The organism is Salmonella sp. SSDFZ69, assembly GCF_004010755.1.
Lineage (GTDB): Bacteria > Pseudomonadota > Gammaproteobacteria > Enterobacterales > Enterobacteriaceae > Salmonella > Salmonella enterica.
In genome coordinates this window covers 2,181,894-2,297,236 of the sequence record NZ_CP034831.1, presented here as the reverse complement: position 1 = coordinate 2,297,236, position 115,343 = coordinate 2,181,894, and the positions used below count along the sequence as shown (strand labels likewise).

General features: G+C 49.9%; 107 protein-coding genes and 8 pseudogenes (2 of these 115 cut by a window edge). 53 read left to right on the top strand and 62 right to left on the bottom strand.

The annotated features are described in order from the left end of the window. The 3 genes in view from srfA to srfC are tightly spaced (at most 4 nt apart) and all read left to right on the top strand, a layout consistent with a single transcriptional unit that may run on beyond the window. On the top strand, nt 1-130 hold the 3' end of the coding sequence (gene srfA / locus EOS98_RS11420; RefSeq protein ID WP_094914163.1) for a virulence-associated effector SrfA. It extends 1,196 nt beyond the left edge of the window; the window shows 130 of its 1,326 coding nt (coding positions 1,197-1,326); its start codon lies off the left edge, out of view; the stop codon is at nt 128-130. 4 nt (nt 131-134) lie between these two features. Continuing rightward, entirely contained in the window at nt 135-3,116 is a 2,982-nt protein-coding gene (locus EOS98_RS11415; protein WP_126524117.1) for a virulence factor SrfB, read from the top strand. After that, on the top strand, nt 3,113-5,257 hold the full coding sequence (gene srfC, locus EOS98_RS11410) for a virulence-associated effector SrfC (RefSeq protein ID WP_126524118.1): 2,145 nt from the start codon (nt 3,113-3,115) through the stop codon (nt 5,255-5,257). The genes EOS98_RS11415 and srfC overlap by 4 nt, the downstream gene beginning before the upstream one ends. A gap of 44 nt (nt 5,258-5,301) precedes the next feature. On the opposite strand, the gene EOS98_RS11405 is transcribed toward srfC, so the two are convergent. Continuing rightward, on the bottom strand, nt 5,302-5,475 hold the full coding sequence (locus EOS98_RS11405; protein ID WP_000171943.1) for a GhoT/OrtT family toxin: 174 nt from the start codon (nt 5,473-5,475) through the stop codon (nt 5,302-5,304). 198 nt (nt 5,476-5,673) lie between these two features. On the opposite strand from EOS98_RS11405, the gene yncL reads away from it, so the two are divergent. Beyond that, the gene (gene yncL, locus EOS98_RS11400; RefSeq protein ID WP_001103198.1) at nt 5,674-5,769 is read left to right on the top strand and encodes a stress response membrane protein YncL; all 96 of its coding nucleotides are present in this window, start codon (nt 5,674-5,676) and stop codon (nt 5,767-5,769) included. Nucleotides 5,770-5,873: 104 nt separating this feature from the next. On the opposite strand, the gene patD is transcribed toward yncL, so the two are convergent. From patD to EOS98_RS11375, 5 genes and pseudogenes are all read right to left on the bottom strand, one after another. Continuing rightward, nucleotides 5,874-7,319 (bottom strand): aminobutyraldehyde dehydrogenase, encoded by a 1,446-nt coding sequence (patD, locus tag EOS98_RS11395; protein WP_000158093.1) that lies wholly within the window; start codon nt 7,317-7,319, stop codon nt 5,874-5,876. Nucleotides 7,320-7,433: 114 nt separating this feature from the next. Continuing rightward, nucleotides 7,434-8,858, bottom strand: coding sequence for a GntR family transcriptional regulator YdcR (ycdR, locus tag EOS98_RS11390; protein ID WP_000760692.1), 1,425 nt, complete (start codon nt 8,856-8,858; stop codon nt 7,434-7,436). A 135-nt stretch (nt 8,859-8,993) separates the two neighbouring features. Continuing rightward, nucleotides 8,994-9,764 carry a M15 family metallopeptidase gene (locus tag EOS98_RS11385; protein WP_126524119.1) on the bottom strand — a complete coding sequence of 257 codons (771 nt, stop codon included), beginning with the start codon at nt 9,762-9,764 and terminating at the stop codon, nt 8,994-8,996. Nucleotides 9,765-10,022: 258 nt separating this feature from the next. Further along, nucleotides 10,023-10,254: pseudogene (locus EOS98_RS11380) on the bottom strand (hypothetical protein). 32 nt (nt 10,255-10,286) lie between these two features. Further along, on the bottom strand, nt 10,287-10,685 hold the full coding sequence (locus tag EOS98_RS11375) for a D-alanyl-D-alanine dipeptidase (RefSeq protein ID WP_126524120.1): 399 nt from the start codon (nt 10,683-10,685) through the stop codon (nt 10,287-10,289). Between the two features lie 527 nt (nt 10,686-11,212). On the opposite strand from EOS98_RS11375, the gene sifB reads away from it, so the two are divergent. Together sifB and EOS98_RS11365 are read left to right on the top strand one after the other, a co-directional pair. Next, nucleotides 11,213-12,163: an SPI-2 type III secretion system effector SifB gene (gene sifB, locus EOS98_RS11370; RefSeq protein ID WP_126524121.1), complete on the top strand. Its 951-nt coding sequence runs from the start codon at nt 11,213-11,215 to the stop codon at nt 12,161-12,163. Nucleotides 12,164-12,435: 272 nt separating this feature from the next. Beyond that, nucleotides 12,436-12,666 (top strand): DUF2554 family protein, encoded by a 231-nt coding sequence (locus EOS98_RS11365; RefSeq protein ID WP_000956438.1) that lies wholly within the window; start codon nt 12,436-12,438, stop codon nt 12,664-12,666. Here the strand turns inward: EOS98_RS11365 and EOS98_RS11360 are convergent, their stop codons facing one another. Continuing rightward, entirely contained in the window at nt 12,667-14,631 is a 1,965-nt protein-coding gene (locus EOS98_RS11360) for a peptidase U32 family protein (RefSeq protein WP_126524122.1), read from the bottom strand. A gap of 78 nt (nt 14,632-14,709) precedes the next feature. Then, nucleotides 14,710-15,246 carry a helix-turn-helix domain-containing protein gene (locus EOS98_RS11355; RefSeq protein WP_126524123.1) on the bottom strand — a complete coding sequence of 179 codons (537 nt, stop codon included), beginning with the start codon at nt 15,244-15,246 and terminating at the stop codon, nt 14,710-14,712. A 90-nt stretch (nt 15,247-15,336) separates the two neighbouring features. Between EOS98_RS11355 and EOS98_RS11350 the strand changes: the two genes are divergently transcribed. Further along, nucleotides 15,337-16,515, top strand: coding sequence for a benzoate/H(+) symporter BenE family transporter (locus EOS98_RS11350; RefSeq protein ID WP_126524124.1), 1,179 nt, complete (start codon nt 15,337-15,339; stop codon nt 16,513-16,515). A gap of 53 nt (nt 16,516-16,568) precedes the next feature. Here EOS98_RS11350 and EOS98_RS11345 read toward each other — a convergent pair whose 3' ends face one another. The 3 genes from EOS98_RS11345 to tehA form a co-directional block, all read right to left on the bottom strand. Further along, a complete protein-coding gene (locus EOS98_RS11345; protein ID WP_001259025.1) occupies nt 16,569-17,237 on the bottom strand; it encodes a DUF3313 domain-containing protein in 669 nt (222 codons plus the stop codon). Nucleotides 17,238-17,392: 155 nt separating this feature from the next. Beyond that, nucleotides 17,393-17,989, bottom strand: a complete 597-nt coding sequence (gene tehB, locus EOS98_RS11340) for a tellurite resistance methyltransferase TehB (protein WP_023182153.1) — start codon at nt 17,987-17,989, stop codon at nt 17,393-17,395. Next, nucleotides 17,976-18,989: a dicarboxylate transporter/tellurite-resistance protein TehA gene (gene tehA / locus EOS98_RS11335; RefSeq protein ID WP_001243996.1), complete on the bottom strand. Its 1,014-nt coding sequence runs from the start codon at nt 18,987-18,989 to the stop codon at nt 17,976-17,978. Before tehA ends, tehB begins: the two co-directional genes overlap by 14 nt. A gap of 106 nt (nt 18,990-19,095) precedes the next feature. Here tehA and ydcK point away from each other — a divergent pair, with 106 nt between their 5' ends. After that, entirely contained in the window at nt 19,096-20,076 is a 981-nt protein-coding gene (gene ydcK / locus EOS98_RS11330; RefSeq protein ID WP_126524125.1) for a YdcK family protein, read from the top strand. On the opposite strand, the gene rimL is transcribed toward ydcK, so the two are convergent. Further along, nucleotides 20,073-20,612, bottom strand: a complete 540-nt coding sequence (gene rimL, locus EOS98_RS11325) for a 50S ribosomal protein L7/L12-serine acetyltransferase (RefSeq protein ID WP_023206029.1) — start codon at nt 20,610-20,612, stop codon at nt 20,073-20,075. The genes ydcK and rimL overlap by 4 nt on opposite strands. A 216-nt stretch (nt 20,613-20,828) precedes the next feature. Between rimL and EOS98_RS11320 the strand changes: the two genes are divergently transcribed. The 8 genes from EOS98_RS11320 (at nt 20,829) to aac(6') (ending at nt 26,826) form a co-directional block, all read left to right on the top strand. Beyond that, nucleotides 20,829-21,947, top strand: a complete 1,119-nt coding sequence (locus EOS98_RS11320; protein WP_000144621.1) for a M42 family metallopeptidase — start codon at nt 20,829-20,831, stop codon at nt 21,945-21,947. Further along, entirely contained in the window at nt 21,944-22,225 is a 282-nt protein-coding gene (gene sgcB, locus EOS98_RS11315; protein WP_000976132.1) for a PTS sugar transporter subunit IIB SgcB, read from the top strand. The genes EOS98_RS11320 and sgcB overlap by 4 nt, the downstream gene beginning before the upstream one ends. Before the next feature lie 10 nt (nt 22,226-22,235). Next, nucleotides 22,236-23,549, top strand: coding sequence for a PTS sugar transporter subunit IIC SgcC (gene sgcC, locus EOS98_RS11310; RefSeq protein ID WP_000460835.1), 1,314 nt, complete (start codon nt 22,236-22,238; stop codon nt 23,547-23,549). A gap of 13 nt (nt 23,550-23,562) precedes the next feature. Then, nucleotides 23,563-24,369, top strand: coding sequence for a BtpA family protein SgcQ (gene sgcQ / locus EOS98_RS11305; RefSeq protein ID WP_000118619.1), 807 nt, complete (start codon nt 23,563-23,565; stop codon nt 24,367-24,369). Between the two features lie 131 nt (nt 24,370-24,500). Beyond that, on the top strand, nt 24,501-24,938 hold the full coding sequence (gene sgcA / locus EOS98_RS11300; RefSeq protein WP_000606458.1) for an SgcA family PTS sugar transporter subunit IIA: 438 nt from the start codon (nt 24,501-24,503) through the stop codon (nt 24,936-24,938). Between the two features lie 11 nt (nt 24,939-24,949). After that, the gene (locus tag EOS98_RS11295; RefSeq protein ID WP_126524126.1) at nt 24,950-25,582 is read left to right on the top strand and encodes a ribulose-phosphate 3 epimerase family protein; all 633 of its coding nucleotides are present in this window, start codon (nt 24,950-24,952) and stop codon (nt 25,580-25,582) included. A gap of 15 nt (nt 25,583-25,597) precedes the next feature. Beyond that, nucleotides 25,598-26,389: a DeoR/GlpR family DNA-binding transcription regulator gene (locus EOS98_RS11290; protein WP_001670738.1), complete on the top strand. Its 792-nt coding sequence runs from the start codon at nt 25,598-25,600 to the stop codon at nt 26,387-26,389. Next, nucleotides 26,389-26,826, top strand: coding sequence for a cryptic aminoglycoside N-acetyltransferase AAC(6')-Iy/Iaa (aac(6'), locus tag EOS98_RS11285; protein ID WP_000354851.1), 438 nt, complete (start codon nt 26,389-26,391; stop codon nt 26,824-26,826). Before EOS98_RS11290 ends, aac(6') begins: the two co-directional genes overlap by 1 nt. Nucleotides 26,827-26,966: 140 nt before the next feature. Here aac(6') and EOS98_RS11280 read toward each other — a convergent pair whose 3' ends face one another. Next, the gene (locus EOS98_RS11280; protein WP_000067287.1) at nt 26,967-28,220 is read right to left on the bottom strand and encodes an enolase C-terminal domain-like protein; all 1,254 of its coding nucleotides are present in this window, start codon (nt 28,218-28,220) and stop codon (nt 26,967-26,969) included. Between the two features lie 339 nt (nt 28,221-28,559). Here EOS98_RS11280 and EOS98_RS11275 point away from each other — a divergent pair, with 339 nt between their 5' ends. From EOS98_RS11275 to EOS98_RS11260, 4 genes are all read left to right on the top strand, one after another. Beyond that, nucleotides 28,560-29,327, top strand: a complete 768-nt coding sequence (locus EOS98_RS11275) for an SDR family oxidoreductase (RefSeq protein ID WP_000125687.1) — start codon at nt 28,560-28,562, stop codon at nt 29,325-29,327. An 83-nt stretch (nt 29,328-29,410) separates the two neighbouring features. After that, nucleotides 29,411-30,772: an MFS transporter gene (locus EOS98_RS11270; protein WP_126524430.1), complete on the top strand. Its 1,362-nt coding sequence runs from the start codon at nt 29,411-29,413 to the stop codon at nt 30,770-30,772. Next, nucleotides 30,741-31,832, top strand: coding sequence for an L-idonate 5-dehydrogenase (gene idnD / locus EOS98_RS11265; protein WP_126524127.1), 1,092 nt, complete (start codon nt 30,741-30,743; stop codon nt 31,830-31,832). Before EOS98_RS11270 ends, idnD begins: the two co-directional genes overlap by 32 nt. Before the next feature lie 90 nt (nt 31,833-31,922). Then, complete coding sequence (locus EOS98_RS11260; RefSeq protein ID WP_000023780.1) at nt 31,923-32,642, top strand: FadR/GntR family transcriptional regulator; 720 nt, start codon at nt 31,923-31,925, stop codon at nt 32,640-32,642. 177 nt (nt 32,643-32,819) lie between these two features. On the opposite strand, the gene EOS98_RS11255 is transcribed toward EOS98_RS11260, so the two are convergent. The 4 genes from EOS98_RS11255 to EOS98_RS11240 all read right to left on the bottom strand — a co-directional run bounded on the left by EOS98_RS11255 (nt 32,820) and on the right by EOS98_RS11240 (nt 38,366). Beyond that, the gene (locus tag EOS98_RS11255; RefSeq protein ID WP_001024319.1) at nt 32,820-33,395 is read right to left on the bottom strand and encodes a YceI family protein; all 576 of its coding nucleotides are present in this window, start codon (nt 33,393-33,395) and stop codon (nt 32,820-32,822) included. 195 nt (nt 33,396-33,590) lie between these two features. Continuing rightward, nucleotides 33,591-35,246, bottom strand: a complete 1,656-nt coding sequence (locus tag EOS98_RS11250; protein ID WP_001081947.1) for a glucan biosynthesis protein D — start codon at nt 35,244-35,246, stop codon at nt 33,591-33,593. A gap of 219 nt (nt 35,247-35,465) precedes the next feature. Continuing rightward, nucleotides 35,466-36,974, bottom strand: coding sequence for a carboxylesterase/lipase family protein (locus EOS98_RS11245; protein WP_000933978.1), 1,509 nt, complete (start codon nt 36,972-36,974; stop codon nt 35,466-35,468). Nucleotides 36,975-37,022: 48 nt separating this feature from the next. Beyond that, nucleotides 37,023-38,366 (bottom strand): VOC family protein, encoded by a 1,344-nt coding sequence (locus tag EOS98_RS11240; protein ID WP_126524128.1) that lies wholly within the window; start codon nt 38,364-38,366, stop codon nt 37,023-37,025. A 292-nt stretch (nt 38,367-38,658) separates the two neighbouring features. Between EOS98_RS11240 and EOS98_RS11235 the strand changes: the two genes are divergently transcribed. Next, nucleotides 38,659-39,582 (top strand): LysR substrate-binding domain-containing protein, encoded by a 924-nt coding sequence (locus EOS98_RS11235; RefSeq protein WP_000414259.1) that lies wholly within the window; start codon nt 38,659-38,661, stop codon nt 39,580-39,582. 60 nt (nt 39,583-39,642) lie between these two features. Here the strand turns inward: EOS98_RS11235 and EOS98_RS11230 are convergent, their stop codons facing one another. The 3 genes from EOS98_RS11230 to EOS98_RS11215 form a co-directional block, all read right to left on the bottom strand. After that, complete coding sequence (locus EOS98_RS11230) at nt 39,643-41,268, bottom strand: methyl-accepting chemotaxis protein (RefSeq protein WP_126524129.1); 1,626 nt, start codon at nt 41,266-41,268, stop codon at nt 39,643-39,645. A gap of 168 nt (nt 41,269-41,436) precedes the next feature. Next, nucleotides 41,437-42,555 (bottom strand): S-(hydroxymethyl)glutathione dehydrogenase/class III alcohol dehydrogenase, encoded by a 1,119-nt coding sequence (locus EOS98_RS11220; protein WP_000842135.1) that lies wholly within the window; start codon nt 42,553-42,555, stop codon nt 41,437-41,439. Nucleotides 42,556-42,586: 31 nt separating this feature from the next. Then, complete coding sequence (locus EOS98_RS11215; RefSeq protein ID WP_001120770.1) at nt 42,587-42,862, bottom strand: metal/formaldehyde-sensitive transcriptional repressor; 276 nt, start codon at nt 42,860-42,862, stop codon at nt 42,587-42,589. 523 nt (nt 42,863-43,385) lie between these two features. On the opposite strand from EOS98_RS11215, the gene EOS98_RS11210 reads away from it, so the two are divergent. Continuing rightward, complete coding sequence (locus EOS98_RS11210; RefSeq protein ID WP_077948978.1) at nt 43,386-43,787, top strand: effector protein; 402 nt, start codon at nt 43,386-43,388, stop codon at nt 43,785-43,787. Nucleotides 43,788-43,898: 111 nt separating this feature from the next. On the opposite strand, the gene EOS98_RS11205 is transcribed toward EOS98_RS11210, so the two are convergent. Further along, the gene (locus EOS98_RS11205) at nt 43,899-44,615 is read right to left on the bottom strand and encodes a hypothetical protein (protein WP_001527697.1); all 717 of its coding nucleotides are present in this window, start codon (nt 44,613-44,615) and stop codon (nt 43,899-43,901) included. 427 nt (nt 44,616-45,042) lie between these two features. Between EOS98_RS11205 and sseJ the strand changes: the two genes are divergently transcribed. Further along, complete coding sequence (gene sseJ / locus EOS98_RS11200) at nt 45,043-46,269, top strand: SPI-2 type III secretion system effector SseJ (protein WP_031605304.1); 1,227 nt, start codon at nt 45,043-45,045, stop codon at nt 46,267-46,269. A 120-nt stretch (nt 46,270-46,389) separates the two neighbouring features. Here the strand turns inward: sseJ and EOS98_RS11195 are convergent, their stop codons facing one another. After that, the gene (locus EOS98_RS11195; protein ID WP_039589725.1) at nt 46,390-46,734 is read right to left on the bottom strand and encodes a DUF1294 domain-containing protein; all 345 of its coding nucleotides are present in this window, start codon (nt 46,732-46,734) and stop codon (nt 46,390-46,392) included. A gap of 917 nt (nt 46,735-47,651) precedes the next feature. Between EOS98_RS11195 and EOS98_RS11190 the strand changes: the two genes are divergently transcribed. From EOS98_RS11190 to EOS98_RS11165, 6 genes are all read left to right on the top strand, one after another. Beyond that, complete coding sequence (locus EOS98_RS11190) at nt 47,652-48,413, top strand: transporter substrate-binding domain-containing protein (protein WP_000949383.1); 762 nt, start codon at nt 47,652-47,654, stop codon at nt 48,411-48,413. Between the two features lie 6 nt (nt 48,414-48,419). Beyond that, nucleotides 48,420-49,067 (top strand): amino acid ABC transporter permease, encoded by a 648-nt coding sequence (locus EOS98_RS11185; protein WP_126524130.1) that lies wholly within the window; start codon nt 48,420-48,422, stop codon nt 49,065-49,067. Nucleotides 49,068-49,091: 24 nt separating this feature from the next. Continuing rightward, nucleotides 49,092-49,823: an amino acid ABC transporter ATP-binding protein gene (locus EOS98_RS11180; RefSeq protein WP_126524131.1), complete on the top strand. Its 732-nt coding sequence runs from the start codon at nt 49,092-49,094 to the stop codon at nt 49,821-49,823. Further along, complete coding sequence (locus tag EOS98_RS11175) at nt 49,820-50,500, top strand: amino acid ABC transporter permease (RefSeq protein ID WP_000560165.1); 681 nt, start codon at nt 49,820-49,822, stop codon at nt 50,498-50,500. Before EOS98_RS11180 ends, EOS98_RS11175 begins: the two co-directional genes overlap by 4 nt. A 136-nt stretch (nt 50,501-50,636) precedes the next feature. Continuing rightward, complete coding sequence (locus EOS98_RS11170; RefSeq protein ID WP_127821168.1) at nt 50,637-52,187, top strand: glycosyltransferase family 39 protein; 1,551 nt, start codon at nt 50,637-50,639, stop codon at nt 52,185-52,187. A 463-nt stretch (nt 52,188-52,650) separates the two neighbouring features. Next, nucleotides 52,651-53,313: a class I SAM-dependent methyltransferase gene (locus EOS98_RS11165; RefSeq protein ID WP_000683309.1), complete on the top strand. Its 663-nt coding sequence runs from the start codon at nt 52,651-52,653 to the stop codon at nt 53,311-53,313. A gap of 270 nt (nt 53,314-53,583) precedes the next feature. Here the strand turns inward: EOS98_RS11165 and cybB are convergent, their stop codons facing one another. From cybB to hrpA, 3 genes are all read right to left on the bottom strand, one after another. Then, nucleotides 53,584-54,114 carry a cytochrome b561 gene (gene cybB, locus EOS98_RS11160; protein ID WP_000527277.1) on the bottom strand — a complete coding sequence of 177 codons (531 nt, stop codon included), beginning with the start codon at nt 54,112-54,114 and terminating at the stop codon, nt 53,584-53,586. A gap of 116 nt (nt 54,115-54,230) precedes the next feature. Then, the gene (locus EOS98_RS11155; protein ID WP_126524132.1) at nt 54,231-55,031 is read right to left on the bottom strand and encodes a YdcF family protein; all 801 of its coding nucleotides are present in this window, start codon (nt 55,029-55,031) and stop codon (nt 54,231-54,233) included. Between the two features lie 63 nt (nt 55,032-55,094). Then, on the bottom strand, nt 55,095-58,997 hold the full coding sequence (gene hrpA, locus EOS98_RS11150; RefSeq protein ID WP_126524133.1) for an ATP-dependent RNA helicase HrpA: 3,903 nt from the start codon (nt 58,995-58,997) through the stop codon (nt 55,095-55,097). Between the two features lie 200 nt (nt 58,998-59,197). Between hrpA and azoR the strand changes: the two genes are divergently transcribed. Then, nucleotides 59,198-59,803: an FMN-dependent NADH-azoreductase gene (azoR, locus tag EOS98_RS11145; RefSeq protein ID WP_000048924.1), complete on the top strand. Its 606-nt coding sequence runs from the start codon at nt 59,198-59,200 to the stop codon at nt 59,801-59,803. Here azoR and EOS98_RS11140 read toward each other — a convergent pair. The 4 genes from EOS98_RS11140 to EOS98_RS11125 all read right to left on the bottom strand — a co-directional run bounded on the left by EOS98_RS11140 (nt 59,800) and on the right by EOS98_RS11125 (nt 63,550). Further along, nucleotides 59,800-60,249 carry a GFA family protein gene (locus tag EOS98_RS11140; protein ID WP_001518898.1) on the bottom strand — a complete coding sequence of 150 codons (450 nt, stop codon included), beginning with the start codon at nt 60,247-60,249 and terminating at the stop codon, nt 59,800-59,802. The genes azoR and EOS98_RS11140 overlap by 4 nt on opposite strands. A gap of 142 nt (nt 60,250-60,391) precedes the next feature. Then, nucleotides 60,392-60,715 (bottom strand): YdbL family protein, encoded by a 324-nt coding sequence (locus tag EOS98_RS11135; RefSeq protein WP_000760414.1) that lies wholly within the window; start codon nt 60,713-60,715, stop codon nt 60,392-60,394. 7 nt (nt 60,716-60,722) lie between these two features. Next, on the bottom strand, nt 60,723-60,914 hold the full coding sequence (locus EOS98_RS11130) for a YnbE family lipoprotein (protein ID WP_000784063.1): 192 nt from the start codon (nt 60,912-60,914) through the stop codon (nt 60,723-60,725). Continuing rightward, entirely contained in the window at nt 60,914-63,550 is a 2,637-nt protein-coding gene (locus tag EOS98_RS11125) for a YdbH family protein (RefSeq protein ID WP_126524134.1), read from the bottom strand. The genes EOS98_RS11130 and EOS98_RS11125 overlap by 1 nt, the downstream gene beginning before the upstream one ends. Before the next feature lie 239 nt (nt 63,551-63,789). Here EOS98_RS11125 and ldhA point away from each other — a divergent pair, with 239 nt between their 5' ends. Continuing rightward, nucleotides 63,790-64,779, top strand: coding sequence for a D-lactate dehydrogenase (gene ldhA, locus EOS98_RS11120; RefSeq protein ID WP_000762206.1), 990 nt, complete (start codon nt 63,790-63,792; stop codon nt 64,777-64,779). A gap of 110 nt (nt 64,780-64,889) precedes the next feature. Next, nucleotides 64,890-65,300, top strand: coding sequence for a heat shock protein HslJ (gene hslJ / locus EOS98_RS11115; protein WP_126524135.1), 411 nt, complete (start codon nt 64,890-64,892; stop codon nt 65,298-65,300). 43 nt (nt 65,301-65,343) lie between these two features. Here the strand turns inward: hslJ and EOS98_RS11110 are convergent, their stop codons facing one another. After that, a complete protein-coding gene (locus EOS98_RS11110; RefSeq protein ID WP_001200679.1) occupies nt 65,344-65,610 on the bottom strand; it encodes a DUF333 domain-containing protein in 267 nt (88 codons plus the stop codon). On the opposite strand from EOS98_RS11110, the gene EOS98_RS11105 reads away from it, so the two are divergent. From EOS98_RS11105 to uspF, 3 genes are all read left to right on the top strand, one after another. Continuing rightward, entirely contained in the window at nt 65,514-65,825 is a 312-nt protein-coding gene (locus tag EOS98_RS11105) for a hypothetical protein (RefSeq protein ID WP_031602436.1), read from the top strand. The two genes, EOS98_RS11110 and EOS98_RS11105, sit on opposite strands and share 97 nt — an antisense overlap. A 60-nt stretch (nt 65,826-65,885) precedes the next feature. Further along, a complete protein-coding gene (gene nifJ, locus EOS98_RS11100; RefSeq protein WP_010835223.1) occupies nt 65,886-69,410 on the top strand; it encodes a pyruvate:ferredoxin (flavodoxin) oxidoreductase in 3,525 nt (1,174 codons plus the stop codon). Nucleotides 69,411-69,891: 481 nt separating this feature from the next. Further along, the gene (gene uspF, locus EOS98_RS11095; RefSeq protein ID WP_001082296.1) at nt 69,892-70,326 is read left to right on the top strand and encodes a universal stress protein UspF; all 435 of its coding nucleotides are present in this window, start codon (nt 69,892-69,894) and stop codon (nt 70,324-70,326) included. A gap of 52 nt (nt 70,327-70,378) precedes the next feature. On the opposite strand, the gene EOS98_RS11090 is transcribed toward uspF, so the two are convergent. The 4 genes and pseudogenes from EOS98_RS11090 to EOS98_RS11060 all read right to left on the bottom strand — a co-directional run. Further along, nucleotides 70,379-70,717, bottom strand: coding sequence for an SMR family transporter (locus EOS98_RS11090; RefSeq protein ID WP_000159242.1), 339 nt, complete (start codon nt 70,715-70,717; stop codon nt 70,379-70,381). A 274-nt stretch (nt 70,718-70,991) separates the two neighbouring features. After that, nucleotides 70,992-72,551, bottom strand: a pseudogene (locus EOS98_RS11080) (DUF4765 family protein); the annotation flags it as partial. Nucleotides 72,552-72,650: 99 nt separating this feature from the next. Continuing rightward, nucleotides 72,651-73,109: an IS200/IS605-like element IS200F family transposase gene (tnpA, locus tag EOS98_RS11070; RefSeq protein WP_000502119.1), complete on the bottom strand. Its 459-nt coding sequence runs from the start codon at nt 73,107-73,109 to the stop codon at nt 72,651-72,653. A gap of 144 nt (nt 73,110-73,253) precedes the next feature. Next, a pseudogene (locus EOS98_RS11060) lies at nt 73,254-73,535 on the bottom strand (DUF4765 family protein); the annotation flags it as partial. A 429-nt stretch (nt 73,536-73,964) separates the two neighbouring features. On the opposite strand from EOS98_RS11060, the pseudogene EOS98_RS24610 reads away from it, so the two are divergent. Next, nucleotides 73,965-74,116: pseudogene (locus EOS98_RS24610) on the top strand (tyrosine-type recombinase/integrase); the annotation flags it as partial. A 105-nt stretch (nt 74,117-74,221) separates the two neighbouring features. Further along, entirely contained in the window at nt 74,222-75,157 is a 936-nt protein-coding gene (gene ttcA, locus EOS98_RS11055; RefSeq protein WP_001156218.1) for a tRNA 2-thiocytidine(32) synthetase TtcA, read from the top strand. A gap of 43 nt (nt 75,158-75,200) precedes the next feature. Here ttcA and dbpA read toward each other — a convergent pair whose 3' ends face one another. From dbpA to smrA, 4 genes are all read right to left on the bottom strand, one after another. Then, nucleotides 75,201-76,574 carry an ATP-dependent RNA helicase DbpA gene (gene dbpA, locus EOS98_RS11050; RefSeq protein ID WP_000123685.1) on the bottom strand — a complete coding sequence of 458 codons (1,374 nt, stop codon included), beginning with the start codon at nt 76,572-76,574 and terminating at the stop codon, nt 75,201-75,203. Nucleotides 76,575-77,060: 486 nt separating this feature from the next. Then, nucleotides 77,061-78,044: a zinc transporter ZntB gene (gene zntB / locus EOS98_RS11040; protein ID WP_000387373.1), complete on the bottom strand. Its 984-nt coding sequence runs from the start codon at nt 78,042-78,044 to the stop codon at nt 77,061-77,063. Between the two features lie 151 nt (nt 78,045-78,195). Then, nucleotides 78,196-79,344, bottom strand: coding sequence for a methyl-accepting chemotaxis protein (locus EOS98_RS11035; protein WP_126524049.1), 1,149 nt, complete (start codon nt 79,342-79,344; stop codon nt 78,196-78,198). 410 nt (nt 79,345-79,754) lie between these two features. Then, nucleotides 79,755-80,318, bottom strand: a complete 564-nt coding sequence (gene smrA / locus EOS98_RS11025; protein ID WP_001046799.1) for a DNA endonuclease SmrA — start codon at nt 80,316-80,318, stop codon at nt 79,755-79,757. 257 nt (nt 80,319-80,575) lie between these two features. On the opposite strand from smrA, the gene ogt reads away from it, so the two are divergent. The 3 genes from ogt to uspE all read left to right on the top strand — a co-directional run bounded on the left by ogt (nt 80,576) and on the right by uspE (nt 83,137). Beyond that, a complete protein-coding gene (ogt, locus tag EOS98_RS11020) occupies nt 80,576-81,091 on the top strand; it encodes a methylated-DNA--[protein]-cysteine S-methyltransferase (RefSeq protein ID WP_000945036.1) in 516 nt (171 codons plus the stop codon). A 195-nt stretch (nt 81,092-81,286) separates the two neighbouring features. After that, on the top strand, nt 81,287-82,039 hold the full coding sequence (gene fnr, locus EOS98_RS11015; RefSeq protein WP_000611914.1) for a fumarate/nitrate reduction transcriptional regulator Fnr: 753 nt from the start codon (nt 81,287-81,289) through the stop codon (nt 82,037-82,039). A 150-nt stretch (nt 82,040-82,189) separates the two neighbouring features. Next, nucleotides 82,190-83,137 carry a universal stress protein UspE gene (gene uspE, locus EOS98_RS11010; protein WP_001262138.1) on the top strand — a complete coding sequence of 316 codons (948 nt, stop codon included), beginning with the start codon at nt 82,190-82,192 and terminating at the stop codon, nt 83,135-83,137. 54 nt (nt 83,138-83,191) lie between these two features. Here uspE and EOS98_RS11005 read toward each other — a convergent pair whose 3' ends face one another. Continuing rightward, a complete protein-coding gene (locus tag EOS98_RS11005; protein WP_058115829.1) occupies nt 83,192-83,446 on the bottom strand; it encodes a DUF2534 family protein in 255 nt (84 codons plus the stop codon). Between the two features lie 238 nt (nt 83,447-83,684). Between EOS98_RS11005 and EOS98_RS11000 the strand changes: the two genes are divergently transcribed. Continuing rightward, nucleotides 83,685-84,716 carry a mechanosensitive ion channel family protein gene (locus EOS98_RS11000; protein WP_000493665.1) on the top strand — a complete coding sequence of 344 codons (1,032 nt, stop codon included), beginning with the start codon at nt 83,685-83,687 and terminating at the stop codon, nt 84,714-84,716. 81 nt (nt 84,717-84,797) lie between these two features. Here the strand turns inward: EOS98_RS11000 and EOS98_RS10995 are convergent, their stop codons facing one another. Next, entirely contained in the window at nt 84,798-85,400 is a 603-nt protein-coding gene (locus tag EOS98_RS10995; RefSeq protein WP_000163372.1) for a helix-turn-helix domain-containing protein, read from the bottom strand. Between the two features lie 43 nt (nt 85,401-85,443). On the opposite strand from EOS98_RS10995, the gene EOS98_RS10990 reads away from it, so the two are divergent. Beyond that, the gene (locus EOS98_RS10990) at nt 85,444-86,130 is read left to right on the top strand and encodes a B3/4 domain-containing protein (protein WP_017441303.1); all 687 of its coding nucleotides are present in this window, start codon (nt 85,444-85,446) and stop codon (nt 86,128-86,130) included. 27 nt (nt 86,131-86,157) lie between these two features. Next, on the top strand, nt 86,158-86,505 hold the full coding sequence (locus EOS98_RS10985; RefSeq protein ID WP_023202499.1) for an antibiotic biosynthesis monooxygenase family protein: 348 nt from the start codon (nt 86,158-86,160) through the stop codon (nt 86,503-86,505). 97 nt (nt 86,506-86,602) lie between these two features. On the opposite strand, the gene EOS98_RS10980 is transcribed toward EOS98_RS10985, so the two are convergent. From EOS98_RS10980 to zirU, 4 genes are all read right to left on the bottom strand, one after another. Further along, nucleotides 86,603-87,160 carry a redoxin family protein gene (locus EOS98_RS10980; protein ID WP_001062621.1) on the bottom strand — a complete coding sequence of 186 codons (558 nt, stop codon included), beginning with the start codon at nt 87,158-87,160 and terminating at the stop codon, nt 86,603-86,605. 95 nt (nt 87,161-87,255) lie between these two features. Further along, entirely contained in the window at nt 87,256-88,080 is an 825-nt protein-coding gene (locus tag EOS98_RS10975) for a ZirS family two-partner secretion-like system exoprotein (protein WP_126524048.1), read from the bottom strand. A gap of 26 nt (nt 88,081-88,106) precedes the next feature. After that, complete coding sequence (gene zirT / locus EOS98_RS10970; protein ID WP_126524047.1) at nt 88,107-90,089, bottom strand: two-partner secretion translocator ZirT; 1,983 nt, start codon at nt 90,087-90,089, stop codon at nt 88,107-88,109. 74 nt (nt 90,090-90,163) lie between these two features. Then, nucleotides 90,164-91,009: a two-partner-like secretion system exoprotein ZirU gene (zirU, locus tag EOS98_RS10965; RefSeq protein ID WP_023238241.1), complete on the bottom strand. Its 846-nt coding sequence runs from the start codon at nt 91,007-91,009 to the stop codon at nt 90,164-90,166. 296 nt (nt 91,010-91,305) lie between these two features. On the opposite strand from zirU, the gene EOS98_RS10960 reads away from it, so the two are divergent. Both EOS98_RS10960 and EOS98_RS10955 read left to right on the top strand, forming a co-directional pair. Continuing rightward, the gene (locus tag EOS98_RS10960; protein WP_077248414.1) at nt 91,306-92,163 is read left to right on the top strand and encodes a GyrI-like domain-containing protein; all 858 of its coding nucleotides are present in this window, start codon (nt 91,306-91,308) and stop codon (nt 92,161-92,163) included. A 390-nt stretch (nt 92,164-92,553) separates the two neighbouring features. After that, nucleotides 92,554-93,663 (top strand): hypothetical protein, encoded by a 1,110-nt coding sequence (locus EOS98_RS10955; protein ID WP_024797904.1) that lies wholly within the window; start codon nt 92,554-92,556, stop codon nt 93,661-93,663. 213 nt (nt 93,664-93,876) lie between these two features. Here EOS98_RS10955 and EOS98_RS10950 read toward each other — a convergent pair whose 3' ends face one another. Then, nucleotides 93,877-94,113 (bottom strand): YgdI/YgdR family lipoprotein, encoded by a 237-nt coding sequence (locus EOS98_RS10950; protein ID WP_001168016.1) that lies wholly within the window; start codon nt 94,111-94,113, stop codon nt 93,877-93,879. 128 nt (nt 94,114-94,241) lie between these two features. Then, complete coding sequence (locus EOS98_RS10945) at nt 94,242-94,832, bottom strand: TetR/AcrR family transcriptional regulator (protein ID WP_076726649.1); 591 nt, start codon at nt 94,830-94,832, stop codon at nt 94,242-94,244. A gap of 77 nt (nt 94,833-94,909) precedes the next feature. Between EOS98_RS10945 and bdcA the strand changes: the two genes are divergently transcribed. Further along, nucleotides 94,910-95,623 (top strand): SDR family oxidoreductase, encoded by a 714-nt coding sequence (gene bdcA, locus EOS98_RS10940; protein WP_000979084.1) that lies wholly within the window; start codon nt 94,910-94,912, stop codon nt 95,621-95,623. Nucleotides 95,624-95,713: 90 nt separating this feature from the next. Here bdcA and EOS98_RS10935 read toward each other — a convergent pair whose 3' ends face one another. Together EOS98_RS10935 and EOS98_RS10930 are read right to left on the bottom strand one after the other, a co-directional pair. After that, nucleotides 95,714-96,583, bottom strand: a complete 870-nt coding sequence (locus EOS98_RS10935; RefSeq protein ID WP_000456780.1) for an aldo/keto reductase — start codon at nt 96,581-96,583, stop codon at nt 95,714-95,716. Nucleotides 96,584-96,858: 275 nt separating this feature from the next. After that, a complete protein-coding gene (locus EOS98_RS10930; RefSeq protein WP_023201119.1) occupies nt 96,859-97,764 on the bottom strand; it encodes a LysR family transcriptional regulator in 906 nt (301 codons plus the stop codon). 118 nt (nt 97,765-97,882) lie between these two features. Between EOS98_RS10930 and EOS98_RS10925 the strand changes: the two genes are divergently transcribed. Beyond that, nucleotides 97,883-98,812 (top strand): aromatic alcohol reductase, encoded by a 930-nt coding sequence (locus tag EOS98_RS10925; protein ID WP_126524046.1) that lies wholly within the window; start codon nt 97,883-97,885, stop codon nt 98,810-98,812. Between the two features lie 96 nt (nt 98,813-98,908). Here the strand turns inward: EOS98_RS10925 and EOS98_RS10920 are convergent, their stop codons facing one another. Then, nucleotides 98,909-100,522 (bottom strand): peptide ABC transporter substrate-binding protein, encoded by a 1,614-nt coding sequence (locus tag EOS98_RS10920; RefSeq protein WP_001216553.1) that lies wholly within the window; start codon nt 100,520-100,522, stop codon nt 98,909-98,911. A 189-nt stretch (nt 100,523-100,711) separates the two neighbouring features. On the opposite strand from EOS98_RS10920, the gene mpaA reads away from it, so the two are divergent. After that, nucleotides 100,712-101,440: a murein tripeptide amidase MpaA gene (mpaA, locus tag EOS98_RS10915; protein ID WP_000219125.1), complete on the top strand. Its 729-nt coding sequence runs from the start codon at nt 100,712-100,714 to the stop codon at nt 101,438-101,440. Here mpaA and ycjG read toward each other — a convergent pair. Beyond that, a complete protein-coding gene (ycjG, locus tag EOS98_RS10910) occupies nt 101,415-102,380 on the bottom strand; it encodes an L-Ala-D/L-Glu epimerase (RefSeq protein ID WP_001258076.1) in 966 nt (321 codons plus the stop codon). The two genes, mpaA and ycjG, sit on opposite strands and share 26 nt — an antisense overlap. A gap of 115 nt (nt 102,381-102,495) precedes the next feature. Between ycjG and tpx the strand changes: the two genes are divergently transcribed. Beyond that, the gene (gene tpx, locus EOS98_RS10905) at nt 102,496-103,002 is read left to right on the top strand and encodes a thiol peroxidase (RefSeq protein WP_000084401.1); all 507 of its coding nucleotides are present in this window, start codon (nt 102,496-102,498) and stop codon (nt 103,000-103,002) included. Between the two features lie 89 nt (nt 103,003-103,091). On the opposite strand, the gene tyrR is transcribed toward tpx, so the two are convergent. The 8 genes from tyrR to pspA form a co-directional block, all read right to left on the bottom strand. Then, nucleotides 103,092-104,633, bottom strand: a complete 1,542-nt coding sequence (gene tyrR, locus EOS98_RS10900) for a transcriptional regulator TyrR (protein WP_001235493.1) — start codon at nt 104,631-104,633, stop codon at nt 103,092-103,094. 147 nt (nt 104,634-104,780) lie between these two features. After that, on the bottom strand, nt 104,781-105,842 hold the full coding sequence (locus tag EOS98_RS10895; protein ID WP_127821167.1) for a YcjF family protein: 1,062 nt from the start codon (nt 105,840-105,842) through the stop codon (nt 104,781-104,783). Continuing rightward, complete coding sequence (locus tag EOS98_RS10890; RefSeq protein WP_000825860.1) at nt 105,839-107,236, bottom strand: YcjX family protein; 1,398 nt, start codon at nt 107,234-107,236, stop codon at nt 105,839-105,841. The genes EOS98_RS10895 and EOS98_RS10890 overlap by 4 nt, the downstream gene beginning before the upstream one ends. Before the next feature lie 148 nt (nt 107,237-107,384). Continuing rightward, nucleotides 107,385-107,699 carry a thiosulfate sulfurtransferase PspE gene (gene pspE / locus EOS98_RS10885; protein WP_000913428.1) on the bottom strand — a complete coding sequence of 105 codons (315 nt, stop codon included), beginning with the start codon at nt 107,697-107,699 and terminating at the stop codon, nt 107,385-107,387. A 75-nt stretch (nt 107,700-107,774) separates the two neighbouring features. Next, nucleotides 107,775-107,993, bottom strand: a complete 219-nt coding sequence (gene pspD / locus EOS98_RS10880; protein ID WP_001097610.1) for a phage shock protein PspD — start codon at nt 107,991-107,993, stop codon at nt 107,775-107,777. Nucleotides 107,994-108,015: 22 nt separating this feature from the next. After that, complete coding sequence (gene pspC / locus EOS98_RS10875; protein ID WP_000508938.1) at nt 108,016-108,375, bottom strand: envelope stress response membrane protein PspC; 360 nt, start codon at nt 108,373-108,375, stop codon at nt 108,016-108,018. Continuing rightward, entirely contained in the window at nt 108,375-108,599 is a 225-nt protein-coding gene (gene pspB / locus EOS98_RS10870) for an envelope stress response membrane protein PspB (RefSeq protein WP_001274953.1), read from the bottom strand. Before pspB ends, pspC begins: the two co-directional genes overlap by 1 nt. A 59-nt stretch (nt 108,600-108,658) precedes the next feature. Continuing rightward, a complete protein-coding gene (gene pspA / locus EOS98_RS10865) occupies nt 108,659-109,327 on the bottom strand; it encodes a phage shock protein PspA (protein ID WP_126524044.1) in 669 nt (222 codons plus the stop codon). Between the two features lie 170 nt (nt 109,328-109,497). Here pspA and pspF point away from each other — a divergent pair, with 170 nt between their 5' ends. The 3 genes from pspF (at nt 109,498) to sapB (ending at nt 113,201) form a co-directional block, all read left to right on the top strand. Continuing rightward, nucleotides 109,498-110,478, top strand: coding sequence for a phage shock protein operon transcriptional activator (gene pspF, locus EOS98_RS10860; protein WP_126524043.1), 981 nt, complete (start codon nt 109,498-109,500; stop codon nt 110,476-110,478). A gap of 111 nt (nt 110,479-110,589) precedes the next feature. Further along, a complete protein-coding gene (sapA, locus tag EOS98_RS10855; RefSeq protein ID WP_001241622.1) occupies nt 110,590-112,239 on the top strand; it encodes a peptide ABC transporter substrate-binding protein SapA in 1,650 nt (549 codons plus the stop codon). After that, on the top strand, nt 112,236-113,201 hold the full coding sequence (gene sapB / locus EOS98_RS10850) for a peptide ABC transporter permease SapB (RefSeq protein WP_000583298.1): 966 nt from the start codon (nt 112,236-112,238) through the stop codon (nt 113,199-113,201). The genes sapA and sapB overlap by 4 nt, the downstream gene beginning before the upstream one ends. 231 nt (nt 113,202-113,432) lie before the next feature. Here sapB and EOS98_RS10845 read toward each other — a convergent pair. The 4 genes and pseudogenes from EOS98_RS10845 to EOS98_RS24860 all read right to left on the bottom strand — a co-directional run. Continuing rightward, nucleotides 113,433-113,712 (bottom strand): annotated as a pseudogene (locus tag EOS98_RS10845) (recombinase family protein); the annotation flags it as partial. Nucleotides 113,713-113,896: 184 nt separating this feature from the next. Then, nucleotides 113,897-114,043 (bottom strand): annotated as a pseudogene (locus EOS98_RS10840) (putative holin); the annotation flags it as partial. A gap of 58 nt (nt 114,044-114,101) precedes the next feature. Further along, nucleotides 114,102-114,527 (bottom strand): subtilase family AB5 toxin binding subunit, encoded by a 426-nt coding sequence (locus EOS98_RS10835; RefSeq protein WP_126524041.1) that lies wholly within the window; start codon nt 114,525-114,527, stop codon nt 114,102-114,104. 19 nt (nt 114,528-114,546) lie between these two features. Continuing rightward, nucleotides 114,547-115,050: pseudogene (locus EOS98_RS24860) on the bottom strand (pertussis toxin-like subunit ArtA); the annotation flags it as partial. A gap of 179 nt (nt 115,051-115,229) precedes the next feature. Here EOS98_RS24860 and EOS98_RS24855 point away from each other — a divergent pair. Beyond that, nucleotides 115,230-115,343 (top strand): annotated as a pseudogene (locus EOS98_RS24855) (IS4 family transposase); its annotated part runs 24 nt beyond the window's last position; the annotation flags it as partial.

The window sequence follows — 115,343 nt, the reverse complement described above, 5'->3', positions numbered from 1 at the left end:
CACCGACGGTTCACGTTATCCGATGCCGGAAATTACCTGTAAAGCAGGCGTCAATGACGTCGCAACCTGTACCGCCCGTTATGGCGACCACGCGGCAATTCCGTTGACGTTTAAAAAGATAGGTGCCTGATTTTATGTTGGTCAATCTGTGTGATTACAAACAGAGCGTCACGCTCATTGCAAACAGCGGCGTCCAGTTTCTTGATTTTGGCTTAACGCCGCAAGAGTCGGCCCACTACGGACGTTTTGTGCGCAAAACGGCAAACGGCCCGCTACTGCGCCTCGATTTTGATCTGACCAGCGGGCGCTACACGTTGCCAGGACGTGCTGGCGGCCAACCCGAAGTCGTGAAACCGGAAAGCACTCAGACGCTGCACTATTCTCTGGATGTACTCGACGGAATCTGGCTCCCCCTGCCGTTCCTGCGTTTTAATCCGCCGCGTACCTTTATTGACGGGCCGGATAACTGGGCGCGCATTCAGGTACGTAAACTCAGCGAGCCAGATAGCGCCGGAAACACACACCGCATCACCCTCGCCTTCGACAGTCAGCTGGCAAAAAATATGCCTGCGGCGTTGGCGCCTTGCGAAAACGATCTGCTCAATGGCACACGTTTTGCGCTCGCCTGGCGCGATGAAGAAGTTGCCGATTTTCTTGACCAGACATGGATTGACGGCTGGCTGCGCGAGTCGTTTCTTCAGTATGCCTCACAGGTGGAAAACCGTTCGGAACAGGCCATACAACAAGCGCTGCGTAGCTTTGAGTATCAGGCGCACTGGCTGAATTTACTGACGCTGTTAGGCGAACAGCTTACGGTGCCGGAAGTGAAGTTTGTGACACATACGTTAAGCACGCCCGCAATCCCGGTCGATCTGATTCTGGATGTCGGCAATACGCATACCTGCGGCGTCTTGATCGAGGATCATGGCGATGCGAATGACGGGTTACGCCAGACGGCAGAGCTTCAGGTGCGTTCTTTAAGCGAGCCGCAGTATCTGAACGATCCTTTATTTACCAGCCGGGTGGAATTCTCAGAAGCGCGCTTTGGCAAGCAACACTTTTCTGTCGAAAGCGGACGAGACGACGCTTTTGTCTGGCCTTCCATTGTGCGTGTGGGCGACGAGGCTCGCGCCCTTGCTATGCAGCGTGTGGGCACCGAAGGCAGCAGCGGCATCTCCAGCCCGCGCCGCTACCTGTGGGATGAAACCCCCGCCTTGCAGGACTGGCGTTTTAGCCAGATCCACGGTAAAACGCAGCGCGAACCGCTTGCCACCGCGTTTCCGCTGATGAATCTGATGAACGATGACGGACAGCCGTTATTCCGCCTGCCGCATGAAGAAAGGCTACCGGTTTTTTCGCCGCAATACAGTCGTAGCACCTTGATGACGCATATGTTGTGCGAAATTCTGGCTCAGGCGCTGGGGCAAATTAACAGCGTCGCCACCCGGCTGCGGCTCGGCTTTCCCGCCTCGCCGCGCCAGCTACGCACCCTGATTTTAACGCTGCCTTCCGCCATGCCGAAACAGGAGCGAGAAATTTTCCGCCAGCGAATGTTTGAAGCGCTGGCGCTGGTCTGGAAAGCCATGGGCTGGCATCCGCAGGATGAGGATTTCACCACGCCTAAGCAGCGTGAAAAAAGCGTGGTGCCGGTACCAGAAATACAGATGGAATGGGACGAAGCAAGTTGCGGCCAACTGGTATGGCTTTATAACGAAGCCATTTCGCATTACGCCGGGCGTACCGAATCCTTTTTTAATGCGCTGGCCAGACCGGATCGCCAGCCTGAACCCGGCGTCGTCCCCGGGCGCGCGTTGCGCGTGGCATCGATTGATATCGGCGGCGGCACGACGGATATGGCGATCGTTCACTATCAGTTAGATGACGGCGTGGGGGCCAATGTAAAAATTACGCCTCATCTCCTGTTTCGCGAAGGTTTTAAAGTCGCCGGGGACGATCTGCTATTGGATATCATTCAGCGCTGCGTACTCCCTTCCCTGCAAACGGCGTTGCAACGGGCAGGCGTTACGGATGCCGCCGCCCTGCTGGCGACCTTATTTGGCGATTCGGGACGAATTGATACTCAGGCCATTTTGCGCCAGCAAACGGCGCTGCAATTATTTATGCCGCTGGGCCACGCGGTACTTTCCGCCTGGGAGCAAAGCGACATTAACGATCCGTTTGCCGGTTTACATGCGACATTTGGCGATCTGCTGATCCTACGCCCAACAAGCAACGTGATGAACTATATCCAGCAGGCGATCGATCATGCCTTACCGTCTGGTTCGCCGACATTTGATATATTCAATGTGCCGTTGCAAATCCAGTTTAGCCAGCTTCAGGAGGCTCTGCTGGCCGGTCAGTTTACGCTAACAACGCCGCTTCATGCGGTCTGCGAAGCGATCTCCCACTATCACTGCGATATCTTGCTGGTGACGGGGAGGCCGACCTGCTTACCCGGCGTACAGGCGCTCATCCGGCACTTACAACCGGTGCCGGTTAATCGCATTGTGTGGATGGATAAGTATCAGGTACATGAATGGTATCCCTTCAGTCAGCAAGGGCGTATCGGTAACCCAAAATCCACTGCCGCGGTGGGCGCGATGTTATGCAGTCTGGCGCTGGACTTACGTCTGCCGCGTTTCAATTTTAAAGCGGCTGATATCGGCGCGTATTCGACTGTGCGTTATCTTGGCGTACTGGATAATACCGTTAATACTCTTCGCGATGAAAACATCTGGTATCACGAGATCGATTTGGATAAACCCGGCGCGACGCTGGACGCTCGCCTGCATTTTCCGCTACGCGGCAACGTGACGTTGGGCTTTCGTCAACTGGCGAATAGTCGCTGGCCGGCAACCCCACTCTATTGCCTGAGCATTAATTCCGCCGAACTGGCGAAAACCATCGCTGGCGACGGCGTACTGAATGTGCGACTGAAATTACGCGGCAGTAGCAAAGATAGCGCCCCGGAATCGTTCATATTAAGTGATGCCTGGCTCCAGGACGGGACGCCGGTCGCCGCCGATGCGCTGACATTAAAATTGAATACGCTGGCTGACCGTCGCCACAGCGGCAGCCACTACTGGATAGATAGCGGGAGTGTATACCTGAAATGACAAAACCGTTAAACGCCACCCAGGCTGTTATCGAGTGGGTTAACAACACGCGCCGTTACGCAACGCGACTGGATGACGAAGCCGACGCTCTGCTGGCGCAACTTACGCTTGCCGCGGCGGATGAGTCAGCGCTCAACGCCGCCTGCGCGTCACATGGCTGCGTTGGTCTGTACGGGTATGCGCAATCCGCAAAAGCGCATCTGTTAACGACGCTATGCGGTGACGAGAATGGCAAGCTGGAAATTATCACGCCGGACCGTGACTATGATTATTTCAGCCACATCAATCCGGGTCATGCGCCAGCGAATATGGCTATTCGCTTTACGCGCGACATTTTTTCAAACGAGAACGGCTGGCCGTTGCGCCTGCGCTTGATCAGTGAAGCCGAACTGGTGCAGATCTTTATTGCCTGGACCAGCGCGTCCCCCATTTGTCGCCAGGTCGAAAAATCCATTATCACATCACGCCTGGAGAAATGGCAATCGCTTCGCCAACCGCAGCCCGTCCCCGGCGTTACCGCTGAAGAGGTAGCGACCATCGCGAGTTTCTGGCGCTCTTGCCTGCCGTCCGCCAGACAACATATTGATGATGCGACATGGCAACACTTTGCCTCGCTCTTGCCTGCGCTGGATCTCACGACACGGGCGCACGCCTGGGCATTACTGTGGGGAGAGCAGCCGGAGATCACCCAGCAATGGCTGGCGCTGGCGCATATGTTGCAACAAACCGGCCATGCCGGGGAACTGGCGGCGCCGCTCAGCCTGCTGGTCGATCATTTTGGCTTACCGGCGGAAAACTTCCTGACGCAAATGGCGCTAACCGCCAGCGATACGCAAAGCGATGTGGTGGTGCATCCGGTTAAGGAAGGCCGACTGCTCAATGCGGTCAGCCTTTCGCTTGATTCTCTGGCGCTGCTTACCCGCGAACTGGTGCTAACCGTTGAAAATAGCGTACTGGATAACGTTGATTTACTGGATATTCCGGTCGCGCCAGACAGTCATCCTCATCCGTTATGGCGGGCGAAATTAGGCTGGATGCTGGCCCATTACCGCCAACAGGTACAGCCCGATGTTCTGGTGATTTGCAATGCTCTGGCATCTCGCTCGCAAACGTCCACTGCCGCCCGTCACTTACTGGAGTGGGTTAACGCCACGCAGCCGCAGCATGAATCAGCGTTACCCGGCGTCGTCTGGGCTATTACTCCACAGGATGCCCGTTTTGCCACCCAGCAAAATCTGGATGAGGCCGTCCAGCAGTTGATGGGTAAACCTGGCGTGCATTGGGGAACGTTGCAGGCGCTGGATAAACACAGTATGCAGCGTTTGGTGGAGTGGTTATCGCAGGCGACATCGGCACCACAGCGACAGGCGCGCTTACAGGCGTTACGCGAACAACTGCGAGGCCGCGTGCGCGATCTGTTACCGATGTTTGATGACGCGCGGCTACCGGTTGAAACCGTGATCCGGCGTCTTCAGGCCCAGGCCGCCAGACATGGCGACCTGCTGGCCGGGCTGTTACCGCCGGTACAGAACTTCGAAGCGTTGCTGCGCACCCGACAGTCGCGAGAAGAACAGGTCAGCGGTTTATTTAATGACGCGATCGATCTCTTTGCCGACGAACCAACGCACGCTTCAGCGTCAGAAGGTCATGAAACAGGCTACCAGGCGCACAAAATGTGGATCAATCATCTGCGCCAGTGGGCCCACTGCCGGGATAATGCGCAGCGTCTGGGACTGGAACCGCAGATGCTCAATGCCGTGGCGGAGATTTTAATTACCGCCAGCTATCGTCTCGGTTTACCTCAGCAGTTACAGAAAACCATGCAGCGCGAGGAGGTGAGCGGCGCGCAGCTTCATGCCATCATTGGTAACTTCATCGCCTGGCTCGGCTACGCCAATATCGAGGAGGCCCAACGCCCGGCCAGCCGCGTTCAGAAAGGCGCAGCCATTTTCGCCGCAACGCCGCGTTCGACAATGTTGCGTCTAACAAAGCTTGACGAACAGCCCGTTCACGCCGCCAGCCGCTATGTCTATGACTGGCTTGTTGCGCTGTATACCCTGGCCAATGAGAACGCAGGATATCGGCATCCGCAGGACGTTACCGACGTAGACAGAGCGCAATTAATTGCCCTGATAGCCTGACCTGGCGGAAAAACCATGCCCGGTAACCTGTATCGGGCTTGAGGTCAGAAAAGCGAAAACAGCAATGCGACGGGGAAACTTATCGGCCATGTCGCGCCAACCAAAAAGGCGCTCAGGAAACGAATTCGTTTTTTGTCATGAGTCAAAAACCAGGTGATCAGGGATGATATCACCGCCATGACGGCGTAAAAAATTAATATCTTTTGAAAGAGGGTCATATCAGGCATCCGCGCCAACCAGAGGAAAAAACGCGCGCAATATGCTCTTTTTATTTGACACACATCAAGGTTTATCGGCCTTGACAGCAAAACGTTCTCAATGCACGGCTCCGCTCACAGAATATCCTGTTTACGTATTATTGCGGATCTCGCCAACCCGTACTATACCCATAGGGGTTATGATGAAAGGTGGCGAAAATGAATGTTTCCAGTAAAACCGTCGTGCTGATTAATGTCTTTGCTGCTGCAGGACTTTTGGGTCTGATCTCGTTGAGATTCGGCTGGTTTGCTTGAGGTGTTCAACCTTTGAGTACTTGCTGCGCATGTTGGCGGGGAGGTCCCCCTCTCCGCCGACACCCGCCTATTTTTTCACGATTTTTCTGAACAGTAAATGATCCTTAATGCTTAACCATGATGTGGCGGACAAGGGTGTAGTCTTCCAGACCATACAATGACATATCTTTGCCGTATCCCGACTGTTTTTGCCCTCCATGCGGCATCTCGCTAACCAACATGAAATGGGTATTAATCCAGGTACAGCCATACTGCAATCTGGCGCTAAGCCGGTGCGCCCGCCCGACGTCCTGAGTCCAGACGGAGGATGCCAGACCATAGCGAGAATCGTTGGCCCACCTCAGAACCTGATCTTCATCATCAAAGACGGTTATACTGACCACCGGGCCGAAGACTTCGCGTTGCACGATGGCATCTTCCTGTTTTGCGTCTGCCAGCAACGTCGGAGCGAAATAGTAACCTTTACCTTCCGTTTGACTTCCACCAGTAATCACACGGATATGGCTGAGGGCCTTCGCCTCCTCTACAGCCGCTGTGACGCGCTTCAGGTGCGCCAGCGAACTTAACGGCCCCAGCTCTGTCGACTCATCCTCCGGCGCGCCCATTTTCAGGCTGCTCACCGCGTTCCCCAGCTTTTCGACCAGCGCATCATAGATACCGCGCTGCGCGTATATACGGCACGCCGCAGTACAATCCTGTCCGGCATTATAGAAACCAAAAGTCCGGACGCCCTGCGCCACCGCATCCAGATCGGCGTCATCAAAAACAATTACCGGGGCTTTACCACCGAGTTCCATATGCGTACGTTTTATCGCTGGCGCAGTATGGCGCAGAATATGCTCCCCGGTCGCGATAGAACCGGTTAAAGAGACCATGCGTACTTTTTCATGACCGGTCAATACATCACCAACAGTTTGCCCTCGTCCGAACAGGACATTGAGCACCCCCGGCGGAAAGATATCCTTCGCCAGCGCGGCAAGTTTAAGCGCCGTCAGCGGCGTGATTTCAGAAGGCTTAATCACCACGCAGTTACCTGCCGCCAGCGCTGGCGCCAGCTTCCAGGCCGCCATCATGAGCGGATAATTCCACGGCGCGATAGAGGCAACTACACCAATCGGATCCCGGCGGATCATCGACGTATGTCCTTCCAGATATTCGCCCGCCGCCAGCCCACTCAAACAACGGGCCGCGCCGGCAAAAAAGCGAAAGACATCCACGATTGCCGGAATTTCATCATTAATTACGCAGTGCAAAGGCTTACCGCAGTTTTGCGATTCAAGCCGGGCGAACTCAAGGGCGTTTTGCTCGATGCTGTCCGCCAGTTTTAACAGACATTCCGCCCGTGCTTTGGGTGTGGTCTGCCCCCATTCGGCAAACGCGCTATCGGCGGCCAGCACTGCGGCGTCAACCTGCGCGGGCGACGCTTCCGCAATCTCAAGTATGACCTCGCCTGTCGCCGGGTTATAAACAGACTGCCTTTCTCCCTCGCCGTCCACCAGCACGCCATTAATCAGTAATTGATATTGCATAGCATTTTCCCATATCGTCATTAATCGATTTCCGGCGAACGGGCCGCCGCTTTCCTAAAAATAGACGGCGCGCCAGATGCTCACCCGGCACACTCGGGAAATTTAGTCAGGTTGTGAGCTGACACGCATTCCACCTCACACAAGGCTTTTAGCGCTCAGCATCTCGCGAATCAGGCTGCCAAGCTGTTTTACGGCCTGTTCTTCCCGTTCTCCCCAATGCCATGCGGTGTTAAAACGAAAGAAACGCGTCCAGGCGCCGGACGTTGAAAACATTTTCCCCGGCGCGATACTGATAAGGTGTTCAAGCGCTTTGGCGCTAAGTTCACCGGCATCAAGCTGCTCAGGTAGCTCCAGCCAAAGAAAATAACCGCTATCGTTATGGTGAATTTTTACTTCCGCCGGGAGATGGCGCAAAAGGGTTTGCCAGGCTTGCTGTTTACGTTCGGCAAGCTGCCTTCGCAATCGACGCAGATGTGCGTCATATCGACGTGTCGAGAGATAATCCACTAACGCCAATTGCATGGGGGAACTGGTGGATAATGTGCTCATTAACTGCAAACGCTGAATTTGTCTGGCATGGCTTCCTCCCGCAACCCAGCCAATGCGAAAACCGGGAACCAGACATTTGGAAAAAGACGAACAATGCAACACGGTATCGTCGCGATCCCATGCTTTGGCAGGCAGAGGTTTCTCGCGGCCAAAGTAGAGTTCGCTATAAACATCGTCTTCAATTAGCGTCACGTTATGGTGCGTGAGTAACGCGACCAGCCGCGCTTTTTTCTCAGCACTCAGCGTGAACCCTAATGGATTCTGACTGTTGGTCATTAACCAGCACGCTTTCACCGGATATTCCTGTAACGCCTGTTCCAGCGCCATAAGATCGATACCTTCTTTAACATCGGTGGGTATCGACAACGCTTTCAGGCGCAATCGCTCCAGGGCCTGTAGCGCACCGTAGAAACAGGGGTTCTCCACCACCACCCAGTCTCCCGGCGCCGTCACCGCCTGTAAACTAAGATTCAACGCTTCCAGCGCGCCGGCGGTAATGACAATCTCGTCAGGAGAAACGGTAATCCCCTGCTGCGCGTAACGGCGTGCTATCGCATAGCGCAATTCTGCATTACCTGGCGGCAAGTTTTCGATGACGCTCATTGCCGTCGCGGTTTTACTGACCTGCGCCAGAGAGCGGTTCAATTGCGGCAAGGGAAACAGGCGCGGATCGGGAAACGCTGAAGCAAAGGGCACCACTGAGGTATCACGACTGGCCTGCAGCATCTCAAAAATATAGGTATTGATATCTACGGCTTCATCCCGAATAACGTGCGCTGCCGTCGCGACTGACCGACAAACCGGATGCGGCGCGACATAATAACCGGATTGCGGACGGGCGATAATCCGTCCCTGACTTTCCAGCAACTGGTACGCATGACCGACAGTCATAAAACTCATGCCGCTACTGGCGACCTGCTCCCTCAGCGAGGGTAATCGATCGCCGGGCTGCCAAACGCCAGAGGCGATTTGTTCTCTAATTTGCTCCGCCAGACGTTGATATTTTTTCATTATTCGTTCTCATTGAGCGCTGCTTGCAGGTGGCAACCGCAGTGTATATCAGTTGTTAAAATTAACAATGATTTGCTAACTGTTATGGTGCTTTCCAACAGGCGTAATGATTAGATTTCGCAACAAAACGCCGTTTCAGGGTCTCTGCTTAACGGGAAAGTCAAACCAGGTGTTCGGGTATGGTTCATGAGTAAGGGAGAAGTGCCACCATTCGGTATCCAGTGGCGTAAAGCCCGCATCACGCATCAACGTTTGTAATAACAACCTATTTGCGCGTTGCTGAGCGGTAAGCATGACATTATCGGGATGGGATAACGGACTAAAACAGTCAAAGCCGGTACCAAAATCCAGACTATTATCTGGCGAGCGTTGCGCCGCGGACGCAGTACAATTCACCAGTGGTCGTTCGGGATGGTATATCGGTATTTTACTGTCGAGTGGAACAATTGTTAGATCAAGCGTACTTCCCCGACTGTGGCCGGATCTGGCGGCAAGATAACCTTCCTCAAACAGACGCTTTTTCTCTACTTGCGGATAAAATTCGTTTTTCATTTGGTTTTGAGAAGGATCTTTGGCCCACGCGATAAAGTCGTTCACTGCGCTTTGCGGACGGTAGCAATCATATATTTTTAAGGTAAGTCCGAAGGGGCGTAAACGATCGGCGACCTGCTTTAGTGCGTTCGCGGCTGGTCGTGTTAACAGGCAAACAGGCGCGTTATAGCCTTTAATGGGGCGACCAATAAAGTTATGGGAAGTGAAGTATCGCATGTCTACCTGTACGTCGGGGGCGATCGTAGTAATATCGACAAAGTCTTTTGGCTGGTGGAGATCAATATGGTTTTCAGCTGACATTGCCTGAACGGACAACAGGCTGAACAGGAGGAAAGAAAATACGCATTTTACCATATGTTACACCTCGCGAGAGTCACAGGGGTGATTATGTATTTGAGCAGGTAAAGATTAGCGGACACCGCTTAAACAGATGGTTAAAATAAACATCATTCCCCCTGTAATCTGTGCCTTATCACAAACGGAGAGGTTATATTTTGCTTATATGACCATTACGCCGCCTGTTCTATACCCAAAATAATTCGAGTTGCGTAAAGGCGGCAAGGGAGTGTGTCCCAGGAACACAGATAACGATGTGTTTTCACAAAGGCGAGTCTACCTGACCAGAAAGGTTATTTGATAATCAGTAGTACAGTTGTTGTCGCCTTCCATAACTAAATAACATTGTTTCGCCAAAGATAAGACCACTATATAGTCAGGAAGGCAATTAGTGAGGAACGCGTCAATTGTCGGCGATAATGCATCTGAAATTACGATTCACCGCAGTTGTGCAAACACATAGAATCCCCCTCGAACCGAGATAATTCGGTCTGCTGATCATAGCTATTATTCAGTAAGAACGCAGGTTGCAACGGCGGATCACGGGCGTGAAGAAAAATCCTGTGCCCCAAACTTTTTGGACAAGCGCTGAACCTGCCGTATACTTTTACTTAACGTACACTCCGCCATAAAAATAAACCCTGCGATGATACCGTAATGCCATAGGCATAACTTAAGGATATGCCATAAATCAAGCGAAGCATGATTTAACTTCTCAGTGATTGCGATAGTCTGTACAAATATTACGGGATGAAATAATAAGACGCCTAACAAAAATATCCCTGCCACGATCATGGCGAGTAACTGAAAAAAAGCCCATCCGATAACGAAGCGGTAAAGTAAAAGCAATAATAGCCGTCCACATTTTCTTAGCCATTCTGACTGCAAAATGCCCCAGGATGCTGTCTTTTCGTGAATTTCACCATCTGATTTCTTCATTTTGAGCCTCCTCGCAGGTTTTTATAATTTTATCGCCCAACAGGAAATAAAGCCGTCAGCTAATCGTTACAACAAATATAATTAAGACAAAAACTAAAGAGTAAGGAATTTATATCATAAGCACTATCAGTATTGGCCTTCTGCCCTGCCGCTAAATATCTCATTGTTGTTAGCCTAATAATACTTTTAGTTTAACTTCTTATAAGACAATTTCTACACGGTTGAGCAACTATTTACTTTCTCTAAAAATAATATAGCGCGTAATTAATCATTACTCATGGTACATGATGATGTGAGAATTAAGAAAACCATTTTACTTTCATTCGTTTTACCTGACATATTTCATGGCCAGGAGACGTGGGCATGACTAAAGCTACGGGTCGATATTAACAATAATGTTGACGGTTCAGGACAAAGCAAAAATCAGGTGTTTCACCGATAGGCAAACCGATGGCAACATGGGATAATATTTCGAATACCACCTATTCCAGTAATGAAGTCTCATATAATCACTTGTGGTCTACATTATGCCAATTACTATCGGGAGAGGGTTTCTAAAAAGTGAGATGTTTTCCCAAAGTGCCATCTCTCAACGCTCCTTCTTTACGTTACTATGGGAAAAGATTAAAGATTTTTTCTGTAGCACGCGAAGATCCGTTGCCGATCAATATATAAAGGAATTATGTGATGTTGCCTCTCCGCCTGACGCGCAACGTTTATTTGATTTATTTTGCAAGTTATATGAATTATCATCGCCGTCATGCAGAGGAAATTTCCATTTTCAGCACTATAAAGATGCTGAGTGTCAATATACAAATCTCTGTATTAAAGATGGCGAAGATATTCCGTTATGCATTATGATACGTCAGGATCACTACTATTATGAGATAATGAATAGTACAGTTCTCTGTGTTGATACTCAGTCTGCCCACCTGAAAAGATATTCTGATATTAATATAAAAGCTAGCACTTATGTTTGTGAACCGCTATGTTGCTTGTTCCCTGAGCGGTTACTACTCTCGCTATCCGGCGGTATAACATTTCCCGTTGACCTAAAAAATATAGAAGAGATGCTTATCGCCATGGCAGAAAAGGGTAATTTATGTGACTGGAAGGAACAGGAAAGAAAAGCCGCCATCTCCTCCAGGATTAATCTGGGCATCGCCCAGGCAGGTGTAACAGCTATTGACGACGCTATCAAAAATAAAATAGCCGCAAAGGTTATTGAGAATACTAACTTAACGAACGCAATATTTGAGCCCAATCATACACAAAGTTCAGTTACTCAACTAGTTTATTCATGTTTGTTTAAGAATGAGATATTAATGAATATGCTTGAGGAAAATTCCTCTCATGACCTGCTATGTTTAAACGATCTTGCTGAATATGTAGCGCTACAAGTTCATAACAGCCTTTTTTCTGAAGATTTATCTTCACTCGTTGAAACAGCAAAAAATGAGGCTCATCACCAGAGTTGACCACACCATAAATTATTATGGCTTACAATCCCCTGGCAATACCAAAACCATCTAATACAATACCTTTAAAATTTACTTCCAGGAAATAATGAATTTCGCATGGAGCGAATTGGCTCGTTATTTTTATAATTGAGATACTGAGTATAAGTATATTTTCTCATACAACTTATCGCACTTATTGACAAACCGTTTTCGCTAATTTGAAGTATTGAATAATAACTCAAAGAAATTATTGGCATCATAGCCTCACGACGTAACTGGAAGGTGGCATGATGCTTACAAAAACGTTATCAGTAGTTTTACTGACCTGTGCGCTGTTTTCAGGCCAGTTACTGGCGAAACAGCAAGACCACGCGTTCGTATGGTTTGCGACGGGAGGGCACCAGCTTAGACACGAAGCCGACAGCGATGAATTACGGGCGGCAGCGGAAGAATCCGCGGAAGGCTTGCGCGAGCACCACAACTGGCAGAAATCGCGCAAACCAGAGAGCTATTTTCGTTAATTAAACGCCCCTACGCTTCGGCAGCGTTTTCATCAGCGCTTCAGGGCTCACTGAAGCGACAACGCTGCCGGGCTGGGGCACTTTTAAGATGTGGTTTTTAATTTTGCCAATGACATGCATTTCGCAAGGGCGGCAGTCGAATTTTAGCGTCAGTACTTCATCGCCATGCACCAACTGCATCGGCGTGGCTTTCCAGCTCTTAATATTTCCTTTCGCCTGCTTAGGACAAAGGTTGAACGCAAAACGCAGGCAGTGTTTGGTGATCATGACCGGTACCTCGCCCTTCTCCTGATGCGCCTCATAGGCCGCATCAATCAATTGTACGCCGTAACGGTGATAAAATTCCCGCGCTTTGTGGTTGTAGACATTAGCGAGAAAGCTGAGATGCGTTTGCGGATAGACCGGCGCAGGCTGCGCCACGGGTTTCCGACGACCTCGTTGATAATGGGCCAGCCGCGCCGCGTCAAGCATATCAATCGCCTCCCGACGGAACTGATTGAGCAGGCTATTTGGCACGAACAACGCCGCCGGTAATGTCACCTGCATATCACGCGCGTAGTAAGGCGTCTGTCCCAGCTTCGCCAGTCCGGCTTTTAGGTTATTCAACGCTTTTTCAGAGTTATTGGCTTCCTCAAATACCCCGTCAAGCGTATGCGTGATGCAGACACCGTCTTCACTGGTCAGCGTCAGAATAAGCTGTTCCTGCCAGCCGCCCAGCATGATATCAACCGCCACACGGCGCTCACTGGAGGTTTTTGTCAGCGCTTGCTGCCAGTTATGATCCAGATTACGATTCAACGGATGATGCGGACGGACTTTATGCAGGTCGGCAGGCATATCATTTGGCCAAACGCGGTAGCGGTTATGACCGGTTTTCTCCACCGTATTGGCGCGAAAACCCACCACTTCACGCTTAATCAACACGTTCAGACCATCGCCATTCGCCAACGGCTCCGTAGCTTCTACGTCGAGATAATCCTTCGCCACATTCAGCACCTCGCCTACCGGCAAGCCAATAAATTTTGGTGAATCAAATGCGCCAATATCACCTTTACGCGCGTTAACAAAATAGTCAGTGCTGCCGCGATGGAAGGTTTTCTCCGTGGAGGGAACAAAAAAGTGTTCGGTCCGACCAACCGACGCACGCGCCAGATCGCCACGTTGCTCGATAATCGCGTCCAGCATCTGACGATAATGCGCGGTGATGTTTTTGACATAGCTCATGTCTTTGTAGCGCCCTTCAATCTTGAAGGAACGTACGCCTGCATCGATCAACGCGCCGAGGTTAGCCGTTTGGTCGTTATCTTTCATCGATAGCAAATGTTTTTCGTAAGAGACCACCCGCCCCTGATCGTCTTTTAACGTATACGGTAAACGACAGGCCTGCGAACAGTCGCCCCGATTGGCGCTGCGCCCGGTTTGCGCATGAGAGATATAACACTGCCCAGAATAAGCGACACACAGCGCGCCATGAATGAAGAACTCAATCGTGGCGTCAGTAGCCTGATGAATAGCCGCTATCTGACTCAAATTAAGCTCGCGCGCCAGTACAATCTGTGAAAAACCGACATCGGCAAGAAACTTCGCTTTTTCCACGCTGCGAATATCACACTGTGTACTGGCGTGAAGCTCAATCGGCGGGATATCCAGTTCCAGAATGCCCATATCCTGCACAATCAGCGCATCCACCCCGGTGTTGTACAAATCGGTGATTAACCGCTGCGCGGGCTCCAGCTCATCATCATGCAGGATAGTATTCAGCGTGACAAAAATCCTGGCGCCGTAACGGTGAGCAAACGGGACCAGATCGGCGATATCGCGCAGACTGTTACTGGCGTTATGACGTGCGCCAAAACCGGGTCCGCCGATGTAGACGGCATCTGCGCCATGCAAAATCGCTTCGCGAGCAATTGCGGCGTCACGGGCCGGACTTAACAATTCGAGATAGTGAGGTTGCTGGCGCATACAGTCTTTCTTATCCAATAGCAGCGAAATGGCGGCTATTGTAGTCAGAAGCGCAAACTAACGAAATAGTTTTCCCGCTTAATCACGCGGGTAATGGATCAGCGAGTGAAAATGAACCGTCTGGTCACTGCTGTTGCGATAGGTATGCGGCGTATCGCCGGCAAAACGCAAACCTTTACCGGCGTCTATGGTTTGCCATACCCCACCAGTACACATGTCCAGCCGACCCTGAATCACCACCACATGTTCGATAACGCCGGCTTTATGCGGCGTTGATTCGCTGACCGCGCCAGGCGCCAGTAATAGAGAAAAATAGTCAAAACAGAGTTCAGGGTCCCACGGAAACAGCGGTGTGATTACCATCGCTTGCTGCTGGGGATCGAAGGTTGGCGGAAATTCGGCCTGCGGAGGCGAAATAAACATTGAGAATGGAACGTTCAGGCCCGTCGCAATTTTCCACAGCGTTGCGACTGTCGGGCTGGATTCATTACGCTCTATCTGCCCTAACATGGCTTTTGAGACGCCGGAGATCTCCGCCAGACGCGATAAACTCCAGCCTCGCTGATGGCGTAACGTTCTTAACGTGGTCGCCAGATAGTGTGTCAGGTTATCCATTTTCCCCCCTGTAAGACCATAGCGTATCACTTGTACGCTATAACGCACAATGCTACATTGACTGACCGTTATAACGCACAAGAGGCGATCATGCGTCTGTTATCACTGCCGTTACCTACTGTATTATCTGGTCTGGTCGCCGTTCTGGTCGGCTATGCGAGTTCCGCCGCCATTATCTGGCAGGCGGCGCTTGCCGCTGGCGCAACACCCGCAGAGATCGCCAGCTGGATGACCGCCCTCGGTATAGCCATGGGCATAAGCACACTAACGTTAACCTTGTGGTATCGTGCGCCGGTTTTAACCGCCTGGTCAACGCCTGGCGCCGCTCTGTTGGTAACAGGGCTTCAGGGATTATCGTTGCCAGACGCCGTGGGCATATTCATTGTCGCCAATGCCCTGATTGTGCTGTGCGGCGTCACGGGATTGTTTGCGCGTTTGATGCGGATAATCCCCCATTCTCTTGCCGCCGCAATGCTGGCGGGAATACTGCTACGCTTCGGCCTGCAGGCGTTCGGGACGCTCAACGGAGAGTTTGTCATGTGCGGCGGTATGCTATTGGCGTGGCTACTCTTTAAAGTATTCGCGCCCCGCTATGCCGTTATTGCTGCCATGGTGATGGGAATAACGGTGGCGCTCATCCAGGGTAAGGTGGCGATGAGCGGTATTCATTTCGCGCCGGTGTGGCCCACCTTCGTTCCCCCCCACTTTTCATTCGCTCAAAGCCTGAGCGTCGCGGTACCGCTCTTCCTGGTGACGATGGCATCGCAAAACGCCCCCGGCGTCGCCACAATGAAGGCGTCTGGCTATCAGCTTCCTGTCTCTCCGTTAATGATTTTTACCGGGTTGCTGGCGCTGCTGCTTTCGCCATTTGGCGTTTATTCTATCTGCATTGCCGCCATTACGGCCGCCATTTGTCAAAGCCCGGACGCACACCCCGATCCAACGCGTCGCTGGTTAGCGGCCGCCGCCGCAGGCGTTTTTTATTTACTTGCCGGGTGGTTTGGCGGTTCGATAACCGCGCTGATGGTCGCCCTGCCGGTTAGCTGGGTGCAAATGCTGGCTGGTCTGGCACTGTTAAGTACGATTAGCGGTAGTCTGTATCAGGCGCTTACTCACGAAAGTGAGCGTGACGCGGCAGTTATCGCATTTCTCGTCACCGCCAGCGGGCTAACGCTGATGGGCATCGGATCGGCATTCTGGGGGTTGATCGCTGGCGGGATAGGCTACGCAGTATTAACGAGAACGCGCCGCCCATCGTTGTCTGGCTGATGGTGACTGCTAATCTGCCGGGGTTTGCGCCATCTTGCGATGGCGCCGCAGAATTATTTTTTGTTAACGTCAAACATAGAGGTATCCGTCGCCATATCATCCACGACCTGTTTCAACGTCTCAAACGCCATTGGCGTACTGGAGTTACTCAGGTCTTTACCTTCACCCTGGCGTACTACCTTGACGACCGGCTTGTTGGTCGCGGCATCTATCAGCTCACCCTCAAAATAGAGGTGGGTATCCATGGTCCGGTGGCCTGTCGCCATTTGCGTGCCCGCCACAATCAGCGCTACAGGGATTACCTCATAGAATTGCAGCCCTTCTTTGCTGGTATCCACGCCCGTAATCGCCCCGCGGAAAATCAAACTGCGCGGCCCTGGCGTCGTGACCAGCGGTTTGCGCTGTTCAATTGCTGATTTTACTTTAGTATTCGTATAAGCCAGCAGTTTATCAAGAACTTGCTGCCCGACCTGGGTCGTTGGTTTGGGGACGGGATAGTATGTTATCGGATTGTAAACAATACTGTCATAGTTAGAGTCATTGAAATGTGGATCTACCCAGCGCAACACCGGTTTCCCCGTGGCGGAGGTAGTTTCCTGCAGGTCCGAATAATTTTTTAAGAATCCAGAATACTTATCCGGCTGTGTGACTTTAGACGCACAGCCGGATAACGCCAGCAAGCCAGTAAGCACTGCAACTTTAAATAAAGTATGAGTACGCATGAAACGATCCCTTTAGTCTTCGCAATGATGCAAAGGAAATAATAGCAAAACGAAATCATTCTGGATGCACTAAAAATGGTAACGACAGCACAATTTGAACGCGGCGCCCGACAAAAAAATGCCGAACGCTGCGAGACTTACAGAACTTGCATCGCTCAGGCCGTTTTTCTCGCCAGCATCGTAGCAAAGCGCAGTTTGATACGGTTGCCGTTTTCGTCCGTGCGGTGAAGCTCGCCGACATCTTCGTTGTATTTCAGCATGTCCCATCCTTCGTAATAGCGGCGTAATTCGCCTTCTTTAAAAGCGAACGGGAATCCCACCGTACAGGGAAAGTCCGGCGTATCCATTGCCGCAACAATCAAATTATACCCGCCGGTTTTTGTGCAGCGTTGCATATTGGCAATTAAACCGGGAATGGTTTGCGCCTCAAGAAACATCATAACCACCGTCGAGAGAATAAAATCGTACTCGCCGTCAAAGGTCAGTGTATTCAGATCGACCAGGTCGGTTTGCAGATTATCCAGCCCCTCTGCCGCTTTAATACGCTCAAGGTTAGCCATACTGGCCGGATTTTTATCCCACGCGGTAACGTCATAACCGTTCGCGGCCAGATACAGACTATTGCGGCCATTGCCACATCCCAAATCCAGCGTTCGGCCCGGCGCGACAACCTTTGCCGCCGCCAGCACATCCGAATGCGTGCGGGTTAATCCGTATTTCTCAGTAAAATAATTTTCGTCACGAACGGTCATTTTTTTCCTCCGTTTTCAACAGTGCAGCGCGCTCAGTGCGAATAAGCAACGTCCCCTGCACCAGCAATAGAAATGTACGAACCAGCAATAAGGCGATAATAGCGTTAGTGAAAATAAACAGCGGGACGGCCAGAATATGGAAAAGCCCTGATTCACTACCGTGACCAAGATGTAACCCCGTGGTCGCCAGCGCGGAAACGCCGAACGAAAAACTCCAGAAGGAAGCATTAAACGGTTGTGATAAATACCAGGGCATTAATCGCAGCATAAATAAAAGTTGTAACAGACCGTAGCCGAATAGCATTTTCGCCAGCGTGTCGCCCTCCCCGCCATTGACGCTCAGCCAGGCGCTACAGGCGACCAGCGCGGGCGCCAGTTGGATACCCAGCGACGTACGCAGCACCGCCGGTAATTCGCCGCAGCTACGCAGTCGCTGCAAAATAACCGGCTCCAGACTTAACCACGAAAAGACGCCTGCGCCTAAAAACACCAGTCCGGCATCATTGTAACCGAGCGCTCCACAGGCCATAGCGCTGATAAAATTATTCGCTACCGTGGGCAGATAAAGTCCTGGGGTTGTCGCTTCTTCCGGATGCGCTCCGCGCCAAAGTCCCGCCGTCTGCCAGGCGGCATACGCCAGTTGTATGACGACCCCCACGCTGAATAGCGCAACGGCCAACGGGCGATACCAGGGAACGAAACCGATCGCGACCAGCATCGTGGTGGCGGGAAACAGGCTGACAAAACTGCTCATTACCGGATGTCGCACTTCAGCCATCACGCTATGGGGAAAGCGCACCAGACGGCTAAGGAACGCCAGGGTCAAGAGTGCCCAAATAATCATCGCCAGGATCACCATGATGTCGCCGGGCCAGTGGCTTATTGCCCATATCTGACTGGCATAACGCCAGGCGAATCCCATACCGATAGTGCCAAGGACGATGCCAAAATAGCCCGCAGGCAGATTGAGCACGCGATCGCTCTGCTTGTGATTACGCATTTTGTTTAATTTATAAAGTATATTTGAAATGCATTTTATGGAATTTCTGGTTGTTTCGCCAGTACCTTTGCTACGGTTATCTTAATCGTTCACACGGAATTTCCCTATGATCAAATATCGACTGAGTGAAGAACCTCGTGCTTTTACTTATCAGGTAGACGGTGAGAAGAAAAGCGTCTTATTACGACAAGTTATTGCCGTAACGGATTTTAACGATGTTAAAGCCGGAACCTCCGGCGGCTGGGTTGATGCCGATAATGTGCTGTCACAACAGGGGGATTGCTGGATTTATGATGAAAACGCGATGGCCTTTGCGGGCACGGAAATTACGGGGAACGCGCGTATCACGCAGCCGTGCACGCTCTACAATAACGTGCGAATAGGCGATAACGTCTGGATTGATCGCGCTGATATCAGCGATGGCGCACGGATAAGTGACAACGTCACCATTCAGTCCTCTTCCGTGCGCGGAGAGTGTGCGATTTATGGCGATGCCCGCGTGTTAAACCAGTCAGAAATTCTCGCCATTCAGGGACTAACGCATGAACATGCGCAGATTTTACAAATTTACGATCGCGCCACCGTGAACCATTCGCGGATTGTCCATCAGGTACAGCTTTATGGCGACGCCACTATCACACACGCTTTTATTGAGCACCGGGCGGAGGTCTTTGATTTCGCGCTCATCGAAGGCAACAAAGACAATAATGTCTGGATCTGTGACTGCGCCAAAGTCTATGGCCATGCGCGGGTTATCGCCGGTACAGAGGAAGATGCGATCCCTACCCTTCGCTACAGCTCGCAGGTAGCGGAACATGCGTTAATCGAAGGCAACTGTGTGTTAAAACATCATGTGCTGGTAGGCGGACATGCTGAGGTACGCGGAGGCCCGATTTTACTGGACGACCGCGTGCTGATTGAAGGCCATGCCTGTATACAGGGCGAAATTCTGATTGAGCACCAGGTCGAGATTAGCGGACGGGCGGCGGTGATAGCCTTTGACGGCAATACTATTCACCTGCGCGGCCCAAAAGTGATCAATGGCGAGGATCGTATTACGCGTACCCCCTTAGTCGGTTCCCTTTAATCCGCATCAATAATGCGGGCATACATATTAACGTCGTGATAGTCGCCGTTAAGATACTCCGCCTGCTTCATACAGCCTTCCAGCGTAAAATGGTTGCGCCGTGCGACTGCGTTACTGGCCTGATTATCAACGCGGCATTTAATGACGAAGCGCCGAATATCGCCGCGCCGGGCATAATGTGTCATCAGCGCCTGTAAGGATTGCGACATTATCCCTTGTCCCTGGAGGGACTCATCCAGCCAGTAACCGATATAGGCGGCTTTGTTTATCGGTTCGATGGCATTAAATGAGAGTACGCCCGCCATCTCATTCTGGCAGAAAATCAGGTACATTTTGGCGTAACCACGCTGGTGCAACAGCATATTACCCTGCACATGCTTACGCGTTTCCTCCTGCGACGTGACATATTGCGGCCAGTCGAGCGACTGTTGTAGCCACGCTTTGTTTTTGAGTACCAGTTGGTGCAGCGCCGGAACATGACTTTCATCTGCCGCTTGTAGTTCCAGCGTCGTGCTAACAGGAATAATTTCCACCATCGCGTTGCCCTTCTTCGTTGTTGGTCGTAATCACATAAATAGCCTGGTTTACCGATAACCCGCAGGTGATATGAGCGTTTTTATTGTATCGCCATCACATTATTTTTTATTGGCCATATTTAGCGTATTTCCGCGTGACACATTTCACACTTATCCAACCATTCTCCGCCTATAAAACGCTCAACGACTGATTGTTTTATCACCACGGAGACGCCAATGACCTTTTCTGTGCAGGAAACGCTTTTTTCTTTACTGCGGCTAAACGGGATTTCAGGACATGAAAGCAGTATTGCAAACGTTATGCAGCACGCGTTTGAACAGCAGGCCAAAGACGTCTGGCGGGATCGCTTAGGCAATGTCGTCGCCCGTTATGGCAGCGATAAACCCGACGCGCTTCGCCTGATGATTTTTGCGCATATGGATGAAGTGGGTTTTATGGTACGCAAGATCGAACCCTCCGGTTTTTTACGTTTTGAACGCGTGGGCGGCCCGGCGCAAATTACTATGCCCGGTTCGATTGTGACGCTTGCCGGGCGCTCAGGCGATATCATGGGCTGTATCGGTATTAAAGCATATCACTTCGCGAAGGGTGACGAGCGCACCCAGCCACCCGCGCTCGATAAACTCTGGATTGATATCGGCGCAAAAGATAAAGCGGATGCCGAACGAATGGGTATTCAGGTGGGGACGCCAGTAACCCTTTACAACCCGCCGCACTGTCTGGGCAACGACCTGGTGTGCAGTAAGGCGCTGGATGACAGGCTGGGGTGTACGGCGCTACTGGGCGTCGCCGAGGCCCTCGCCTCCACACCGCTCGATATCGCGGTATTCCTGGTCGCGTCGGTACAGGAAGAGTTCAATATTCGCGGTATTGTTCCCGTTTTACGACGCGTGCGCCCCGACCTGGCGATTGGTATTGATATCACCCCCTCCTGCGACACGCCTGACCTGCAGGATTACTCTGATGTGCGGGTCAACCACGGCGTCGGCATCACCTGTCTGAACTATCACGGACGCGGTACGTTGGCGGGACTGATTACGCCGCCGCGTTTGCTGCGGATGCTGGAGACCACCGCGCACGAAAATAATATTCCCGTACAGCGAGAAGTCGCGCCAGGCGTCATCACCGAAACCGGCTACATTCAGGTTGAACTGGACGGTATTCCCTGCGCCAGTCTTTCTATTCCCTGCCGCTATACCCACTCGCCAGCCGAAGTCGCCAGCCTGCGCGACCTGGCTGATTGTATCCGTTTACTGACTGCGCTGGCCAATATGTCGCCAGAACAGTTTCCCATTGAGCCTGAAACAGGCGCTACACAAGAGGCACGACCATGATGAAGAAGATCCTTGTGGCATGTGGTACCGGCATGTCGACATCAACCATGATTGCACAAAAACTGCAGGACTTTCTTGCGGAGCAAGGCATTGCGGCAACCACGGCGCAATGTTGTCTGAATGAGATCCCGTTGAACTGTAACGGTATGGATCTCATCGTAACGTCCATGCGTACGCACAGTGACTATGGCATCCCGACGCTCAACGGCGCCGCCCTGCTGACAGGCATCAACGACGACGCATTAAAACAAGAAATCAAGGCGCTGTTAACACAATAAAGGGGGCATTATGTTTGATTACATCCTGTCTCTCGGCGGCACCGTTTTTGTGCCCATCATTATGATTATCATCGGCTTAATCTTTCGTATTCCCTGGCTGCAGGCGGTGAAAGCCGGGGTGACGGTCGGCATCGGTTTTGTCGGCATGGGGTTGGTGATCGTCATGGCGATCGACAGTCTCAGTCCGCCGATTAAAGTGATGATTGAGCGTTTTGGCCTGACGCTGCATGTGTTTGACGTCGGCGCCGGGCCCGCATCCGGCGTCGGCTATGCGACGGCCATCGGCGCGATGATCATTCCCGTTATCTTTCTGCTCAACGTCGGTATGCTGGTGACTCGTCTGACCAAAACCATGAACGTTGATATTTATAACTACTGGCACTACGCCATTACCGGAACGGTCGTCCAGTTGATGACCGGCAGTCTGATTTATGGCGTACTGGGCGCGATTTGCCACGCCGCCTTGTCGTTGAAAATGGCCGACTGGACGGCGAAACGGGTACAGAACATTGTGGGTCTGGAAGGGATTTCTATTCCGCAAGGGTATGGCTCCAGTTCCGTGCCGTTGTTCGTATTGCTGGATGCGATATACGAAAAAATACCGTTTATGAAAGGACGCAATATAGACGCTCAGGAGATCCAAAAACGGTATGGGATGGTCGGCGACCCGGTGATCATTGGCGTTGTTCTCGGGCTGATCTTCGGACTTGCCGCAGGCGAAGGCTTTAAAGGGTGCGCAACCTTAATGATTACCGTGGCGGCGATTATGGTGCTGTTTCCGCGCATGATTCGCCTTATCGTTGAGGGATTAATGCCCATTTCCGACGGCGCGCGTAAGTTCTTCCAGAAACACTTTAAAGGGCGCGAAGTCTTTATCGGTCTGGATACCGCAGTGACGTTAGGCCACCCGACCACCATCGCGGTTGGACTGCTGTTAATTCCCATCATGTTAATTCTGGCGAGCATACTGCCGGGCAATAAAGTCCTGCCGCTGGCTGATTTACCGGTTGCGCCGTTTTTTATCTGCATGGCCACGGTTATTCATCGCGGCGATCTGATTCGTACTCTGCTCAGCGGCATCATTGTCATGATTACCGTTTTGCTGATCGCCACCCAGTTCGCGCCGTACTTTACCGATATGGCGCTCAAAGGCGGCTTTAGCTTCGCCGCTGAAAACGCGCAAATTACCGCGCTGTCGGTGGGAAATATGTTTGGCTGGTCAATATCTGAATTGATGTCGCTGGGCATGATTGGCGTGGTTATTGTGGTCGGCATTGTCGCCAGCATCATACTTGTCTTACGTAAACGTGAACTACCGGAATAAGGAGCAACCCAGAATGAGTTGGCTAAAAGAGGTAATAGGAACAGAAAAAGCCGTTATCGCCATGTGCCATTTACGGGCGTTGCCGGGCGATCCCGGGTTCGATACCAGGAAAGGCATGAACTGGGTAATTGACCGCGCCCATGACGATTTAATGGCGCTACAAAATGGCGGCGTGGATGCGGTGATGTTCTCCAACGAATTTAGTCTGCCTTATTTAACGAAAGTCAGACCGGAAACGACCACCGCGATGGCAAGAATCATCGGTCAGTTAATGAGTGAAATTCGCGTACCGTTTGGGGTAAACGTGTTGTGGGACCCTGTGGCCTCGTTTGATTTGGCAATGGCGACCGACGCAAAATTTATTCGCGAAATTTTCACCGGCGCTTACGCCAGCGATTTTGGCGTCTGGGATACGAATGTCGGCGAAACCATTCGCCATCAGCATCGCATCGGCGCAGGCCACGTGAAAACGCTGTTTAACATCGTGCCGGAAGCGGCGGTGTATCTGGGAAACCGGGATGTCTGTTCAATTGCGAAATCGACCGTATTTAACAATAACCCCGATGCCCTGTGCGTCTCGGGGCTGACGGCGGGCGCCCGCACGGATAGCGCCATACTGAAGCGGGTAAAAGAGACCGTTCCCGACACGGTCGTGCTGGCGAATACCGGGGTGTGTCTGGAAAACGTCGAGGAGCAGCTCTGCATTGCCGACGGATGCGTAACGGCAACCACATTTAAAAAAGACGGCGTCTTCGCCAACTTTGTTGACCAGGCGCGCGTGGCGAAGTTTATGGAGAAAGTACGCCATATCCGACAATAAAATGGGGATAAGCAAAACGCTTATCCCCTGCAGAGAGCGATAACTCTTCTGCCGATCTCCGTCGCCTTCGCCAAAAGACACGCCGGGGATCGGTTTCAGAGTAACCCGAACCGGCAAGGAGTCAACGATCGATGATTAATGATGTTAAGTGGGTTCAGGCGCAACGCCATGCCAGCGACTGGCGACACGCGCTGGATATCGCCGTTCGTCCGCTGATTACCTTCGGCGCGGCGGCCCCCTGCTACCTGGACGGTATTATTGAGAACACCCTTAAATGGGGGCCATATTATCTTATCGCGCCGGGGATTGCGCTGCCTCATGCCAGACCGGAGCAAGGCGCTAACCATAATCAAATCAGCGTCACTACGCTATCAACGCCAGTCGCTTTCGGTAATGCGGATTGCGATCCCATCTGGCTGTTGCTTTGCGCCAGCGCCACGGATGCCGAAGCACATATTCGCACCATTCAACGCATCAGCCAGTGGCTCGACTCGCCGGAAAGCGTCGCGATGCTGCAAGATGCGCCAAATGACGCCGCGCTTTTCGCGCAATTAACCGCATTGCGCTGATGGAGGTTTCGATGATCCTGCACCCTTCACTGGCCTCCGCCGATCCGCTGCGCTATGCCGAGGCGTTGACCGCTTTACACGATGCGCCTCTCGGCTCACTGCATCTGGATATCGAAGATACCAGTTTCATCAACAATATTACCTTCGGTATGAAAACCATTCAGGCAGTCGCACAATACACTCGCCATCCGCTCTCATTTCACCTGATGGTCTCATCACCGCAACGCTGGCTACCCTGGCTTGCAGCTATCCGCCCCGGCTGGATTTTCATTCATGCCGAAAGCGTGCAAAACCCCTCGGAGATTCTGGCGGATATTCGCGCTATCGGGGCGAAAGCAGGACTGGCGCTTAACCCGGCAACACCGCTATTGCCTTATCGTTATCTGGCATTGCAACTGGATGCGCTGATGATCATGACCAGCGAACCCGACGGACGCGGACAGCAATTTATCGCCGCGATGTGTGAAAAAGTGAGCCAGAGCAGAGAGCATTTCCCTGCTGCGGAATGCTGGGCGGACGGCGGTATTACACTTCGCGCCGCACGGCTGCTTACCGCCGCAGGCGCACAGCATCTGGTGATTGGCCGGGCGTTGTTCACGACGGCGAACTATGATGTGACGTTGTCACAATTCACCGCGCTATAAAGGAGTCATATGCTGATGAGCCAACAGCGCCCCGACCGTATCAAACAGATGTTGCATTACCTTTGGCAACACAGGCATCTCTCAACACAGCAAGCTATTGAGCTTTTTGGCTATGCAGAGGCAACCGTGCGCCGGGATTTTCACTATATCGCCAGCCGTTATCCCGGTATGGTTCGCGGCCATGGTTGTATTGACTTCGACGACAGTACGGAAGATAAAGAATATGTTTTCGACGTTAAGCGAACGTTACAAAGTGAGGCGAAACGCGAAATCGCCGCCCTCGCCCGCACGTTCATCAAGGATGGAGACTGCTTTTTTCTCGACTCCGGCTCCACCTGTCTGGAACTGGCAAAATGTCTGGTCGACGCCAAAGTAAAAGTCATTTGCAATGACATCAAAATCGCTAATGAACTGGGTGGCTTCCCACACGTAGAGAGTTACATTATCGGCGGACTGATTCGCCCCGGTTACTTTTCGGTGGGCGAGAGTCTGGCGCTGGAGATGATTAACGCCTTTGCCGTTGAACGCGCCTTTATCTCCTGCGATGCGCTGTCGATTGAAACGGGCATCACCAACGCTACCATGTTTGAAGTGGGCGTTAAAACGCGCATTATTCAGCGCTCACGCGAGGTCATATTGATGGCCGATCACTCAAAGTTTGATACTGTAGAACCCCATGCGGTGGCGACGCTGTCCTGTATTACTACCATTCTTAGCGACAGTGCGCTCCCGTCTGCTATCGCCCGACGTTATCAGCAGGCGGGATGCCGTCTCATCATGTCAGACCCCTCATCAGGAGCGCGTTAATGGACATCAGGCAAATGAACAAAACCCATCTGGAGCACTGGCGCGGATTGCGAAAACAGCTCTGGCCTGGTCACCCGGATGACGCCCATCTGGCGGACGGCGAAGAAATTCTGCAAGCCGATCATCTGGCATCATTTATTGCGATGGCAGACGGGGTGGCGATTGGCTTTGCGGATGCCTCAATCCGCCACGATTATGTCAATGGCTGTGACAGTTCGCCCGTGGCTTTCCTTGAAGGTATTTTTGTTCTCCCCTCATTCCGTCAACGCGGCGTAGCGAAACAATTGATTGCAGCGGTGCAACGATGGGGAACGAATAAAGGGTGTCGGGAAATGGCCTCTGATACCACGCCGGAAAATACAATTTCCCAGAAAGTTCACCAGGCGTTAGGATTTGAGGAAACAGAGCGCGTCATTTTCTACCGGAAGCGTTGTTGAGGGAAATATTCAGGCTCCTTATAGAGAAGTGGTCACTGATTAAAAAGCAGCCTCAATATACAATAATTCCTGTTTCTAAAACGGAGTCCATCAGGACGTCGGGAATAAGACCCGGCAGATGCAAGCCGGGCCTTCATTGCTTACGGTCTTGAGGCCGTACCGTCTGGTGTGCGCGCCATTGTCCAGGATGGGATTCCCCCCTCGCACGGATATTTCGCCGCTTTGGCTTCATCAATGTCAATACCCAGACCCGGCTTATCGTTCAGATAGGCATAACCGTGGTCAATCTCAGGGCAGCCCGGGAAGACATCACGCAGCGCGTCGTTCATTGGCGTGTATTCCTGAATGCCAAAGTTCGGTGAACTCAAATCCAAATGCATATTGGCGCAAACCCCGACTGGAGAAATGTCGCCCGGCCCGTGCCATGCGGTGCGCACACCGTTCAGTTCGCTGTAGACAGCAAGTTTCTTTGCCGGCGTAATGCCGCCGATGGTACTCACGTGGCAGCGAATGTAGTCGATGAGCCTGTTGTCGATGAGCGGCTTCCACTCATTCACATTCACAAACAGCTCACCCATGGATATCGGAGTGGAAGACTGCTGGCGCAACATTTTCAGCCAGTCGATGTTTTCCGGTGCCACCGGATCCTCAAGATAAAATAGTTGATACTGTTCAAGCGTTTTGGCCAGATTAATGGCAGTCACCGGGGTCACGCGCTCATGTACATCATGAATAAATTCGATGCTAAAACCGAGCTTGTTACGCAGGTGGTCGAACAGACGCGGAACGCTTTTGGCGTAGGCATCTGGGTCAAAGTAGATGCCGGGCGTTTTGCTGCGCGGTGAACGTTTCGGCTGAATGTTCTTCGCACGAGCTAGCTGCGTGGCGATCAGTTTAAGGTCATCGGTCCCCGCACCGCCATACATTCCCATCTGGCAGCGAACGTACTGGTAACCCTCTTCCATTCTGGCTCGGATGTTATCTTCCACTTCAACTTCATCACCACCATCGGTGTGGCAGTACAGTGGGATCCCATCACGACATTTGCCGCCCAGCAGATCATAAACCGGCATCCCCGCTAGCTTACCTTTGATATCCCACAGTGCCATGTCCACGCCGGACAATGCATTGTTCATGATCGGGCCATTGCGCCAGTAGCCGCTCACCACGCCTGACTGCCAGATGTCCTCAATACGGGTCGGATCTTTGCCAACCAGAAAAGGCGCCATGTACTCATCGATCGCGCTTTTTACCGCGAAGATACGCTGGGTAAATGTCGCGCATCCTAGCCCATACAGCCCTGGCTCGTTGGTTTCTATCTTAACGACTGCCAAATCAATGCCGCCCGGCGCCGTCAGAATCGTTTTCACGTTGGTAATTTTCAGGTTACTCACTTTCACTCCTTAACTCAGCGAATTTACCGCATGTCATACCGTTGTGGATGATACAACAGATATATGTAAGTTGTCCTACAACTTTATGCTGTTATATCACGCTTCTTTTACAGCGGATCGCTGCGAGTGCCATTCTGTGACAGCGATCAAAACTGCGTTAAATTCAAATCAAATATATACATACAATTCAATTAATTAATATTAATTACGCGGTCGCTATGTGGAGCTGTTTGTGATCCTTGTTGCAAATTCATGGGTGAACTGTTGATTTTATCAGGGCGAAAATTCAACCTAAAAAAAGGATAGTCGTCATACAAATTAAACAAGTGAGGAAACAACATGACCGCTTTATTTGATTTAACCGGGAAAACGGCGCTGGTAACGGGTTCTGCACGAGGACTGGGCTTTGCCTACGCAGAGGGTCTTGCCGCTGCGGGTGCACGGGTTATCCTGAATGATATTCGCGCCACGCTGTTGGCCGAATCAGTGGATACGCTGACCAGAAAAGGCTACGACGCGCATGGCGTGGCTTTTGACGTCACCGATGAACTGGCGATTGAGGCAGCTTTTAGCAAACTTGATGCAGAAGGGATCCATGTTGATATCCTGATCAATAACGCCGGTATTCAGTACCGCAAACCAATGGTCGAGCTGGAGCTGGAAAACTGGCAGAAGGTGATCGACACTAACCTGACCAGCGCATTTTTAGTCTCCCGCTCGGCGGCAAAACGGATGATCGCCCGCAACAGCGGCGGTAAAATTATTAATATCGGCTCGCTTACCAGCCAGGCGGCCCGCCCGACTGTTGCCCCGTACACGGCAGCAAAAGGCGGCATCAAAATGCTCACCTGCTCGATGGCTGCTGAATGGGCGCAGTTTAATATCCAGACCAACGCCATTGGACCTGGCTACATTCTGACCGACATGAACACCGCGCTTATTGAAGACAAGCAGTTCGATAGCTGGGTGAAAAGCAGCACCCCTTCTCAACGTTGGGGTCGTCCGGAAGAGCTCATCGGCACCGCCATCTTCTTATCATCCAGAGCATCAGATTATATCAACGGGCAGATTATTTACGTCGATGGTGGCTGGCTCGCAGTTTTATAAGTCGCCCGCACTCTACCTACTCGCCTTTAAAATTGATGGCATGTGTTTACCCCGATGCATGCCGATATAACACAGGTATTATTATGAAGGCTTCAAGACAACGACTCTTTATTCTCACATTGCTGTTTATTGTGACTGCAATTAATTATATGGATCGCGCCAATCTTGCCGTTGCTGGTTCGAATATCCAGAATGATTTCAGTCTGACGCCAACACAACTGGGTTTGCTTTTCTCCATGTTTACCTGGGCCTACGCTGCCAGTCAAATTCCTGTCGGCTATGTTCTTGATCGCATTGGCTCACGTATTCTTTATGGTGGTGCGATTATTCTGTGGAGTATTTTTACCTTTATGATGGGGTTCGCCTCACACCATTTATTCGCGACGGCAACCGCTTCATTTGCAATGCTTCTGGCCTGCCGCGCATTAATTGGTGTTGCCGAAGCGCCATCCTTCCCGTCTAACACAAAAATAATCGCCACCTGGTTCCCGGACCATGAACGTGCCCGTGCGACCGCGATTTATTCCAGTGCACAATATATCGGTCTCGCGCTGCTGACGCCTGCCCTCGCCTTTATTGTGGCTAACTACGGTTGGGAAATGTCGTTTTATCTGTCCGGTGGCGTCGGTATTCTGTTTGGCATCTACTGGCTTATGTATTACCGCGATCCACAGCACAGCACTGCTGTGAACCAGGCCGAACTGGATTATATCAAAGCAGGCGGCGGCTATGGCTCGGAGAACCAATCCTCCGTGAGTGCAAAAATCAGCTGGCAAAATATTAAATTCTTCCTCAGCAAAAAAACGATTTGGGGTTTGTTCATCACCCAGTTTGCCTGCTCGTCTACGCTCTATTTTTTCCTGACCTGGTTTATTGTTTACCTGGAAAAAGGACTGCATCTCTCTATTTCCAAAGCCGGGATAGGCGCCATGCTGCCCTATATTATGGCGATGCTTGGGGTGCTCTGTGGCGGTACGCTAAGCGACATGCTGCTGAAAAAAGGAAAATCCCGAACGCTGGCACGAAAATTACCCGTTATGGCTGGCCTGTGCGTCACCATGATTATTGGCCTGGTCAATTTCTTTGAAAACCAGCCAGTTATTGCGATTGTCATTCTGTCTGTTGCGTTCTTTGCCAACGCCTTTTCAAACCTGGGCTGGGTGGTCTGGAGCGATGTAATTCCCCATAATTTTCTCGGGACTATGGGTGGCTTTTTAAATATTTGCGGCAACCTTTCGGGGATCGTTAGCCCAATTGTTATTGGGGTTATTCTCCAGCGCACGCAAAACTTCCAGTATGCCATGTGGTATATCGCAGGCGTCGCCGGACTGGGCTTATTAGCCTACATATTCCTGGTGGGCAAAATTGAAGTGATCCTGCCTGAAAAAAAGAATGCCGACACTGTGGATAAGAATGCCATTAACCCGGCAACTGCCAACAAATAATGAGGTCATTATCAAAATGGAAAAAATAACCTGTAACGCTTGTCTGGCCCATGCGGAAAAAGACGTACGCTTTGAATCACGTGGAATCGAGCACAGTGAACATGACGTCGTCGTGAAGGTCGCCTGCGGCGGCATCTGTGGCTCTGATATTCACTACTATCAGCATGGCCGCGCGGGGATGTCTGTCCTCAAGCATCCGATGGTGATTGGCCATGAGTTTGTTGGCGTGATCAGCAAAGTGCCAGCAGGCAGCGACCTGGAAGTGGGCCAGACGGTTGCGGTGAACCCGTCCAGCCCCTGCAATCAGTGCGAGATGTGCCTTTCCGGCCATCAAAATCTGTGCGGCTCCATGCGCTTTATGGGCAGCGCGCAGTTCAATCCGCATGTGAATGGCGGTTTTTCTGAATACGTGGTGGTAAAACCGGAGCAATGCATTCCTTATGACAGGCGCGTGCCCGCAAACGTAATGGCCTTTTCGGAACCGCTAGCGGTCGCCATTCATGCAGTAAAAAAGGCGGGCCAGTTGACCGGCAAACGCGTACTGGTGATTGGCGCAGGCCCCATTGGTTGTCTGATCCTCGCGGCGGCACGCAGTGCCGGAGCATCTGAACTGGTGGCATCCGATCTCAGCCCACGCTGTCTGGAACTGGCACGCCAGATGGGGGCCACAGCGGTGATGGATCCGCGCGATGAAGAACAGGTTGCCCATTATCAGCAGCATAAAGGCTACTTTGATGTCGTGTTTGAGGCCTCTGGCGCGCCGATTGCCGTGGCATCCAGCGTCGACTTCACCCGCCCTGCCGGCACTATCGTTCAGGTGGGGATGGGCGCCAGCCCGGTAAGCTGGCCGGTGTCAACGATGCTGGTTAAAGAACTCAACTGCGTCGGCTCATTCCGTTTTATCGGTGAGTTCATCACCGCGGTACGCTGGCTGGAAGATGGGCGTGTCGATCCTCGCCCGCTTATCAGCGCCGAGTTCCCGCCCCAGCAAATTGAAGACGCGCTGATTACCGCCACAGACAAAAATGTCTCTGCTAAGGTACTCATTCGTTTCGATTAACGGTGAAAAGCGCCCGGCCGGGCGCTTTGTTCTTAAAAGAGAATTGTTATATAATAAAGCACTTCGGCGACATCTTAACGGATACCCATCTTGAGCATAAAATCCATTCAAAAACAGAATGTTGTAAATGAAATTTATGATCAGATAAGCAGCAAACTGCTGGACGGCAGTTGGGCGCCGGGTAGCCGTTTGCCCTCAGAAGCGGAACTGACCACCTCATTTAACGTCAGCCGGGTCAGCGTTCGCAGCGCAGTACAGCGTTTTCGTGACCTGGGGATTGTAGTGACGCGTCAGGGCAGCGGCAGCTACGTGAGCGAAAACTTCACCCCGCAGATGTTGAGTAACGATCCCCGCCCAATCATGCACCTTAGCCGCGAAGAGTTTCACGATATGATGATTTTTCGTCAGACCGTGGAGTTCAAATGCGTGGAGCTCGCCGTCACACACGCCACCGATGATGACATTCGCCAGCTCGAGGAAGCATTGAACAACATGCTGATCCACAAAGGTGATTATAAAAAATACTCGGAAGCGGACTACGAGTTCCATCTGGCGATTGTCAGGGCATCGCACAACAGCGTGTTCTACAACGTGATGAGCTCGATTAAAGACATCTATTACTACTATCTTGAAGAGCTTAACCGTGCGCTGGGTATTACCCTTGAAAGTGTGGAAGCCCATATCAAGGTCTACATGTCGATAAAGAATCGCGATGCCAGCACGGCCGTCGAAGTGCTCAATGAAGCGATGTCAGGCAATATTATTGCGATCGAAAAAATCAAATCTACAGAGACATCAGGGACAAAATAACCGTTGGTTACAAGCTCAAGTAGTAGAACAATTTAACATATCTGAATCCGAAATAGTTGCCATCAACTATTTAGTGACATAGTCCCACTTTAAAATCGTGGCAGTGCGGCCTGAAATCAGCGAAGCTTCAAATAGCCAATCCCCCTTAACATACAATAGTTTTCATCATCATTCCCTTTATTGCTTAACCGCTTCTGCCTGGATTTTTATATCAACAACTTTCGTCATCCCCATATCGACTAGATAATCTACACCCCATTGGGTGCGATCTATTTGCGTGACAAAATCACCACCGCAAACCTGCGCCTTGAATATCGGGCTCATATAACAGCCAAACTTGGTGGTGGTTAAGGTGACGGGCTTAGTTACTCCCTTCATTGTTAACAAACCGTCAATAGAAACCGGTTTATTATCTTCAAAATGCCATTTTGTCGATTTAAATACTATTTCTGGATATTTTTCCGCATCCAGAATATCGCTACTGCGAATATGGTTATCAAACGCATCCACCCCGGTATTTAAGGCGCTCACAGGAATCGTCACACGCATCTCTGCGACTTGCTTTTCCGGCTGATATTTCAGTTCGCCGCTAATAGCATAAAACCCGCCATGATTGGTTGAGGTCTGGAAATGATCGATATTAAATACCGCATTGGTATGCGTATTATCAAATTTATATACATCTGCATGAGCAGCACTTAATAAACCCAGAGACAGGACAGCACCAAGAAAACTCTTTTTCATTATATTCACTTTATATCTTAAATAAGGTGAAGCTATCTTAATGTCCCCTGTCCGCAGGATCGAGAGGGATAAACAGGAAGGACTGTTGCAAAAATAGAACGATGGAAAGGCCGTGTCACAAAAACAGCAGCTCACGAATGAGTTTATGCCAGGGCAATTTCCGCAACCTGTACCGCCTTTGTGGCGGTACAGAAGGTAAACAGACTAACGCATGATACGATCGTCGACATAACGGCGCTTATCCGGCGCGGGCGGGAAATACTGATACAGCCAAGTTTCGCTGATAGCCTCCCCCTGGCAGCGCAGGAACATACGCATATCCACCGGTGCCGTAGAATCCGAGGTCGGATACCAGTCAAACTGGATACGATAACCGTCGAAAGGCTCTACGTAGAGGATCTCAATCTGCTTCGCCTCACCGCTGGAGAGCGTAATTACCGGCTCAATGCCTTTTGGCGCGGCCGCTTTCAGATCGCCGCCGACAAAATCAATAGCAAAACGGCGCGCCCATTTATCTGGGTAATGCTCGCCCGGCGCCCAACCTTCGGGAAATCCGCCCATCCCTGTACGGGTCGCCATGACTCGCGCAAGCGGCGATTGTACCGGCGGCTGCGCGCTCCAGTACAAACGATAATTGAACGCCAGCGTATCCCCGGCTTTGATCGCTTTTTCCGGCTGCCAGAAACAGACCACATTATCCAGAGTTTCACCAGTGGTTGGGATCTCCATCAGGCTAACTGCACCTTTCCCCCACTTACTGCGCGGCTCCACCCACAGGCTCGGACGTTTGTTGTACCACCCCATCACATCCTGATAATGCGAGAAATCGCGATCGAGTTGCAGCAGGCCGAACCCTTTCGGGTTATCGTCCATATATGCATTGAACTGCAATTTCTGCGGATTATTCAGCGGGCGGCAAATCCACTCGCCGTTACCCCGCCACATCGCCAGCCGATCGGAATCGTGAATTTGCGGATGAATGGTGTCGCATACCCGGCGTTCATTATTCCCACAGCTAAACATACTGGTCATCGGCGCAATGCCAAGTTGCTTAATATCTTTACGGGCATAGAGATGGTTTTCTACATCCATGATCACCTGCGATTTTTCGCAATGGATCACAAATTTATACGCGCCCGTCACGCTGGCGCTGTCCAGCAGAGCGTAAACGGTAAACGTAGTATCGCCCGGCTTGGCGGTGTCAAACCAGAATGCGGTGAAGTCAGGGAACTCTTCCTGACCGTCAGTATAGGTATCTATCGCCAGCCCGCGAGCCGACAGGCCATACTGATAAGTATCATCTACCGCCCGGAAGTAACTGGCGCCCAGGAAGGAGACGACATCGCGCCGCGCCAGTTCCGGTGCTTTAAAGACACGGAAACCGGCGAAACCGAGATCGCTCTGCCCTTCCAGTTGCGTCGTGTCGACGCCGGCATCGTTGTATTTAAACAGTTCCGGACGAAAATGGATCTCGCGAGCAAGATGCGTCGTCGTATCAACGGAAAACATGCGTACGCGACGACGAAAGCCCATCCCTACGTGGAAAAACTGAATATCGAGCTGCCGATTGGCAACACCGTTCCAGAGTGAATGCGCCGCGTCATACTGAATGCTGTTATAGGCCTGCGGCGTCAGATTGGCGAGCGTATCCGGCAAGGGTCCCGGCGCGCCGCCCCAGGGCTTTTTCGCTAACGCCTGGGCCATTGATTGCAGACCAGCAAAATCAAAACGGACAATTTTACCATCCGCAATATCGGATTCCGCGGCAAACGCCGCCTGAGAAAAGAGGGAAGCAATACCGCTGGAACCGCACACGGCGGCCATTGCCATTGAACCTTTAATAAATCGTCTACGATTCATACCTGAAAATGAGTCCTTCTGGTCTTGTGAATGGTCCCGCGCTGGTTTTTTCAGCAGCAAGAATGTGCCCGTTTCTGACCGCTCACTCTAGACAAAATTCATTAATAATCCAATTGTTGGTCGCCTGGAAACTGTGCAAAAGCGTAAATATTTTATGTCGATAAGAACCGACCTAATCGGATGTAAACCTCACGCAGCATTCTTCAGGTTATGAAAAGTTTATTCCAGACTAACGTGATGTTTCATGACTCGTTTAAACAGCGCCAGACGCGCACGCATAAAGCGGTTTTCCACTTTAAAACCGGCAAGTTTGTTCAGCCCAATCCGCAACAGACGATCTCGCCCCCGAATGCTGGCGGGCCAGCGAACCGGGCCGTGCAGCACGTCGCGCGTGCGGCTGGCATGACGAGCGAAATTCACCCAGTAATCCGCCACCTGCGAGGCAAAGGCCAGGTCATTCTCATTCACATAATGGCATGTGGGCTCAGCCCGCGTTAACGTATCGAATACATACGGTATTTCATTGCCATGACAGGCACCATTCGCGTAAGTGTTATGCTCCGCTTCGGCGACATAATCAAACCAGTAACGCCAGCACGGTTCGCCGATCCGCTGCTGCGCTTGCATGACGACATAACCCAACGTGGTAAATACCATATCCCGACAGACCTGCCGCCCTAGCGCTTCGTCGCCTTTCACTCCAGGATAAAGCAGCCGGATTAACCCCAGACCAACACGCCGCTCACGGCGCATTTTTTGAATTTGACCGGCAATATCGACGCCAAAAACTGCCAATACGCTGGCTTCATCGCTATTCGAGCCGATCATCACCGGTATGGGATGCTGTTTCGCCGCAAAGAAGGTTTCCAGCATCGGATGCGGCAGCACGACGTCGCCGGAAATCGGCGTCGGCGCAATTTTAAAAGGCGCGTCCAGCGGCCAAAATGTCTCTGCCGGTAAAGCGCGTAGCTGTTCGGCAGTGGCATGGGCTAAGCCAAGATGTTCTGCCAGCGCAACGCCTTTTTTTAGCGCCACCTCGCGGGGCGTATCCGGCAGCGTATAACCACTCTGAATAATCGCTTTATGAAAAAGCCCCTTCGCCAACGGCGAAGCCATCAACGACAGCACGCTGCGGGCGCCGGCGGATTCGCCAAATAACGTCACATTCTGCGTATCGCCGCCAAACGCGGCAATATTGTCCTGCACCCAACGCAGCGCAGCGATTTGATCGAGTAAAGCGAAATTATGAATACACTCCGCCTCTTCGCCTTCCAGCGCCGGATGCGCGAAAAAGCCCAGATGGCCAAGCCGATAATTGACCGTCACCACGATCGCGCCGCGCTTCGCCAGCGCTTGACCGTCATAGGGCGGCAAACTCCCCGCGCCAATGGTGTAACCGCCGCCGTGTAGCCAGACCATGACCGGCAACGGTTCATGACGCACGGCGGGAGCCCAGACGTTCAGATAGAGACAGTCTTCGGAAAAATTTCCCGGATCGCCGCCGCCGAGTTCACGACACCAGGTAATATCCTGCCAACTGGCGCAGGAGAAACAATCCGCCTGGCGCACATCCTGCCAGGGCGTAACAGGCTGCGGCGCACGCCAGCGTAGCTCCCCTGTTGGCGGCGCGGCATAAGGTATACCGCGCCAGATATGGATTTCTTCCTGTACGACGCCCACGATTTTACCGTGACGCGTCGCCACCAGCGGGATGGAGGGATTCAACATAACGCCTTCCTTTTACTGTATCCTCACAGCCTGTGAAGCTTACCGCTTTTAAAGCAGACCGCAACGGCGTTTACTGCGTTCTTCCGCTTCCTGATATAACGAAAATTCATCCCGTACAGCACATCCCAGCGCCTGTTCAAAGGCGTCGCGGCTGGCATTGCCGTGGCTTCTGGCCAGCGTTTCATTTCCCAAATTCGACTGAAAAATGCCGGCTGCGCTGACCGGAAGAAAATCTTCATAGGTAATCGGCTGCGCGATCACCCAACCGCGCTCAATAAGCGGCTGCGGATCGTCGCCAGGATGGATCGCCTGACGATGCGCCTCGCCGGATGGCGTTAAGCGATAGCGGAACCAGGCAAGCCCCTGCTGGCGAAGCAGAAATTCGCTATCCGGAAAGGCGTTAAAGACCTCCCGCAAATGGAGTTGATGCGTGAAGTTATCCTTACCCGTTCCCGCCTTGTGCAACAGTTCGTCATATAATCGACGACCTTTTGGCGTCAGCGCGACGCCACGTTGCTCAATTTCGCCGAAGCGCGCCGTGTGCGTACCCTGCTTTTCATCAACGAAGAGCACCTGCTCTTCCAGGGCTTTGAAACTGGTTTGCCGCAACAGAATAGGCACTTCGCGGCGAGGCGGACCTTCGATAAGAATTTTAGGCGTAATGCCGCACTCCGGCATCATGGCCTGTACCCGGTCGATATCCAGAGTACGCGGCGTCAGATGGTTAATGTGACATCCCGGAAAACAGGCCACGTCGGCAATTAAACGATGCTCACGATGCAGGCTGCGGTACGTTTCTTCATCAACGGTAGCCTGACGATGCCAGCGAAAAGTCTCCAGCGTTTCACGGACGAACTCTTCGGCCTGAGCAGCACTAAAACCGCCCTGCTCGTCGTACTCATCCAGCAATTGTCGGCAGCGCGATGTAAAAATATCCCGCTGCGATAAGATTTCCGCCGCCCGCTGGCGTAATGCCGCGTTTTCAATGAGCTCCAGGCGTAATAGCGAAGTGAACATGCGAAAGGGATTACGCGAGAGCGAAGCCTCGTCAATGGGACGAAATGCCGTGGAGTGCACAGGCACGCCCGCCTGAGAGAGATCGTAATAACTTACTGGGTACATCCCCATGATGGCGAATATCCGACGCAAGGTAGAAAGTTCTTCTGCGGTGCCAACACGAATGGCGCCATGTCGTTCCACGTTCAATCGCGCCAGTTCATCGGCATTAGCCAACTGCTCATGCAGTTTGGGATTATTTTCCAGCACCGCCAGATTCACGTCAGCCACAAGTTCCAGTAACGTACCGTACTGCGGAACTTCCTGCTGGTACATTGCCGACATTGCCTGCGAAAAGTGTTCCCGAATCTCATCTGCCGTGATGGTGTTCGCCATAATGTCATGCCTCCAGTGAATGTTACCTGGAGTGTAGAAAACCTCATCCATTCCGGGGAGAAGAATTTATAAAGTGTGATCCGGTCTGAATTCATTATGCAGAACGGATTGACATGAGCTGGCATATCCCCGACCAGATCGCGGCTTAACACGCTTAACGGCAGTTGAATCATCAGTAAAATAAAACAGTTGTAACTTGAAATGGTAAAATGTTAATAATATTTTGCTATCAGGTTATCAAAAACAAACAACTTTACTTGTCACCCGCACGGCTCTGTTTTTAACATCGCTTATGGAAAAAAATGGTCTGTTTAGTCAGCGCATTCGGTTGCGCCACCTTCATACATTTGTCGCCGTTGCGCAACAGGGAACTCTGGGGCGAGCGGCTGAAACCCTTAACCTGAGCCAGCCAGCGCTTTCTAAAACGCTGAACGAACTGGAACAACTCACCGGAACCCGTCTGTTTGAACGCGGGCGACTGGGCGCGCAATTAACGGTTCCTGGCGAACAATTTTTGACTCATGCGGTAAAAGTATTAGATGCATTGAATACCGCCGGGCAGGCGCTGAATCGCAAAGAGGACGCCAGCGCCGATGTGGTGCGTGTTGGCGCGCTCCCCACCGCTGCGCTGGGTATACTCCCGGCGGCTATTGGGCGGTTCCATCAACAGCAAAAATCGACCTCGTTACAGGTCGCGACCATGAACAATACGATGTTGCTTGCAGGTCTGAAATCAGGCGAGATCGATCTGGGTATTGGCCGCATGTCAGACCCGGAATTAATGGGCGGTTTAAATTACGAACTGCTGTTTTTAGAATCGCTTAAATTAGTGGTACGCCCCGGTCATCCCCTGTTACAGGAGACGATCACGCTCAGTCGGGTTATGGAGTGGCCGGTAGTCGTCTCGCCAAAAGGCACGGTACCGCGCCAGAATGCGGAAGCCCTGTTGCAAAGCCAGGGGTGTAAAATGCCTGCCGGATGTATCGAAACGCTATCCGCATCGTTATCACGACAACTGACCGTAGATTACGATTACGTCTGGTTCGTCCCCTCTGGCGCGGTTAAAGAAGATCTTCGCCAGGCGACGCTAGTCTCATTACCCGTGCCAACCCAGAGTGCAGGCGAACCGATAGGTATTCTTACGCGAGTTGATATCCCGCTCTCAACCGGGGCGCAAATGCTGATTGCGGCGATCCGTAAATCGATGCCGCTGTGATAGCGGCTGTCGGACATTAAACGCGCCCGCGGCTAAAATAGCCCGCTGGCGCGACGCTTATTAAAGGAAGGATGATCGCATCGTCGCGCCAGTATCCTGTAAACGAAACGCATCAACGGCTTGCGTCAAGCGGGCGGCCTGTTCTTCAAGCGAAGCCGCCGCCGCGGACGCCTCTTCGACCAGCGACGCGTTTTGTTGCGTAACCTTGTCCATCTCAGAAATCGCCTGACTGACCTGAACAATACCGCGACTTTGCTCATCAGAGGCTGCCGCGATATCGAGCATAATATCGGTGACGCGTTTGACGGCATCCACAATCTCATTCATGGTGCTCCCCGCAGCGATAACCTCTTCAGATCCTTGTTCAATCAGGCTGACCGATGCGCCGATCAAGCCTTTAATCTCTTTTGCCGCCTGCGCGCTGCGACTGGCGAGGGTACGAACCTCACTGGCGACCACCGCAAAACCGCGTCCTTGTTCCCCGGCGCGTGCCGCCTCGACCGCCGCGTTTAGCGCCAGGATGTTGGTCTGGAAAGCGATACTGTTAATGACGGCGGTAATTTCCGAGATTTTTTTCGAGCTGGTGGAAATATTCCCCATCGTTTGTACGACCCCGGAAACCATCTGGCCTCCGCGACTGGCTTTACCGGAAGCATCTTCCGCTAGTTTGCTGGCGTGATGCGCATTATCCGCATTCTGTTTAACGGTTGCCGTCAACTGTTCCATACTGGCCGCAGTTTGTTCAATGGCGGCAGCCTGCTGTTCAGTACGAGAAGATAAATCCGTATTACCAGCAGTAATTTCGCTGGTGCCTCGATAAATTTCCTCCGCCCCCTGACGCACCGCCCCTACCGTTTGTTGCAACGCATGCTGCATCTGCTGAAGATGATGACTCAGGCGACCAATTTCACTGCGCCCTGTGGGCTCGTCAGCCATGGTCAGATCGCCCGCCGCAATGCGTTCGATACGTGACGCAGACTGCTGCAAGGGTCGTATCACCGTGCGACGCAGCGCCATGAAGGTCATTAACGTCAATACCAGCGCCAGCGTAAATGCGCCAATCATAAACATCATACCGAGCCGGGTACGTTGGTAAGCCTGCTCGCTAAGTAGTCTCGCCCGCTCGGTGCGCAGTTCAATCGCTTTCAACAGGACATGGTTATATGCGGCATCCAGTTGTTTTGCCTGCTCGTTTTCATGATTAATGATCGCTTCGAACATGCCATTTTTGGCAAATTTCAGCATCGGTTGCAGGCCGTTGATATAGGCGGTGTAGCGGGCGTTTAACTCGTTATCCAGCGCGTCATCGGCGGGTGTTTTCACCGCTCTGGACATATAAGCGTTAAAGCCGTCCTGAGACTGCTTGATCCGCGTTTCCGCAGCGGCAATATTGGCTTTCATTTCATCCATTTCAGCAATCCGGCTCGCCGCGCCAGCGTGGATCATATTGATACGTGCGGTACGTAAGTGGTTAGCGCTGTTGGATAATCCCATCCGTACCTGAATCTCGTCCGTGACATCACGCTGATCGCGATCGGCCTGTAACAGAAAATAGCCTGCCAGCCCGGCGCTCAAAGCAAAAAGAAGAAGGATGCCACCGAGAATGGAGGAAAACAGCGGAACCAGCCGAATATGATGCAGGAAGCCCAGTTTATGCGAGGCTTGCATCGAGAATGTGTTGCCCATGACCGTCGACTCTCTTGTAAGTTTTATGCGTAAAACACGCCCGTTAGATAGTCATCGGCACTTCGTGACGTTTGCTTATCGCGAAAAGCATCGCCTTCGTCACATTTTCACAACATTCATTCCAGAAAATTCAGAAAAGCGCCAGCGGAAAATCCGCTGGCGGATGAATCAGTTATCGCCAAAGTGGATAACAGTACGGATGGATTTACCCTGATGCATCAGTTCAAAGGCATCGTTAATCTGCTCCAGCGGCAGGCGGTGAGTAATAAAAGGATCTAAACGGATTTTACCGTTCATCGCATCTTCTACCATCCCTGGCAGCTGTGTGCGCCCTTTCACGCCGCCAAAAGCGGAGCCACGCCAGACGCGACCGGTCACTAGCTGGAAGGGACGGGTTTTGATTTCCTGCCCTGCTCCCGCTACGCCAATAATAATGCTTTCGCCCCAGCCTTTATGACAACATTCCAGCGCTGCTCGCATCACGTTAACGTTGCCGATACATTCAAAACTGAAATCTACGCCGCCATCAGTAAGCTCAACAATAACGTCCTGGATCGGTTTGTCGTAATCATTCGGATTAATAAAGTCCGTGGCCCCCATTTCGCCCGCCAGCGTAAATTTTTCCGGATTGGTGTCGACAGCTAAAATACGCCCGGCTTTAGCCTGAACCGCGCCCTGAATAACCGCCAGCCCAATACCGCCTAAACCAAAAACGGCAACGGTGTCGCCCGCTTTCACTTTAGCGGTGTTATGGACGGCGCCAATACCCGTCGTCACGCCACAGCCCAACAGACACACTTTATCCAGCGGCGCCTGCGGGTTCACTTTCGCCAGAGAAATTTCCGCGCAAACGGTATATTCGCTGAACGTGCTGGTTCCCATATAGTGATAAACGGGTTCGCCGTTATAAGAAAAGCGGGTAGTGCCATCCGGCATCAGCCCTTTTCCCTGAGTGGCGCGTACGGCCTGACAAAGGTTAGTTTTACCGGACTTACAGAACTTACACTCGCCGCATTCCGCCGTGTATAGTGGAATAACATGGTCGCCGGGTTTCAGGCTGGCGACCCCCTCGCCGACCTCAACTACCACGCCGCCGCCTTCGTGCCCCAGGACTGCCGGGAATACGCCTTCCGGATCATCGCCGGAAAGAGTAAATGCATCGGTATGACAAACGCCGGTATGGGTGATTTTGACCAGAACTTCGCCTTTTTTCGGCGGCGCAACGTCAATCTCGACAATTTTTAGCGGCTGACCGGGACCAAAAGCAACTGCTGCACGTGATTTCATATATCTCTTCCTGTTACGGTGAGGGAAATTGTTATTTTAGATAAGCGCGAAGAAGATGGCCGATTTCCGCCATCCGAACCGCGCGCTGATCTGGCGTAGTTTCCCCGCTGACCAGCTCATCTTTCAGATGGATTTCAACCATTTCACTCATCAGGCCATTAGACGCGCCGCGCACGGCGGCAATCTGTTGCAGAATCGCCAGACAAGGTTCGCCAGACTCAAGCGCCCGCTCCAGCGCTTCGACCTGCCCGCGTATGCGACGAACACGGGTAAGGATACGTTTTTTATCTTCAGGTGAATGCGGCATTCGACCTCCATATACTATAGGGGGGTATACTATCAGAATTTAATGTTTATGTAATTGTAAAATTACACACAATATAAAAATCAATCGCTTATAACTTACCGGCATAGGTCATCAAGAATCAGTTCACATTCAGCATATTCAGCTCACGGGAACTTTTTCTGGCCACAGACAATAAACGCCAAAGCTTCCTTTCTAAGCTGCAATGTTCTGCCCGACAGGGGCACAGAGGTAATGCCGTGTGAATCCAGTCCCATTACCCAGAAGTAAATATTTGCTCAATAGTTTTTACTTACTCACCAGGTGGTAATGAATAAAGGTTATGATATGCAGATGTCAGTCTTGTAAGAACGTAACATCACAACTGCGATACACCGCCGACGGGTAGCAAAAATATCTCAACCCTGTGTCTTTCCAGGCTTAGTCAATGTGGATAAAAAATCAAATGAGCGTTATTTGAAAGATTTTTAATACCCAAAAGCGTCATCATTATTGTTAATTTGAAATCAATCTCAGGTAATAATCCATGCCTATTTCGATTTGTAAACATGGTGCTCCTTTTGTTGTTCAACATGAAAATCGGTACGGTTCCGGTGCAAGTCAGTCATCATCACTTTTCAAATCAATCCGCCATATTAGCAACTCTCATGAGGCAATAAACTTTATAAGTTGCTATAGTGCAAATGGAAGCTGTTTTTCCAATGCACAGATGCTAGCCAATGCCTCAGGGAGCCCTGTTATAGGTTATTATGGGAAAATAAATAAGTTAACAGCCAATCTGGATAATAGCGGTCGTATATTCCGCCCACAGCATAAGCTTGCGGCCAATATTTGTTATGTAGGTAATCGGCTTCTGAGCGGTCCAATTCAACTTGGGTTTGGCCTGAAACATCTGCTAAACTGCCACTCAGATGGTAATGTCAGATAAAGTGTCATGCAATTATTCCACAGCCTACAGATATGGGCGCTCAGTTCTTTCTCTAATCTCTGCCATGGGAAGCTCTGGCGTCATTTCACGCTCTTGCCAAGCAGTATTTTATTAAAGTCTGACTTTTACCAGGGTAATTTCATAAGAGTGTCCATCCTCTGGTCTAAAAATAATAAATCTATTGTTATTTTTAGTAAAGGATTTCGACAAAATAAAACTATCATGATATCTGGCCAGGACGTAGTACCAGCCTCCATCATACAATATCATTTCGTATTCTTTCTTTAATTGTGGCTTATAGATTCCAACAAAAAAAGAAAATATAAAAAAATATATAATAAAACCAATCATAACTATAGTGAAACAATGTCTTCGCACCCAACTGAGTTGCGTAAAACAAATCACTGGCATCAATTTACTATAAAAACGCATCCCCACCGATAAGCATAAAGCCACCAGTAAAATGATAAAAAAAAGCTCCCACAAAAACGATTCTGTTAAGAGAGAAAACTCGATAACAATTGGAATAAAGAACAAAACCGCTGCCAAAAAAAGGCGTAAGAAGCTAAGGTCGTGGATACGTGCTTTTTGCTTTACTAGAAAAAATAATAGAATACCCACTCCCCATGCTATTATGAATATAGCCATCAGGCTAATCGCATGGAATAGACTTCGGGCAATGTTGTCAGGGCCGACGCCTACATACCACCACGGGAAACCATAGTACGCGGAGACGCCCCAGCCATAAAAATAGGCGCTCCCCCATCCCAGACCACCTAAATAGGCCAAAAGCATTGAAGAGTTTTTAATAATTGAATCATCACTCATTATAGTTAACTCACTTAAGAAATATTTAATATGAAAATAGAAATCAACACATTATATAAAACACCACCCCCTTGGAAATAATAATAGTTGAATGATAAGTTTACCTAATTTTCCTGAATATCAAGCCAGCTCATACTCACGCCAGCACACTAAAATCAGGAGTGGCTGCCTTTTAGATCTTTGCCTTAGCCAGGCGCATACTCAATAATGATAGCAGTCAGATAACATGTACCCAGTATTAACTTCACGTTGTTGATGATGTATTTACTTCGCTGAAAAACAATATACACTGCATATATTTTATTGACGGCGACAAACTGTTAAAGAAACGCCATTCTATATACACTATTTACCTGATTACTTTCCTTGCTAATATTTGCTAATTAATGTTTTGCTAAAGCGTGATTAATATAGTAAGGAGGATACTATGCCATTGAGTGTTGGACAGGGTTATTTCACATCATCTATCAGTTCTGAAAGATTTAATGTGATAAAAGAAAGCGCACGCCCTCCGGAATTAAGTTTATGGGAGAAAATCAAAGCATATTTCTTCACCACTTACCATGCAGAGGCGCTCGAATGTATCTTTAAACTTTACCACTATCAGGAACTGAATCTAACACCGGTACAGGTTCGCGGAGCCTACATCAAGCTTCGAGCCTTAGCGTCTCAGGGATGTAAAGAACAGTTTATTATAGAATCACAGGCACACGCCGATAAGTTGATTATTAAAGATGATAATGATGAAAATATTTTATCTATTGAGGTTGAATGTCATCCGGAACCTTTTGGTCTTGCCAAAGAAATCAATAAATTACATCCCAAGCCAAAAAATATTTCTTTAGGTGATATTACCAGACTGGTATTTTTTGGCGACAGTTTATCTGACTCCATGGGGCGTATGTTTGAAAAAACACATCATATCTTACCCTCCTATGGTCAATATTTTGGCGGAAGGTTTACTAATGGATTTACCTGGACTGAGTTTTTATCATCTCCACACTTCTTAGGTAAAGAGATGCTTAATTTTGCTGAAGGGGGAAGTACATCGGCAAGCTATTCCTGCTTTAATTGCCTCGGTGACTTTGTATCAAATACGGACAGACAAGTCGCATCTTACACCCCTTCTCACCAGGACCTGGCGATATTTTTATTGGGGGCTAATGACTATATGACACTACACAAAGATAATGTAATGATGGTCGTTGAGCAACAAATTGATGATATTGAAAAAATAATTTCCGGTGGAGTTAATAATGTTTTAGTCATGGGGATTCCCGATTTGTCTTTAACGCCCTATGGCAAACAATCTGATGAAAAAAGAAAACTTAAGGATGAAAGCATCGCTCACAATGCCCTGTTAAAAGCTAATGTTGAAGAATTAAAAGAAAAATACCCCCAGCACAAAATATGCTATTTCGAGACTGCCGATGTATTTAAGATAATAATGGAGGTGGCCAGTAATATTGGTTATGATACGGAAAACCCTTATACTCACCACGGCTATGTACATGTTCTAGGGGCTAAAGACCCTCAGCTGGATATATGTCCGCAATACGTCTTCAATGACTTTGTCCATCCAACCCAGGAAGTCCATCATTGTTTTGCCACAATGTTAGAAAGTTTTATAGCTCATCATTATTCCACTGAATAATGTTCCATCGGCTGCGGTACGCCTTGAGCAAAACACCGCTCAATATCATAGTGCCGGTGGCATGAAAATATGAGGCTGTCTTTGCTGCCGGTTGGTCAATAAGTGATCCATACTCTATGTTCAGTAGGACAAAAATGGATAGAGTCGATAGATCGCCACCGTAACTACAATACTCACTATCACACTGACGATAAAGTATGTTTTGAATGGCTGCTTTTGCGTTTTATGACGGAAGAGTTGTTGACCAACAATCGCACCAGGCCACCCACCGACAATCCCAAACACCAACAAAGTGGATTCCGGCACTCTGCGCCAGGTTTTACGTGCCGCCGTTTTGTCTACACCGTAGATCGCCAGCGTTAGCACATTGGCGAGCAGGAACCACATCGCGACGGGATGCGATGTAAAAATGCTTCCGGCCGCAGCGGAGATCAGGAGTAAATAACAAAAGCGGTTAAGATACATATTATTATGTCATAGCAATGATTAGGGGCATCGGAGCCCATTATACGCGATACATGCGCCTATGTGATGCAGAATTTTCTTTTCATTCAGCCAACGAGTCATCGAGTCATCGAGGATTCATTTTTAATTACCATGGTAATCATAAGGTAATTAACGTGTTGTGAACACGATTAAAATGGGTAAAGCCACCGAAAATGTTACCACCTTAACCATTGCCAGGATAACTTAATGGAGAACCCTCTTTATTGCTGTTTGTTATCCGGTTGGCAGTCTCAGTTTTGGATTTGTTTATCGTATTTATATTTATTACATAAGATGTACGATGTTAATTTGAGAATTTTATCTCGACAACCGCATATATTAAGATATTTCTGAATTAAGATTATTGTCGATTAAAACAAGTTAACGTTTTGATAAACATAACAACATCGTCAGAACTCCTGATTTGTTGTCATTTGTTCATAGGATAAATAATTTATATGCTTGCAAATATAGATAGCACGCAAATCAGCTTAGCTCAGAAAATGTATTTGACAAGCAAAGATAAGTCTTTATATTGGCCCTGGATAGAGTGGTAAGATGATACTTAGAGACATTAAATACACCGTCACTGAAGCATTTATCTGCTTATCATGTAAATATGTATGCGTAAATGGAGCATAAACTATGTCCAGTATACTAATGTCTATGGTATCTTTACATTTTCACCTTTCATGGGGTCGCTGCACTCATATCCAGTTGATATCTCATGGTATATTCAATTCATTCCCTTTGATGATTCCTGTCAAACCTCCTGATTAAATTAGTTAACAGCGATGGAATACATAACGTTAAGTACTTTACGCCTGCAAATGTCAGGTTCACGCCCTAATGCTTAATTTATAATACGCATTACCTTACCACAGGAAATAGATAGCATGTTATCCAAAAAAATTGGCTTATCGATGATAGTGTTGGGAATAATGTCGTCTTCAGCTTTTGCTGATAGCATCGTTGAAGGGAGAACACTCAATGTCGCAGTATCACCGGCCTCTCCCCCTATGTTATTTAAAAGTGCTGATGGCAAATTGCAGGGGATAGATCTGGAGCTGTTTTCGTCTTACTGTCAGTCACGGCATTGTAAGCTAAACATCACCGAATATGCCTGGGATGGAATGCTTGGCGCAGTGGCGAGTGGTCAGGCAGATGTCGCATTTTCGGGAATTTCAATCACAGATAAACGTAAGAAAGTTATTGATTTTTCTGAACCTTATTACATCAACTCTTTTTATCTGGTCAGTATGGCCAATCATAAAATAACGCTCAATAACCTCAATGAATTAAATCAATATTCTATTGGATACCCTCGAGGAATGGCTTACTCCGACCTTATCAAAAACGATCTGGAGCCCAAAGGATACTACTCGTTAAGTAAAGTAAAATTGTATCCAACCTATAATGAGACGATGACTGATCTAAAAAATGGTAATCTTGATCTGGCTTTTATAGAAGAGCCGGTTTATTTTACCTTCAAAAATAAGAAAAAGATGCCGATAGAAAGTCGTTATGTTTTCAAGAATGTTGATCAGCTTGGCATTGCCTTTAAGAAAGGCTCTCCCGTGCGCGATGATTTTAACTTATGGCTTAAAGAGCAAGGGCCACAAAAAATATCTGGCATCGTCGATAGCTGGATGAAATAGTAAGCTATGTCATCAGGTAATATGCTGGCTATCTTTTATTTCCTATTGGAAGGGATTGGTAATACGCTGCTTGTAACATTTACCTGTTTTCTCTCAGCGTTTTTGTTCGGGCTTACAGTCGCCGTATTACGGCGACTATCCCCCCTTCCACTACAGAAGATGCTCGACGTACTGGTCTTTATTCTTCGGGGAATTCCAATACTTATTGCTGTTTTTCTTGTTTATTTTGGATTGCCATCGATTGGCATATATGTTTCACCTCTGGTGGCCATGAACCTCAGCGTCGGCTTAATCAGCGGGAGCTATCTTGCCGAGGTGTTCAGAGGGGCGCTTAAATTAGTTGAGCCATTCGAAATAACGGTAGCGAAAGTGGCAGGAATGCGTCAATTACAGGTTATAATAAATATTGAACTACCACAGATGTTGCGATTTTCTGTGCCCGGTATTATCAATGAGTTTTCTTCTGTATTAAAAGCGACGCCCTTTGCTTATACTGTAGGTATCGCTGAAATAACGAAGCAGGCAATGTCACTGACAGCCATCACGCTGAACGGGTTACAGATCTATACTCTTGCCGGGGTATTATATTTCATTATTTATAAAGTTTTTACTCTTCTGGCCGGAGTGTTTGAGAAAAAATATCGCATCAGTTGAAGCATAAAAATAGAGGTGATACTCATGGCTTTACTGAAACTAAAAGAGATAAGTAAGGAATATTCAGGAAAAAAGGTTCTTGATACGGTTAGTCTGAAAATTCAATCGGGAGACATGAAAGTAGTCATGGGGCCATCGGGTTGTGGAAAAACGACGCTTTTACGCTGTCTGCTTCGATTAGAAGAGCCTGATTATGGTGATATTTATTTTCACGGGAGAAATATTTATGACAAGGAATTTACTATTCTTGAGTTCAGAAAAAAAGTTGGTTGTGTCTTCCAGAATTACGCTTTGTATCGCCATCTTAACGTCATGGATAATATTACCCTTGCCCTATGTAAAGTGTTTGGCATGCCGGGACAACTAGCCCGGGAGAAAGCCTTACATGAGCTACAAAAACTTGATATGGTCTCGCATAGCGCGAAATACCCTTCGCAATTATCGGGCGGCCAGCAACAGCGCGTCGCCCTGGCCCGTACAATGGTCACCGACCCAGAACTCATTATTTTTGATGAGCCGACGTCTGCGCTTGATCCGCTCATGACTCGTGAAGTCGGAATATTGATCAAGCAACTTCACGACAATGGCGTCACTATATTATGCGTCACTCATGATATTCGCCTCGCCAGATTACTAAGCGATAACGTAACGTTTCTTAATCATGGCAAGATTCGTGCAGAAGGCGCTTTTACCGATCTTGCCTTACGAGAAACGGATCCAGATATCCACTGTTTTTTTAGCGAGGCACAACGATGATCGCTGGCTGGTCTCTTTTCTTTAATGACCTGACTGAACAACTGCCACTTGTTGTGGACGGTATTAAAGAAACCTGTAAACTTGCACTGATTGTTTCCATCACCGGTTTTTTGTGGGGAATTATTATTTTCTTTCTGAGCCTGAGCCATCGCCCCGTGGTAAAAGCCATAACTCGGCTGTACATGGATTTTTTTATCGGTACGCCACTCATTCTTATTCTGTTTGTTATCTATTATGGTTTACCTCAATCTGGCATTCACCTGTCCTCTTTTACCGTGGCGGTTACAGGTTTTACCTTGAATGTCGGCGCATATAATGCCGCGTACATGACAACGGCCTATAACGCATTGAATAAGTATGAAACGGAGGCAGCAGTCGTTCAGGGGTTGAACAAACGGCAGGTCTTTTTGTGGATTATACTGCCTCAGGTATTGCTGTCTTCCATTCCAGCCTTAACGAATCAGGTGATTAATAACCTTAAAGACAGCACCATCGTTTTTCTTATCCAATATACTGAGTTTTTCGCGCGAATTCAGGAGGTTGCTGCAACTAGCTTTAAATTCTTCCATGCTTACCTTTTTGCCGCCATAGTGTATCTTATTGGCGTTACCTTTATCGTCGGTTTGACCCGGTTTTTAGAGCATAGACTGCTTCGCCATTACGGTCAGGATTACTGAGTTGCACTGCACTATTCTGATTAATTCATCGCTGACATTATCAAAGTTATTTTTATTTAGTGTTGGTTAAGATTTTAACCTTCATTATTGCGTTAGGTGTCCATTCTGGTCTAAGTCTTACTCCATTGAGGATATTATGGCGCTACCACAACTATCAATATGGCAGCCCGGAGATGGGTTAAGAAAAATAAAGTATAAATATCATATTTGTCTCATTGTCATATTCTCCGTCCTTATACGGTTGCTGTTTTTAACTGACCGCTACCTTTGGTGTGACGAAGCGTCCAGCGTGCTGATTAGTCGACATAGCGTAGATAATCTGCTATTCCATGCCGCTTTTGACGTGCATCCCCCGCTTTATTATCTGTTACTGCATGACTGGATGATATTATGGGGTGATAGCATTGCAGCGGTACGCTCTCTCAGTCTACTCTTTGGGATCCTGACAGTTGTGCTGGTTATCGCGCTTACGCGATGGCTGGCAAATGAACGTACAGCCTTATTGGCGGGATGGTTCGCCGCCCTGATGCCGATGGCAGTTCATTACAGTCAAGAAACGCGCATGTACGCGTTAATGGGAATGCTAACGCTCGCTGCCGCGTTAGCATTGATGATGTGGATAAAAACACCCACCCATAATCGCTATCTTGTCGCGTATGCTTTACTTATGACGTTCAGCTTTTACACCCATTATTTCACCCTATTTGCACTTATTGCCCACTGGATCGCAGTAACAATATTATCCTGCCAAAGCCATAAAACGGCCTGCTACCTTAAACTTCCTGGCTGGTGGTTTGCTAACCTGGCGATTGCTGTCGCTTATCTCCCCTGGTTGCCCGTATTGTTTAATTTACTGACTCATCTGGCGCAGTTGAGAGCCGGTAATGATATCGGTTGGATTCCCCCCGTAACATGGCGTGACCTGCCTGCGATGTATTGGCATTTTTTTACCGGAAACAACGGACAGGGTTTTCCGTCGTTCATTCTGTGGCTGGCTGTGGGAGGTTTTATCGGTACTGTGGGGCGAATATCTTTATGCAACGGAGAATATGAAAGATATCAGCTGATATTATTTTGTAATCTGGTCATCCCTGTAATACTGGTCTTTATCATTTCCTGGTGGATGCCGTTATTTATCGATCGTTATTTTTTCTTCTCATCGCTGAGCATTCCCCCCCTGCTCGCGGTATTACTTACCCGCGCAAAAAAAGCGGTTTGTGGCTTCTGTTTTATCTTATTCACCTTATTATTCGGCTATGGTTTCTATCATAATAACCCTGAGCACATAGACGAGTTTAAACCACTGGTAAACTATATTAATACCCGTCACCAGCCTAATGATGCCGTGGTAGTCAGTAAAATGTTCGATTATTTAAGTTATGTGTATTATAATAAGCGAGATTATCGTACGTTTCTTTATACACCACCTAACGCACACGGAACATCAGGCAGACCGAATGCCTATGGCTTTGGTTCACTGTTTTATGCGCAAGCCGATCAGACATATATTGATAATCTGACAACTCTTTCAAAAAGTTACCATCGTGTCTGGTTGATAAGCGGCGGTAACTTCAGTCAGGATTACCCCTTGCCGTCAGAATGGCAAAATATCGCAAACTTCAGAAGTGGTAGATTTCAGGTACAATTATTTGTAATACCAACTCAACAGGCGTGTCAAATGCAATGATTACCGTTTTCTATCCAGTGCAGTGATAAACAGTACTGCCACTGCCAGACTGCCTAAAAGTAAGGTCCAGCCAAACGCTTCAAAAACCTCAATCATATCGCCTCCAGGTAGGTGATATTAAATAAAGATGGCTATCTCAGCGTAACATTTAAAATATCAATTAATGTGCAATAATCGCTTTATGTGTATGAATAAATATTGTTCCTCATGCATTTAATTGCATTGCTATTATCATAAGGCTTAATATATTTATATTAACGATTATTAATTATCAGCTTATAATAATATGACTGTCCAATTCATTTATCAGCTATTATTATCCTCTATATTCTTTAAGATAGCCGCTTAATTCATAATATCGCCTTTATTCATCGTATTAAATTACTCACTCACCTGATTAATGCTTGCCTAACGATTGCTTCGTTGTTTTAATTCCAGCGCGAAATTATTTAGTGAGAGAACAATGAAGCATACACAACAATCAGGCGCAAAAGTCTATAACCCATTCACGCTTAGCTTATATGACTGGTGGGTACTCAATATCTCAAACAAATATGCATGGAAGTGTCCTACTGATACGCGACTACTTCCTTTCTTCCTGCATCACATGGGCGAGACTCACCTGGATATTGGCGTAGGTACAGGTTATTACCTGAAACATGCACCTGCGACTCATGCCATTTCGCTGATGGATTTAAATCCGGATAGCCTGAAAATAGCCGCCAGCCGAGTGGGTAATACGAAAATCCGCGCCACACTACAACACGATGTTTTCGACACGTTCCCGGCGGACTGGCACGGGCGCTTCGATTCCGTTTCGATGTACTATCTTCTGCACTGCTTACCTGGTGAGATGACAACAAAAGCGAAGGCAATTAAAAATGCCGGTATGGCGCTTAAACCCGGCGGCACACTTTTTGGCGCCACGATTCTGGGCAAAGAGGTTCCTCACAATGCTTTTGGTAAGAAATTAATGGCTGTTTATAACAAGAAAGGAATATTCAGTAATACCAATGATTCAGCCGATACGTTACGCAGCGTGTTGGACGAACATTTCGCTAAGGTGACTTTGGAGCAACATGGCGCCGTTGCGCTATTTTCCGCCACTATGCCACGTTCATTGTAAGTGTAGGCACTTCCGGGCGGTCGGCAGCGCGATCATGTGGGTTTAACCCGTTGATTAAACATTGGATTACGGAATAGTAATTGTTTATTTTATTTGTCATACAAATAAGTATAATACCCGCTTCCGATGTAGACCCGTCCTCCTTCGCCTGCGTCACGGGTCCTGGTTAGACGCAGGCGTTTTCTGTATGGAATACGCCATCCCCTCTGATAGATGCCTTGTTTGCCTGAAGCAGTTAACCCCACCTGCGACAAACGTCATACAGGACGGTCAGTCACGCTTACGCGGCATCATCCGTAACAGCGTATTGTCTTTCCAGAAATAGTGATGCATCAAAGCAGCGATGGCATGAAGTCCAATAACAAAATAGCCCAGATTCGCCAGCGTGACGTGCCAGGATTTCAGCATATCTACGCGTTCAAAGTTAGCTTCGGCGGCATGCGGCATAGTAATGCCAAATGCGACCCAGGGATTGCCGCGGTTATACATCATGACCAGACCAATAACAGGCAGCGCGATAAATAACAGGTAAATCACCAGATGTCCCAAATGCGCCATTCCGGTCATCATCGGTTTTGGACGAGGAACAATGGGCGGCGTGGGATATTTCAGCCGAATAATCAAGCGCGCCACCATTAAAAGCAAAATAGTGATACCACATGAAACATGCGTCATATTAAACCAGGGCCGATAACTACGCGGCGCAAAACCGCGTAGCTCCATCGCGGCGTAAGCCACAATAACCAGAAAAAAGACTAACCAGTGAATACCAATTTGCAGGCCGGAATACTTATTGCCCATAGCGCGTCCTGAATGAAAACCGTAAAGCGACAACATAACCAGCTTTTATAAATAATTCATCAAATTTATGAAATGGTGGTCGCACTTGCCCGTTCACCCTCGCAAACGGGCGATTTTTAGCGTAAAGCTCTCTGTTCTAACGCACTGCGCAGCGTCGTATCTGCCTGCAATACCTGCCATGCCTTTTCAATATCGCGTGGGATATCAACGTGAATGATAAAATCTTTACCACGCGGTCCATACCCTGTTTCATCGTCACGCAAACGTGGCAGCTCGCCGGCAATCAGAGACAGATAACGCTCCACCGTCCAGATGCCCTCTTCAACGTTGGCAAAACGTGTACCGCCGTTAAGGTGGCGCAGTACCGGAACAAAACCAGGAAAACTCAGCCAGCGCGGCGCATCGGTGTCGTCGTTTGTCACGCGCCGAAACGCCGCGATAGTGCGCCGCTGCATGGTGGGGTCTTGCACAACGATAGCCGTGTTAATGTTTTCTTTCGCCTGACGGATCAGTGCGCAGGAGAAACGGGCATTTTCGCCGCAATTAGTTGACCGATCTTCCAGCCAAATTTTCTCAGCCGGAATATGCCAGAACTGGTTCGCGATATCCGCGAGGATCGCGGCTTCAGCGCGTCCGCTTGTGCGAATAGTGTGGTAGCGCGGATGCCGGGAAATCACGGCGTACAAAAACGGCGTCGAATGACCTATACCACCGCTAATCAGTAAAGGAACGCCTTGCGCTTTGGCGATGCGACAGGCCGCGTCGATAGTGGGGATCACCGCATTGCCCGCCAGGACGACGCAATCCGACGGATAAGGTTGTTCGCCGGAAAAATCATTTTGCGCCAGCCACTGTCCGACGGTATTCACCGCCAGCAATGTTTCCGCAGAGAGCGCCGGAAATGGCGTTGTATTCATAATTCCTCCTTTTTGTTCCGAACTTGTACCGGATCTCTTTGAAAGACATCGTCGCCTGGCTTTTTAGGCCGTAATCTGATCCATGGCCTGTAAAATACGCTTATCGGAAATAGGATAAGGCGTACCGAGCTGTTGGGCGAAATAACTGACACGCAGTTCTTCAATCATCCAACGGATCTCTTTAACATCATCATCTTCGCGACGCGCTGGAGGCAATTTATTTACCCATTGTTGCCACGCCTGCTGGACGCTTTCGACTTTCAGCATTTGCGCCCGATCGCGGTGCGGATCGACAGCCAGTTTCTCCAGCCGCTTTTCAATTGCCTGCAGATAACGCAGCGTATCGCCGAGACGTTTAAAGCCGTTGCCAGTCACAAAACCACGGTATACCAGACCGCTCATCTGCGCCTTGATATCGGAAAGCCCCAACGCCATGCTCATATCCACCCGCCCTTTCAGACGCTTATTGATATTGAATACGGTCGTCAGGATGCGCTCAACCTGCTTCGCGATATCCACCACAGTATCATTCAGCTCGGCGCGTACCTTTTCGTGCAGCGCGGTGAAACCTGCTTCGCTCCACACCGGTCCGCCGTTGGCATCTATCAGCTTATCTACCCCGCAGGCGATACAGTCATCAATCAACTCCAGTACTTTGCCGTACGGGTTAAAGTACAGCCCCAGCTTGGCTTTATTCGGCAATTTCTCATGCAGATACTTAATCGGTGAAGGAATATTGAGCAACAGCAGACGGCGTAAACCGCACCACATCGCCTGTTGTTGTTCCAGCGGATTATCAAACAATTTGATAGCGACGCTGTCACGCTCATCCACTAACGCCGGCCACGCCTTCACTTTATAATTACCGCGTTTCTGTTCGTAGCTTTCCGGCAGCTCGCCGAAACTCCAGATATGCAGCCCGCTCTGCTCGATGCCGTCATCCGCCACCGCCGAGAGCGTCTCCTGCACTTTGCCTTTCAGCGCATTTTTAAGCTCGGCGAGCGAACGCCCTTCCTGCAGTTTCTTGTTTTTGTCATTCACCACGCGAAACGTGATTTTCAGATGCTCGGGCACCTGATCCCAATGCCAGTCTTCCCGGTCGACCGTGACGCCGGTCATCCGGCGCAGTTCACGCTCCAGAGCGTCCAGCAGCGGCAGCTCCAGCGGCGTTACGCGACCTAAAAACGCTTCAGCATAGTTTGGCGCCGGAACAAAGTTGCGACGTACCGGTTTTGGCAACGATTTAATCAGCGCAATAACTAATTCACGGCGCAGCCCTGGGATCTGCCATTCAAAACCGCTCTCGTCAACCTGGTTAAGTAGCGGCAACGGAATATGGACGGTCACGCCGTCAGCATCCGCGCCCGGTTCAAACTGATAGCTCAAACGCAGCTTAAGATTGCCCTGGTGCCAGAAGTTCGGGTAATCCAGTTTGCTGATTTTTTCCGCGCCTTCTTTAATCAGCATACTTTTTTCAAAGTTGAGCAGATCCGGCGTCTCGCGGCTGATTTTTTTCCACCAACTATCAAAGTGGCGGGCGGAAATAACGTCATGGCTAATACGCTGGTCATAAAACTCAAACAGGGTATCGTCATCCACCAGGATATCGCGGCGGCGAGATTTGTGCTCAAGTTCCTCGACTTCCGCACGCAATTTTAGATTCTCACGGAAGAAGGCGTGACGGGTTTGCCAGTCCCCCTCCACCAGCGCATGGCGGATGAACAACTCGCGACACAACGCCGGGTCAATCTGGCTGTAATTCACTTTGCGCGCGGCGACAATCGGCAGACCGTAGACAGTAACCTTTTCCGTCGCCATCACCGCGCCTTGCGCCCGCTCCCAGTGCGGTTCGCTATATGAACGTTTAATCAGGTGCTGGGCTACCGGTTCCACCCATTCTGGCTCAATGCGGGCAGCGATGCGCCCCCACAAACGGCTGGTTTCCACCAGCTCGGCGACAATTGTCCATTTCGGCGGTTTTTTGAATAAACCGGATCCGGGGAAAATAGAGAATCGGGCGTTACGCGCGCCGGTGTACTCTTGTTTATCGGCATCTTTCATCCCGATATGCGACAACAGCCCCGTTAACAACGCAACGTGAATTTCCCGGTATTCTGCGGGTTCGCTGTTTACCGGAATCCCCAGTTCTTTTACCACCTGACGCAGTTGGGTATAGATATCCTGCCACTCACGCACGCGTAAATAGTTCAGATAGTCGGTGCGACACAGCCGGCGGAATTGATTCGACGACAGGGCCTTTTGTTGCTCGCCGAGGTAATTCCACAGGTTAACAAACGCCAGAAAATCGGACTCCTTATCATGGAAACGCCGGTGTTTCTCATCGGAAGCCTGCTGCTTATCCACTGGGCGCTCGCGCGGATCCTGAATAGAGAGTGCGGAAGTAATGATCATCGCTTCGCGCACACAGCCATGCTTTTGCGCTTCCAGAACCATACGCGCCAGGCGCGGGTCGACCGGCAACTGGGATAATTGTCGGCCCAGCGGCGTCAGCTTATATGCCGTTTGCTGTTCGTCGGCGGTAATCGCCCCCAGCTCTTCCAACAAACGCACGCCATCCTGAATATTGCGCTTATCCGGCGCTTCGACAAACGGGAAGGCAGCGATGTCACCCAGCCCCAGGGCGGTCATCTGCAAAATAACCGACGCCAGGTTGGTACGTAGAATTTCCGGGTCGGTAAATTCCGGACGTGACAAAAAGTCATCTTCCGAATACAGACGAATGCATATCCCTTCCGATACGCGCCCGCAACGCCCTTTACGCTGGTTGGCGGAAGCCTGTGAGATCGGTTCAATCGGCAGGCGCTGCACTTTAGTGCGGTAGCTGTAGCGGCTGATGCGCGCAGTGCCAGGATCGATCACATACTTGATACCCGGCACCGTCAGCGACGTTTCCGCCACGTTAGTCGCCAGCACGATACGGCGTCCGCTGTGCGACTGGAAAACGCGGTTCTGTTCGCTGTTCGACAATCGTGCATACAGCGGCAACACTTCGGTATGCCGTAAGTTCAGCTTGTTCAGGGCGTCGGCGGTATCGCGGATTTCCCGCTCTCCGCTCATAAAAATCAGGATATCGCCGGGACTTTCCCGCCCCAGTTCATCGACAGCGTCGAAAATTGCCTGTAGCTGATCGCGTTCAGTGTCGTCAGCCTCTTCCACGATGGGGCGATAACGAACTTCTACGGGATACGTTCGGCCAGAGACTTCAATAATCGGCGCGTTATTAAAGTGGCGCGAGAAGCGTTCCGGGTCGATGGTCGCAGAGGTAATAATCACTTTCAGATCGGGGCGACGCGGCAGAAGCTCTTTCAGATAGCCGAGCAAGAAGTCAATATTCAGGCTGCGTTCATGCGCTTCATCAATAATGATGGTGTCATACTGCATCAATAGCCTGTCCTGCTGGATTTCCGCCAGCAGGATACCGTCCGTCATCAGTTTGACCATAGTGTTGCTACTGACATGATCGCTGAAACGAACTTTATAGCCGATGCAGCCGCCAGGCTCCGTTTGCAACTCTTCGGCAATGCGGTTAGCGACGGTGCGCGCCGCCAGACGACGCGGTTGAGTATGTCCAATAAGTCCTTTAATTCCGCGTCCCAGTTCCATACAAATTTTCGGCAACTGGGTGGTTTTACCGGAACCGGTTTCCCCTGCCACGATCACCACCTGATGATCGCGGACCGCTTCCAGAATGTCCTGTTTCTTCTGGCTAACAGGCAGATTTTGCGGATAAGTGATTGAGGGGCGCGCCGCTTCGCGGAGGGCGACCTGCGCCGCAGCCTGTTCAATTTCTTTCGCCATCGTCTGGAAAATGGCCTGTTGCGCATCAGGATTTTTTACTTTCTTTACGCCATGCAGGCGGCGCGCAAAGCGCTGTTTGTCGCGCAGCATCAGTGCATCCAGCCGCTGCTGTAACACCTGAAGCGTCAACATAGATTGTTCAGTCATAAAGCTCTTGGGCAGCATTCTGCCTGTTTAAAATCGTTTTAAATGATAGGTATAGAGTACCACATTGGGGCTTTTTTTGTGTTGTTCAATAATTTCGAACAAAGGGTTCGATATATTGCGCTATCCCTGCGACATATTTGTGAATAAAGTGTCAACAAGCAACGGGGCACGCCCCTTCAAACACATAAAAGGAAACACCCATGAGCAAGGTATTAGTTCTTAAATCCAGTATTCTGGCAGGGTACTCTCAGTCTGGTCAGTTGACTGACTATTTTATTGAACAATGGCGCGAAAAACACGTCGCAGATGAAATTACTGTCCGCGATCTGGCGGCCAACCCTGTTCCAGTGCTGGATGGCGAGCTGGTGGGCGCGATGCGTCCGGGCGATGCGCCTTTAACGCCACGTCAACAGGACGCTCTGGCGCTGTCTGATGAACTCATTGCTGAACTGAAAGCCCACGACGTCATCGTTATTGCGGCACCGATGTACAATTTCAATATCCCGACGCAGCTGAAAAACTACTTTGATCTGATTGCCCGCGCCGGTATCACTTTCCGCTATACCGAAAAAGGCCCGGAAGGTCTGGTAACCGGTAAACGCGCGGTGGTTCTCTCCAGTCGCGGCGGTATCCATAAAGACACCCCGACGGATTTGATTGCGCCTTACCTGAAAGTGTTCCTTGGTTTTATCGGTATTACCGACGTGAATTTTGTCTTTGCCGAAGGCATCGCCTACGGGCCGGAAGTGGCGGCTAAAGCCCAGGCCGATGCAAAAGCCGCGATTGACAGCGTAGTGGCCGCTTAAATATTTTTGCCTCCCGTTTCGACGGGAGGTGACTTCTTCGGTTCGTAGCGCAAATATCCTACCACGCCGCTACTGCCGCCATCGCTGGGATGCGTTACCCCATCATTGACTTCAACGCAGGCGAAATCAAAAGGCGACACATTTTCGATGCACGCCACATTGACCCCATATTGATCGGGATTGGATCGGCGCTGATGAAAAGTATATATCCCGCATACCGAACAGAAAAAATGCACCGCCTTGCCCGTATTGAAGCGATATTCGGTAAGCTTATCCTGCCCTTTTAGCACTTTAATACCCGATAGCGGCGCAGACACTGCCACTGCTCCGCGCATCCGGCAAAAGGAACAGTTGCAGCGCCTGGCGGTATGAAAGCCATCGCTAAGTTGAACGGTAAACACGACGCTGCCACAATGGCAGGCAGCAGATAATTTTTCAGACGTCATACCTGGTTACTCTCGCGAATAGTGATACCAGCCAACAGTATAGAAATAGCCTTCCGGTTCGCCTAATGTAAATACGACCTTCGTATTCAGAAATTACCCATATAAAAATGCATTTTGCGGTAAAAAAATTGTCGGGAAGCGGTTATTTACGCATCCATTTGCCATTAATTCCCTGGACATATTCTCCCGGCCTGGCGCGCTCAACCAGTTTTTGCCCTGCCATCTTCGCCACCTCATCCACGGGAAGATGATTGCTATCCGCTAACTGCTGGTAACTGGCGCGGCGGGCATGATTGATATCAAGCACCAGCTTCTGGGTTTCGGCATCATTCTTTAAGGCCACCAGATAGCCATTCAGCGTTTCCCCGACCCGGCCCTGCGTGCGCGCTTCGTCCAGGGTTAAGGCCCACACAGAAGGTGTGAGCAAGCTCAGCGTCAGCACCCATAGCATTAAATACTTTTTCATTATGGCCTCAGAATAGATCGCTGCGTGATTTCAGGAGTTCTTCAACATCTTTATCGACTTTGATATGTATTTCATGCTCGATCTTTACATTCATGTTGATGGTAATCGGCTGTTCCGGCGCGGCGACTTCAATACGTGGCGTGCACCCCACCACGATAAATGACGCAAGCGCTGACAGCATGGCAATACTCATTTTCATTATTTATCCTCACAGTCCTTGTCTTTCCGGCAAGGAGGTTGCGGCAACGCTGTATTTTGTTCAAGCCATGCCTGTAAATTGTCGCCAAAACGCAAACTGCGCCACAGCGTAAACACATTTTCTTCATGGGTATAGTTCAAGTTAACGATCGCGGTTTTACCATCTACCCGGCTTTTGCCGGTAATGGCCGCCTGCATCGTTAGTACGCCCAGGTTATCAACGTTAATTTTCGTCCACGAATGCGTAATCTCCATATAACGTAGCCAGTTGATCGCCGAGCCTGCCGTGACATTATCCTTCACCACCGCATCCGCAGTATCTTTATCGATACGCAACGTCATTGGCCCGGGATTCGTAAGCCAGCCATCTTTGATTATCCATTTTTCATTGTTCAGCCACAGCGGCAGCGCGCCGCTAACCGGACCAGACATGGCGAATTGCTTTGGATTTATGGCGCTAATCAATTCGCTGGATGAAATATTTTGCACCCGCAAAAGCGCCGGGTCGTGCTGCGGCATTCGCAACTGTTTCATAATGATTTGACCGCCCAGCACGTCTACGCTGACATCGCTTAGCAGTAATGGATTCGACTCGCTCCAGGGATAACCGCCCTGTAAATCAGCGGTGATATTTTTCGCCGTGACCTGGTTAACTATCCCAGCGATACGCAGCGAGACGGGCCCGCGCGTCCCCAATTGCCACGCGCCGTTGTGGAAGCGAAATGGCAGAATGAAATCGACGCCGTTGATTTTGTTATCCGGCATCCAGGCACTGCCGCCTTTTAACACGCCGTGTCCACCTGCTTCAAACCCCTGCCCCTGTGCGGCGGAAAAAGCCACCTGCGCATACAGTAAGCCTTCGCGCAGCGTCATTTTCCAGTCTGGTGGAAGCAACGGCTGGAAAACGATAAGCGACTGCTTCGGCCACCAGGCCTGTCCGCGAAGGCGTTCGCCATCCCAGCGCCCATTCAGCCGTACCGGCCCTATCGCCCCCGCCCGAAGGTCGCCTTTAAACTGGAACAGGGTTGGCTCGCGCCCTTCAACGCTAAAATTAATGGTAGAAGGCGGCAGCACGCTCCCGCTGGTAAATACGGTTTTTCCCGCCTCCAGAGACAGCGCGCCCTGTAGCGACGGCGTTGTGGCGTCGCGAACCCAGACAATAGGTTTATTCAGCGCCAGTCTTGGCGATGTGACGGTCATTGCGCCATAGTGCAACTGATCAAAACCGGTGGACAAACTGGTCAACCTGATGGTGTTATCATGCCATTCGCCCTGTCCGGCAATATCCCAGCGGGCGCGCATTGGCGTAAAGCTTCCTTGCCCCCAATAGCGCCACCGCCAGCGACCAGCATCAGGAAGAAAATCATTCGCCAGGCCATCAAGATGAAGAACGAAATCGCCCATCTCATTTTCATGCGCCCGTAAAATAGCCTGTAATCGACCATCAACGCCGCGCGGCGTCACCTTAACGCCCGCCAGCGGCCAACGAATTTCATCAATATCTAACGCATCAATCACCCGACCGCGCGAGCGTAGCAATGCGCCAGGTGCAAAGGTGAGCTGCGGATCGGCCAGACTGCCGCGGAACATAGCGGGCAATACGGCATAAAAGATTAAATCCTTCTGTTTAGCCTCGCCGGTAAGCTGTAGAGGCATCTCACTGCTATCCATGCTTAGTTTTCCCGGGCCGATAGTCAGTACAGCGTTCGCTTTACCGGCATCGCCCTGGGTCAGAATATTCAGGCGTCCGCTGACTCGCGCATTATCCGGCCCGGCTTGCCAGTTATCGATATTAAAAGCCAGACGTCCGCTCAAGGGGAATCCCTGATATGGCCAGTTCCAGCGGCCATCGCTGATGGTAAGCCGCTGACGCGTTACCGCCCAGGGGAGATCGAGAATCGGGTCAGGATTACCTCGCGCCATCACGATGAGCTGTCCGGCGTTATCACGCCACTCCAGTTCCGCATCCACCAGCGACGGTTCCTGCGGCAGACGCAAGGTCGCTGCTGCATGACCGCTGACCGGCATGCCATCCGGTACCAGCGGCAACACAAATTCCCCCGCCAGGCTAACGGGAGGCTGGTTGGCCAGCGCGGCGATCTCCAGTTGGCTCACCGTCAATGCCTGACCGCGTAGCTGCCCTTGAAATTTTACTTTTTCGCCCTGATAACGTATCTGCTGAATGACCGGCGTCATGGAGATCGCCAGCTTGCCCTGCCATTCCGGCCAGGGCGCGAGAATGACATTATCGATGTTAATCCAGGTATTGGGCAGCATTGACTGCCACTGCGCCAGCGTACGCGGCGCGGCGGGAGAAGCTTCCGTAGCAGGCAGTTTCGCCAGGCACGCGGCATCCAGTTTGAGGCTTTTAATATTCAGCAACCAACGGCTGGGATGCGTCAGTTCCGCCTGGGTAATATGCGCTAACGAACAATCATTGACCAGATAGCGAAGATCGGGAATCACTAACCCATGACGTGTCAGGCGTGGACTTTGTTCCAGAGCGATACGGGTACCGACGGGTAGCCAAATTCCCGCCAGAGTGGGAACCCACAGCCCGAGGGTCATCAGTAGCGTCAGAGGGACAAGAATCAGCAGTAACAGTAGCGCAAGGGCGGCTTTATATTTACCCTTCATGGGCCATTAATTTCCTGATTTAACGAAAAATTCAGTCGGCTATCTCTTTATTTTGGCATGATTGCCCGTACATAGCCTAATAGTTCATGTTGCAGGGGCGCCCTCCGGCTATTTGAGGCGTTGTGGAGAATGATAACCTAAAATTATTCATTATATGTATGACTATCAATTATTTTTGATTTTTTGTAAGATAATTTTAAGCATATTTGTGTGATTCTAACATCACTGGAGAAGGTCATATGAAACTCGCCGTCTATAGTACCAAACAGTATGACAAGAAATATCTACAGCAAGTGAACGAAGCGTTCGGTTTTGAACTGGAGTTTTTTGATTTTCTGCTAACCGAGAAAACGGCGAAAACCGCCAATGGATGTGAAGCAGTTTGTATCTTCGTGAATGACGACGGGAGCCGACCGGTACTGGAAGAGCTGAAAAAACACGGCGTGAAATACATCGCGCTGCGTTGCGCCGGATTTAATAATGTCGACCTGGACGCCGCTAAAGAGCTCGGTTTGCAGGTGGTTCGCGTGCCGGCTTATTCTCCGGAAGCCGTCGCTGAACATGCGATTGGCATGATGATGACATTGAACCGCCGTATTCACCGCGCTTATCAACGCACCCGCGACGCTAACTTTTCCCTTGAGGGACTGACCGGCTTTACCATGCACGGAAAAACCGCTGGCGTCATTGGTACCGGTAAAATCGGCGTCGCCGCGCTGCGTATCCTGAAAGGCTTTGGAATGCGTTTACTGGCGTTTGATCCCTATCCCAGCACCGCCGCGCTTGATCTCGGCGTCGAGTATGTGGATCTGCAAACGTTGTTTGCCGAATCGGATGTCATTTCCCTGCACTGCCCGCTCACGCCGGAAAACTACCATTTACTGAACCATGCGGCATTCGACCAAATGAAAAATGGCGTTATGGTCATTAATACCAGTCGTGGCGCGCTGATTGATTCCCAGGCGGCTATCGAAGCTCTGAAGAATCAGAAAATCGGCTCGCTGGGGATGGATGTGTATGAAAACGAACGCGACCTGTTCTTTGAAGATAAGTCAAACGATGTTATCCAGGATGATGTTTTCCGCCGTCTGTCGGCCTGCCATAACGTACTGTTTACGGGGCACCAGGCATTCCTGACCGCAGAAGCGCTGATCAGCATCTCTGAAACCACGTTACAAAACTTAAGCCAGCTTGAGAAGGGCGAAGCCTGCCCGAACGCGCTGTTCTAATCCTGTCGCTCCCCTGCGCTCAGGGGGGCATTTTCGGATAACCCCTGAAGATCTATCCGGTCATATCATTACTATAGTCAGTGTTAACTATCAGATTACAGAGAATATCAATGAAGAAAATCGTCACGCTGGTCGCCCTGAGCATCATAATGACAGGGTGTGTGAGCAGTGGAAAAGTGTCCGTCAAACGCGAGCAACTGGAGCACCACCGCTTTGTTCTGGAAAGCGTAAACGGTAAAACGGTCACCGGCCCGGAGCTCAGCTTTGGCGAGGACATGACGGTATCCGGCAAAATGTGCAATCAATTCACCGGCGAAGGAAAACTATCGGACGGCGAATTAAAAGTGAAAAATTTAGCGATGACCCGAATGATGTGCGCCGATCCGCAGCTTAATTCGCTGGACGGCACCCTCAGCGAACTCTTCAGCAAAGGCGCGCAGGTCGATTTAACTGCGAACCAATTAACGCTGGCGACGGCAGAAACAACGCTAATGTATAAACTGGCGGATTTAGCGCACTAAGCCATTAAGTGAAAAGTTATACGCGTCAGGCGAAACGCCGCGCTTAGTAACTCCCGCAGTTTCCGGCGGCAAGCGACTGTTCGCTACAACGTTTGCCGTTGGGTAGCGCGCACATACCAATTACTGAACCATCAAGCTGCCGGGCCGCTGAAAGCGAACCGCCAATCATAGCGCAATTCGCTTCGCCGGCGCTGGACATCGCCGCTTTCATCCCTGGCGAAACATGCGCCGCGGTTGCCTGCTGAACAGGTTCGCTACTGCAAGCCGACAATAATAACGCGGCACATCCCACCCAAAACGCTGCGCGCATTTCTCTCCCCTCTGTTTATTCATCCAAACGATACCGCCCTAAATAATAGGCAGCAGAAACTGACGCGTCGAGAGGCAAAGCGCGCATTTATGCGCTTCATTAACATTTATTGGCAATTTTTTACGTCTTTTCGGCAAGAAATCGTCATTCTCCTCCCGCCAGGGACACAAAAGCGAAAATGGGGCTTGAAGGGCTTTGCTAAAATAAAAGGATAACTACAGGATGCGCTCTCGATTATGCGTGTCCCTCTTTTTTGCGCAATGTAAGGGTGTCATATGCAAACAATTGACGGTAATGGCGCAGTAGCGTCGGTGGCGTTCCGTACCAGCGAGGTTATCGCCATTTACCCGATTACGCCCAGTTCAACAATGGCTGAACAAGCGGATGCCTGGGCCGGCAATGGGCTTAAAAATGTCTGGGGCGATACGCCGCGTGTGGTAGAGATGCAGTCGGAAGGCGGCGCGATCGCCGCCGTTCACGGTGCGTTACAAACCGGTTCGCTTTCTACGTCATTTACATCATCGCAGGGGCTGCTGCTGATGATTCCAACGCTGTATAAACTGGCGGGGCAGCTCACGCCGTTTGTACTGCACGTTGCCGCGCGCACTGTCGCCACACACGCGCTTTCTATTTTTGGCGACCATTCCGATGTGATGGCGGTCCGCCAGACAGGCTGCGCGATGTTATGCGCCGCCAGCGTTCAGGAAGCGCAGGATTTTGCGCTGATCGCGCACAGGGCTACGCTGAAAAGCCGCGTTCCGTTTATTCATTTTTTTGATGGCTTCCGTACATCGCATGAAATCAACAAAATTATACCGCTAACGGATGAAACCATTCTGAACCTGATGCCGCAGGCGGAGATCGACGCTCACCGCGCCCGCGCGCTGAATCCGGAACATCCGGTGATTCGTGGAACTTCAGCGAATCCGGACACCTACTTCCAGTCTCGCGAAGCGACCAACCCGTGGTACAACGCCGTTTATGATCATGTTGAAGAGGCGATGAAGGCATTTGGCGACGCTACGGGCCGTCAGTACCAGCCATTTGAATATTATGGCCATCCCCAGGCTGAACGCGTCATCATAATGATGGGCTCCGCCCTCGGCACCTGCGAAGAGGTCGTGGACGAGCTACTGATACGCGGAGAAAAGGTCGGCGTTCTGAAAGTCCGTCTGTTCCGTCCCTTCTCCGCCAAACATTTGTTACAGGCATTACCGGAAACCGTTCGCGCTATCGCCGTGCTGGATCGCACCAAAGAGCCTGGCGCGCAGGCCGAGCCGCTTTATCTGGACGTGATGACCGCACTGGCGGAAGCCTTTAATAATGGCGAGCGCGAAACGTTGCCGCGCACCATTGGCGGCCGTTATGGGCTATCATCCAAAGAGTTCGGCCCGGCGTGCGTACTGGCGGTCTTTAATGAACTCAGCCATGCGAAACCCAAGCCACGGTTTACGGTGGGCATTTATGATGACGTTACTAACCTCTCGCTGCCATTACCGGAAAATACCCTGCCCGGCAGCGCTAAACTGGAAGCGTTATTTTACGGCTTGGGAAGCGACGGCAGCGTATCCGCCACGAAAAATAATATTAAAATTATCGGTAATTCTACGCCGTGGTATGCGCAAGGTTATTTCGTTTATGACTCTAAAAAAGCTGGCGGGCTCACGGTATCGCACCTGCGCGTCAGCGAAAAACCCATTCGTTCCGCTTACTTAATTGCTCAGGCGGATTTTGTCGGCTGCCATCAATTACAGTTTATCGATAAATATCAGATGGCGGAGCGTCTGAAGCCCGGCGGTATCTTTCTGCTTAATACGCCGTACAGCGCCGACGAGGTCTGGTCGCGTCTGCCGCAAGAAGTTCAGGCGGTGTTGAATCAGAAAAAGGCGCGTTTTTACGTGGTTAACGCGGCGAAAATCGCCCGCGAATGTGGACTTGGCGCCCGCATCAATACCGTCATGCAAATGGCTTTCTTCCACCTGACGCATATTCTTCCGGGCGATAGCGCCCTGGTTGAGCTGCAGGGCGCGATTGCCAAAAGCTATAGCAGCAAAGGACAGGATCTGGTTGAGCGTAACTGGCAGGCATTGGCTCTGGCGCAGGAATCGCTGGCGGAAGTGCCGTTGCAGGCGGTTAATCCGCATAGCGCGCATCGCCCGCCGGTCGTCTCCGACGCCGCGCCGGATTTCGTGAAAACCGTTACCGCCGCCATGTTGGCGGGCCTCGGCGACGCACTGCCTGTTTCCGCGCTGCCGCCGGACGGAACATGGCCAATGGGCACCACCCGCTGGGAAAAACGCAATATCGCCGAAGAGATTCCTGTCTGGAAAGAGGAACTGTGTACACAATGTAATCACTGCGTCGCCGCCTGCCCTCACTCGGCGATTCGTGCAAAAGTCGTTTCCCCGCAGGCGATGGAGAACGCGCCAGCCAGTCTGCATTCGCTGGACGTGAAGTCCCGCGATATGCGCGGCCAGAAATATGTGCTGCAGGTCGCGCCGGAAGACTGTACTGGCTGTAATTTATGCGTAGAGGTCTGCCCGGCTAAAGATCGGCAAAATCCACAGATCAAGGCGATTAACATGATGTCGCGCCTGGAGCATGTGGAAGAAGAGAAAGTGAATTATGACTTTTTCCTCGACTTACCGGAAATCGATCGCAGCAAACTGGAACGAATTGATATCCGCACATCGCAGCTTATTACGCCGCTGTTTGAATATTCCGGCGCCTGTTCCGGCTGCGGTGAAACGCCGTATATTAAACTGCTGACTCAGTTATATGGCGACAGAATGTTAATCGCTAACGCCACGGGGTGTTCCTCTATTTACGGCGGTAACTTACCCTCAACGCCTTATACCACCGATGCCAACGGACGCGGCCCGGCATGGGCGAATTCGTTATTTGAAGATAACGCGGAATTTGGTCTCGGTTTCCGTCTGAGCGTGGATCAGCACCGGGCGCGCGTCATGCGTTTACTGGCGCAATTCGCCGATCGCATCCCGGCGGAATTAAACAATGCGCTGCATGCCGAAGCAACGCCTGACGTTCGGCGTGAGCAGGTCGCCGCATTACGCCAACATCTGAAATCGGTTGCGGGCGCAGAGGAACTGTTAAAGGATGCTGATGCGCTGGTAGAAAAATCAATCTGGCTGATTGGCGGCGATGGTTGGGCATACGACATCGGCTTTGGCGGTTTAGACCATGTGTTAAGCCTGACGGAGAATGTCAATATTCTGGTTCTGGATACGCAGTGTTACTCCAATACTGGCGGCCAGGCGTCGAAGGCGACGCCGCTTGGCGCCGTCACTAAGTTTGGCGAACATGGCAAGCGTAAAGCCCGTAAAGATCTTGGTGTCAGCATGATGATGTATGGTCATGTTTATGTCGCGCAAATCTCGCTGGGCGCGCAGTTAAACCAGACGGTGAAAGCCATCCAGGAGGCCGAAGCCTGGCCAGGACCGTCGCTGATCATTGCCTATAGCCCCTGTGAAGAACATGGCTACGATCTGGCGCTAAGCCATGACCAGATGCGCCAGTTAACGGCGACCGGTTTCTGGCCGTTATACCGCTTTGATCCCCGCCGTGCGGATGAAGGCAAGCCGCCGCTGGCGCTGGACTCTCGGCCACCGTCTGATGCCCTGGCGGAAACGCTGCTTAATGAACAGCGTTTCCGTCGCCTGAATGCGCAACAGCCTGAAGTAGCTGAACAATTATGGCGAGATGCCGCATTGGATTTGCAAAAACGCTATGACTTTCTTGCCTTGCTGGCAGGAAAAGCGGAAAAACCCGGCGCAGATTAAAAAATATTCTAAGGATTAACCTGGAAACAAAAAAAGCCCGAACATTCGTTCGGGCTTGTCAATTTATACGCTGGAAAGCAAAGGTTAACGCAATGGCCCAGCGACAAAATGAATATGTGACAATAAAGGCATATAACAGGCGTAGAATATCGTAACCGAATGATATTGTATAATTTTTATTTCGTATAATACCCCCAAAAGCATTCGTATAAATTATATCTATTTCACTTCGAATTATTTCATTAATTATTGAATTAAACGGTAACATCTCTTTTTAGGTCTTTCCTGACAAGGCAGAAATAACGTTTTAACGTCAACTCGCTGATTATTTACGGGGAATGCGCTTAATATTACGCCGTCCTCCCCTGTTGGTAGTCCCCGCAGAGTATCGTGGAGCAGCACCTAAAATGTGACGTATGTCATTGTACATAAAGTGCCTTTAGGGAGTAGAATTTCAGTGGATACTTAAACAGGAGGTTTTATGAACAGAACGATTCTTGTACCCATCGATATTTCAGATTCAGAATTAACTCAACGCGTGATTTCACATGTTGAAGCCGAAGCAAAGATTGACGACGCTAAAGTGCACTTTTTGACTGTAATCCCGTCTTTGCCCTATTACGCTTCACTGGGACTGGCTTATTCAGCAGAGCTCCCCGCAATGGACGATTTGAAAGCCGAAGCCAAATCTCAACTGGAAGCGATTATCAAGAAATTCAACCTTCCCGCGGACCGCGTGCAGGCGCACGTTGCAGAAGGCTCTCCTAAAGATAAGATTCTGGAAATGGCAAAAAAATTACCGGCCGATATGGTGATTATCGCCTCGCATCGTCCGGATATTACTACCTATCTGTTGGGTTCCAACGCCGCAGCCGTTGTGCGTCATGCGGAATGCTCCGTACTGGTGGTGCGCTAAATACCCGAGCCCGCATAAGAGAGTGCGGGCTCAAATCAACCATCATCATCGCCTAGTGACTGACGCTTTTTGAAAACAGATTGATTACGATTACGCCGCAGATGATAAGCAACATGCCAATAATAGCCGGCACATCCAGTTTTTGGCCAAGAAACAACCATCCTATCAATCCAATAAGAACAATCCCTACCCCAGACCAAATGGCATAAATGATACCCGCAGGGATGGTTCGCATTGGGATGGTAAGGCACCAGAACGCGATACAATATCCGATGATGGTAACGAGGCTCGGTACCAGACGCGTAAAACTATCCGATAATTTTAATGAGATCGTGGCGATAACTTCTACCACGATGGCGATAAATAGAAAGATTACAGCTTCTTTAGTCATACATCTCTTCGTTCCGATATTTTTCTGGTCGTGGTGACATCTTAATTAATACGGATGACAGAATAAAGACGCTTTTGAACCATTGCGTATCTCGCCATAACCTACTTCAAGTTGCATGTGCTGCGGCTGCGCTCCCTTACCCCAGTCACTTACTTGAGTAAGCTCCTGGGGATCCGCTCGCTTGCCGCCTTCCTGCAACTCGAATTATTTAAAGTATAAAAGCAATCTTTCATACACGAGAGATAACAACAATAAACTTGTTCAGAATTTATGATTACTTAGAAGCGTTTGCCTGCCCCGTATTTTCTGCTTTACCATATGTCCTGTCAATTATACCAACAGGGTCCACTGGTGTTTTTTTTGGCATAACCCAGCCGCTTTCACTGACGCTACCTCGTGTAAGATATTTGACTTTTACCCTAACGATAATAAGATAATGTTCCCTGCTGAACCTGTCGGCAACACTAAGATCGGTGGTATATTCAGGTACGATTCTTCCACTTCGAACCTGCTCTTTGGCTATTTCAGCAGAGACAGGCAATACCTCTACATCGCCCCCCTCAATACCGCCTGCTGTTTTAAAACTAACAATATTTTCAGCCTGCGGACCTATTGTACCTCGGCATAATACAACTTCAGTCTCCCCTGCTGCAGCATCCCCACTCTGGTATTTCTTATAAATACTTTGTACATTTTCTTCTGATGTAGGGTATAAATCTTCTGACAGAGAGGCCAGTATATCTTCCAGTAAGGGGGAATCATCCGTAATATCCAGAAGCTCTTCATCATAACCCGTGTCTCCTTCTCTTAACTCTGAATAAGGCTTATCAATATGGCGAATAAGCCCCCCACCTTTCAGCCCTGACGCCTGATAAAATCTTCCATCAGAAGATCGGTAAAATGTCATGGCTGAATTTTTTCCGCTATCCGAATAGGTTGCCTGATACGTTTCTGAACCGGGTTCTTTAGTTAAAACGAGCTCTCTGTCGCCATATTTTATCGTATTAGGCGCTTCCGATGGCAGCGGTGGATATGAGGCTTGTTTTCTGTAGCGTCCCCCTGCCATAGATGTAAAGTGTTCAAATAGGCCATCTAACACCTTACCTGCCAGGTTAGGCTCCGTAGTTGGGGCAGGATGATCCTCCGGGAGAGCCCTTTCATATCTCTGTAATTCTTTAACGGGTAAAAAATCATTCTCACCCTCTGAATTACCATTTTTTATCCTATAATCACCAGATGTTACTGCTAATCTTGATGATAATAACAAACCAGTTACTGCAATGTTTTTAATACTCCTGTCCATTTTATGAATGGTTACTGGCTGAAGATGATTGCGGCTATGAGAAGATAAGAAAATTTGCTTTTGAATTTCCTTTCCCTCAAATATAATTTGCTCAGTGCTTTTAGGTGGAACAGTTACGCTATCTACATTAAATAGCTCATGTTCACCACTCATCGTTACCTGAGAAAAACACGACGATGTATGTGCAATTGCAGCGGGATCAATCTCTTTATAAATAACATTGGCGTAAACGTTTGCAACTTCACCGTGTGCATTTAAATGATCGTGCAAAATATGTTTTAGAAATAGATCTAACAACAATTTTTTTGATGTGATTCCATTTACACAGTTGTGAAAGTCAGGGGGAATTGGATAGCCGTTTTGATCAAATGGAAGCGATAAACATCCTCGCCCCCCATCAATATTTTCGTAACTGTAATTTAGAGATATCTTTACCTCGCATTTATTGGTATCTACATCGTCATTGATACTGCGCTCTACTTTATAATTAACCAGCCTACGGAAGGTTGCGCTATTTGAATAATAAATATCCTCCGGCATAGCCGGAGGTTTTTCAGATGCGCCTGTAAGGCTCTCTTACCAGCCGCGCCCTAACAGGCGCATACGATCTGACATTTGCATCAAACTTCGTTACTTACGGCCCGTAAACGGGCTGCCCGGATAAGGGATCGATAATTGCTCACCCATTTTATCCTCTTCAAGCTGGTGCTTTATGTAGTCCTGTATCTTCGCCGTGTTCTTACCCACCGTATCGACATAGTACCCTCTGCACCAGAACTCCCTGTTCCTGTATTTGAATTTTAGATCCCCAAACTGCTCGTAAAGCATCAGACTACTTTTACCCTTCAGATATCCCATGAAGCTCGACACACTCATCTTCGGCGGGATCTCCAGAAGCATGTGAATATGATCTGCACAACATTCTGCTTCCAGAATTCGTACGTTTTTCCATTCACACAATTTTCTTAATATGCTGCCTACTGCCCTACGCTTCTCTCCATAGAACGCTTGTCTTCGGTATTTGGGCGCGAAAACTATGTGATATTTACAGTTCCATCGGGTGTGCGCTAAGCTCTTTTCGTCCCCCATTGGGACCCCCTTTTGATTTCTTGTTGAACTTTTGCAGTTGCCAGACCGCAAGATGTTTTAACAAATCAAAAGGGGTTTTAATAACTGGCTTAAAGCTGAAAGCTTTCCGGAACCCCCAGCCTAGCTGGGGGTTTTCCATAGACAATAAAAATCCAATGTTGATTGGATTTCTTCACATATAATTTCATGTGTTGGCTCAAAGAAGAATTCATAAATATTTAAGCTGTTCTTTTCTTCATCTTTGGCCATCTCATCCAGCTTAATATATTCTTCTGGTAAATTAGATATTTGCTCATGAAAGATATCGTCCTGATAAAGTCCATCCAACATTGAAAGGTACGGTATGGTATCCCAGCTTCTGATAGCTTGTATCTGTACCGTCTGCTGTGATTCTCTGGTTGATATATCACTTACTGTTATACGCATTACGTTCTCCAGCCAGAATTATGGTATACATCATAAGGTGTAGATATCAGGTAGCAATTCTCATCGCAAATAATTTGTCTGAACTGTATATATGAAACAGGCTATTTTTAATTCAATATGACCACCAGAATAGGCAAGAAAATTTTAAATAGTATACGGTAAAATGATCTTACCCAACGATAATTAAACACACTGCACTATCTTATTAGATAATAAAATACTGATACGTTATTTTATATCACCAATAAAAGAGCAAAAAGGGTGTGCCGAATATCATTTTACACCTGTCCCGGTTCACCCCACGGAACCACTTGAAACGTACCATCATCAGGACGCAGCAGCGCCTGAATTTCAGTTGAGCCCGTCACTTCTTAACGGACCTGGCTGCATGATGTATACAGTTGACAATATCCGAAGGTACTATCTCTATTAAAACGTGCTGGCATTCGTCGCCGTAATCCGTACCATACGCGACATACTTTTGCCTGCTGGCTGTTGACGGCAGGAGCGAACCGGCATTTATCGCCAGCCAAATGGGGCATGAAACTGCGCAGATGGTGTATGAAATTTACGGTATGTAGATTGATGACATGAACGACGAACAGATAGCGATGTTGAATGCGCGGTTATCGTAGTTGCAAAGTTTGCCCCCAATTTGCCCCATTTAGTACCAGAGAACTGAAATAATGCAAGAAATTCAAAAGAATACAAAGAAAGAGCAATACAACCTCAACAAGTTGCAAAAGCGCCTGCGCCGTAACGTTGGCGAAGCGATTGCCGATTTTAATATGATTGAAGAAGGCGATCGCATTATGGTTTGCCTTTCTGGCGGCAAAGATAGCTATACGATGCTGGAAATTTTACGTAATTTGCAGCAAAGCGCCCCGATCAATTTTTCACTGGTCGCCGTCAACCTCGATCAAAAGCAGCCAGGTTTCCCGGAACATATCCTGCCAGCCTACCTTGAGCAACTAGGCGTGGAATATAAAATCGTCGAAGAAAACACCTACGGCATTGTGAAAGAGAAGATTCCGGAAGGAAAAACCACCTGCTCGCTGTGCTCGCGTTTGCGTCGGGGTATCCTGTATCGTACGGCGACTGAACTGGGCGCGACCAAAATCGCCCTGGGCCACCATCGCGACGATATTCTGCAAACCCTGTTTCTGAATATGTTCTATGGCGGAAAAATGAAAGGGATGCCGCCGAAGCTGATGAGCGATGACGGCAAACATATTGTGATCCGCCCGCTGGCTTACTGCCGCGAGAAAGATATTGTCCGTTTTGCTGAGGCCAAAGCCTTCCCTATCATTCCTTGTAATCTGTGCGGTTCGCAACCCAACCTGCAACGCCAGGTAATTGCCGATATGCTACGCGACTGGGATAAGCGCTATCCTGGACGGATCGAGACGATGTTTAGCGCCATGCAGAATGTCGTGCCATCTCACCTTTGTGACACTAACCTGTTCGATTTCAAAGGAATCACTCACGGTTCCGAGGTCGTCGACGGCGGCGATTTAGCGTTCGATCGTGAAGAGATTCCCTTGCAGCCCGCTGGCTGGCAGCCGGAAGAAGATGACACCTCCTTAGAGGCGTTGCGGCTTGATGTTATCGAAGTGAAATAATCTGCAGGCGTCTCAGCACTCCGCTGAGACGCCATACTATCGATCATTTTAATAGCCGTACCCGGCATGACTTGCCTTTGATCTTCCCGTTTTGCAACTGCTTCCAGGCTTTTTGCGCTACTGCTTGACGTACGGCGACGTAAACGTGCATGGGATGCACGTTAATTTTGCCGATATCCGCCCCGTCTAATCCAATATCGCCGGTCAGCGCGCCCAAAATATCTCCCGGACGCATTTTCGCTTTTTTGCCGCCGTCAATGCATAGGGTAGCCATCTCTGCGGCCAGAGGGAGTAACGGCTGCCGGGCGGGCGCATTCAGCCAGTTCAGTTTGAGTTGCAGCATTTCTGAAAGAATATTCGCCCGCTGCGCCTCTTCCGGCGCGCAGAAACTGATCGCCAGGCCGCTGCTTCCCGCGCGCGCCGTACGGCCAATACGATGGACATGCACCTCCGGGTCCCAGGCCAGTTCATAGTTAACCACCAGTTCGAGCGATTTAATGTCTAACCCTCGCGCGGCAACGTCGGTGGCAACCAGAATGCGCGCGCTGCCATTTGCAAAACGCACCAACGTCTGGTCGCGGTCGCGTTGTTCCAGATCGCCGTGGAGCGCCAACGCGCTTTGTCCTACCGCATTAAGCGCATCACAAACGGCCTGACAATCTTTTTTGGTATTGCAAAACACCACGCAGGACGCTGGCTGATGCTGGCTAAGCAACGTTTGTAGCAGCGAAATTTTTTCATGCGCAGACGTTTCGAAGAACTGTTGTTCGATAGCCGGTAGCGCATCTACCGTATCGATTTCAATACGTATTGGCTGCTGCTGTACACGACCGCTAATCGCCGCGATGGCCTCAGGCCAGGTTGCTGAAAACAACAACGTCTGGCGCGTCGCAGGCGCAAAGCGGATCACCTCATCAATGGCGTCACTGAATCCCATGTCCAGCATTCGGTCTGCTTCATCCATTACCAGAATATGCAGCGCATCCAGCGATACGGTTTCTTTTTGTAAATGATCCAGCAGGCGCCCCGGCGTCGCGACAATGATATGCGGAGCGTGCTGAAGCGAGTCGCGCTGTGCGCCAAAGGGTTGCCCGCCACACAAGGTCAGAATTTTGGTATTTGGCAGAAAACGGGCCAGGCGACGTAACTCCCCGGCTACCTGATCCGCCAGCTCCCGCGTCGGACACAGCACTAACGCCTGTGTCTGGAACAGAGTGACGTCAATTCGATGCAAGAGCCCAAGACCAAACGCCGCCGTTTTGCCGCTACCGGTCCTGGCCTGCACACGCACATCATTTCCCGCCAGAATGACGGGTAATGCTGCGGCCTGAACAGGCGTCATCTCAAGATAGCCCAGCTCAGTAAGGTTATTGAGCTGGGCGGCGGGCAAAACATTCAGGGTTGAAAAAGCGGTCACAATTTACTCTCGCGGTAACGACTCATAGTCAGCAGGCGCGTATCCTCGCAGATCCGGGCGTTTGATGCGACATTTTAATCGGTTCTTCGTCCGGCGGCGGGTCGGGCATCGGCTGAGGACGGGGAAGCGGCTCAGGAATGGGAACAGGGTCAGTGGGAATCGGGTCCGACAAGGACGAGTGTAGATATAATAAGGTCAAAAGACAGCTCATATTACCCTCCAGAATGTCATTCAGACTCTTAAAGGGTAGACGCAGATAGTCTACAGGCAAAAAAAAGCCGACTAATCTAAGTCGGCGTCGTACGAATCAATTGTGCTATGCAGTAATTCAAAAAAGGAAGTAAGACAATATGGAGCGCAACGCCCATCGCTTGACGTTGCATTCACCTGCGAGAGAGATATTGCCCCGAATAGGTAGATGGTTTATTGACTTCGCTCAAATTTCTCGGCGTTTTTTCACCCGAAATGGTCTGAAAAGCGCTTTTGTTACAACCATTTACTGCGATGCAACCATAAAGTAACACCACCGATCAGGACAACTAACAGAATACAAAACAGAGAAAAGCCGAACCGCCATCCGCCGCCAGGAATGCCGCCCAGGTTAACGCCAAATAACCCTGTTAAAAAGGTGCTGGGCAGAAAAACCATCGCCATAAGCGACATGGTATAAGTTCTGCGCGCCAGAGACTCCTGCATCACCTGGGCAATTTCATCCGCCATGATGCCAGTACGCGCGATACAAGCGTCAATTTCATCCAACCCCCTTCCCAGCCTGTCGGCGATATCCTGCATTCTGCGCCGGTGATCGTCGCTCATCCACGGCAGCCGTTCACTCGCAAGCCGGGCATAGACGTCGCGCTGCGGCGCCATATAACGGCGCATAACAATTAGCTGTTTACGTAGCAATGCGAGGAAACCGCGCGGTGGGATTTGCTGGTCGAGAAGATTATCTTCCAGATCGATAATTTTATCGTGTAGCTCTTCAATAAATTCACTGGCGTGATCGGTTAACGCATCGCACACATCCACTAACCAGCCGCCGCAATCTACGGGCCCGGTGCCCTCCTGCAAATCACTGACCACATCGTCCAGCGCCAGAACCTTTCGCTGACGGGTAGACACAATGAATCGCTCGTCCATATATAAACGCATTGCCACTAATTGATCCGGGCGTTCGTCAGTACTGCCATTAATACAGCGCAGCGTAATGAGCGTCCCTTCCCCCATACGACTTACGCGCGGGCGCGAGCTTTCACCAGCCAGCGCATCACGCACGTTATTGGGGAGTAAAGGCGTTGAAGCCAACCAGCGGGCGCTGTCCGGGTGGGTATAATTAAGATGTAGCCAACAGGGATGCTGACTATCGATCACATCATTATCTTCGAGCGGTTTTACTCCACCACGACCATCCAGTAGCCATGCGAAAACGGCATCCGGCACGTTCACATCCGATCCCTTAATGGCTTCCACAGCGCCTCCACGTTACAACTCTGATGCCGTTAGTCTAGCTTTCGGGAAAGGTTAAGCAATCTCTCATTTTCTCATTGCGCAAAAAGAATTACGGGAACCTGCGAAAAAAGCGCCTTAGCAACAGGCGCTTACCAAACATGTATTATCAGGCCTAGCCGCGCCTGGTGATGGTCGAAAGAGGTGATACATGAGAGCGCGACAGCGCATGTTCACTGTAACCCGGCTGGCTTAAACTAAATTTGTCGGTTTTAGTCTGTAACTCGATCACCTGCGCCTTTAAAACATCCGAAGAAGCAGATAGCGCTTCAACCATTAAGACATTGCTATGGGTTGCGCTTTCCAGATCGCTCAACGCCAGTGTTATCTGGTTAATGCCTTTTTCCTGCTCCCGCGTGGTGGTGGAAATTTCACTCATCAGCACGTTTAATTGCCCGGAACCGCCAACAATCTCCTGCATATTTTTTTCAGCCTCCTGCACTATGGCGGCCCCCTGCCGCACATTGTCATGCGTAACGTCGATCAGCGCCTTGATATTTTTTGCCGCCTCAGCGCTACGATGCGCCAGATTACGCACTTCCCCGGCCACCACGGAGAAACCTTTTCCATGATCGCCCGCCCGCGCAGCCTCTACCGCCGCGTTAAGCGCCAGAATATTAGTCTGGAATGCGATACCGTCAATCAATGAAATAATCTCCGTCATCTGCGAGGCACAGTCGGTAATAGAACGCATATTTTCTGTAACCCGCACCATTAATTCACCGCCTTTACGGGCGCATTGGGTTGCACAATCCGCCTGTATGCTCGCCATTCGGGTATTATCCGCATTGTTTTTGGTACTCGCCGCCATTTCATCCATACTGGCGGCAGTTTGGATTAACGAGGCCGACTGCTGTTCCGTCTTTACGGATAGCGACATACTGCGCGCCGCCAGTTGTTCGGAAAGGGTCATTGCCGTTTGCGAAGAGGATCTGATTTCACGTACCAGCGCGGAAATATTCTCCGACAGACTATTAATCCCGGGGATGAGTCGCCCGGCGCAATTATTGCCAAATTCGGAGATATGAATAGACAAGTTTCCTGCTGCGACCTCTTCAATACTTTTCTTCACGGTATTAATTGGCACTACCAGATAGCAGGTCATATACCACCAAAGCAGTAATGACGAGATCAGATAAATGATATTACACGTAATTAAAATAGGGAGATCGTGCAGAAAAGCTATTTGTAAAGTATCCACCAAAAGAAACGTACATACCATGAATAGAATAATGCATGTCCTGACGCTGATATTTCTCAACATTTTTGACGGCCTACAACCAGGATAGGAGACAGGTTTTATTTTTATAGCATTTCAGATATCTATTGCCATTTGTTTCTTTGACATTCTCCATATTCAATACCAGACCATCGCCATTTCCCTTAGTGCAACAGATAAAATCACCTATATTCGCTATGCCAGGATATTCATCCATCCATATTGACAAGCGATGTACTTATCACCATTTTCTGCTTAATAGTTAAGTCGAAAGCCAGTATATTTTAATAGACGCTTAAATAAGCGAATGACTGTTTCTCCGTGTTATTACCGCGGACAGCGTTATCGCCCGTTCTCTTGCAGAATCCTGAGCGTTTGGATGAGGCGTTATATCAGGCATAAAATCGGGTTCGCGCGAGCTTGCGCTGGCGGTCCTGTCCGCCAGCGGCAACGATTTACCGACTACGCTTCGCATGGCGCTCCCAGTTATCCTGTTTAGCCTGCACCGTTTTACGTAACGCGACATAACACGCCCCGCCGCCGCCATGATGCGGCAGCGCCGAACAATAAGCCTGTACATCCTCAAACTCTGTCAACCAGCGGGCCACATAGCTTCGGACGATATTGGCATGCGACTTCGCCTCTCGCCCTTTACCATGAATGATCAGGACATTACGCAACCCCTCTTTCTGCGCCTCCAGGATAAAACGAAACAGCATTTTTCGGCACGTTTCGACCGGCTGGCGTAACAAATTGAGGCTGGCCTGCTGAGGGTATTTCCCACTGCGTAACTTGTCGATGACACCCTGCTGCAATCCTTCCCGACGAAATTCCAGCGGTTCATTCAGCGGCAGAATATCCAGAAAGCCCGTCGTCAGGAAATTATCAAGCTGAAGCGTGTCGATACGCTGGGGCGTTTTAAGATTACGCGTTGGCTGCCAGTGTACATCAGTATGGCGTTTCAGCGGCTGGACATCCTCCATGGCGTCAAGAAACAGCGCTTTATCGTCAAGGTTCATGGTTCATCCTCCAGCGTTTTTGCGACTGCCGTTATCATAACCGTGCCCTGTTATACCGACAACGGTTTACAGTTATTTCCAATAACAGCGACAATGTAAGGCAATTAACCGCCTCGCCCGGCTCTCTTTTTCTCCGCCAACGATATTACTGTCGCTAAATGTGTTATCCCTGACTATCTTTTAAGGAGTATGGTTGCGGGTATTCCTGGCATGATATCTTGTCTCTTACGTTAGGCTAAGACGATGTGAGAGAACGGATGCTGAGATTACTTGAAGAGAAGATAGCCACGCCATTAGGTCCGTTATGGGTGGTTTGCGATGAGCAGTTTCGACTGCGGGCCATTGAGTGGGAACAGTACCGCGATCGTATGGAGCAACTGCTAAATATCCACTACCGTCACGAAGGCTATGAACGCGTTTCCGCGACTAACCCCGGTGGACTCAGCGATAAGCTTGCAGATTATTTTGCAGGCAATCTCGCCGTAATTGATACCCTGGAAACCGCCACGGGGGGCACACCTTTTCAACGGGAAGTATGGCAGGCGTTGCGCGCTATCCCCTGCGGGCAGGTGATGCACTATGGTCAACTGGCGGCGCAACTGGGACGACCGGGCGCCGCACGCGCAGTCGGTGCTGCGAATGGCGCGAACCCCATCAGTATTGTTGTTCCCTGCCATCGCGTCATCGGGCGTAACGGCACTCTGACCGGATACGCCGGTGGCGTGCAGCGAAAAGAGTGGCTATTACGCCATGAAGGCTATCTTTTATTATGAAAATACAGGCAAAAAGTGCCTTATCGGTCACACTTTTATGTAAAGCAACAACAAATAAATTACGTGTTTTCAAATAGATAAAAGTATTCATCAAACTTATACTTGAATTATTCCTTCTCCGGGATAGCTCAGACTTACGCGCTCACCAAAAAGATGTTAAAATTGACAAATATCAATTACGGCTTGAGCAGACCTATGATCCCGGAAAAGCGAATTATACGGCGCATTCAGTCTGGCGGTTGTGCTATCCATTGCCAGGATTGCAGTATCAGCCAGCTTTGCATCCCGTTCACACTTAACGAGCATGAGCTTGATCAGCTTGATAATATCATCGAGCGCAAAAAGCCCATTCAGAAAGGGCAAACTCTGTTTAAAGCAGGTGATGAATTGAAATCGCTCTATGCTATCCGCTCCGGAACGATTAAGAGCTACACCATTACCGAGCAAGGCGATGAGCAGATTACTGGATTCCATTTAGCAGGCGACCTGGTGGGTTTTGACGCCATTGGCAGCGGTCATCATCCGAGCTTTGCACAGGCGCTGGAAACCTCAATGGTATGTGAAATACCCTTTGAGACACTGGATGACCTGTCCGGCAAAATGCCTAACCTGCGTCAGCAAATGATGCGTCTGATGAGCGGTGAAATTAAAGGCGATCAGGATATGATCCTGTTGTTGTCGAAGAAAAACGCCGAAGAACGTCTGGCTGCGTTTATTTACAACCTGTCCCGCCGCTTTGCGCAGCGTGGTTTTTCACCGCGTGAATTCCGCCTGACGATGACCCGTGGCGATATCGGCAACTATCTGGGCTTAACGGTCGAAACCATTAGCCGTCTGCTGGGGCGTTTCCAGAAAAGCGGTATGCTGGCGGTGAAAGGTAAGTATATTACTATTGAAAACAGCGATGCGCTGGCGGCCCTCGCCGGTCATACCCGCAACGTCGCTTAAACGTCAGCTAAACCATTGATGTTATCTTCTGCCATATCGTTAAATTTTTCTCATTTATTGATCTGGCAGAAGCGCTTCCTCTGTTTCATTCACCATATTTGAGTTACTCTTTAGTTACAAACTGCGATGACAGTTGTAAGGAGACCCTGTATGGCTATGTATCAAAATATGCTGGTGGTCATCGATCCCAATCAGGACGACCAACCCGCATTACGGCGAGCAGTTTATTTGCATCAACGGATTGGCGGCAAAATTAAAGCTTTCCTGCCTATTTACGATTTCTCGTATGAGATGACCACCCTGCTTTCTCCTGACGAACGCACCGCAATGCGTCAGGGCGTAATAAGTCAACGCACAGCCTGGATACGTGAGCAGGCGAAATATTATCTTGAAGCCGGTGTCCCCATTGAAATTAAAGTGGTCTGGCACAATCGTCCCTTTGAGGCCATCATCCAGGAGGTTATCGCCGGCAGTCACGATCTGGTGTTGAAAATGGCGCATCAGCACGATCGACTGGAAGCGGTCATTTTTACCCCTACCGACTGGCATTTACTGCGTAAATGCCCAAGCCCCGTGTGGATGGTCAAAGATCAGCCGTGGCCAGAGGGCGGCAAAGCCCTGGTCGCCGTGAACCTGGCAAGCGAAGAGCCTTATCACAATGCTCTCAACGAAAAGCTGGTAAAAGAGACCTTACAATTGGCGGAGCAGGTTAATCATACCGAAGTACACCTGGTCGGCGCCTACCCCGTTACGCCAATCAATATCGCCATTGAGCTGCCGGAATTTGATCCCAGCGTGTATAACGACGCCATCAGAGGCCAGCATTTACTGGCGATGAAAGCGCTGCGCCAGAAATTCAGCATCGATGAAAAAGTTACGCATGTAGAAAAAGGCTTGCCTGAAGAAGTTATCCCGGATCTTGCTGAACATCTCCAGGCGGGGATCGTTGTGCTTGGCACCGTTGGGCGTACCGGACTCTCGGCCGCGTTTCTGGGGAACACGGCCGAACAGGTCATTGACCATCTGCGCTGCGACCTGTTAGTCATTAAGCCTGATGAGTATCAAACACCGGTGGAACTGGACGACGAGGACGATTAATCTCTCTTCCGTCCTGCCGGATGGCGCTGCCATCCGGCCAATACCTCATTCCTGTTACTCATCTCCGCCGAGGAAATAGATCCCCAAAGGAATCGCCAGCAGAACAGTGAACACCAGACTGTAAACGAAAATCATTGCCGACTGAATGGCATACATAGAGCTTGTCCACTCGGACAGTGGAATATGATACTGCTCAATCACACCGCCGATAGTCGCGCGCGTTACCACCGATGCCGCAACGATAAACACTGCCAGCAGGCATAACAGAAATTTTTTCCCCTTCGCCGATTTCAGCTTCATCATGATCATAGTATTGTCCTTTACAGATGACTTTGTTACCTGATAGCAACAATACCATGACAATCACGCGATGTCTGCTCTATAAAGCGTGACATTGTATTTACATAAAAAGTAAACCGCTGAGATTAAAGCTGATAGCACTATTTCTTCTTTTTACTTATCGATGATCTACGCGTTTATCCTGGGTAAAATACCTGTTAATCAGGTCATTCTGAGCTGTTATCGTAGGAAGGAGCGGAAAACAATAATGTTCACTGAATTTTTTCTCAAAAACGCATTTAATCTGGCGATACTTTTCAGTTGCGGCATGGCGTTGCTGGTCGTGAGATTTTGGCTCAGCCGTAACGTACAGTGGAAGAAAGGATTCACGTTCCATGCGGCACAGTTTTTTATTTACGCGATTATTATTGGGACCATCGGGAGCATCCTGAATAATGCTATTGAAGATTATAATTTGCGTTTTATCTCTTCCGGGGTCATTGATTTTATCTGCACCTCGCTCATTGCGCTTATTCTGACGATAAAACTTTTCCTGATTATTAACCAATTTGAAAAAGCACAGGTCAATAAAGGTAGAGATGTGACCAGTACCCGTATTCTGGCACGGGTCATAAAAATAACAATTATTGTCGCGATTGTCTTACTGTATGGCGAACATTTTGGCATGAGTCTGTCCGGTCTGCTGACCTTTGGCGGTATCGGCGGTATCGCTGTTGGTATGGCGGGCAAAGATGTCCTGAGCAATTTTTTCTCCGGTATTATGCTCTATTTCGATCGCCCCTTCAGTATCGGAGACTGGATTCGTTCTCCTGACAGAAATATCGAAGGTACGGTCGCCGAAATCGGCTGGCGAATTACACGAATTAACACATTCGACCACCGCCCGTTGTACGTGCCTAATTCCGTCTTTTCATCCATTAGCGTTGAGAATCCGGGACGGATGACCAACCGTCGAATAAAAACGGTTATTGGATTACGTTACGAAGATGCCGACAAAATTGGCCTCATTGTTGACGCTATCAGAAACATGCTGCAGGCGCACAGAGATATCGATCAGAAACAGACGCTGTTGGTCTATTTTAATGAATTCGCCGACTCTTCGCTGAATATTATGGTGTATTGCTTTACCAAAACAACAGTATGGCAGGAATGGCTTGCCGTACAGCAGGATGTTTACCTGAAAATTATTGCGATTGTCCAGGAAAACGGCGCTGACTTCGCCTTCCCAAGCCAGACGCTCTATATCGATGACCCGGAGGCCGCGCCTGCGACAAAATAAAAGATAGCCAGTGCCCGATAACGCTTATCGGGCACCGAGGCTTCCCTGTCCGGATGACGGGTTGTTAGCGCCTTACGGTGATCAACGGCTCTTTTCATTCACCGTCATGGTAAATTCAAGCACCTCATTAGTGTCGTTAACGTAGGCATGAGGCATGTCGGTTCTGGCTACAGCGGAGCAGCCCTCCCGAATAATAAAGCGTCTACCATTGACTGTTAATGTCAGTGTTCCCTGATTAACAAACAGTAATTCACAGGTGTCTGCCGGATGCCCTGCCGATTCAAACTGTTCACCAGGATGCATTATCCATTGCCAGAGTTCCAGCATATCCGGCCCGCTGGTTCCCGCCATCAGTTTTGCGCTGCCGCCTTTCTCGCCGCGCCACAACACCGGAATAGCATCCCGGTCGATAAGATGGACCATCGGCTCGCTGGCGACGTTGACAACATCCGCCACGGACACTCCCATTGCCGCCGCGATCTTACATAACAGCGCAATGCTTGGATTGGCTTTACAGCCTTCAATTTCCACCAGCATTCCTTTACTGACGCCGGAACGCCGCGCAAGCTCATCCAGCGACATCTTTTTTTGGCTACGAAATTGTTTGATACGTTGGGAAACAGCTTCATTTATCGTGCTGACGTCAGCGCCCGCCGTGGTCGATAAGTTGACTTTTTTGGTCATTGGTCGATATCATAGAATAAAATAGTCATTACAGGATTATGCGATGTCTTCTATGTTACCGTCAATCAGCCCGGAACTGGCCCGTATCGCTCCCGGCTTTCGTGCATTAAGTATTAATGTTATTGCCGCTCCGATTCGCGATGCGCAGGTCGGAGAAATCGCGCTAAAAGAGGCCTGTCAGGCCGTAATTAACGGCCAACCGACGTGGGCACAGGCGCATATAGACGCCTGGAATGCGGTGTTTAAAGCATTCGGCGCAAAACCAAAGCGCACCCCCTGCTCGGCTGAAGCGCTACGAAAACGCGTGTTGAAGGATGGAACAATGGCGGCGCTGGACCCGGTCGTTGATCTTTATAACGCCGTGAGCCTGCGCTATGCCGTACCGGTAGGCGGCGAAAATAGCGCGGCTTATTGTGGATCGCCGCGGCTGGTTTTCGCAGACGGTAGTGAAACATTTGATACTCTGAAAGAAGGACAACCCGCCACCGAGTCGCCAGAACCGGGCGAAGTTATCTGGCGCGATGACAGAGGCGTCACCTGTCGGCGCTGGAACTGGCGTCAGGGAGTACGTACCCGACTAAGCGCGTCAGATAAAGCGATGTGGTTTATCCTTGAAAGCTTGCCGGAAATGCCGGTTGATGAATTGTACGCGGCAGGAAACATGCTGACTGACGGCCTTGAAAAAATGATGCCAGGTTTACGTTTTGAATCCACGTTGATAGGTGTTTGATTGATATTGCGTAACAGGAGAAATACCATGTCGCTGTTTCTGACAAGTTTTATTTTCGAAAAAAAAGAGTACGACGAAGAGTTTTATCAACTGGATGGCTGGATTGAGCGCTATACGCAGTCTATTGATGGCTATATTGGGATGGAAAGCTATACCGATGCCGCCAGCGGAAGAATGGTTAATAATTATTACTGGCAGACCCGCGAATCAATGGAGCTATTGATAAATAATTTACAGCACCAGCAGGCCAAATCACAAAGTCATAAGTGGCTTTCCGGTTACCAGACGATTATTGCAGAAATTCAGGGGTGCCATAACGTTAACCTGCCCCATCCGCTGGCATCATTTTCAGTTCCTTATGGCGTTATACAATAGTATATATATTAAATGTGGGGGCACACAGGAGAATGCCTGCGCCCCTGCATTGCCGGTTATTCGGTTCTCTGTGCAGGGACGGTGCTGATATAAGTGATTAGTAAACAGGAAGATGAGTGATATCTCGTGGTACAATAACACGCGTAACCACATTATTTTCATCGCACTCTATCAACGCTCTGGCAAAAATACTGAGCTCATTAATTTTCAGCCCGGAATTATCCAAAAACTGGCGGCAAGCGTAGTCAGAAACAAAGGTTATGCCGGGATGAATATCATGTTCCCGAATAAAACGGGCCTGAGCAAATGGCGTATCCATACTCAGCACATATACCGCCCGGTTTGAGTGGCTACCCGCTGATTTAAGGCGGTCACTATAGTCTTTTACCTGCCATTCACAAACCGGCGTATCCAGTGACGGGACGACAATAATCCGCTTTTTTATCCCCGGGATACAGTAACCCGGTAATAAATTATGGCTCACCAGCCCCTTTGTGCAGGGTAATGGTTCGCCTTCAGCCAGTATACCGGGTTTGAGGGTCAGCTGCGTTTTGCCAAAGGTCACAGCGTGTTCCTGACCCAATGAGATATAATCCTGTGTTGTTGCTGGTGTCATAAAAACTTCTCCTTTTAACGTTTGTATTATTTTAGCCATAATAATTATTTAGCAATCTACTAAAGAACCAAGTGAACATCCATAATAAGAGCAGTGAAATAAAAGCCAACCCATTATTCATTGCTGTTTTTACTCTACTTTTTTATTGTCCCGGAGATAGTAAATTTATCTTTAATCAATTCCCCAAAATATTTATATGTCAATTTCAACTCTCCATTTGAACCTCCATTATAAGTTACCGTCTGAAGATACTCTCCGGGATTACCCCCGGCTTTGATATCGCATCGACTATTCCAATTTCCTATTGGAAAATGCCCACACTGGAGATTGAGATTAGATATGGGGTTATTATTTATATCTTTAACAATAAGTTTCACAACAGCACTCTCTCCTGGCATCAGTAAAGATTTATCTGCACTAATGACAGATAAATCTTTACTCAATTTAACTATACGTTTTGTTTCAATAGAATGGAGTTCAGAAACCATCGGCACAGGCGTATATCCTGGTGCTGAGACCATATCTGTTTCGTTATAATGCTCAATTCTTATCTTCGAACCTACATTATCCTCGCTGATAACAATTTCATATTTACACGGTTTTTCACGTAAAAGCTCATGCTGTGAGTCATCTTTCTCAACGCGATAATACGTACATACTGTGGTAGCCGTTTCATTAGCTTGATATTTTTCAGTATCAAGATCACTGGCTCTCCCAACCATTCTTGCTTTTAAAAGCATGCCTGGTATAGGTATATATGATTCAAAATATCCATAATACCCATTCAATTCCAACCCATAATCACTCAACGGCGAACCAGGCCTGTGCCCAACGCTCGGCGCCGTAGGAGGAGAAAACATCCCGACGGTTGCCGCGGACGTTGTCGACGAATCCGCCAAGACGCTTATCGGCACAGCCGCCAGAAGCAGGCTATAGATAATAAGATTATGTTTCGACATACGCACTGTTGATCCTTTTTAAAACATTAATTCGCATCAGAGGTTGCGGTATTACCCTTAGCATTTTCCTTATCAGAAATAATTCTGACCCGGATATATTTATTCTGAAGCGATTCCCCATTAAGACTATAAGGAAGAAGCCAGGTGGCTTTTGTCGCCCCCGGTACGGATTGCCAGGATTTCATTTCATCCGAGATTTCCCACTGATAATTAAACGCATCAGTACAGTCCGTGTTATTTACACAAAGCGTTCTGGCTCGCATTTCTGTTCCGACGACTGGCGCAGTAACGCTTCCGTTGGCTTCTTCAGTACCCGGCGTAAAAAGCACCTCCACAGAAGTGACCTTCTGCGCAATGCTGTCTGACTGCGCTTGCAGCAGTACGGTCCCCTTCACCGGATGTTTATCGTCTGGTCCGCTTGCTTCAATATGTAATTTGAGCGGGCGAGCATCATCGCCGATATGGGTCACCAGAACCCGTTCAACCCAATGGCCGTCACGCTCTGTGCCACCGAGCGCTTTAAATGCCAGACCCGGCGTATCTGATTGATACTTAATATTACGTGGTTTGAGCGACGCCCACTCCTCTTCAGAGCGCTCGCGCACGTAGTGCCACTCAATAACCTTCCCCTCTTCGCCGGCAGGAAGCGGCGTACTGATAACAAAGTTGCCGTCCTCAACCTGAACATCGTCATTGATAACATTTATCCATGAACGGAAACTGGTCTCATCCTGTGTCACCCTTACCGGGATACGCTCGGAGGTCACACGAGTACCCCGGCTGTCAGTCACCGTTAAATAAAGGCTATACTCCTGACCGTCGGTCGCCGTCAGCGGAAGTTGTGGAAGGATAAGGCCGCTGCCCAGACTCCCCTGAAGCTGGAGTCCGGCGAGAAGCTCCGCATCACCCGACCACTCAACTTTCTCAATCGGGTAACGGCTATCTACCGTCGCCATTAATGTCACCAGCGTCCCGGACAGGCCTGACACCGGCATTGCCGTAATGCGGATTTTACTGGCCTGCTCCCGATACGCCATGACGATATCGTAATTACGATCGACAAAGGCACGTCGATTAGTCGTATTCGACGGCGCCCCAACGTTGCGGTAATCAAGCTGTTCATGTAACGGCGTACCGAAGGAATAGTTGACTCTCAGACCGCCCTCCGCCTGCGATCCGCCATTACCGGCGTCCCGATATCCTGCTCTGACCTCAAGTAAGGGGACAGGATTCCAGACCAGAGCCGCACCTGCGGCGCGGGGATTCCGGCTTAATGTACCGTTACCCAATAGATCAACTTTATCCCCGTAATACTGTTCATATGTCAGCTCGCCACTGAACCAGGGAAAATCGGGAAGCGTGCCTTTTGTTCGCAGATCAAAGCCATATGCCGGACGCTCATCATGTAACTCATGCGCTGCTGACGTTTTCCAGCCGGTGAGAGGGAAATAATAGTTGCCGGAAAAGGCCAGACTGTCTTTATAGACTTCCCCGCCAATGCCGCCACGTAAGTGGGAATAACGGATGTCGGCATCCAGAAACGTATTGACGCCGAGCAGCCATCCATTGACCTCCTGGCGGTAACCCATACCAACGTTAACATAGGTGCGGCCATCGAAACTGCTGCTGTCGTGGTCGCGAAAGCCAAGCTGGCCAAAGAGTAAAGACGATGTTGTTTCCTCGACGGGAATAAACATATCGAACTCTGATGAGCGATATTTCGCGCCATCTTCAAGATTGACGCCACCACGGAAAATAATCTCCGGAAAAGCGCTCTTCATCCCCTCGTTCACCAGATGATTAGCGGCTTGCCCTGGTAATGCCTTTATTTTTCCTTTGGCATAATCCTCCAGCGTCCCCTCCTGCAGATGCGGAGAAATAGACGATGCCGTCCCCGCAATCCACGACTGAATTTCATTATCGCTATCAGCAATGACCGGCAGTGGAATCTGACTGGTAACAATGGCCCAGGTTATATATTTAGTAATGGGTTTTTTAGAAAAAACCACTTTATTGTCTCCTGCTATATCCCCCTGCCTGGCAGAGGGAGTATTTAAATAAGATGTTTATTTGGCGATAACCATCAGCGACGGATAGCGCGTTTATTCTCCGGCGTGGCTTTCGTCGTTTTAGGCGTAACGTGGACACGGAACAGTTTATTCTGCTCAGTTCCCTTAATAATATATTTATGCTTTTCAGCGTTGGTATTATTCAGATCGGTGAACTTATCTGGTGTCCCGGCATCCGCCATCTGCCAGGTAAAGTTATAATTACTGACCTCGCACTCAGCCGCCGCTGTGGCGGCACATTCCAGTACCGCTTCAAGGGTGCCGCCTACCACTGGAGTGTTGGCGTCATTGGTACCGTTGAGTTCATCAGTCGGTTTACCACTTTCATTCACCACATTGATAGTGACAGAACGTAGCTTATTAGAAATTGTACCGTCTGCGGCGGAGTCGCCGCTCACCCCAGAAGATGCAGAAGTTAATAAGACAGTGGCAGGCAAGAATGCACTATCCGGCGTCCCCGTTGCCGTCTTAATCCGGTAAACGATTTTAATTTTTTTACCGCCTGCATCAGCAGGAATGGTAAAAGCCGTCCCGGTTGCCGCCGGGGTTCCAGAAGGATCGGCGGCCTCATTATCCACCAGATACCATTTAATATCGTCGGCATTATTCATTTTATCCAGCGATAAGGGATCCCCATCCTCATCCTCAATAAAAACATCCGCTATCTGGAGGGTTGAACCGGTCGTCAGTTCCCCAGACACTTCTATCTTTTTTGCATTAGTAGTTGCCACAGGACGGTGACCAACAGAAGCAGGCGTAGCAGAAGAAGCCATATCATTGGCTCTGATATTCGCCACCGCCTCTACTGAGACCACGGATGCACAAATCGCTAAAGCTAATAAAGATTTTTTGAAGTACAAAACAATTCATCCCTTTTATTAAATCATTAGAAATAATTATGAGATTTATAATCTCACGGGCTAAAAATTCAGGATTATTCAATCATTTTAACCGCCTGTGAAATTATGCCCTTCGCCATGCTAATTACTTAGCTTTACTGGCAAAAGCCGATCTCCAAGTGTAAAGTTTATTCAGAAACGTCAAGCAATTTAAATCTTTCTTGTTTTGCCAGAAAAGCTAACAACCCCCCACTGGTTTAATAACACAGTATGTCAAACACCTTAAATGTTTATATTTTCGGCTTCAACAAAGAGGAATGATGATGAAAAGAGCCATAATAGTCTCAGTATTAGAGCAAATAGAAAAAAATCTTGAAGAAAGGATTGATATTGAAAAGTTGGTTGTTATAACAGGTTATTCGCGAAGGAGTTTGCAGGATTTTTTTAAAGAAAAGTGTGGCGTCTCTATCGGAAAATATATCAGACAACGCAAGTTGAGCAGAAGCGCCACTCTGCTAAAGCTGACCTCTCAGTCGGTCACAGATATCGCGTTCAGAATGGGGTTTGATTCAGTGCAGTCCTATAGTCGAGAGTTCAAAAAAACATTTGGCGTCAATCCCAATAACTATCGCAAGGCTGATTTCTGGGATCTCAGAAACCTACGGCCTCCCTACTGGCTTGACTGTGATGAGCATTATCAGTTCGAAATTTGTCAGCTTACGTCAAAAGAAATTTTCGGATTTCAAACATCTCATCAGATCGCAACAAATGACCTTCCTAAAAAAGCGTCGCCTATAAAATGGAAAATCATTCATGAGACGCTCAGAACGTGGGGCGAAAATGTGTATTGTCTCTCGTCTTTTAAGCCGGATAATACCAAAGACCAGGTCATCGCCGTAAGCAGTTTTTTTGGTATGGAACATAATTCCGTCGATGGAGGCAAAATCCCCATGTCGAGGGTAATAAAATGTGGTAAATATGCAAAATTCCATTTCGTTGGTCATAAGGAACAATATCAACAATTTTCCAATACAATATATATGTGTATATTGCCAAAACTGAATCTTATCAGGAGAGAAGGAGAAGATATTGAATACTTCCATTTGGCATCCGTCCAAAAGCAACAGAATAATGAATCCATTGTCGATCTTTATTATTACATCCCTGTACTGTAATGACTTCGTACCATCCACGCATTTCATCTGAAAAGTCTTCTCTTTTCAGAACGGTAATAAAACTCTCAGTATTGATTCTGGTAAAATAAGTGACTATTAATATAGTTAACGTTTTGAAAGAATTGAAAAAAATAAATTGCGTGCACGCGACACCGGAGACAGATTACTGACAGTACTGTACGGTGTAGTGATCAGGTAATATTGGCTACAGTTTACGGTAAAAGCAAAGTCCATACTTTAACTATTAATGGGAGTATGCTGGCCGGGCGGCTTGCGGGGCCTTCATGCTCCCACATTTACAATGTTGGCATGATTACATTCTCTCTATATTTTACTGTGCTAACCTTTTATCTCGTTGAGATAACGTTTAATTAAAATGCTCTCTTTTTGATGTACATTATAAGAGGAGACATTATTCATATTTTCGAAATCAGGGCAGACGATATGTATACAACCATCAGAAACACAACGCTAGCAATGGTAGCGTGTTTTTCGTATATAGCACATGCCAGTACCCACCCTCCTCTTATTATCACCAGGGGAGCCGGAGGAGACGCCTCCGGAGCCACAGTCATTCATGATAATTGGCGGCATGGCACTCCTGACCTGGTCAATCTTACCGATATCCCCATAGATAAAATCAGACCAGAAAAATACCGTTGCGTACTAATTATTGGGCAAGGAGCTATAAAAGAGATGCTTCTTGCGAACAATGCCTCAGCAATACTTTCCGGAAAAACGGTTGGTCTTTATACTCATCTGATCGATCAGAACACGCTCAGATTACTTCGGCAATTGCAGAACAAAGTGAGATTCAATCTCTTTTTTACCCGCTCGCAGATAACTCTACTAAAACTAAGGAACATTTCAGAATATAATTTTTTGAGTTCTAAAGTAAATAATGTCTGGGGACAAGACTCACTAGCAATTGAAACAGTGGCACCTGACAGGGGTAATATACCGGAAAAAGCGCTTCCCCTCAAAACAACGGATTATGTGATCTGGCTGGGTGGAAACTATACTACCTCTTCTGGTACGCAGCGTATCTTCACAAACGATCAGATTGTTGTAGCCCTGAAACCACTACATAATGTTATTTCATCAAATGCATCGATTGCTATTATGCTTTCACCACGTTTTTTCGATAATAGCATGAGTAAAGAAGCAAAAGTTAAACGACTGAAGGCAGTGCTTAACACCTTTTCGCGAAACAGGGTCACATTTTATATGAGTAAGGAGATGCTTGCTAATCTGAAAGAATTTGATTTGCCTGTTCAACTATCCCCCTCTTACGCAGAGCTGATGCGAATGCCCTGGGCCAGCGCTACCCAGCATTTTGCCTCTGTGGATCAATATAACCTGTTTGCTGATCTCATACCTAAAGTCACGCCGTTTCTTCTTGAACCGAATGATGCCGATCAAGCTCTCTATGCGACGGATTATCTTAATACCCGGCGTGTAAGTCTGACCCAAAATATTCTTAACCACGGTTGTGACTAAATAAAACGCGCAGAATCCGGGATAGTTAGCAATCCAAAACAGACCGTTAGCCATGAGTACTGTTTATCTTCACTATACAGGGAACAACCAAATAACTGACAACACAAATCAAGCCGATACCCGGAATTCGGCTATACAGGCGCTCTATTCAATTCAGGCCCAGAAACCGTCCGGTACCCATACTGGACACGGCCTCCCAACTGCTTTAGCGCATTACCAGTCCAGCTTCGATGCGCCTTCTGTCGTCTGCACTATTTCACTGGTTTTAATAACGCGATGATAACCATAAGCATCAGCGTATTTCGTCATTCCGGTTGCGGTGTCAACCTCCGGCTTACCCTGCGTTTCAATAATCTCTCCCGTCCGGGTCGTCATGGTATAGGTCGTTGTACATCCGGCTAGCATCAACACTGATAAGCTAAGTACCGTAATAAGACTACACTTTTGCATTTCTTGTTTCCCTGACACCTCTATTTTTGATGTACTTTACCGAATACCGCAACGGCAAGATGGATGATTAGGGCTATTGCTCCCTGTTTGTCCGTATCTGACTGGCTCAGGTTTTTTGATGCGCTGCGTTAATCCGGCAGTAATCGCTCCAGCACATCCCCAGCCAGAAGCACGCTCTCCTGAAGACGCTCCAGGCTATACCCCGCTCGCGCCTTGGCGGAAAGCCCCGCCATTAGCGTCCCCATAAAGTCCGTCGTCCGGTCAGCCTCTTGCGGATACCGCATGGCGACATAAGTGCGAATCAGGTTTTCAGCAGCGATGTAAAACTCGCAGGCGGCCTCTCGTGCCGGTTTATCGTTACAATGAGCGCCCTCCAGAACCAGACATCCGGTGGCATCAGGATCGGCAGCGTAACGTCTTGCCGCTTCCACCAGCACATCGATAAGACACTTCGCGGTCGGGCGATCGTGACGCAGAAGCGCCCCGAGCGGAATCGCGTCGGTCATCCTGTAACGCTTTAATACGCGAGTATACAGCCCCAGCTTGCTGCCAAACGCCGCATAGAAACTGGGAGGATTGATCCCGAACGCTTTTGTCAGATCCGCTACGCTCACCGCGTCGTATCCGCGCGAATGAAATAAGTGTTGAGCGGTTTCAATGGCTTGCTCCGGATCGAACTGGCGAGGGCGACCCGGCGTTCGGCTATGTTTTGTAGTCATTACTACATAACTCCTTGACGGCATGATTTCATTACGCATATTGTAGTGGCTACTACAATATCATAAAGGACATCCTGATGATGCTATTTCGCAACAAATCTGTACTGGTTTTAGGGGGAAGTCGTGGTATCGGCGCGGCTATTGTACGACGCTTTAGCGCTGACGGCGCATCGGTCGTTTTCAGCTACGCCGGATCGCGTGAAGCCGCCGAAAAACTGGCAGCGGAAACCGGAAGCACCGCCATCCAGACGGATAGCGCCGATCGGGATGCCGTCATCAGCCTCGTGCGTGAGTACGGACCACTGGATATTCTGGTCGTCAATGCGGGCGTGGCTCTCTTCGGCGATGCGCTGGAACAAGATAGCGATGCGATAGATCGTTTGTTCCGTATTAATATCCATGCGCCTTACCATGCGTCAGTCGAAGCAGCCCGCAATATGCCGGAAGGTGGACGCATTATTATTATCGGTTCCGTGAATGGCGATCGGATGCCCGTACCGGGAATGGCCGCGTACGCTGCCAGTAAATCAGCCCTGCAAGGGCTGGCGCGCGGCCTGGCCCGTGATTTTGGCCCCCGCGGGATTACGATAAATGTGGTGCAGCCAGGCCCCATTGATACCGACATCAATCCGGAAGATGGCCCCATGAAAGAGCTGATGCACAGTTTCATGGCAATCAAACGACACGGAAGACCTGAAGAAGTGGCTGGAATGGTGGCATGGCTTGCCGGTCCGGAAGCTTCTTTCGTCACCGGCGCGATGCACACCATCGATGGTGCCTTCGGCGCCTGACGGCCAGGCGAATATCACACGGTTGCCGTCTACGCTCCGGCAACCGTGTTAGAAGCTGTTCATGCGAGAAAACATCCGCAAGCGCCGGGATCAATCGTGGATTTTAACGCCAAGACAACCGCGAACAAATTCAGGATTAAAATGCTTCACCGCTTCGCCAACGTAGCCTAAATCAAGGGCGTTGATTTGAGCCATTTCGTTATCCGTTAGTGAGAAATCCCAGATGGCAAAGTTCTCTTCAATACGTTCCTGTCGAGTGGATTTAGGAATAACCGTGACGCCACGCTGCACGTTCCAACGCAGGACAACTTGCGCGATGGTTTTTTGATGGGCATCGGCAATCCTTTGAAGCATGACATTTTCATACGGTTTATGTCTCCCGCCGCCTAACGGCGCCCACGCTTCAGGCTGAACGTTATAATGCTTCATGGTTTCCAGCGCGGCGGGTTGTGCAAAGTATGGATGCAATTCGACCTGGTTTACCATTGGCGTAATTCTGACGGTTTCACAGAAGTTGGCTAACACATGCGCATAGAAGTTGGACACGCCAATGGCTTTTAGTTTACCGGCTTCATAAGCGTCTTCCAGCGCGCGCCACGCACTAAAATAATCGCCCATTGCCTGATGCAATAAATAGAGATCAAAATAATCTAACCCGGATTTTTTCAGCGACGCTTCAATACCTGCTTTGGCCAGATCGTAGTTAGCCATATCTTGCACCCACAGTTTAGAAGTAATAAATAACTCCTCACGGGTACACAGACCTGTCGCGATGGCTTTACGAACAGCGTCACCAACGGCATCTTCATTGCCGTATACCGCAGCGGTATCGATAAGACGATAACCGCTGCGAATAGCGCTTAACACTGACTGCTGACATTCTTCTTTGTCGGTTACCTTAAAAACGCCAAAACCTACCATAGGCATTTTAAGGTTGTTACTTAATATTGAATATTCCACGCTAAAGCACCCTTTCGTCGCAAAGACGCCATGATAAGAGCAAAAGACAGGTACAATGAGTATTGTTAAATCCGATTATATTTATACAAAAAGTTCATTAATAACAGTTGTACAGATTTTTTATTGCATCCAAACGTTCAGTGCTTGCTATATCCTCGCCGTGTAGCACCTGTTTGATAATGCCTTTTACTTATGCGTCAAAAACCAGTACCGTCATTTTGACCGTCTGTGAAAAAGTTTTCTGAACAGGCAATGCGATATCCGGAATAATATTTTTAGCGAAGAGGCGCCGGCTGGCTCAGCGCCGTTTTGCACCAGTCATAAAAAGCGCGTACCGCAGGCGGCAGAAACCTGTTTTGCGGATAGACCAGCGCAAGCGGCAAATCGTAAGAATGGTTGTCCATGCAGGTCACCAGCGCCCCGCTGTGCAGATACGGCGCAACCAGATAGCTGGCGACGCGAATTAACCCCAGTCCCTGTATTCCGGCCTGAATATAAGCGTCCGTATCATCGACAACCAGCGTCTCCTGCACCCGCATCGCGTAATCCTTCCCTTCACGCGTAAAAAACCAGTCGGTGGTACGCCCGGTGCGGTGGTTCAGGTAGCCGACCGCATGGTGCTTTTGCAGATCATCTAAATTTTCAGGGCTACCGTAACGCTCAATGTAAGTGGGCGATGCTGCTATCACCCAGTTAAAGCTGGCAAGTGGACGGGCAACCAGCGTGGTGGAATCATCGATCCTGCCGGCCCGAATCACGCAGTCATACCCTTGAAGGATAATATCCTCCACGCTATCGCTGGAACAAAGTATCAGCTCCAGCTCCGGATACTGGCGCAAAAAGGCCGGGAGCGTGGGAATAATGCAATGTCGGGCGAGAGATTGCGGCATCCCCACTTTAAAACGCCCTTTGGGTTGTGCCGCCCGGCCGGGAAATGACGACTCCATGGCCGCGATATCTGCCAGCACTCTTTTGCACTCTTCGTAGTAACGCCGCCCCTCTGCGGTCACGCTAAGTTTGCGGGTTGTACGTTGCAAAAGTTGAATCTTAAGCCAGGATTCGAGTTCTTTAACCACTCGCGATACCGTTGAGCGCGGCACGCCCAGCACTTCGGCGGCTCTGATAAAACTATGGGTATCCACTACGCAAACATAGACCTGCATCGCTTCCAGCTTGTCCATTTTCCCCCCGCCAATTATCCCATTTATCAGAACAGTCTAACCCGTCTTCGGCGTCTTATCGAACGCAGATCCCTGACGTAATCTCTATCTACAGGTGAATCAACACAGAGAGGTGCAAATGAAACAATCCAATAATCAGGTGGGTGAAAAAGTATTGGTGCTGGGCGCGGGACAACTGGGGGCGTCAGTGCTGGCGTCGTTGGTTCCGGCGGTCACACAGCGTAATGGTTCCGTTTGCGTTATTGTGTCAGGGCGATCCAGGGATAAACAGAGCAAACGACGTTCCAGCATTCATCAACAACTGGCGGATGCCGGTGCGCGGTTTATCCCGGTCGACATCGCAGACAGTTCGGTTGCAGCGTTAAAAGATCAATTCCACGGTTTTGATACGATCATCAATTGTATGGGGTTTGTCGCCGGTGCGGGTACCCAGATAAAAATCACCCGCGCGGTACTGGAGGCGGGCGTTAAGCGCTATTTCCCCTGGCAGTTTGGCGTGAATTACGATGTGGTCGGCAAAGGCAGCGGCCAGCCGGTGTGGGACGAACAGTATGACGTCAGGACGCTTTTGCGCGAGCAAAACGTCACAGAGTGGGTGATTGTTTCAACAGGTTTATTTACCTCTTTTCTCTTCGAACCGGCCTTTGATGTGGTCAACTTAGACCAAAAAACCATCAATGCCCTCGGCGGATGGGAAAGGCAGGTCACCGTCACGTCGCCTGCGGATATTGGTCGCCTGACCACTGAAATTTATCTGCATCAGACGCGTATCACTAACGAAGTCGTCTTTGTCGCGGGGGAAACGACCTCTTATGCAAAACTGGCGGAAACGGTCGAACGCGTGACGCAGCAAACTTTTACCCGAGGCGTATTGACGCTACCTGACTTACAGGAGCAACTCCGTTTACATCCGCATGACCCAATGCTGCGCTATCGCGTCGCCTTCGCGCGTGGTGACGGTATGTGGTGGCCGATGAGTGACACCTGGAATGCACAACATCATCTGCCGACACAGGATATTGCCGCCTGGCTGAAAACACAGCAATGAGAACGGCGGCATCAGGCGCTCGCTTAATCCCCATGCCTTCTGCCAGCATCAGGCGGCGGGCGTGGCTACCTTGAGTTAACAAGAAACCAGTACGCATCAGTGCTTCACGATATACATTGTACGGCTATAGGCCACATCTTCCGGGTTAGTAATGGGGTATCCCTTTACCCACGGTTTAATTAACCGGCCATTGGTATACTGATAAATAGGCGCTATAGGCGCTTGTTCCGTTAAAATTTTCTCCGCTGCATTGTAATCCGCGTTACGCGCTTCGGCGGTATTTTCCATCGTCGCTTGCGTCAGGATTTTGTCATAAGTCGGATTAGTAAAGCGTGAAATATTCCCCGTATGCGTGGACGTTAATAAGGATAAGAAAGTCGACGGTTCGTTGTAATCACCCACCCAGGAGGCGCGAATAACATCAAAATTACCGGTATTACGGCTGTCGATATACGTTTTCCACTCCTGGTTTTGCAATTTAACATCCACCCCCAGATTTTTCTTCCACATTGACGCCACCGCAATCGCGATTTTCTGATGGTTTTCTGAGGTATTGTAAAGCAGAGTTAATTTAAGCGGCTTCTGCGATCCGTAGCCTGCTGCACGCAGCAATGTTTTCGCCTGGGCGTTAAGTTCTTCCTGACTCATTTGTTCAAACGGTGAAGGATCGGGCTTAAATCCTGCCGTGACATCCGGTGTAAAATGCCAGGCCGGTTTTTCACCGGTACCTAAGACTTTTTCCGCCATCAAACGGCGATCAATGGTCATACTTAGCGCCAGACGAACGCGGGAATCCGCCGTCGGCCCTTTCTGCGTATTAAACGCATAATAATAAGTCCCTAATTGCGGCGGCGTATAAACTTGCCCTGGAATATCCTTCAATAATTTCTGGTACATATTTTTAGGGAAAGATTCGGTGATATCAATATCACCGGCAAGATAACGTTTCGTCGCAGCCGACTCCTGGTTAATGGGTAAAAATGTCACTTTTTGCAGTACCGTTTTCGCGTTATCCCAGTAATGCGTATTAGGCACGACCACCAGTTTTTCATTTACCACGCGCTCTTTAAGAACATACGCGCCATTGCCAATCAGTTTTCCCGGCTTCATCCAGTCTTTGCCGCTTTCAACATTCGCTTTTTGGACCGGATAAAAGGCAAAACTGGCGGTCAGACTGGCAAACCAGGGCAACGGCTTGTCAAGCTGAACACGCAAAGTGTGCGCGTCCACGGCACTGACGCCAAGCTGATCCGGCGTGACTTTACCGTCGATAATGGCTTGCGCATTAGTGATGCCAGCCAGAGCGGCAAACCAGGCGAAGGGGGAAAGCGTTTTGGGATCAACGAGGCGTTGCCAGCTATAGACAAAATCCTGGGCGGTCACCGGCGTTCCATCGGCCCATTGCGCATCATCCCGCAACGTAAACGTCCAGATACGATTATCATTGCTCTTCCACTGGCTGGCGACGCCAGGGATAATTTCACCCTTTTCGTTCTGGTTAACCAGCCCTTCAAACAGATCGCGGATCACCTGAATTTCAGGCAGCCCAACGGCTTTCGCTGGATCTAACGAAGCGGGCTCATCTTTGATATGACGCACCAGTTCTTGTTTCTCTGCCAGTACCGTTCCGCCGGGAACATCCGCAGCATATGCCAGGGAAAAGCTGCTAACCAACAGCGCACAACAGGTTACTGAAACAGAATGCCTCATAGAAGTTCCTCAAAGATGAGTTAAATGACAACGTAATTATTTGTTTCAGCAGAAAGAAATGCAATTATCTTCCGCCAGAAAGTTGATATCGCGCCATACAAGAGGGTAAATAGAAACCATTTGATAATCGGCGGGTTTTACACAACACTACGATGATTACCCTACTGGTCTCAGCTTCGGGAAACGCGTATGACTGTCACCCGCCCCCGTGCCGAGCGCGGCGCATTTCCGCCAGGCACTGAACATTATGGACGTTCGCTACTAGGCGCGCCGCTAATCTGGTTTCCGGCGCCTGCCGTCAATCGCGAAAGCGGCCTGATACTGGCTGGCACCCACGGGGATGAAACCTCATCCGTGGTGACGCTCTCCTGTGCGTTACGCACCTTAAATCCGTCCCTTCGCCGTCATCATGTCGTACTTGCCGTTAATCCTGATGGCTGTCAACTGGGGTTAAGGGCAAATGCGAATGGCATTGATCTAAACCGTAACTTTCCCGCCGCCAACTGGAAAGCGGGTGAGACAGTTTATCGCTGGAATAGCCGCGCGCAAGAGCGTGATGTCGTGCTGCTAACCGGCGACCATCCCGGCTCAGAACCGGAAACCCAGGCGCTTTGCCAGTTAATTCATCGACTCCAACCCGCCTGGGTCGTCTCTTTTCACGATCCGCTAGCCTGCATTGAAGATCCACGTCGCAGCGAGCTAGGCGAGTGGCTGGCCGATGCTTTTGCGTTGCCGCTGGTGACCAGCGTAGGTTACGAAACGCCCGGTTCGTTTGGCAGCTGGTGCGCCGACCTCAACCTGCACTGCATTACCGCCGAGTTTCCCCCTGTTTCTGCCGATGAAGCCAGCGAAAAATACTTGCTGGCGATGTCGAATCTGCTCCGCTGGCATCCTAAAGATGGAGTTGACCCGTCGTAAAGCGTAGCGCGGGCTCAACATCAACCGCCAGCCATGTTGGGCCATCAAGATCGGCGAAGCTCACCTGCGGCATAAGCGGCAGCGCGGCGCTAATCGCTCTTGATGTACAGAGCATACAGCCCAGCATCAGGCCGAATCCTTGCTCCCGCGCCTCCGTTGCCAGCGCCAGCGCCTCAGTCAGACCGCCGGTTTTATCCAGCTTAATGTTGATCATATCGTAGCGCCCCGTCAGGGCTTTCAGACTACTGCGAGTATGGCAGCTCTCATCTGCACAGATGGGCAACGGATGAATAAAATTTTCCAGGGCGGCGTCATCCTGCGCGGGCAGCGGTTGCTCCAGCATCGCGACATTCAGATCCGCCAGTAACTGGCAACGCGCCGCCAGCCCCTCCGGACGCCACGATTCATTGGCGTCCACAATGAGCGTCGCCTCCGGCACCGCCGAGCGGATCGCCACCATACGTTCGCTAATCAGACGAGCATCGAGTTTAATTTTCAGCAACGTCGCCCCTTTTTCCCATAGTGCCGCCGCACTGGCAGCCATCTGTTCCGGCGTGCCTATCACTACCGTTTGCGCGGTAGTAAAAACCGGGGACAGCGTCACGCCGAGCAGCCCGGCAAGGCTTTGCTGCCGCTGGCGGGCCTGCAAATCCCATAAGGCACTATCCACCGCGTTGCGCGCCGCGCCTGCCGGCAACAGTTTCTGCAATGCTTCGCGAGTCAGCCCGTTTTCCAACTGAGGCACAATACTCATGATTTGCGCCATGACCGAGGCATCACTTTCACCATAACGTGGATATGGCGTACATTCCCCGATGCCTTTTACGCCCTCTTCTTCCAGTTCGACAACGACAACATGCGCTTCGCTTCGGCTACCACGCGCAATAACAAAAGGCGTATGTAACGGCCAGGTTTCCTCATATACCTTAACAGATCTCATCTCTTCCCCTCTGATAGCGCCGGACGCGGCTTGCTACAAATAGTATTTGCCGTGTTAATGAATAATGACTTAAACTGGATTTCGACGTTAACTATAAGTAAATAGGAACATAATTATGTCACAGACTGTACATTTCCAGGGTAACCCGGTCACCGTTGCCAACGTTATTCCGCAGGCTGGTAGCAAAGCACAGGCTTTTACTCTTGTCGCAAAAGATTTGTCTGACGTTTCCCTCAGCCAATATGCAGGCAAACGCAAAGTGCTGAATATTTTCCCAAGCATTGATACTGGCGTATGCGCCGCATCAGTTCGTAAGTTTAATCAACTGGCCACAGAAGTGGAGAATACCGTCGTATTGTGCGTTTCTGCTGACCTGCCTTTTGCACAGTCGCGTTTTTGCGGCGCGGAAGGCCTGAGCAACGTTATTACACTTTCCACTCTGCGTAATAACGAGTTTCTGAAAAACTACGGCGTCGAAATCGTTGACGGCCCGCTGAAAGGTTTGGCGGCGCGCGCAGTTATCGTGCTTGACGAAAACGACAACGTTATTTTCAGCCAGTTGGTGGATGAAATCACCCACGAGCCGGATTACGACGCCGCGCTTAATGTCCTGAAGGCATAAGCCAGCGACTGCTGGCGCTATGTTTGTCAGTGCTACAGGCGGTGCTCTTTTGTCACAAGAAGGCCTCTATCCGGAGGCCTTCTTTTTTTCTACTCTTCACCCTTCTTCTGGCTCAGACCATATTCACGCAGCTTATTGGCAATCGCGGTATGCGATACCCCCAACCGTTTCGCCAGTTTACGCGTACTCGGATAGCTACGATAAAGCTGGGTCAGGACAGAACGTTCAAAACGACTGGTAATGTCATCCAGCGAGCCTTCCATCGCATCCTCGCCGACTGCCACCGTCGCGGCATCGTAGTCAGGCAGCAGGATATCCTGCGGACGCAGCTCATACCCTTCCAGTTGCGTCAGCGCCCGGTAAATCGCATTTTTAAGCTGGCGAACGTTACCCGGCCAGCCGTAACGAGTGAGGACCGTACTCAGATCGGCAGACAGTTTCGGTCGCGGAACGCCCTGTTCGTCGGCAAAACGCGCCACGAACAGTTCGGTCAACGGCATAATATCCTGCGGACAATCGCGCAACGGCGGCAAATTAAGCGTCAGAACGTTAAGTCGATAATAGAGATCTTCGCGGAACAGTCCTTTTTGCACCAGCTCCACCAGATTTTTCTGCGTGGCGCAGATAACACGGACATCAACATGAATTTCGTGATCTTCGCCGACGCGACGGAACGTACCATCATTGAGAAAACGTAGCAGCTTCGCCTGCATACGCGGTGACATTTCGCCAATTTCATCCAGCAGCACCGAGCCGCCATTCGCCTGTTCAAAAAAGCCTTTTTTACCTTCCGGCGCATGGCCAAATAGTTCGCTTTCTACCGCATCTTCCGGGATTGAAGCGCAGTTGAGCGCCAGATACGGCTTCGCTGAACGAGGGCTTGCCTGGTGACAGGCATAGGCGAAAAGATCTTTGCCGGTTCCCGTATCGCCGGTAATCAGCAGCGGCGCGCTGAGCATCGCCAGTTTGCGCGCCTGCTCAACGACGTGCTTCATCTTTGCGCTCACGGCAATAATCTGACTAAACGCGCTCAGATCCTGCGTGGACAAATTCTGTAGCTGCTGTCCCATACGAATCGTGGAACGCAACATCACGACCGCCCCGGTCAACACGTATTCGTCATTTTCGTTTTGTAAATGTACCGGCGTAATCTCCATCAGGAAGTTTTGCCCGTTGATCACGACATGTTCGTTATGGGAGCTTTGCGGGTTACCGTCCAGCCAGCGCTGAAAATTGAAGCCGTTGATTAATTGTGCGGCGGTATGGTGCCGCATTCGCTCCTGGCTCTGGGCAAAAAGCTGACAACTCGCCGGGTTCGCCATCTCCACTTTACTCTTCATATCCAATGAGAGCACCGGCTCCGGCAACGCCTCAAGCAGCGCGCTCAGGGCCAGATGTTCACGTTCGGACGGCATCCAGGGAACGGTACGGACATCCGTTACGCCGGAAATACGGCGGATTTCGGCCATCAGGCTGCTGAAGTCGGTGAATTCCAGCTCAGCAAAATTAAGATAAATTCGCCCAATGGGATCAATCTCGATTCCGCGTAAATCAATGCTACGTAACACCAGTAAATCAAGTAATTCGCGGGTCAGACCAAGTCGGTCTTCACAAAAGACTTCCAGACGCATGGGAACCTTCACCTGAATAATGAACCATTAAATAGATGATAAGCCACTATTCGGCTGGCAGGAAGGATTCTGTCAACAAATATTGACAGCATGGCGGAAAAACGGGCGCTGCGGCGTAAAGCCAGGCAATCAGCGCCCTGTGGAAGGTCATTTCTCAGGCGACGACTTACTCTTTTGCAGCGTCTCTTTTAGCTGACCGATAAGCTGACGACGAAAATCACCGAGACGTGGTTTATCGTTGTCGATCCACGGCAATGGTCGACATAGCTCCATCGCTTTTATTCCCAGTCGAGCGGTAAGGAGGCCTGCGCCAATCCCCTGCGCCGCGCGCGTGGACAAGCGTGCGGCCAGATCCTGAGACATCCAGTCCATACCGACTTCACGCACCAGCTCACTGGCCCCCGCGAACGCGATATTCAGCAACACCAGACGGAACAGACGAAGGCGGCTGTAATAACCAAGTTCAATGCCATACAGCGTTGCGATACGGTTAATCAGGCGTAAATTACGCCAGGCAATAAACGCCATATCCACCAACGCTAACGGACTGACGGCGATCATCAGAGTCGATTCCGCGGCGAAACGGCTAATCTCACGTCGCGCCTGCGCGTCAAGTACCGGCTGTACCAGATGCGCATACAAGCCGACGATTTCCCTGTCGTTTTGCGTTTCGTGAATAGCGGCATACCAACGTTGTAATGCCGGATGTGATTGATCAATCCCCGCCTGCTGCGCCAGTTTTTCGCAAAATGCGCGACCTTTCCCGACGCTATGGCTATGTAACAGTTCACGCGCTTCATCGCGTTCATGCGCCCGCTGGCGCAAGCGCCATAATCGCCGCCACTCCGTGACCACCGATCCCACGCCAGCGCCAACGATCAGCGCGCCTGCGGCACAGCCGCCTAAAGCGACCCAGTCCTGAGTTTGCCAGGCATTCATTGTCCACTGTGCGCCTTGCCCGACCACGCTCGCGCCAAACAGCGCCAGCCCTCCCATCACCATTTTACGCCACAGGCTGCGTTTGGGGCGCAGCGCGGCATCGACCGCCGCTTCTGCCACGCCTTCGTCTTCCGGGCGCTCATCGATAGCTGCAGGCGCAAATGTACGCGACTCCGCTTCGCTGAAAGTTTGCTGCGCTTTGAAGGCCGACGTAGGTTCCTCCTTTAGCGGTTCTGCAAAATCAATACGCGGTTTTAACGGTTCGCTCATCGCAGCTTATCTCCTATTAAAAACTCCAGCGCAGCGTCCAGACGAATATGTGGTAACGGTTTATCAACATCCATCACCTGCGGACGAAAGGCTTCGAACTGAAAACCCTGACTATCCCAAAACGCTTGTCCCGGCAAACGCGAAGGCACTTCGCCGGGGTACACGGTTAACGGCGCGCCGTCACTCAAACGGTTTCCACGTAAAGCCGGGATTTTTTCACCGTTGACCTCAATCACGCCGCTGGTGGTCGCCTGTACCGACGCCAGCCCCAGGCAATCCATACTAATGCCTTCAAACGCGGCATTTTGCCAGGCATCCTGAATAAGCTGCTGGAGCAAGGCCACCATATTGGCATGTTGGTCGAGGGTGACATGGTCGGCTTTCGTCGCGGCGAACAGCAATTTATCAATCACCGGCGAAAACAAACGGCGAAACAGAGTTCGCTGGCCATAGTGAAAACTTTGCATCAACTGCGTTAAGGCGAGACGCATATCATTAAACGCCTGCGGCCCGCTATTAAGCGGTTGCAGACAGTCGACCAGTACAATCTGGCGATCAAAGCGTAGAAAATGATTTTTATAGAACCCTTTGACCACTTTTTCGCAATAGTAGTTAAAGCGTTCGCGCAGCATTCCAGCGTTGGTCTGTTTATCCGCCTGCGCCAGTTTTGACTCGCCGAAGGCGTCCACATCCGGCCACGGGAAAAACTGCAACGCTGGCGCACCCGCCATATCGCCCGGCAAAACAAACCGTCCAGGCTGAATAAAATGCAATCCCTGCGATTTACACTGATGCAAATAATCCGTCCAGGCGGCGGCAATCTCCGCCAGCCGGTTTTCATCGGCGGGCGCCAGCGGATCGAGCCCGTCGCAAAGTTGCCGCCATTTTGCGGCCCACTCAGCGCGTTGCCCTTGTAACAAGCCGTTCATCTGACGGGACCAGCTTAAATAATCCTGAGCCAGCATGGGCAGATCGAGTAACCATTCCCCTGGATAGTCCACAATCTCCAGATACAATGTCGAGGTATCTTTAAAATGGCGCAGCAGCGAGTCGTTGGAGCGATAGCGCAACGCCAGCCGAATCTCACTGACGCCGCGCGTCGGTGTGGGCCATGCGGGAGGATTGCCATAAAGCTGAAGTATCCCCTCATCGTAGGTAAAACGGGGAATACCAAAATCACGTTGAGGCACGCGCTTTACGCCAAGCAGGCGTTCTTCGCGTACCGCGCTGAGCAACGGTAAGCGCGCGCCCGCGTGGACATTAAGCAACTGGTTAACCATCGCCGTGATAAACGCTGTTTTACCGCTGCGGCTCAACCCGGTTACGGCAAGACGCAAATGCCTGTCTACCCCACGATTGACCAGCGCGTTGAGTTCAGTTTTAAGTCGCTTCATTGACATCCTGTTGAGCCTGAAGAGAAGAAAAAATAATAACGAGCCTGCGTTATAGATATGTGCAAAAACGTTATTATCAACTACCCGGAGAGATCAACAACGGCGCATTAAGCGCCGCGGTTAGTATGAGTATTGAGCAATAGATTATCTATTTTTTTACTTTCGGCATATCAAGACGACTGATGCCGCCCATATTCATCGCGTGCGTATACCCCATATCAAGCAACATTTGTTTTGCCATGCCCGACTGTCGTCCGGAGTTGCAATATAACTTTACCGTATCGTTCCTGTCTGGAACTACCGTTTCGATATGAGATTTAATCTCCTTCAATGGGATATTAATCGCGCCCTGAATATGCTCTCGCTGATATTGTTCCGGAATGCGGACATCTATCCAGTATTCTGCGGCATAAAGCGGCATGGCTATGAATAACGCTAACGCAAATATTCCTTTTTTCAACATACTTCCGTCCTGACACGTAATGTATTTCGCACACACTATACGCCAGAGCTTAACGAAATATTATGACCAGACTCGCTATTTGTAACGCTGCGAAATTTTATTCGCCGCCTTACGAAGTACTGGCTCCAGCGCAAACGCCAGCAACATTTTTAGCGGACGACGGGCGACGGATTTTACCGCCCATCCCGCCACGCCGGCAGGCCCGTAGCGTAACGCGGTCAACAGAACCAGCTTACCTGCTATTTTGAAGCCGGGCTTCACCTTCTGCCCGACGCGTTGCCAGCGAGTATTCATCTTCACCTTCCCGATATATCACTTACAGTTGACGGAAACGACTACGCAGTGTGAACGTATCTGACGTGACGTAGCGTTCCATTTCTCGCAAACGCTTTTCGCCTGCGGCAAGCTCTCTGTCTACGGTATCCAGCAGTTCGCCGCTGGTCGGCTGCGGTTTGCCTGCGGCCAGATTATCCGGCATAGGGTCCAGTACAAAAGACAGAACGATATAGGCCACTACGGTAAAAAACGCCAGCCCAAAGAAAATCGACAGCACGACCAGAATACGCACCAGTTTTACCGGTACATCAAGGTAGTCGGCGATCCCGGCGCAAACGCCACGCACCATGCCCTTTTGCGGCATACGCCATAGTTTTTTATTCAGATTGATTCCACCCATTAGCGCTCTCTCCAGTTCGGATGCTCTGCATCAAGAATGTCTTCCAGCGCCTGAATGCGCTCGCGCATACGTTGCGCGTCGTCTGTGAGTTGCAGTAAGCGTTGCTGCTCGCTTTGCGACAGTTCTCCCCGACCGGCGCGGTTGCTGTAATGCAGCCACAGCCAAATCGGTAACACAAACAACACAAAAATGGTTAACGGGATGGCCAGAAATAGCGCGCTCATGCGTTCTCCTTACACCTAAAGCTGATGAGCGACGGCGCGTACCGGCGCCGCCATTGTCATTATTGATTATCTTGCTTCATTTTGGCTTTCAACTGCGCCAGCTGCTCGCTGATTTCATCATCGGCTTTCAGGTTGGCAAACTGTTGGTCCAGCGATTGCTGCTTACCAAAACGATGGCTTTCCGCTTCCGCTTCCATTTGATCGATACGACGTTCAAAGGATTCAAACCGCGCCATGGCTTCATCCAGTTTACCGCTGTCAAGCTGACGACGGACATCGCGGGAAGAACTTGCCGCCTGATGGCGCAGCATCAGCGCCTGCTGGCGAGCGCGTGTTTCGCTGAGTTTGTTTTCCAGCTCGCCAATCTCTTTCTTCATGCGCGCCAGCGTGTCATCCACCAGCGTGACTTCCTGTTCAAGCGTAGCAATTAAATCGGTCAGCTTTTGTTTTTCAATCAATGCGGCGCGCGCCAGATCGTCTTTATCTTTGCGCAGAGCCAGTTCCGCTTTTTCCTGCCACTCGATCTGCTGAACCGTAGCCTGTTCAATACGACGGGATAACTGTTTCTTTTCCGCTAAAGCACGCGCGGAGTTCGAGCGAACCTCCACCAGCGTATCTTCCATCTCCTGAATCATCAGGCGCACCAGCTTCTGCGGATCTTCCGCTTTTTCCAACAACGCATTGATATTGGCGTTCACGATGTCGGCAAAACGAGAAAAAATACCCATAATTCAATCCTCACATAATGTTCTGATAACGGGCGATGCCCTGCTACATGATTAATACAATTTGCGTGCCAACTTTTCATATCACTGATAATAAAGAAATTATTTCGTTTTACCTCGCCAGCAAAAAAGGATAAAGTGGTGAAAAACACTAACAAGTGGCGATTTTCATCATGGCTGAATTTAAAGATAACCTGCTCGGCGAGGCAAACCGTTTTCTTGAAGTACTGGAACAAGTCTCCCGGCTCGCGCCGCTGGATAAGCCAGTGCTGATTATTGGCGAACGCGGGACGGGTAAAGAACTTATCGCCAATCGCCTGCACTATCTCTCTTCACGCTGGCAGGGGCCGCTTATCTCGCTTAACTGCGCGGCGCTTAACGAAAACCTGCTGGACTCCGAACTGTTTGGTCATGAAGCGGGCGCTTTTACCGGGGCGCAAAAACGCCATCCCGGTCGCTTTGAACGCGCCGATGGCGGCACGCTGTTTTTGGATGAACTGGCGACAGCGCCGATGCTGGTACAGGAAAAGCTGCTGCGGGTGATTGAATATGGCGAGCTAGAGCGCGTCGGCGGCAGCCAGCCGTTACAGGTTAATGTGCGATTAGTATGCGCCACTAATGCCGATTTACCCGCCATGGTGAAGGAAGGGACATTTCGTGCCGATCTGCTCGACAGGCTGGCTTTTGATGTTGTACAACTGCCGCCGCTGCGCGAACGCCAGAGCGATATCATGCTGATGGCCGAGCATTTTGCTATTCAGATGTGTCGTGAGCTACGTCTGCCCTTATTTCCCGGTTTTACCGATCGGGCAAAAGAAACGTTGTTGCGTTACGCCTGGCCGGGTAATGTCCGCGAGCTGAAAAACGTAGTCGAACGTTCAGTGTATCGCCACGGCAGCAGTGAACATCCTTTGGATGAAATTGTTATCGATCCTTTTCAACGCCATCCCGCTGAACCGCCCGCGCCCGCCCTGCCAGCGGCATCCGTCACGCCTGACCTGCCGCTCAAATTACGTGAGTTTCAACTGCAACAGGAAAAAGCGCTGCTGCAACGTAGCTTACAGCAGGCGAAATTTAACCAGAAACGAGCCGCCGATTTGCTGGCGCTCACCTACCACCAGTTTCGCGCCTTGCTTAAAAAGCATCAGCTTTAGCTATTTCTCCGGCTAATTGACGACATTTACGCCAGTTATCCACCGACATTTTTACGTGGCGGGCCGAAGTGCGATACACTTTGCAAATTGAACTTCAAAAACTTAACTATTATGCGCCTGGTTTTATCGTCTCTGATCGTGATAGCGGGTCTACTGAGTAGTCAGGCTACGGCTGCGGCTGCGCCCGAACAAACTGCGAGTGCAGATATTCGCGATAGCGGCTTTGTGTATTGTGTCAGCGGGCAGGTCAACACCTTTAATCCGCAAAAAGCGAGCAGCGGCCTCATCGTCGATACCCTGGCCGCCCAGTTATATGACCGTCTGTTGGATGTCGATCCCTATACTTATCGTTTAGTCCCAGAGCTGGCAGAAAGCTGGGAAGTGCTGGATAACGGGGCAACGTACCGTTTTCACCTGCGCCGCGACGTTTCCTTTCAAAAAACCGCCTGGTTTACGCCGACCCGAAAACTCAATGCTGATGATGTCGTCTTTACCTTTCAGCGGATTTTCGATCGTCGGCATCCGTGGCATAACATCAACGGCAGTAGCTTCCCCTACTTTGATAGCCTACAGTTCGCCGACAATGTAAAAAGCGTGCGTAAGCTGGACAATAACACCGTTGAGTTTCGCCTGACGCAGCCAGACGCCTCCTTTTTATGGCATCTGGCTACACACTACGCTTCCGTCATGTCCGCTGAGTACGCCGCGCAGCTTAGCCGAAAAGATCGTCAGGAACTGCTAGACCGCCAACCGGTCGGCACCGGGCCTTTCCAGCTTTCGGAGTACCGTGCCGGGCAGTTTATTCGTCTCCAGCGCCACGATGGGTTTTGGCGCGGCAAACCGCTGATGCCGCAAGTGGTGGTGGATTTAGGCTCCGGCGGTACCGGGCGTTTATCGAAATTACTGACCGGTGAATGCGATGTTCTGGCCTGGCCCGCCGCCAGCCAGCTAACTATTTTACGCGACGATCCGCGTTTGCGCCTGACGTTGCGCCCGGGGATGAATATCGCCTATCTGGCCTTTAACACCGATAAGCCGCCGTTGAATAATCCCGCAGTGCGCCATGCGCTGGCCTTATCGATCAACAACCAGCGTCTGATGCAGTCGATTTATTACGGCACGGCGGAAACCGCAGCCTCCATTTTACCGAGAGCCTCATGGGCTTACGATAACGATGCCAAAATTACGGAGTACAATCCGCAAAAATCGCGCGAACAGCTAAAAGCGCTGGGCATTGAGAATCTTACGCTGCATCTCTGGGTGCCGACCAGTTCTCAGGCCTGGAACCCAAGTCCGCTAAAAACGGCGGAGCTTATTCAGGCGGATATGGCGCAGGTTGGCGTAAAAGTGGTCATTGTGCCGGTTGAAGGTCGTTTTCAGGAGGCGCGCCTGATGGATATGAATCACGATCTGACCTTATCCGGCTGGGCCACGGACAGCAACGATCCGGATAGCTTTTTCAGACCGCTGTTAAGCTGTGCGGCCATCAATTCGCAAACCAATTTCGCCCACTGGTGTAACCCTGAATTTGACAGCGTGCTGCGTAAGGCACTGTCGTCGCAGCAGTTGGCTTCGCGCATAGAAGCGTATGAGGAAGCGCAGAATATCCTGGAGAAAGAGCTGCCGATACTGCCGCTGGCATCATCACTACGCCTGCAGGCATACCGCTACGATATTAAAGGGCTGGTGTTAAGCCCGTTCGGCAATGCGTCTTTTGCCGGCGTCTCCCGCGAAAAACACGAAGAGGTGAAAAAACCATGATTATCTTCACCCTGCGTCGGTTATTGCTGTTGCTGGTGACGCTCTTCTTCCTGACCTTTATCGGCTTTAGCCTGAGCTATTTTACGCCGCACGCGCCGCTACAAGGCGCATCATTATGGAATGCCTGGGTTTTCTGGTTCAACGGTCTGCTGCACTGGGACTTTGGCGTGTCCAGCATTAACGGCCAGCTGATCTCCGAACAGCTTAAAGAGGTGTTTCCCGCCACGATGGAGCTGTGCATTCTCGCCTTTGGTTTTGCGCTGATGGTCGGCATCCCGGTCGGGATGCTGGCTGGCGTGACGCGTAGCAAATGGCCGGATCGTTTTATCAGCGCGCTGGCGCTATTAGGTTTCTCAATTCCGGTTTTCTGGCTGGCGCTTCTGCTCACACTGTTCTTTTCGCTCACGCTAGGGTGGCTGCCGGTATCCGGGCGATTTGACCTGCTTTATGAAGTTAAACCGGTTACCGGTTTCGCCATCATTGACGCCTGGATTTCAGATTCGCCGTGGCGTGATGAAATGGTGATGAGCGCCATACGGCATATGGTTTTACCGGTGCTCACGCTTTCCGTCGCGCCGACCACAGAAGTGATCCGCCTGATGCGAATCAGCACTATTGAGGTCTACGATCAGAACTACGTTAAAGCGGCGGCCACGCGCGGCTTGTCGCGCTTTACGATTTTACGCCGTCACGTGTTGCATAATGCGCTGCCGCCGGTCATTCCCCGTCTTGGTCTGCAGTTTTCAACCATGTTAACGCTGGCGATGATTACCGAAATGGTTTTCAGCTGGCCAGGGCTGGGACGATGGTTAATTCACGCCATTCGTCAGCAGGACTATGCCGCTATTTCCGCTGGCGTGATGGTCATTGGGTCGCTGGTTATTGTGGTCAATGTGATTTCCGATATTTTGGGTGCTATGGCTAACCCTCTGAAACATAAGGAATGGTATGCCTTACGATAAGAAACAATAAAAAAGATCATTAAATCAAAAAGTTATGCTTTTATTTTTGTGATAAGTTCGTTTTTTAGTACGCAAATATATACATATTGTTTTCTATTTTCTCCGGCAGTCCATGCTTCGATGATGATTGCCGGAGATTTATCTTCTCTATCAGCGCCTCCGGGTTTCACTGCGTATCGCTACCTGCTGTCGCGGTACTCCTGCCCCAATCAAACGCCCGACCTGCGCCTATTGTTTCAATGTTAGTTTCGGTCGTCGGCCACCATTACATCCCCCTCGCCCTTGTCGCTTCCAGTCCAGCGCGGGTTCTTTCCACAATCAATTCACGTTCCATTTCAGCGAGTGTGCCCATGACATGAAAGAAGAATCGCCCCATTGGCGTTAACGTGTCTATGCTGTCGGTCAGGCTGCGGAAATTAACGCCGCGTTCGCGCAATTCTTCTACCAGAACGACCAGATGACGCATACTGCGACCCAGGCGATCACGCTTCCATACAACCAGTATGTCCCCTTATGATAACGTCCTGACTAAAAGGAGCAGGCTTCACGAGCTGGATTTATCCAACTCCCGTTAGCCTGAATACAAAAAAGGCCACGTAAATGCGCAGCCTTTATGGTGAGAGTTCTAATCTTAAGAGGCACTCCATCAAACAAACCACCCACAATTGTCAGAAGCTTGAAGGAGGGCTTTGGGGTGACAGTATCTGCGGCATTGTTGCCACGAATAACGTTCCCGCAAATGCTCCAAATACAATCCCGAAATCCGCTCCAGTAAACAGTCTGAATACAGTCGCCCCACAGAGCGCTACAGCCATACAGGAACCTGATAAAGGTTCAGACATAATCATCTCACCAACAAGATTAAGCCTGTTCTTTAGAGCGTTTAATACCCAGCAACATTTAATTTGTCACCGTAGGCCCCATACAATAACTTGATGAGCTACAAGTAGTTATCGCAATTAATTCCCTGGAAGAGAATGCACTTTCGAAATCGGGGTCGCGCCAAACATTCTCTTTATAATATATCCTTACATCCCCCCCTGTTGTATAATAATACTTTGCTATATTTAGCATGTTATCAAACCCCTGTTTATGATTCCCGTACACATCCACTTTACACACGGCATTGACACTAATAGCCTCACTCCCGCGCTTCAGTCCGATACAAAAAAACTGAGTTTCCTTACCCCCTGACGTATACACACCATAAGACAGGTTGTTAATCTGAACATTACTCACATACGTATCATAATCAGCCATAACTGCATAACAAACACTGGATAATGACGCAAGAGCAAGAGTCAGAACCTTTAATTTCTTTTTCATAATCCACTCCAACAATATTTACCATACTTGTATTTCTATCGTAAACAAGCTCAACTGCTTCATGGATATTTTCAATTGGGATAGAATTTACAGATACATACTCACTTTGTAACCGCATCATCACTCGCTCAAAATGACCAAACTGGATACCACATAACTCAATATAAGCAACAGACGGCGGAAGGCTGTAGAAACTATTGTCTGCACGGATTCTGTATCTGTACAACCTGCCGCTAAATGTTGCTCTGGAGTAATATAATCGTGCTATATTATAAGACTCATTAATATCTGAGATAGTCGCAATATAGTACTGTCTCGACTACCGGATGCACAGGAGTCATCTCTTATATGTTGCTGAAGATTCCTGTTATTACCGTGAGAAGCAAAACCATCCCGAAAAATCAAATCTGAAGGTCTCGAGTCAACACGATATACAAAACCAACGGTACTTGCATAATCAGAAAAACACTAAAAATAATATTACTTTTTTATCATACTCTCTCCCACAGAAACTATCAGGCAAACCACCTAATGTGTTAAACCGAGTGCTAACCATAGCTCAGTCATACTTTACGTCTCGCTGGATAAAATTAGAAAAACAAACCTCCCCGGTTTACGGGCACGAAAATCCCCGTAATCGCACAATGCCTATCCTTAAACTGCGGCACTATAACGGCTTCCCCTACAGGGAGCCGTTTTGTTATGCCACTTCTCAATGACCTGCTCGATTTCAGCGACCATCCCCTTATGCCACCGCCTTCAGCGCAGATGTTTGCGGAACATCTTCCTGCAGAGTGTATACAACACTGCCTGACG

Excerpts from the sequence above, each read along its gene's own strand:
- EOS98_RS11415 (WP_126524117.1), top strand. The coding sequence starts at position 135 with ATGTTGGTCAATCTGTGTGATTACAAACAGAGCGTCACGCTCATTGCA.
- srfC (WP_126524118.1), top strand. The coding sequence starts at position 3,113 with ATGACAAAACCGTTAAACGCCACCCAGGCTGTTATCGAGTGGGTTAAC.
- EOS98_RS11405 (WP_000171943.1), bottom strand. The coding sequence starts at position 5,475 with ATGACCCTCTTTCAAAAGATATTAATTTTTTACGCCGTCATGGCGGTG.
- yncL (WP_001103198.1), top strand. The coding sequence starts at position 5,674 with ATGAATGTTTCCAGTAAAACCGTCGTGCTGATTAATGTCTTTGCTGCT.
- patD (WP_000158093.1), bottom strand. The coding sequence starts at position 7,319 with ATGACGATATGGGAAAATGCTATGCAATATCAATTACTGATTAATGGC.
- ycdR (WP_000760692.1), bottom strand. The coding sequence starts at position 8,858 with ATGAAAAAATATCAACGTCTGGCGGAGCAAATTAGAGAACAAATCGCC.
- EOS98_RS11385 (WP_126524119.1), bottom strand. The coding sequence starts at position 9,764 with ATGGTAAAATGCGTATTTTCTTTCCTCCTGTTCAGCCTGTTGTCCGTT.
- EOS98_RS11375 (WP_126524120.1), bottom strand. The coding sequence starts at position 10,685 with ATGAAGAAATCAGATGGTGAAATTCACGAAAAGACAGCATCCTGGGGC.
- sifB (WP_126524121.1), top strand. The coding sequence starts at position 11,213 with ATGCCAATTACTATCGGGAGAGGGTTTCTAAAAAGTGAGATGTTTTCC.
- EOS98_RS11365 (WP_000956438.1), top strand. The coding sequence starts at position 12,436 with ATGCTTACAAAAACGTTATCAGTAGTTTTACTGACCTGTGCGCTGTTT.
- EOS98_RS11360 (WP_126524122.1), bottom strand. The coding sequence starts at position 14,631 with ATGCGCCAGCAACCTCACTATCTCGAATTGTTAAGTCCGGCCCGTGAC.
- EOS98_RS11355 (WP_126524123.1), bottom strand. The coding sequence starts at position 15,246 with ATGGATAACCTGACACACTATCTGGCGACCACGTTAAGAACGTTACGC.
- EOS98_RS11350 (WP_126524124.1), top strand. The coding sequence starts at position 15,337 with ATGCGTCTGTTATCACTGCCGTTACCTACTGTATTATCTGGTCTGGTC.
- EOS98_RS11345 (WP_001259025.1), bottom strand. The coding sequence starts at position 17,237 with ATGCGTACTCATACTTTATTTAAAGTTGCAGTGCTTACTGGCTTGCTG.
- tehB (WP_023182153.1), bottom strand. The coding sequence starts at position 17,989 with ATGACCGTTCGTGACGAAAATTATTTTACTGAGAAATACGGATTAACC.
- tehA (WP_001243996.1), bottom strand. The coding sequence starts at position 18,989 with ATGCGTAATCACAAGCAGAGCGATCGCGTGCTCAATCTGCCTGCGGGC.
- ydcK (WP_126524125.1), top strand. The coding sequence starts at position 19,096 with ATGATCAAATATCGACTGAGTGAAGAACCTCGTGCTTTTACTTATCAG.
- rimL (WP_023206029.1), bottom strand. The coding sequence starts at position 20,612 with ATGGTGGAAATTATTCCTGTTAGCACGACGCTGGAACTACAAGCGGCA.
- EOS98_RS11320 (WP_000144621.1), top strand. The coding sequence starts at position 20,829 with ATGACCTTTTCTGTGCAGGAAACGCTTTTTTCTTTACTGCGGCTAAAC.
- sgcB (WP_000976132.1), top strand. The coding sequence starts at position 21,944 with ATGATGAAGAAGATCCTTGTGGCATGTGGTACCGGCATGTCGACATCA.
- sgcC (WP_000460835.1), top strand. The coding sequence starts at position 22,236 with ATGTTTGATTACATCCTGTCTCTCGGCGGCACCGTTTTTGTGCCCATC.
- sgcQ (WP_000118619.1), top strand. The coding sequence starts at position 23,563 with ATGAGTTGGCTAAAAGAGGTAATAGGAACAGAAAAAGCCGTTATCGCC.
- sgcA (WP_000606458.1), top strand. The coding sequence starts at position 24,501 with ATGATTAATGATGTTAAGTGGGTTCAGGCGCAACGCCATGCCAGCGAC.
- EOS98_RS11295 (WP_126524126.1), top strand. The coding sequence starts at position 24,950 with ATGATCCTGCACCCTTCACTGGCCTCCGCCGATCCGCTGCGCTATGCC.
- EOS98_RS11290 (WP_001670738.1), top strand. The coding sequence starts at position 25,598 with ATGAGCCAACAGCGCCCCGACCGTATCAAACAGATGTTGCATTACCTT.
- EOS98_RS11275 (WP_000125687.1), top strand. The coding sequence starts at position 28,560 with ATGACCGCTTTATTTGATTTAACCGGGAAAACGGCGCTGGTAACGGGT.
- EOS98_RS11270 (WP_126524430.1), top strand. The coding sequence starts at position 29,411 with ATGAAGGCTTCAAGACAACGACTCTTTATTCTCACATTGCTGTTTATT.
- idnD (WP_126524127.1), top strand. The coding sequence starts at position 30,741 with ATGCCATTAACCCGGCAACTGCCAACAAATAATGAGGTCATTATCAAA.
- EOS98_RS11250 (WP_001081947.1), bottom strand. The coding sequence starts at position 35,246 with ATGAATCGTAGACGATTTATTAAAGGTTCAATGGCAATGGCCGCCGTG.
- EOS98_RS11245 (WP_000933978.1), bottom strand. The coding sequence starts at position 36,974 with ATGTTGAATCCCTCCATCCCGCTGGTGGCGACGCGTCACGGTAAAATC.
- EOS98_RS11240 (WP_126524128.1), bottom strand. The coding sequence starts at position 38,366 with ATGGCGAACACCATCACGGCAGATGAGATTCGGGAACACTTTTCGCAG.
- EOS98_RS11235 (WP_000414259.1), top strand. The coding sequence starts at position 38,659 with ATGGAAAAAAATGGTCTGTTTAGTCAGCGCATTCGGTTGCGCCACCTT.
- EOS98_RS11230 (WP_126524129.1), bottom strand. The coding sequence starts at position 41,268 with ATGGGCAACACATTCTCGATGCAAGCCTCGCATAAACTGGGCTTCCTG.
- EOS98_RS11220 (WP_000842135.1), bottom strand. The coding sequence starts at position 42,555 with ATGAAATCACGTGCAGCAGTTGCTTTTGGTCCCGGTCAGCCGCTAAAA.
- EOS98_RS11215 (WP_001120770.1), bottom strand. The coding sequence starts at position 42,862 with ATGCCGCATTCACCTGAAGATAAAAAACGTATCCTTACCCGTGTTCGT.
- EOS98_RS11210 (WP_077948978.1), top strand. The coding sequence starts at position 43,386 with ATGCCTATTTCGATTTGTAAACATGGTGCTCCTTTTGTTGTTCAACAT.
- EOS98_RS11205 (WP_001527697.1), bottom strand. The coding sequence starts at position 44,615 with ATGAGTGATGATTCAATTATTAAAAACTCTTCAATGCTTTTGGCCTAT.
- sseJ (WP_031605304.1), top strand. The coding sequence starts at position 45,043 with ATGCCATTGAGTGTTGGACAGGGTTATTTCACATCATCTATCAGTTCT.
- EOS98_RS11195 (WP_039589725.1), bottom strand. The coding sequence starts at position 46,734 with ATGTATCTTAACCGCTTTTGTTATTTACTCCTGATCTCCGCTGCGGCC.
- EOS98_RS11190 (WP_000949383.1), top strand. The coding sequence starts at position 47,652 with ATGTTATCCAAAAAAATTGGCTTATCGATGATAGTGTTGGGAATAATG.
- EOS98_RS11185 (WP_126524130.1), top strand. The coding sequence starts at position 48,420 with ATGTCATCAGGTAATATGCTGGCTATCTTTTATTTCCTATTGGAAGGG.
- EOS98_RS11180 (WP_126524131.1), top strand. The coding sequence starts at position 49,092 with ATGGCTTTACTGAAACTAAAAGAGATAAGTAAGGAATATTCAGGAAAA.
- EOS98_RS11175 (WP_000560165.1), top strand. The coding sequence starts at position 49,820 with ATGATCGCTGGCTGGTCTCTTTTCTTTAATGACCTGACTGAACAACTG.
- EOS98_RS11170 (WP_127821168.1), top strand. The coding sequence starts at position 50,637 with ATGGCGCTACCACAACTATCAATATGGCAGCCCGGAGATGGGTTAAGA.
- EOS98_RS11165 (WP_000683309.1), top strand. The coding sequence starts at position 52,651 with ATGAAGCATACACAACAATCAGGCGCAAAAGTCTATAACCCATTCACG.
- cybB (WP_000527277.1), bottom strand. The coding sequence starts at position 54,114 with ATGGGCAATAAGTATTCCGGCCTGCAAATTGGTATTCACTGGTTAGTC.
- EOS98_RS11155 (WP_126524132.1), bottom strand. The coding sequence starts at position 55,031 with ATGAATACAACGCCATTTCCGGCGCTCTCTGCGGAAACATTGCTGGCG.
- hrpA (WP_126524133.1), bottom strand. The coding sequence starts at position 58,997 with ATGACTGAACAATCTATGTTGACGCTTCAGGTGTTACAGCAGCGGCTG.
- azoR (WP_000048924.1), top strand. The coding sequence starts at position 59,198 with ATGAGCAAGGTATTAGTTCTTAAATCCAGTATTCTGGCAGGGTACTCT.
- EOS98_RS11140 (WP_001518898.1), bottom strand. The coding sequence starts at position 60,249 with ATGACGTCTGAAAAATTATCTGCTGCCTGCCATTGTGGCAGCGTCGTG.
- EOS98_RS11135 (WP_000760414.1), bottom strand. The coding sequence starts at position 60,715 with ATGAAAAAGTATTTAATGCTATGGGTGCTGACGCTGAGCTTGCTCACA.
- EOS98_RS11130 (WP_000784063.1), bottom strand. The coding sequence starts at position 60,914 with ATGAAAATGAGTATTGCCATGCTGTCAGCGCTTGCGTCATTTATCGTG.
- EOS98_RS11125 (WP_126524134.1), bottom strand. The coding sequence starts at position 63,550 with ATGAAGGGTAAATATAAAGCCGCCCTTGCGCTACTGTTACTGCTGATT.
- ldhA (WP_000762206.1), top strand. The coding sequence starts at position 63,790 with ATGAAACTCGCCGTCTATAGTACCAAACAGTATGACAAGAAATATCTA.
- hslJ (WP_126524135.1), top strand. The coding sequence starts at position 64,890 with ATGAAGAAAATCGTCACGCTGGTCGCCCTGAGCATCATAATGACAGGG.
- EOS98_RS11110 (WP_001200679.1), bottom strand. The coding sequence starts at position 65,610 with ATGCGCGCAGCGTTTTGGGTGGGATGTGCCGCGTTATTATTGTCGGCT.
- nifJ (WP_010835223.1), top strand. The coding sequence starts at position 65,886 with ATGCAAACAATTGACGGTAATGGCGCAGTAGCGTCGGTGGCGTTCCGT.
- uspF (WP_001082296.1), top strand. The coding sequence starts at position 69,892 with ATGAACAGAACGATTCTTGTACCCATCGATATTTCAGATTCAGAATTA.
- EOS98_RS11090 (WP_000159242.1), bottom strand. The coding sequence starts at position 70,717 with ATGACTAAAGAAGCTGTAATCTTTCTATTTATCGCCATCGTGGTAGAA.
- tnpA (WP_000502119.1), bottom strand. The coding sequence starts at position 73,109 with ATGGGGGACGAAAAGAGCTTAGCGCACACCCGATGGAACTGTAAATAT.
- ttcA (WP_001156218.1), top strand. The coding sequence starts at position 74,222 with ATGCAAGAAATTCAAAAGAATACAAAGAAAGAGCAATACAACCTCAAC.
- EOS98_RS11035 (WP_126524049.1), bottom strand. The coding sequence starts at position 79,344 with ATGTTGAGAAATATCAGCGTCAGGACATGCATTATTCTATTCATGGTA.
- smrA (WP_001046799.1), bottom strand. The coding sequence starts at position 80,318 with ATGAACCTTGACGATAAAGCGCTGTTTCTTGACGCCATGGAGGATGTC.
- ogt (WP_000945036.1), top strand. The coding sequence starts at position 80,576 with ATGCTGAGATTACTTGAAGAGAAGATAGCCACGCCATTAGGTCCGTTA.
- fnr (WP_000611914.1), top strand. The coding sequence starts at position 81,287 with ATGATCCCGGAAAAGCGAATTATACGGCGCATTCAGTCTGGCGGTTGT.
- uspE (WP_001262138.1), top strand. The coding sequence starts at position 82,190 with ATGGCTATGTATCAAAATATGCTGGTGGTCATCGATCCCAATCAGGAC.
- EOS98_RS11005 (WP_058115829.1), bottom strand. The coding sequence starts at position 83,446 with ATGATCATGATGAAGCTGAAATCGGCGAAGGGGAAAAAATTTCTGTTA.
- EOS98_RS11000 (WP_000493665.1), top strand. The coding sequence starts at position 83,685 with ATGTTCACTGAATTTTTTCTCAAAAACGCATTTAATCTGGCGATACTT.
- EOS98_RS10995 (WP_000163372.1), bottom strand. The coding sequence starts at position 85,400 with ATGACCAAAAAAGTCAACTTATCGACCACGGCGGGCGCTGACGTCAGC.
- EOS98_RS10990 (WP_017441303.1), top strand. The coding sequence starts at position 85,444 with ATGTCTTCTATGTTACCGTCAATCAGCCCGGAACTGGCCCGTATCGCT.
- EOS98_RS10985 (WP_023202499.1), top strand. The coding sequence starts at position 86,158 with ATGTCGCTGTTTCTGACAAGTTTTATTTTCGAAAAAAAAGAGTACGAC.
- EOS98_RS10980 (WP_001062621.1), bottom strand. The coding sequence starts at position 87,160 with ATGGCTAAAATAATACAAACGTTAAAAGGAGAAGTTTTTATGACACCA.
- EOS98_RS10975 (WP_126524048.1), bottom strand. The coding sequence starts at position 88,080 with ATGTCGAAACATAATCTTATTATCTATAGCCTGCTTCTGGCGGCTGTG.
- EOS98_RS10960 (WP_077248414.1), top strand. The coding sequence starts at position 91,306 with ATGATGATGAAAAGAGCCATAATAGTCTCAGTATTAGAGCAAATAGAA.
- EOS98_RS10955 (WP_024797904.1), top strand. The coding sequence starts at position 92,554 with ATGTACATTATAAGAGGAGACATTATTCATATTTTCGAAATCAGGGCA.
- EOS98_RS10950 (WP_001168016.1), bottom strand. The coding sequence starts at position 94,113 with ATGCAAAAGTGTAGTCTTATTACGGTACTTAGCTTATCAGTGTTGATG.
- EOS98_RS10945 (WP_076726649.1), bottom strand. The coding sequence starts at position 94,832 with ATGACTACAAAACATAGCCGAACGCCGGGTCGCCCTCGCCAGTTCGAT.
- bdcA (WP_000979084.1), top strand. The coding sequence starts at position 94,910 with ATGATGCTATTTCGCAACAAATCTGTACTGGTTTTAGGGGGAAGTCGT.
- EOS98_RS10930 (WP_023201119.1), bottom strand. The coding sequence starts at position 97,764 with ATGGACAAGCTGGAAGCGATGCAGGTCTATGTTTGCGTAGTGGATACC.
- EOS98_RS10925 (WP_126524046.1), top strand. The coding sequence starts at position 97,883 with ATGAAACAATCCAATAATCAGGTGGGTGAAAAAGTATTGGTGCTGGGC.
- EOS98_RS10920 (WP_001216553.1), bottom strand. The coding sequence starts at position 100,522 with ATGAGGCATTCTGTTTCAGTAACCTGTTGTGCGCTGTTGGTTAGCAGC.
- mpaA (WP_000219125.1), top strand. The coding sequence starts at position 100,712 with ATGACTGTCACCCGCCCCCGTGCCGAGCGCGGCGCATTTCCGCCAGGC.
- ycjG (WP_001258076.1), bottom strand. The coding sequence starts at position 102,380 with ATGAGATCTGTTAAGGTATATGAGGAAACCTGGCCGTTACATACGCCT.
- tpx (WP_000084401.1), top strand. The coding sequence starts at position 102,496 with ATGTCACAGACTGTACATTTCCAGGGTAACCCGGTCACCGTTGCCAAC.
- tyrR (WP_001235493.1), bottom strand. The coding sequence starts at position 104,633 with ATGCGTCTGGAAGTCTTTTGTGAAGACCGACTTGGTCTGACCCGCGAA.
- EOS98_RS10895 (WP_127821167.1), bottom strand. The coding sequence starts at position 105,842 with ATGAGCGAACCGTTAAAACCGCGTATTGATTTTGCAGAACCGCTAAAG.
- EOS98_RS10890 (WP_000825860.1), bottom strand. The coding sequence starts at position 107,236 with ATGAAGCGACTTAAAACTGAACTCAACGCGCTGGTCAATCGTGGGGTA.
- pspE (WP_000913428.1), bottom strand. The coding sequence starts at position 107,699 with ATGTTGAAAAAAGGAATATTTGCGTTAGCGTTATTCATAGCCATGCCG.
- pspD (WP_001097610.1), bottom strand. The coding sequence starts at position 107,993 with ATGAATACTCGCTGGCAACGCGTCGGGCAGAAGGTGAAGCCCGGCTTC.
- pspC (WP_000508938.1), bottom strand. The coding sequence starts at position 108,375 with ATGGGTGGAATCAATCTGAATAAAAAACTATGGCGTATGCCGCAAAAG.
- pspB (WP_001274953.1), bottom strand. The coding sequence starts at position 108,599 with ATGAGCGCGCTATTTCTGGCCATCCCGTTAACCATTTTTGTGTTGTTT.
- pspA (WP_126524044.1), bottom strand. The coding sequence starts at position 109,327 with ATGGGTATTTTTTCTCGTTTTGCCGACATCGTGAACGCCAATATCAAT.
- pspF (WP_126524043.1), top strand. The coding sequence starts at position 109,498 with ATGGCTGAATTTAAAGATAACCTGCTCGGCGAGGCAAACCGTTTTCTT.
- sapA (WP_001241622.1), top strand. The coding sequence starts at position 110,590 with ATGCGCCTGGTTTTATCGTCTCTGATCGTGATAGCGGGTCTACTGAGT.
- sapB (WP_000583298.1), top strand. The coding sequence starts at position 112,236 with ATGATTATCTTCACCCTGCGTCGGTTATTGCTGTTGCTGGTGACGCTC.
- EOS98_RS10835 (WP_126524041.1), bottom strand. The coding sequence starts at position 114,527 with ATGAAAAAGAAATTAAAGGTTCTGACTCTTGCTCTTGCGTCATTATCC.